Raw genomic sequence first — 108,660 nt, 5'->3', positions numbered from 1 at the left:
CGCAAAGTAAGCTTTCGCGTCGTCGTTCCCGTAGACGGCCCTATCAAGAAGATTCTTAACTTGGCTAGCCGTAACGGCAAGTGGCTCCCCTTGAGCAGTGGCTAGGCTAGAATGCATGGTCGGTTGATTCCAGTTGTGTTTCGTATGACTCAAATGCAGTACCGAGAAATAGCGGCGCTGGTATTGCACAAGCGGCAGCAATAGCCAGGACTATGCCCCCGCCTCCGGTGAGGCCTAGAAGCGATATGAGGGCGAGACCATAGGCGGCGGATACCAAGCGTACAATCGTGTCTCCAGCGAGAATAACTTCCGCTAGCCGATTCGGCGGCGTTACTGCAGGGCCCAAGACCATGCCGGTAAGCCGAGAGCCGTATTGGCTTACGCCAACCAGGAGGCAGCATGCGATAGCTGCGTATGCGTTGAAGAATGCCGCTAGCACTATAGTCGCGATCGAACCAACGACAGGGGACCAAACGCTTACTTTTGTTACCATAGATGGTCTTCCATTTAGCACCACCAATCCTAGTAGGCTTGCAGCCAGAGGCCCCACGCGAAGCGCGGCCAAACTTGTGGCCTGCAACCAGACATACTCGTCATGGTTTGGTGCGCTCTTAGACAAGAGGTACGGCAGCGCGACTGGTATGCCTGTGTAAATGAGGTTAACCAGCAGTCTGAACACTAACAGACCACGCAATCCCCGATCCATCGTAACCAGTCCATACGCTGACTGGTCTGAGGTGGTTGTCTTTGCATGTAGTTGCTGCGAGGGAAGCCATGTCCAGGGCGCCGCGCTGATTAGATAAACAGATGCAATAGCAAGCATCGCGTGGTGGCCGCCAAAGGCCCACAGCAGGAAGGCGCTTAGTACGGGAGCGGAGACCACGACTGTATAAGTGGCGGACTGAAGCGCCGAAAACGCAGCGGGTCGCTGCTTTACGTTAACAAGATTGGTCAGGGTGCTATTGATATTTGGGAAATCCAAAGCGGTCGCGACGGACACTAGGCCCGCAAGGAAGTAATCGAATGGTCCGGGAGATACGAGGTAGGCCCCGCTGACGCAGATGAAGCAGGTGAGAGGGGCGACCAAGCCTATTACCGAAGGCCTCACACGGCTGAGTATCTTTGAGCCTATCAGGCCCATGAGGGCCGTCCCGATTAGCGTAGCCACGTATACCAACGAAGCCGACAGCCCACTCTCATCGATCGACTGCTGTCGAGCGAGTAGTGCCATCGTGAACATTTCGGTGCCACCAGCAGTAAAGCTTGCCAGCATCAGTGACGCGATCGCTCTCCTTAGCTTCACTTAAGGACGTCCTTGTTAGCAGGCAGAGGATTCATTACGAGAGCGTTTTCGTATGCCCTCGGCCGCGCCGTGAGAGGCTTTCCGGAGCAGAGGATCGTCCGTAGTACGCGAAAGAAAATCAAGCATATCCGCTGTCTCCTCGGTTCCAAGCCATGCCGCCATATTAATTAGACCGAGGCGCCTGGCTCCTGGAGACTGCTTGGACTCACCTACTACGCGGCGCGAGTTGGGCTCAAAAAAGTGCTGGGGCCGAAACTTATCGCGTTCGGAATACAGCATTAAGTTAAGGGAGAGTGACAATGAGGATGGCGGGAACTGAACGTGGACATCCTTCTCGGCCTCATAGAGCATGATGCTTGAATGACTTAGTTGGAATTTTCCAGCGAAAGCCAACTTAATTTCTTGGCCAACTTGGATGCTCTTGGTGTCATCCGTTATTTCCCAAACTTCAGTTGTGTATCCCTCGCCGAGATAGTTGGTGGTCAAAAAGGAGAAGTTGTGGTTATGGGGGAGATAATACGAATATGCCTTGCATAGATCTCGCGCTTCAGCGGATGCCGGGTCGATTGGAGGCCACATATTTACCCTCAGGAACGGGCGCTGCCCTCGCACGCCCGCTAGCAACCAGCTCGACTGCGAATACTGCGCGAATCTTTGGACCACACTGCCATCGATCTCCGAGTGCAGCCTGGCTAAGAACGCCTTTTGGTTATTCGCGACTTTACGGAAATCCGCTACGAACGGCAGAACAGATTCTGGATCTACTCCGTCGTAAGCAGCTGATACTTGCTCGAGAAACTCTTCAGGATCCGAAGTACCAAGTTCGTTCGAGACAGGATAAATTTTCATGGGCCCAGGTCCTCACCCGCGTCCAACAGCCTTTCCAGAGTGATCGCCGCTGCGGCGCGTATATCTGGATGCTCGTCAGACTGAAGTGCCTCCAAAACTTCTATCGCCCGCATGGGGTCAATCTTCGTCATTCCGGTTACCGCTTCCCACCTCACGTGATGTGAGGAGTGGTGCGAGAGACTTTCCAAAGCGCTAAAGGACTGACTATCGCCAAACTCTCCTAAGATCCGCGCTGTGGAGCACAGAACCATGTCGCCATTTTGGAGATGAGCGGAAGGGCAGAGACGGCCCGTTTCGCAATCATATTTTTGAATGACATTGCTCGATGAGGGCAACGCAAAACTCATGATCGGTGTTGCAATCGTGGCAATCAGTCTATAAACCCGCCCCGCCTTCAATTTTCCAACCGCGCCCCGCCGCAGCACTGTCTGATCAGCTGACCTTGATAACTCTTCACCTGATCCCAGCATCGACGGCTCCGATATTTCATAGTGTTCGACGAGGAGCCCGTCGGCGGCTGCGGATAGGGGAACGGCGACCCATGTTTCGGCGTCAACGGTATACGCGTATTTAGCCGGCTTTGTTACGCTATTGATTGACAAGGTGCCAAACGGTGATTCGGCCATTATTAGTTGGTTGTACCGCCACCCCTGGCTGAAGTAGCGCCCGTCGACGGCGATCCTGCGGATTTCACCGTCGAGGAATTGCTCAGGAACGCGCTTTCTTACAAGCGCAGCAAAGGCTACTTCTATTTGCGCCTCTGTTGGCGAGGCGCAAATAGTTTCCATAAAGGAGGCGATGAGCACCTCACCCGCATCCATGGCGGATCTCCCTTACCTAAAGCTACTGTCCGAGGAAACTCTTCCAGCGCGCTCGCGCTTCCGGGCTAATGCTACGTAAGACAGTAAAGCCGAGCTCCGGATCAAAGTGCATTGATTCCCAGTTCCTTGCGATCTTTGCAAAGCCTTCTAGGAGATCGAATTCTATACCAGGGATAAGACCGTTCATTGACTGAGCGAGGTAATAGGCTAACGCACGACCACGAAGGCGACTTGGGAAGCGATCTTCGTAGTTCGCGAGGGAGTACTTGGGAAAGCAGCCGTCGATAATTTTCTTGGGACATTTGTAAAGCGGGTAAAAGATATCCACGTCGCCGACGCTTCTTATTGGAAACGGTAGCGGCGGCTGCCCCTCTAGAACGCACATGATAGCCTCCCCCAAGAGGTCCTCAAGGTTTAGGCCTGTCACGACCACCTTAGCGCCGACCTCTTTCGCCACGGCCGTGAGCGCAAGGCGAATCGCTAGCGTACCTAGCATTTCCAGATCGACGTCCGGGTATACCTCCTCAAACGCTTGTACCCAGTTCCTACCCGACACCACGCCTAGCAGTCGACCAACCTCGTCGCTTTCCAATACTCGCAGCGGCACACCATGGGAATCACAGATTTCTTGTGCCCTGCTTCGGCCTTTGTCCCAATCAGGTATGCCCATCATCATCACGGGATGGATATTGCTAAACCCGGCAGCCAGCAATGATCCTACAAGAACATTTGAATCGCCGCCGCCGCTCACGCCGACTACGAGGGGCGCGTTTTTCGCTGGACTAATGTGTTCCTGCGAAGCAGCATGGACTCTTTCGTAGACAAAAGCCTTGCACTCTTCCGAATCCAGCCCTTTGAGAATGTGCGAGCGGCTGTCATTCGGGAAAAAGTACTCGCTTACGTCGTCCGCGCCGACATCCGTCAGAAGTTCTTCCGGTATGACTTCGTGATAGTTGATGTTTCGGTCAGGACGGATAACCAGACTCGAACCAGGCGGTACCGCGTCCTTTATTTTTGCCAAAACGTTCGTTACTAAACTCAAACGACCAGCTTCTTGGATATAGAAGCTAACCGCGCTTGGCGGAATCCGGTTTAACTGGCAGACCTCGAAAATGGTGTTGTTCTCTTGCCAATTATTGATTTCGAAACGACCGTGTGGCGTTGTTACGAAGACCTGCGAAGAAGAATCCATCTCTAACGAGTCCTTAAAAGGTAGTCGTCCTCTTTTAAAGCGCGCACGACACAACCACTGAAGCTCTAGCCTCAGCCGCGTCGTGATGCTCTAAGCCCATTAACTGGGGCACGTGATACGTGCCCCAGCACTACCGGCTTTATTAGCCGCTGGCGTAGACGGAGGAAGCTCCGCAGATATCTTCCAGCTCATAACCGCAGACTCGAACAGAGGCGTTCGGGAAAGCGGAAGGCACGGCAGGAACACTCAGCTTTTCAACCACGGCCAAGTTTTCCCGCTTCCACTCGTTGCGGGTGGTTACCTCTTGGAGGACAGGACTAGACATACCGATCTCCTTAGTTGCTGGTAAACCCCCAGCCTCTGCTGGGGGACCTCCTTAGTACCGCACGTGCAACCGGTAGGTCAAGCTAAGCCACGAAAGAAATTCGCTCGCATCAAAGAAGTGCGACGGTGGCCGGCCGGGCGGAACTGCATATACTCGGCGCCAATTGGCCCTTTGTCCTGAACACTATTGACAGCCGCGACGCTGCGGCCATAATTTCGTCGGGGACGAGCAACCGGTATACAACTCCTTTCCAGGCGGAAGCCGCGGCGCCGCGCGGTTAAGCCGCATTGACGAGCATTGCGCCCACCAATCCACAAGCGCGGACGAGGTAGTTAGATGGAACGATCTATTGACAGGAAGGCGGATGATCGTGGGAATGAGACGCGAGACTATTGGAACCTCGTGGACCCATGCAGCCCGGCGAGGTTTGTAAGGAAGGAACCAGTTATCTCCGAAGATGCATCTAACGAAACGGTTCTGAAGAACGTGGTTCTTCTCGCTGATCACATCTTTGATCACTTATCTGTTTTTGAGCAGTTCTCGGAAGCTTCAAGTCGTGGCGCTCCCACGACATCCGGAAGGAAAGTGCAACTTCCAGAGGTACGTGCCCAGCTAGCTCAAGCCCGGGAACATCTTTGGCGCGCCTTTTCTTTATTGAGGACCAAGCAAGAACAATTTGTAAACCAACAGCTGGATGCTCTTGGTATTAACGCCGACACAAGAGGCATTAAGGTTCACATAGGCTCGTCGGGTAACCTTCTTGAGGAATGGTTAAATATCGATGCCGGAGGCGCGGATTTAGCACTTAACGTAAACTGGGGCTTACACCTGCCCGATGAGTCGGCCAAATTCGTTTATTGCGCCCATCTTTTGGAACATCTTCGATACGGTGATCAGGCTCCGCTGTTCCTGCGCGAGATACATCGGATCCTCGAGACAGGTGGGGTTGCAAGGCTGGTGGTTCCTGACGTTGGAAAGCTTCTTCGCGCCTACGCAAACCAGGATAGGGAATTCTTTTTGGATCGTCGTAAGTTCTATCCAATGTACAAGGGTTTTGTAAGTGACGGGCTTATCAATCTTGACTACATTCTGCTTTTCTGTGGTGCCAACAAACAAGTCCTCAGTTATAACCATAAATTTGGCTACGATTTTCCTACATTGAGCAAACTCCTCTACGATGCGGGTTTTAGCCGGGTGTCAGAATGCAGTTTTCAGGGCAGCACACATGAGGACCTTCGTGTCGATGGCCATAGCTATAATGCCATGGCGAAAACTGGCAGCGAGCAAAGCTTTTCGCTTTTCGTCGAGGCTACGAAGTAGATTCCATTGCTCTTTTGTAATTTAGAACCGCCTTTTGTGGCGATGAACGAGAGGCGGAGGTCGCGGTGATGCTGGAGATCCGAGCTGCAGATAATGAAGAAAAGCAGTTCTGCGAGCAGCTTCACCGCAGCAACATGGCCAGGTATTTGGAAGCTCGCAATGTCACATGGCAGCCTAAGCTATTTGAGGATAGCTGGCGGCAGTTCGAGAACTTGATTATTACGAATGATGGCGTTCGGATCGGTGCGCTCCGTGTGCTACAGGTGAAAGATTGTCTTGAGATAAGGGACCTTCAAATCTTGCCAAATGAGCAGGGTTGTGGCGTAGGCTCTTGGGCCGTAAGCAAGGTTGCGGCTTTGGCAAGCGAACGCCAGCTCTCGGCTGTGCATTTGCGGGTTTTCGAGGAGAACCCAGCCCTACATCTTTATACTCGCCTCGGATTCAAGGTTGAGCTGATCCACGAGGGCAAGGTGCATATGGCACTGGAGCTCTGAGAGAGAGAAAGAATGCCTGCGCTCGGTAAATCAGCAAAACATGGACAGCCTCCCCTCGCCTGAGGGCGGGCGCTCGCCATAGTAACGTTCCCTGTGAAGCGGCTACCGGCATTGCCTTACAGAACGGATAGCGGGTGCCTGATGGGCGGGTGCTTGAACACCCACCATGCTACGGCTGCCCCGCGAGTCAGGCCCAAGGCGACAGGAGGTCAGGCGCGAGCCGACGGAAAGTGTCCAGGCGCCGACCGATGACCAGGGCCCTCCGTTTTCGATTGAGCTCTTTATGGGATGTGCCTGGTTTCCGTTGAAGAAGGCGCGGTTGGTTGGCGTGTGTTCCAGGGAGCGACGGGCGTGGCGGAAGAGCTCACACTGGCCAAAGCCACGAAACACGCGCGACACGAAACACGCGCGAAAGATGGGCCTCGAGCAGCTACGAGCGCACTGGGCTCACAGTGACGCTAGAACCGCTCATCCCCGAGAAGTCGTTGCTGCTTGGGCAGCATCCGCGTCGAACGACGGAAACGACAGTAGCTGCCGAGCTCTAGGCTGCGGCTGTCGATGGGCCGCGCGCTCTCAGCGAGATTGCGCCCATCGTTAGTCAATAGGCCGCTAAGCGCGGCGGCCAACCGCAGGCCCGCCTGCTCCAGGCGCTGCTCGACCACAGGGCGCCATCTCCGTACGTAGTCCGCCCCTACCTTACGTGACGGGTAGAAGCCGGGCGAGGCGACCAGCGCGCCACTCTCGTGCACCCACTCCTCGACGTCGCCACCGGTCCCTGTCCCAGACGTGGTGCAACGACCAGAAACCGGTCTTCGCAACCCGGAATCGCATTTCCAGTGAGCCTGGCACAAAGCTCGCGTGTGGTCAGCGCCAGCCCTGCGGCCTAAGCCCTCACCCATAGCGCAACCGTCGATGGATATGACCTACTGCGCGGAGCCGGGAAGGACTTGGACTTTCTAATAACGAGAGGCAGCAAAGAGTTGGACGCTTTATTACCGCCTTGGACTTTCTATTAGGTCCCACCACCGATGTAGCCCGTGCCGCTGCGCTCATTCCACCGTGACCGACTTGGCCAGGTTGCGTGGCTGGTCGACGTCGGTGCCGCGCAGCACGGCGACGTGGTAGGCGAGCAGCTGCAGCGGCACGGTGAACACGGCCGGGGCGATGAAGTCGCCTCCGCCGTCGATCCGCAGGGTAGTGCCATTGGCGTTGCCCGCGTCCATCGGCGCGTCGCCGTCGGCGAACACGATCAGCCTGCCGCCGCGCGCACGCACTTCCTGCAGGTTGGACTTGAGCTTGTCCAGCAGCGGGCCATTGGGCGCCACCGCAACCACCGGCATGGCTTCGTCGACCAGCGCTAGCGGGCCATGCTTGAGCTCGCCTGCGGGATAGGCCTCGGCGTGGATATAGGAGATTTCCTTGAGCTTGAGCGAACCTTCCAGCGCGACCGGAAACTGCGCGCCGCGGCCGAGGAACAGCGCGTGTTCCAGTGGCACGAACAAGGCCGCCAGTTCCACGATCTGCGGCTCCAGCTGGAGCGCCTCCTCGATCGCGCGCGGCAGGTGCGCGAGCTGCGCGCACAGGTCGGCGTAGCGCGCCCTGTCCAGCCCGCGCTGCTCGGCCAGCTTAAGGCACAGCAGCGCGAGCGCGGCGAGCTGGGTGGTGAACGCCTTGGTCGAGGCCACGCCGATCTCGGGGCCGGCGCGGGTCATCAGCTTGAGGTCCGCCTCGCGCACCACCGAGGACTCCGGCACGTTGCAGATCGCCAGCGTGGCGAGGTAGCCGCGCCGGCGCGATTCGCGCATCGCGGCCAGCGTGTCGGCGGTTTCGCCGGACTGCGAGATCGCCACGAACAGGGTGTCGGCCGGCACCACCGTATCGCGGTAGCGGTATTCGCTGGCCACCTCGACGTTGACCGGCAGTCGCGCGTGTTCCTCGATCCAGTACTTGGCGACCAGGCCGGCGTGGTAGCTGGTGCCGCAGGCGACGATGTGGATGCCCTTCACCTTCGCCAGCAGCTCGTCGCCGCCGACGCCGAAGATGTTCGGCAGTACGCCATGCGGGCCGATGCGCGCCTCCAGCGTGTCGTTGACCGCGCGCGGCTGCTCGTGGATTTCCTTCTGCATGTAATGGCGGTAGTCGCCACGCTCGACGGCGTCGGTGGACAGCTCGCTCTGGTGCACCGCGCGTTCGACCGGCGTGCCGTCCAGGCCGTAGACCTGCACGCTGTCGCGGGTGATCTCCACCACGTCATCCTCGTCCAGGTAGACCATGCGATTGGTCACCTGGATCAGCGCCTGCGCGTCGGAGCCGAGGAAGTTCTCGCCAATGCCGATGCCGACCAGCAACGGCGCGCCGCGGCGGGCGCCAACCACGTGGCCGGGTTGGTCGCGGCTGATCACGGCGATCGCGTAGGCGCCCTCCAGCGAACGTACGGTGGCGAGCACCGCCTCGCGCAATGGCATGCCGCCAGCGATGCGCTCCTCGATCAGCGCGGCCATCACCTCGGTATCGGTCTCGGAGGTGAACACGTGGCCGCGCGCCTGCAGTTCGGCGCGCAGGTCGGCGTAGTTCTCGATGATGCCGTTGTGCACCAGCGCCACGCGGCCGACCATGTGCGGATGGGCATTGGCCTCGTTCGGCACGCCATGGGTGGCCCAGCGCGTGTGCGCGATGCCGGTGCCGCCACGCAGCGGATCGGCCAGGTACAGCGCCTCCATCTCGCGCACCTTGCCCTTGGCGCGCACGCGGCGGATGTCCCCGCCCTCGAGCACGGCCAGGCCGGCCGAGTCGTAGCCGCGGTACTCGAGCGCCTTCAGTCCGGCGATCAGCAGCGGGGCGACGTCGCGCTGGGCGGTGGCGGCAACGATTCCACACATGGGTCTGGCTTCCTTCGGGGCGAGGGCGGAGCGTAGTTACGGTTTCGCGAAGACAGCGTCGCGGCGGCGCTTAGTGCACCTTGCGCCGCAGGTAGTTCAACAGGTCGATGCGGGTGATCAGGCCCAGGAACTGGTCACCGTCGACCACGATCGCCACGTGCCCGCGCTCGAATACCGGCAGCAGCGCCTCGATCGGCGAGTGCACGTCGAGCTTGGTGAGCGAGGTGATCATTGCGGTGGAGACCGGGTCGCGGAAGCGGACCTCGTTGGCGTGCACGTGCATCAGCACGTCCGACTCGTCCAGGATGCCGACCAGCCTGGAGCCATCCATTACCGGCAGCTGCGAGACGTCATAGAGCTTCATGCGGGTGTAGGCAGTCATCAACAGCTCGTTCGGGCCGACCACCACGGTGTCGCGCTGCGCGAACGGGCGCAGCAGCAGGTCGCGCAGGTCGCCGTGCTGCTGCCGCTCGATGAAGCCGTTGTCCAGCATCCAGTAGTCGTTGTACATCTTCGACAGGTACTTGTTGCCGGTATCGCAGACCAGCGTCACCACACGCTTGGGCGTGCCCTGCTCGCGGCAGTACTTGAGCGTGGCGGCCAGCAGCGTGCCGGTGGAGGAGCCGCCGAGGATGCCCTCCTTCGCCAGCAGTTCGCGCGCGGTGAGGAAGCTTTCGCGGTCGGAAATGGCGTAGGCCTTCTTCACCCGCGAGAAATCGCTGATCGTCGGCAGGAAGTCCTCGCCGATACCTTCGACCATCCAGCTGGCGGACTTGTCCGAGAGCGTGCCCTCGTTGATGTATTGCGCCAGGATCGAGCCGACCGGGTCGGCCAGCACGATCTCGGTTTCGGGAGAATGCTCGGCGAAGAACTGCGAGAGGCCGGTCATGGTCCCGGACGAGCCGCAGCCAATCACCACCGCGTCCACGCGGCCGTCCATCTGCTCGAGGATTTCCGGGCCGGTGGTCTGGATGTGCGCGCGCGGGTTGTCCGGGTTGCCGAACTGGTTGATGAAATAGGCGCCGGGCGTTTCGCGGGCGATCCGCTCGGCCATGTCCTGGTAGTACTCGGGGTGGCCCTTGGCCACGTCCGAGCGCGTCAGCACCACTTCGGCACCCATCGCCTTGAGATTGAAGATCTTCTCGCGGCTCATCTTGTCCGGCACCACCAGGATCAACCGGTAGCCCTTGGCCTGGGCGACCAGCGCCAGCCCCAGGCCGGTATTGCCGGCGGTACCTTCGACCAGCGTGGCGCCCGGCTGGATCTTTCCGGCGCGCTCGGCGCCCTCGATCATCGACAAGCCGATGCGGTCCTTGATCGAACCGCCCGGATTGGCGCTTTCGAGCTTGAGGAACAGCTCGCACAACCCCGCATCGAGGCGCTGGGCCTTCACCATCGGGGTGTTCCCGATAAGTTCGAGCACGCTTTGGTGGACCGTCATGGCAACTCCGTCGAAAGGCGGCGCCCGCGGGCGCTGGACAAGCCCGGAATGATAACCGAGCCGCCCGGTACGGTTGCGTCCGGCAGCCTCTGCGCCACGCCCGGGCTTCAGAAACGACGCGGCCCCGGCGCTTCTCGATGAAGGGCCGGGGCCGTCAAGGAAAACGGTGGAATCAGTGGATTCGTGGGACTCGCGCATCCCACATGCGTTGCAGGCGTTCCTTGGCGTGGAGCTTTTCCTTCTTCATGCCGGCCAAGGTGACATCGTCGATGGGAAGCACGCCGATTTCGGCATCGTGTACTTTGCTTTTCAATTCGCGGTGATGCTGGAAGAGCCGGCGAAATTCGGCATCGGCCTTCATAAATGCTTCGACATCGTCACGCTGCTGGTTTTCGAACATGATCCGACCTCCTCGCGAGATGAGCGGGCGCGTGATCGGCACGCCCGCGGGCGGATGAAGCGCGCGCACCCACGCCCCGTACGCATGAACGCGAAACGGGAACAATCGTTCGGGGAAATTGGGCGCATGTTTCAGGTCAGTGAGCCATGGAACGGGTGCGCCATGGCAGCCCTGACCCTACTCCCGCGCCCGGGGGCGTGCAAGCCACCGCGGGAGGCCGCAAGGGCACGCGATTTCCACGGTTGAGCCCGCCTATGCGACGCATAGCCGCCTGTAGGAGCGCCGTCGCCCGACGGCGCTCCTACACAGAGCGTGATGGCCGCTCAGTGGCCCTTGGTGCCCTTGCTGGAACTCTTCTTGGGCGCGGGCTTTTCCGCAGGCGCGGAGGACTCATCTCCCTGCATCTGCGAGCGCATGGCGCGCGCGGCCTGGGCGGCAGCTTCGGCTTCACGGCGAGCGGCGCGGGCGACGCGGCTCTGCGCAGCGGCCAGCTTCTTGGCGCGCTCGGCCTCGGCGCGAGCCTGCTCGGCGGCCTGCGAGGCCTCCATGCCCTGCTGCTGCAGGCGGGCGGCTTCTTCCTGCGCCATCTGGTACTGCATGCGCTGGCGCTCCAGTTCCATGCGCGCGGCCTCCGCCTCGCGGCGGCTGGCGTCCAGCAGGATCTGCGCGTGTTCGCGGTCGAGCTGGTCGAGCTTTTCGCGGGCGTCCTGCAACTGCGCGGCGGCCTTGGCCAGATCGACGCGACGTTCGGCCAGGTACAGCGCGTGCGGGCGCTCGCTGCGGCTGGACTGTTCCAGCCGGTCGATCGCGGCGTGGGCGAGCGCCTGCTCGGCCTGGGCATAAGTGCCTAGGGTGGGGTCGCCGGCCAGCTGGTTGAGGCTGGAGTTGAGGCGGTTGACGTCCATGTCGTCCTGGCGCGCCAGGGCCGGGCCGGCCAGCGCCAGCAGGCCGATCAACGCGGTGGTGGCAAGGCGCTTCATCGCTGGCCTCCGTCATTCGTCTGGCTGCTCGACGCAGGCGCGGGCATCGGCTGGAAGCCGCCATCCTGTGGCAGCGGCGCGGACAGCACCGAGGCCGACGGGGCCGGCATGTCCTCGAGCGTCTCGGGGGCGCTGCTGCCGGAGGCCGGCGCGGCGGCCGGGGCCGGCTGCGCGCGCTGTTCGGTCTGCTGGCGCAGGCCGGCATTTTCCTCGACCTTTGCCTGGATCTGCGCACGGGCGCTGCCCAACTGCGCCCGGGTGCGGGCCAGTTCGGCGTCGGCGCGGGCCTCCTCGGCCAGGTTGGCGGCGTCGGCGTACTTGCGGGCCGCCATCGCGGACTGAGCCTGCTGGAACTTGGCCTGGGCGAACCCCAGGTCCACCGGATCGTAGTCGGCCGCGCCGGCGTCGCGGGCCGACTGCAGCAGCGCCTGGGCCTGGTTCATCGAAGCGTCAGGCGGAGGCACCGTGGCGCAGCCGGCCAACGCCAGCATCGCCAGTCCCAGGGTCAAGCCGCCGGCCGCCCTGCCGATACGCTTGATGCGCCCGGGCGGCCGGGAAAAGATGTGCACCATCACTCATTCCTCGCGCAGTGTCGCCGCGTATTGTGGGCAGGCATAATCCTGCTTTGCAACGCGCCACAAGAATGCGCGACCACCTCAGGGGTCCTTCGTGGATATCGGTTACTTCCTCAAGCTGATGGTAGACAAGGGCGCGTCGGACATGTTCCTCACCACCGGCGCCCCGGTGAACATCAAGGTCGAGGGCAAGCTCTACCCGCTCGGCAACACCGGCCTGCCCAGCGGCATGGTCAAGAAGATCGCCTACTCGCTGATGGACGAGGGCCAGGTGCCGCAGTTCGAGCGCGACCTGGAACTGAACATGGCGCTGGCGGTGAAGGAAGCCGGCCGCTTCCGCATCAACGTGTTCAAGCAGCGCGGCGAAGTGGGCATGGTGATCCGCGCGATCAAGAGCGAGATCCCCTCGATCGACCAGCTGCAGCTGCCGACCATCTTCCGCGACCTGATCATGGAGCAGCGCGGGCTGATCCTGGTGGTGGGCGCCACCGGCTCGGGCAAATCGACCACGCTGGCGGCGATGCTCGACCAGCGCAATTCCAACTCGCCCGGCCACATCCTCACCATCGAGGACCCGATCGAATACCTGCACCGGCACAAGAAGTCGATCATCAACCAGCGCGAGGTCGGGCTGGATACGCACAGCTATCACGAGGCGCTGAAGAACGCGATGCGCGAGGCGCCTGACGTGATCATGATCGGCGAGATCCGCGACACCGACACGATGGAGGCGGCGGTCGCGTTCTCCGAAACCGGCCACCTGTGCCTGGCCACGTTGCACTCGAACAACGCCGACCAGACGCTGGAGCGCATCCTCAACTTCTTCCCCGAATCGGCGCACAAGAACGTGCTGATGAACCTGGCGCTCAACCTGCGCGCGGTGATCAGCCAGCGCCTGGTGATCGGCAAGGACGGGCGCCGCGTGCCGGCGGTGGAAGTACTGCTCAACACGCCGCTGATCCGCGACATGATCCGCCGCGGCCAGATCCACGAGATCAAGGAAGCGATGGACCGCAGCCTGCAGGAAGGCATGCAGACCTTCGACCAGTCGCTGTACAAGCTCTACAAGAGCGGCCGCATCGAGCTGGAGGAAGCCCTGGCCAAGGCCGACTCGCGCGATGGCCTGGCGCTGAAGATCCGGCTGTCCGAGGGCGGCGGGGCCGAGGCCACCGAACTGGTCGGGAACGATCCGTACGGCCTGGGGTTCTGAGGCCACCGCCAAGCGAAAAAGGGCGCAGCAATGCGCCCTTTTTCTTTCCCCCTCGCCCGGCAGGCCGAGGGAGCGGGACTGGCTCGCCGGATGATTGCCTACGGCGCGTCAGGTTGCCGCTCCGGCATCGCCTGCTCGAACGCTTCCAGCTCGTTGCACGATGCGTGGATGCGCGCGAGGGTAGGCCAGCGATCCATCGGGAGCTGCCAGCGCAGCGCGTTGTACACCTGCGGCACCAGGCAGGCATCCGCCAGGCCGGGCGCATCGCCGTGGCAATAGCGGCCGGTGGCGCTGTTGCCGGCGAGCATCGCCTCCAGCGCGTCGAAGCCGGTCTCGATCCAGTGCCGCGACCAAGCCAGCTTCTGCGCCTCGTCGGCACCCAACTGGCCCTCCAGGTACTGCAACACGCGCAGGTTGCCCAGCGGGTGGATGTCGCAAGCCACGGCCATCGCCAGCGCACGCACGCGGGCGCGGCTGCGGGCGTCGGCCGGCAGCAGCGCCGGCTCCGGATGAGTTTCCTCCAGGTACTCCATGATCGCCATCGACTGGGTAATCACCCGCTCGCCGTCGCGCAGGCAGGGAATCAGCTGCTGCGGATTGAGTGCGCGGTAGGCCTCGCCGTGCTGTTCACCGCCGTCGCGCAGCAAATGCACCGGGCGCGTTTCGTAGCGCAGTCCCTTCAAATTGAGCGCGATGCGCACGCGGTAGACCGCGCTGGAGCGCCAGTAGCCGTACAACGCCAACAGTTCCGCTGCCATGGGATTCTCCGTGCCGGTAAGTGGTAGGCAGGATAAACCGGGCAGGCGCGACCACGCGCATCCGGTGGGCCGCAACCGCGGTCGCCGGTTGCGGCGTTGCATCATCGGTACCCGCGCCGGACAATAGGCGGTTCGCGCCGGTCGAGGCGCATCCTGCTCAATTGCAATCCCCTTTCCGAGGAGTGGCGCCGTGTCCATCACCCGCATGAGCGATCTGGAGCTGCGCGGCAAGCGCGTGCTGATCCGCGAAGACCTGAACGTGCCGATCGACGACGGCCGCATCACTTCGACCCAGCGCCTGGACGCGGCGCTGCCGACCATCAAGGCCGCGCGCGACGCCGGCGCGAAGGTGATGGTGCTCTCGCATCTGGGCCGCCCGAAGGAGGGCCAGTTCGACCCCGAATCCTCGCTCGAGCCGGTCGCGAAGTGGCTGGGTGACAAGCTCGGCACGCCGGTGCGCCTGGTCGCCGACTATCTCGATGGGGTCGACGTCGCCGAGGGCGAGGTGGTGGTGCTTGAGAACTGCCGCATGAACGTCGGCGAAGGCAAGGACGACGAGGCGCTGTCGAAGAAGTACGCGGCGCTGTGCGACGTGTTCGTCATGGACGCCTTCGGCACGGCGCATCGAGCACAGGCCTCCACCCACGGCGTGATCCGCTTCGCGCCGCAGGTCGCCGCCGGCCCGCTGCTGTCGGCCGAACTGGACGCACTGGGCAAGGCGTTGGAACAGCCGGCGCAACCGTTGCTGGCGATCGTGGCCGGTTCCAAGGTGTCGACCAAGCTGACCCTCCTCGACAACCTGATCGGCAAGGTCGACCAGCTGATCGTCGGGGGCGGCATCGCCAACACGTTCATCGCCGCGGCCGGCTACGGCGTCGGCAATTCGCTGTACGAGCCCGACCTGATCGATGCAGCGAAGAAGGTCATCGCCGAAGCCAAGCGTCGTGGCGCCGAGGTGCCGCTGCCGGTCGACGTGGTGGTGGCGCCCGAGTTCTCCGCCAACGCCCCCGCCACCGTAAAGCCTGTGGACTCGGTCAAGGAAGGCGAAATGATCCTGGACATTGGCCCGGAGACCGCGCGCCGGTACGCCGAGTTGATCGCCAACGCGGGCACGGTGGTCTGGAACGGGCCGGTCGGCGTGTTCGAGTTCGACGCCTTCGGCAAAGGCACCGAAACGCTGGCGCGCGCGATCGCGGACTCCAAAGCCTTTTCGATCGCGGGCGGCGGCGACACGCTGGCCGCGGTGGACAAGTACGGCATTGCCGACAAGGTCTCCTACATCTCCACCGGCGGCGGCGCGTTCCTGGAATTCCTGGAAGGCAAGGAGCTGCCGGCCGTGGCCGCGCTCAAGGCGCGTGCGAACCGCTGATGCTCTGTCTGTTCGACCTCGATGGCACGCTCATCGACTCCGAGCACGGCATCACCGCGTGTGTGAAACACGCGCTGGAGCGCCTGCGCGTGGCCATCCCGAGCACGGAGGAACTGCGTCGCTGGATCGGCCCTCCGCTGCGGCACAGCTTCGCGCCGCTGCTGGGCCATGATGCGGCACGGGTCGAGGCGGCGGTCGAGCATTACCACGAACGCTTCGACACCCACGGCTGGCGCGAGCACGCTGTCTACCCGGGGATCGAGCCGTTGATCGGCCGCCTGCTCGACGCCGGCCACCAGCTGGCCATCGTCACCGGCAAGCCGCACCGGCATGCCGAACCCATCCTGGCGCAGCTGCCATTCGGCCAAGCCTTCCTGCGGCTCTACGGACCCGATCCGTCGAGCGCCAACAGCGAAAAGGCGGACATGATCGCCGCCGCCATGGCGGACTTCGGCGTTCGCGCGGAAGAAACGGTGATGATCGGCGACCGTCACTTCGACATCGAAGGCGCGGTGGCCAACCGCGTGCGCGGCATCGGCGTGTTGTGGGGCTTCGGTAGCCGCGCGGAGCTGGAACAGGCGGGTGCCACGGCCATCGCCTCCACACCGGACGAGCTGGGTACGCTGCTCGAACTGAGCGCCTGACACCCGTCTCCTTTGGCAGGAGCGCACCTGTGCCCGCCTGCCCGGAGCCACCAGGCGCAGCCGCGCGCAGGAAGCGCTCTCCTACCGGTGCGCGCACACCTGCACGAACATCCTCTGGGCTGCGCGTTCGCGCCCTTGGGCGGCCCTGCAAAAGGCAGGCAACCAGCCGACCTGCGCTCGATCGCATCTATCACGTCGCGAGGGAACCGCAGTTCCCGGTCGCGCAAAGCGGCGCTCTGCAGATGCGCCCCCTCGCGGGAGCGCCCTTGGGCGCGACCGTCACGCCAGGTCGCGCCACAGGCATTCACATCAACCGATCGTGCGCTTGACCGCGTCCACCACGTGGGTGACGGTGAAGCCGAAGTGCTCGAACAGCTGGGGCGCCGGGGCCGAGGCGCCGAAGCCGGTCATGCCGATCACTTCGCCATCCAGGCCCACGTACTTGCGCCAGTAGTCGGCCGTCGCCGCTTCCACCGCCACGCGCGCGCGGCACCACGACGGCAGGATGCCCTCGCGGTACTCCAGCGGCTGATCGTCGAACACCTCGGTACAGGGCATCGACACTACGCGCACCGGCACGCCCTGTTGCCCCAGCGTCCGGGCCGCTTCCATCGCCAGTTCCACTTCCGAGCCGGTGGCGATGATGATCGCCTTGAACTTCGTGTCAGCCGGATCGGAGAGGACATACGCGCCGCGCGCGATGTCGGCCACCTGCTGCTCGCTGCGCTGCTGGTGCTTGAGGTTCTGCCGCGAGAACACCAGGCAGGCCGGGTTGCCCTTGCGCTCGATGGCGGCCTTCCACGACACGGCCGATTCGACCGCGTCACACGGGCGCCACACCTGGTTGTTCGGGATGTAGCGCAGGCTGGCCAGGTGTTCGACCGGCTGGTGCGTCGGGCCGTCCTCGCCCAGGCCGATCGAATCATGGGTGTAGACGTGGATGGCGTGCGCCGGGATCAGCGCGCTCATGCGCACGGCGTTGCGCGCGTAGTCGGAGAACACCAGGAAGGTGGCGTCGTAGGGAATGAAGCCGCCGTGCAGCGCCAGACCGTTGGCGATCGCGGTCATGCCGAACTCGCGCACGCCGTAGTAGACGTAGTTGCCCTGGCCTTCGCTGCTGTTGCCGTTGCCGGCGTCCTTGCTGCCCTTCCACTTGGTGAGGTTGGAACCGGCGAGATCCGCCGAGCCGCCGATCAGTTCCGGCAACAACGGGCCGAAGGCGTCCAGCGCCATCTGCGAAGCCTTGCGCGAGGCCACTTCCGGGCCTTCGGACTGCATCTTCGCGATGTAGGCCTGCGCCTTGCCGGCCCAGTCGGCCGGCAGCTCGCCAGCGAGGCGGCGCTTGAATTCGGCGGCCAGCTCCGGATGCGCCTTGGCGTAGGCGTCAAGCGTGGCGTTCCACGCCTGCTCGCGCTTGGCACCGGCGGCCTTGGCGTCCCAGCCGGCATAGATCTCGGTGGGGATCTCGAACGGCGGGTAGTTCCACCCCAGCTGCTCACGCGCCGCGGCTATCTCGTCCTTGCCCAGCGGAGCGCCGTGGCTCTCTTCCTTGCCCTGCTTGTGCGGCGCGCCGAAGCCGATAATGGTGCGGGCGCAGATCAGCGTGGGCTTGTCGACCTGCGAGGTCGCCTGCGTGATCGCGCCCTTGATCGCGTCGGCGTCATGGCCGTCGACGCCGCGGATCACGTTCCAGCCGTAGGCCTCGAAACGCTTGGCGGTGTCGTCGGTGAACCAGCCGTGCACCTCGCCATCGATGGAGATGCCGTTGTCATCGTAGATCGCCACCAGCTTGCCCAAACCCCAGGTACCGGCCAGCGAGCAGGCTTCGTGCGAGATACCTTCCATCAGGCAGCCGTCGCCCAGGAACACGTAGGTGTGGTGGTCCACGACCTCGTGACCGGGCCGGTTGAAGTGCGCCGCCAGCACCTTCTCGGCGAGCGCGAAACCCACCGCGTTGGCCAGGCCCTGGCCGAGCGGGCCGGTGGTGGTCTCCACGCCGGGCGTGTGGCCGTATTCGGGGTGGCCGGCGGTCTTCGAATGCAGCTGCCGGAAGCGCTTCAGCTCCGCCATGGGCAGGTCGTAGCCGGCCAGGTGCAGCAACGCGTACTGCAGCATCGAACCGTGGCCGTTGGAGAGCACGAAGCGGTCGCGGTTGGGCCACTTCGGGTCGGCCGGGTTGTGCTTCAGGAAATCGTTCCACAGCACTTCGGCGATGTCGGCCATGCCCATCGGCATGCCCGGATGGCCAGACTTGGCCGCCTCGACGGCGTCCATGGCGAGGGCGCGCACGGCGTTGGCGAGTTCGCGGCGGGTGGTCATCGGTCGAGTCTCCGGGCAAGCGGCAAAGCGCCAATTGTCGCCGATCGGGTGGGTTGCTGTCGCGTCGCCGCGCACGAGTACCTGCCGCGACGATTAATTCGGCCTTAACCGACGCCGGACCGATACCGCGCAACTTCAGGTGCCGCCCATTCCAATGTCCTTGCGCACAATTCCTGCGCGGTGCCCGGCGAGCCTTCCGAAAAATCCGGAAGGACGTCCAGGCGTCCAAACGACTTGGATGCGGAACTTAACCGCAAATTACCGGCATCGTCATGCGCATTGAATCTTTCGCGCACAGGCCGCATCCAAGAAGTCGCGTGGCGCCCCTCCCCTTTTCAGGGCGCGCGCAAGCGATCGACTCCCCGCGATCGCCACAACAACAGGAGAATCTCCCATGAAAAAGACGCTGATTGCCCTTGCCTTTGCTTCCGCCGGCCTGCTGGCCGTCCCCGCCGCGTTCGCGCAGAGCACGCCGACCCACACCGACGGCTGGTTCGTCAACGGCAACGTGGGCCGCACCTCGATCAACAAGGGCCCGTACGACAACCACGACACCGGTTACGCGATCGGTGGCGGTTATCGCTGGTCGGTCGATCCGTTCGTGGCGATCGGCGTGGAAGCGGGCTACAACGACCTGGGCAACATCCACGTCAAGAACATCTTCAACAGCAACGACGTGGTCGAGCAGGGCCGCTCGCAGCTGCATGGCTGGACCGCCGGCGTGAACGGCCACTTCAACGTTGGCCAGAACTGGTACGTCAGTGCGCGCACGGGCCTGTACAGCTGGAAGGGCCACGGCCTCTCCAACGACGTCAACCCGGTGCGCAAGAGCCTGGACGACACCAGCTGGTACGCCGGCGCGGGCGTGGGCTACGACTTCAGCAACAACGCCAGCATCGGCCTGAATTACGACCACTACGACGCATCGAAGAACAACGTCAATCTCGACACCAACATGGTGTCGGTCAGCGCCGAATACCGGTTCTGATGCACCCGGCGCAGGATGCGCCTCAAGGAGAAGAAGGGCGCCTCGGAGCGCCCTTCTTCTTTGGCTCCCTCTCTCCCCGGAAAACGGAGCAAGTACACCGCACGCACACGACCCGGGCATGCCTCTCCTGCCTCGGCTTCCGAGCGTCCGCGGTAAAGCGGCGGCAGCTCCTCTAAGAGCAGGCGCTTGCCAGCCAAGGCGAGGTGGCACCTAGCTCTTGTCCCTCACCGGGCTTGGCCAGGCCGATTCTTTTGGTTACTTTTCTTTGGGCCAGCAAAAAAAAAGTGACCCGAGCGCCGGCAGGCGATCGGAAGCCCGCGGCAGGCGAGCCCAGTCGCGGAAGGCTCCCCAAAGGCGACAGCGTTCTTGCCAGCATCCCGGCGAGCCCCGGCCCCTCACCCCCCATCTCCCCGGAGAATAGAGGAGCAAGAAAAAGGCGCCTTGCGGCGCCCTTTTCTACAACCTTGCCTTCGCGGCTCAGCCGTTCCACTGCCCCAGCGCGGCCAGGCCATTCTCCTTGGCACGCGCGGCGACGGTCTTCTGCGCCTCGGCGTAGTTGGCCTTCATGTCCTTGGCCCACAGCTTCAGCGCCGCCTGTTGCATGGCGCGACCGTAGGAGAACGACAGCGGCCACGGGTGCGGGCCGATGTGGTTCATGGCATTCAGGTGCGCGGTCGACTGCTCGTCGGTCTGGCCGCCGGAGAGGAACACAATGCCCGGCAGCGACGCCGGCACGGTGCTCTTGAGCACGCGCACGGTCGCCTCGGCCACTTCCTCGACCTCGGCCTGCACGTCGCAGTCCTTGCCGGCGATGACCATGCTGACCTTCAGGATGGTGCCTTCGAGCATCACGTTCTGCTCGTACAGCGCGTTGAACAGGCTGCGCAGCACGGCTTCGTGCACTTCGTAGCTGACCTCGATGCTGTGGTCGCCGTCCATGATCACTTCCGGCTCGACCATCGGCACCAGGCCGGCTTCCTGGCACAGCGCGGCGTAGCGGGCCAGCGCGTGGCAGTTGGCTTCGATCGCGGTGGAGCTGGGGTTGTCGTCGGAGATGTTGATCACCGCGCGCCACTTGCAGAACTGCGCGCCGAGCTTGACGTATTCGGCGAGGCGGTCGCGCAGGCCATCGAGGCCCTCGGTGACCACGTCGCCAGGGAAGCCGGCCAGCGGCACCGGACCCTTGTCGACCTTGATGCCCGGAATAATGCCGTTCTTCTTCATCACCTCGGTGAACGGCACGCCGTCCTTGGTCTTCTGGCGCAGCGTTTCGTCGTACAGGATCGCACCGGAGATGTGCTCGTTCAGGCCCGGCGTGGTCAGCAGCAGCTCGCGGTAGGCGCGGCGGTTTTCCTCGGTGTTCTCGATGCCGACCGCCTCGAAGCGCTTCTTGATCGTGTTGGTCGATTCGTCGATCGCGATGATGCCCTTGCCGGGCGCGACCATCGCCTGGGCGATGCTTTCAAGATCTTCGATGCTCATGAAACGACTCCGTGCTGACGGGGCGGGGTCACCGCAATGGATTTGCGCCGCCCCGGCGGGACGGCAGGTCAAAGAACCCGCGATTATAACGACATGGCGTCAACGCCGTCGTGACGACCGGGCAAGGGTCAGCTTTCGTAACCCGGCAGCCGGCACGGGGCCATCACCTGCTGCTGGCCGGCCGGGTCGGAGGGCGCGTTGAACGGCACCACGTAGTAGGTGTCCACCGGATCGTGGTTCTTGTTGGACAGCGAGGGGCCGTAGCGGAAGTTGGAAACGGCGCTCAGCGCGATCTGGCCGAAATCGCCCTTGGGCACCACCTTTTCCACCTTCAGGTCACGCGGCAGGCCGTCGGAACCGATCATGTAGCTCACTGCGGCGCAGCCGGGCTGGTTCACGTTGCGCGCGCTGTTGGGCACGTCGACGGCGACGTTCTGGTTCAGGAGGATCCAGTAGTCGTACAGGCGCTGCGGATCGACCCGGTGCTGCGACTGCGCTGCCACCGGCAGGCCGGCGGCCAGCAGCGTCGCGAAGGCGAGACGACGGACGGTCGGGTTCATGGCAACCTCCTGGTGTGGGGCTGGCCAGTGTAGCGCCGGAGGGTCATGGCCGCGGTGGTGGCTCGCGCTCCCGCCGGGAAGCCGGCTGACGAGCAGCCCTGCGGGGAACGGCTGACGCAGGCTCTTGAGAGGCGGCCGGTAACGGCGATGAAGTTTCCCGCGAGCCCCGGCCCCTCACCTCAATCCTCTCCCCGGAGGAGGGAGGAAGCGAACGCAAAGAGCCATGCTTATGGGGCCGTGCTTACAGGTCGCGCAGGCTCTCGACGATGCCCTCGGCCCCGACCAGCAGCAGCTTGAGCGTGTTGGTGCCGCCGCCGGCACCGACGCGGTCGCCCTGGGTGAGCACCACGCGATCGCCCTCGGCCAGCTTGCCCTGGGCAAACAACTGGCGCACCGCCTCGCGCGCGTTGGCCGCCGAGCTCTGGCTCACCTCCGTAAAAGCCACCGGTTGCACGTCGCGCAGCAGCAACATGCGGCGGCGGGCGTCGGCGCTGGGCGAGAGCGCGAAGATCGGCACTGCGCTGCGATAGCGCGAGAGCCACTGCGCGGTGGCGCCCGAATCGGTCAACGCGATCAGCGCGCGCACGCCGAGTTGCCCGGCCAGCACCATCGCGGCCAAGGCGATCGCCTGGTCGGCGCGGTCCAGCCGATGCGCGGCAGAGGTCAGGTCTTCCTTGGGCTCGAACTGGCGCTCGGCGCCCAGGCAGATGCGTCGCATGGCGGCCACCGCCACGTCCGGATGCGCGCCGGCGGCGGTTTCCTGCGAGAGCATCACCGCGTCGGTGCCGTCGATCACCGCGTTGGCGACGTCGAGCACTTCGGCGCGCGTGGGAATCGGCGCGGTCACCATCGACTGCAACATCTGCGTGGCGGTGATCACGGCGCGGTTGCGGGCGACCGCCTCGCGGATGATCTTCTTCTGAAGACCGGGCAGTTCGGCATCGCCGATCTCCACGCCCAGGTCGCCGCGCGCCACCATCACTGCATCGGAGGCGTCGATGATCTCGCCCAGCACGGGAATGGCGTCGGCACGCTCGATCTTCGCCACCAGCGCGCCCAGGCCGTCGGCCTCGCGCAGCAGGCGGCGCGCCTGCTCCATGTCCGCCGCCGAACGCACGAACGAGACGGCCAGGAAGTCGGCGCCGATTTCGGCCGCCAGCTGGATGTCCGCGCGGTCCTTGTCCGAAAGCGCGGACACCGATAATCCGCCACCCTGGCGGTTCAGGCCCTTGCGATCGGAAAGCTTGCCGCCGATCAGCACCTCGCAGCGCACCTGCGCGCCTTCGACGGCATCCACGCGCAACGCAACCAGCCCGTCGTCCAGCAGCAGCACGTCGCCGGCCGCCACGTCCTGCGGAAGCTCGTGGTAGCTGACGCCGACGCGGGTGCCGTCGCCGGGCGGCGCGTCGGGCGAGCAGTCGAGCACGAACGGATCGCCCGGATGCAGCTCGATCGGGCCGTTCGCGAATTTCTCGATACGAATCTTCGGGCCCTGCAGGTCGGCGAGGATGCCGACCTCGCGGCCGGCCGCCAGGGCCGCTTCGCGCACCGCCATGGCGCGGGCGCGATGGTCCTGCGGCTGGCCGTGCGAAAGGTTGAGGCGAACCACGTCCACACCCTCGGCGATCAGTCGGGCGAGCATGCCCGGCGCGTCGGTGGCGGGACCCAGGGTGGCGACGATCTTGGTGCGGCGCAGGTGATTTTCGGCATTCATGCCGTCGAGGCTAGCAGATGCCAGTCACGGGGCGGCCCGGATGCAATCGTATGCAATGTGACGGGAGGCCCACCCTCCATCCCGGGCTTCCCCTCGATAGGGAGGGGAGCAAGCGCGCGGCGCCTTGAGGTCCCCTTCCTTCACGGAAAAGCACCGGAATGAATGACGCCGGGACTCAGCCCAACGCGCGGTTGAGCAATGCTGCCAACCGCCGTCCTGCCTGGCGCAGTCGCCGTTCGGCCACCGGCAACTCCCTCTCGACGTAAGCGGCGCCAACCGTATGGCCGTCCGGATAGATGTCGCGGGTGAGCCGGCAGGATTCCTCCGCCCACGCCGCGAACGGCGCGCCCGTCGCTGGCGGCAATGCGACCATCCCAAGCGCATCCAGCCGCTGCGCGTACGCCTGCCAGTCCAGCCCGCGCGTGCGCAGCATCCCCGAGTCCCACACGCGGTGCAGGTTGCCGCCCTCACCACGGAACTGCACCTGGTAGGTGTTGCCGCCCTTGTCGGGGCGATAGCCGGCGTGCAGAGGCTGGTGCACGTCGCCGACGAGATGCACCACGAACTTCAGGGCCTCGCGGCGTGCATCCTCGCTCTGGCTGCGGTCGCCGAGCACGGCGACGTAATGCGCCAGGCCTTCGACCACGCAACGTTCCCCGCGGCAGTCGCGCGGCGGCTGGTAGTCGCAGTCGCGGTCGCCGAAGTTGATGTAGTGCAGGCTGCGCGTGGCCTTCCACAGCGCCTGTTGCGAAGGATCGTCCTGGATGTCGTCGGCCCAGGTGGCCACATCGGCCAGCCGGCGCGTGTGCTCGGGTGCGAGGAGCCGCTCGACCTGGGCCTCGGCCGCGGGACTCAGGTGGCGCTGGGCGAGCTCGGCGACGATGCGATGACCGTCCGGACCCCAGGCACGGGCGTCGGGAACCAGCAAAAAACAGGCGAGCAGGAAAACGGCGGAACGGCGCAGGACGATCATCGACGACAACGACAACGGAAGGCCCGCCAGTGTGCCACAGCGCCTCAATCGCGCAGTTGCAGGGGCAGTTTGAAGTAGTGCTGGCCGTTGGCTTCGGGCGGCGGCAGGCGGCCACCGCGGATGTTCACCTGCAGCGCCGGCCACAGCAGGCGCGGCGGCGGCAGCCCGGCATCGCGCTGCCGGCGCATCGCCACGAATGCCTCCTCCGTCACGCCCTCGCGGATGTGCTTGTTCCCGGCGCGTTGCTCGGCGATCGGCACCTCTGCCCGCGGTGCACTTCCGGCGGCGGGATAATCGTGCGCCAGGAACATGCGCGTCACCGGGAGCCCGTAGATGCGCCATACCGACTGGAACAGCGCATGCGCATCGCCGCCGGGAAAGTCGCAGCGTGCGGATCCCGCCTCCGGCGAGAACAGCGTATCGCCGACGAACACCGCATCGCCGATCAGGTAGCTGAGGCTGTCGGGCGTGTGTCCTGGCGTGGCGATCACGCGGATCGCGAGTTCGCCCAGCGGCAACTCGTCGCCGTCGTGCAGCAGGCGGTCGAACGCGCGGCCATCGAGCTCCGGCTCGTCTTCCAGGCCCAGCCGCTGACGGAAGGTTTCCTGCACCTGTTCGATGCCGGCGCCGATCGCGGTCTGTGCACCGGTGGACGCGCGCAACCAGGCCGCCGCGGACAGGTGGTCGGCGTGCGCATGGGTCTCCAGTATCCAGCGCACCAGGGCGCCGTCGCGCTCGGCCGCCTGGAGGATCGCCGCCGCGCTGGCGTGGCCGAGTTCGCCGCTGGCCGGGTCGAAATCCAGCGGCGCATCGATGATGGCCGCCTCGCCCGTGGCGGCGTCGCGCACCAGGTAGCTCCACGTCGAGGTGGGCGCGTGGAAGAAGGGGGTGATCTGTGCCTGCATGGCTACGCTCCTGGGGAACTCGGCGCCCTGGCAGGAGTATGACGCGACCGCCCCTGGGCAAGCAGCCGCGACGCCGCCGACACGGCCGATACCTGCCGAGGCAGGCACGCCGCCGGCGCAGCGGACCGGACGGTATACGGCCCCGTGACCCCGTTCGGCGCTAAAATGCGCGTTTCAGGCGATGCGAACGTCGCCGCTCCACCGCTTCATCGAACCCAAGAGGATGCTTGCCCATGGCCATCAAGGTCGCGATCAACGGCTTCGGCCGCATCGGCCGCAACGTGCTGCGCGCCGCCGTGCAGAATTTCGCGGACATCGAAATCGTCGCCATCAACGATCTGCTGGAGCCCGACTACCTGGCCTACATGCTGCGCTATGACTCCGTGCATGGCCGCTTCAAGGGCGAGGTGGCCGTCGATGGGGCCCACCTGCTCGTCAATGGCAAGCGCATCCGCCTGACCCAGGAGCGCGATCCGTCGAACCTGAAGTGGGACGAGGTCGGCGCCGACGTGGTGATCGAATCGACCGGGCTGTTCCTGACCAAGGAAACCTGCCAGAAGCATCTGGACGCGGGCGCGAAGAAGGTGATCCAGTCGGCGCCGTCCAAGGACGACACGCCGATGTTCGTCTACGGCGTGAACCACCAGAAGTATGCCGGCGAGACGATCATCTCCAACGCTTCGTGCACCACCAACTGCCTGGCGCCGCTGGCCAAGGTGCTCAATGACAAGTGGGGCATCAAGCGCGGCCTGATGACCACCGTGCACGCGGCAACCGCCACGCAGAAGACGGTCGATGGTCCGAGCAACAAGGACTGGCGCGGCGGCCGCGGCATCCTGGAGAACATCATCCCCTCCTCCACCGGCGCGGCGAAGGCCGTGGGCGTGGTGATCCCCGAACTCAACAAGAAGCTCACCGGCATGTCGTTCCGCGTGCCGACGTCCGACGTGTCGGTGGTCGACCTCACCGTCGAGCTGGAGAAGCCGGCGACCTACGCCGAGATCTGCGCCGAGATGAAGGCGCAGTCCGAGGGCGCGCTCAAGGGCATCCTGGGCTACACCGAGGAGAAGGTGGTCGCCACCGACTTCCGCGGCGACGCACGCACCTCGATCTTCGACGCCGACGCCGGCATCGCGCTCGACCCGACCTTCGTCAAGCTGGTCAGCTGGTACGACAACGAGTGGGGCTACTCGAACAAGTGCCTGGAGATGGTGCGGGTGGTGGCGAAGTAACCGCATCGGCCGGCTTTCCTCGAAGTCGGCACGCCACGAGAAGGCCGGGACCTGCGAAGGTCCCGGCTTTTTTTTGCCCGGATCCGGCGAGGCCGCCGCCGAAGAACCTCTGCGGCATCCGGACACGCCTGACGCCGCGCGCCCGGTTCCGGCCTATACTGAGGCAATGATAGGCATTCTCAACAAGACGGCCGCGTGGATCCTGGTCTTCGCGCTGCTGGCGAGCGGGAGTTCCGCCCTCGCCCGGGCCCAGTCGGCGCCCTCCGCCGCAGCCGGGACGACCAGCGTGCCGGCATCGCCCGCGGTCAGCCAGACCTGGCAAATGCTCGACTACCTGGCCACCGACTACGCCGGCGCGGTACGCGACGGCAAGGTGATCAGCGCCTCCGAATATGCCGAGATGCGCGAGTTCGCGGCCACGGTGCGCCAGCGCCTTGCGCAGCTGCCGGCGCGCCCGGGCTCGCCCGCGCTGCAGGCGCAGGCCGCGCAGCTGGTGCAGCTGATCGACGCCAAAGCCGCCACGGCCGACGTGGCGCGCCAGGCCCACGGGTTGGCGGACGCGTTGCTGGCCGCCTATCCGGTGCCCACGGCCCCCGCGCACCTGCCCGACCTCGCCCGCGGCGCGGCGTTGTACCAGCAGACCTGCGCCGCATGCCACGGCGCCATCGGCCAGGGCAACGGTCCCGCGGCCGCGGCGCTCGATCCGCCGCCGATCGACTTCACCGACCGCACGCGTGCCGATCAGCGCAGCGTGTTGTCGCTGTACGAGGCCATCAGCCAGGGCGTCAAGGGCACGGCGATGAACGCCTATGCCGAACAGTTGTCGGTCGACGATCGCTGGTCGCTTGCCTACTACGTCGGCTCGCTGGCCTACGCGCACCGTGCGGGCGAAGGTGTGCGCGCGTGGAAGGACAACGCCTTGGCGCACCAGCGACTGGGCAACCTGGAGGAGCTTTCCCGCGCTCGCGTGGCGGACCTGGCGCCGGCGCTGGGCGAGCGGCAGGCGCAGGCCATCCTCGGTTACCTGCGCGCCTATCCGCATGCATTGCCGAAGTCCCGTTCCGGCCTGGCGCTGGCCCGCGAGAAACTGGCCGCCAGCCTCGTCGCGTGGCGACAGGGCAATCGTGACGAAGCGGAGCGCCTGGCACTTTCGGCATATCTCGATGGCGTGGAACCGGTCGAGCCGCAACTGGATGCCCGCGACGGCGCACTGCGCTCGCAACTGGAAACGGCCATGGGCGCATACCGCACCGCGGTAGCCAGCGAAGGGCCCGGCGTGGCGGAGCGCCAGCAGGCCGCCGACGCGCTGCTGCAGCGGGCCCAGGCCGCCCTCGCCGGCGGTTCGGCCGACGCCGCCTCGGCGTTCCTCGGTGCCTGGACCATCCTGGTGCGCGAAGGGCTGGAGGCGCTGCTGGTCGTCGTCGCCCTGCTCGCCTTCCTGCGCAAGGCCGAGCGCCCGGCGATGCTGCGCTACGTGCATGCCGGCTGGAGCCTGGCGTTGCTCGCGGGCCTGGCCACCTGGGCGGTGGCGAGCTACGCGGTGGCGATCAGCGGCGCCGGACGCGAACTTACCGAGGGACTGTCCTCGCTGTTCGCCGCCGCCGTGCTGCTTTGCGTGGGGCTATGGATGCACCGCAAGAGCGTGGGCGGACGCTGGCAGGCGTACCTCAAGGCGAAAATGGCCGCGACGCTCGATCGCTCGGCCTGGTTCCTGTTCGGCCTGGCCTTCCTCTCGGTCTACCGCGAGGTGTTCGAGACGATCCTGTTCTACGTAGCGATGTGGAACGAAGGCCCGCGCGTTTGGCTGCTCGGCGGCATCGGTACCGGCGCGCTGACGCTTGTCGCGATCGCGTGGCTGCTGCTGCGCACCAGCCGACGGCTGCCGCTGGGCAAGTTCTTCTCGGCCAGCTCCGCGCTGATCGCGCTGCTGGCGGTGGTGCTCACCGGCAAGGGCATCGCGGCGCTGCAGGAAGCCGGCTGGATCGGCGTGCATGTGGCGCCGTTGCCGCGCATCGAACTGCTCGGCATTTACCCGACCTGGCAATCGATCAGCGCGCAGGCGGTGGTGGCGCTGGTGCTGGCCGCCGGGTATGCACTGAACCTGCGGCGCGTTCCAGGCTGACCCGGCCCTTTCCTGCAGGAGCGCGGCGAACTGCCCGGGCGCGTCCTGCGCGAGGTCCCTCGCGCAGGCGCACCCTGCAGCCCTCCCTAACCGATCCCCGGGCGGGTGCTACCGCTTTAGCAGCGGCAGCTTGTCCGGCACGCCGTCCCATCGTCCGGCCTCTTCCATCGCCGGGATCTTCGTGGTGATCACCGGCCACTCGCGCGCCAGTTCGGCGTTGAGCGCCAGGAAGCCTTCCTGGCCGAGCGGGATGTCCAGTTCGGGAAAAATCGCGCCCACCGGGCACTCCTCCACGCAAAGCGTGCAATCGATGCACTCGTCCGGGTTGATGACCAGGAAGTTCGGCCCTTCGTGGAAGGCATCGACCGGACACACCTCCACGCAGTCGGTGTGCTTGCAGTTGATGCAGTTCTCGGTCACGACGTGGGTCATCGCCGGAGAGTATGCAGACGCCCCCCGCGGTGCGCCCTGACCCAGGTCAGGCGCCGGAACGGGGCGGCACGGGGCCGGCGGGCTTGTACGCCACGGCTACGAACGCGCGCGCACGATCACGGCCGGCGGCGTGCGACAACCGGCCACAGCACCGAAGCGGTCTTTTGCCGCGGTGCTTTGACACAGGTCAGGCGAACCGGTCGGCCGCCCACGGAAAATACACGGACTTCTCCTGGAACCCCTCCATGCCCAACACCGAGTATTACAACGACAAGGTCGTGCGCCAGTTCCTGCTGGCGGCGGCCGTGTGGGGCATCGTCGGCATGTCGGTCGGCGTGCTCGCGGCCGCGCAGCTGGCGTGGCCCATGTTCAACTTCGATACCTCGTGGCTGACCTTCAGCCACATCCGCCCCGACCACACGTTCGGCGTGATCTTCGCCTTCGGCGGCTCGGCGCTGATCGGCACCTGCTACTACGTGGTCCAGCGCACCGGGCACACGCGGCTGGCCTATCCGAAGCTCGCCGCGTTCACCTTCTGGGGCTGGCAGGTCGCCTGCCTCGCGGCGATGGTGACCATGCCGCTGGGCCTGACCCAGAGCAAGGAGTACGCCGAGCCGGAATGGTGGATCGACATCATCATCGCGGTGGTGTGGGTGAGCCTGGGGGTGGTGTTCTTCGGCACGCTGGCGCGCCGGCGCATCCGCCACATCTACGTGGCGAACTGGTACTACGGCGCGTGGATCATCGCGGTGGGGCTGCTGCACATCGTCAACAACCTGGTGATCCCGGTGTCGCTGTCGAAGTCCTACCCGATCTACTCCGGCGTGGTCGATGCGATGGTGCAGTGGTGGTACGGCCACAACGCGGTGGCGTTCTTCCTGACCGCCGGCTTCCTCGGAATGATGTACTACTTCGTGCCGCGCCAGGCGCAGCAGCCGCTGTGGAGCTACCGCTTCTCGATCGTGAACTTCTGGGCGCTGATCTCGGTGTACATGTGGGCCGGCGCGCATCACCTGATGTACACCGCGCTGCCGGACTGGGTGCAATCGGTCGGCATGGCCTTCTCGCTGGTGCTGCTGATGCCCAGCTGGGGCTCGGCGGCGAACGGCCTGATGACCTTCAACGGCTCCTGGCCCAAACTCAAGACCGACCCGGCCGCGAAGTTCATGGTGCTGTCGCTCGTGTTCTACGCGGGCAGCACGTTCGAGGGCTCGATGATGGCGGTCAAGACCGTCAACCAGCTCTCCCACTACACCGACTGGACCGTGGCGCACGTGCACAACGGTGCGCTGGGCTGGGTCGCGATGATCACCATCGGTTCGCTCTACGCCATGGCGCCGCGCGCGCTCGGCCAGCCGGCGATGTACTCGCGCAAGGCGATGGAATGGCATTTCTGGCTGCACGTCTTCGGCGTGGTCCTGTACGTCGGCTCGATGTGGGTCGCCGGCGTCACCGAGGGCCTGATGTGGCGCGCCACGCTGCCCGACGGGTCGCTCACCTACCCGTTCATCGACAGCCTGCTGGCGATCCAGCCGGCCTACTGGACGCGCTGGTTCGCTGGCCTGGTGATCCTCACCGGCATGGTGCTGATGGCGTGGAACCTGTGGCACACCGCCGCCGACGCCCGTGCGCGGCTGATCAAGCCGATCCCGGTGCCGATTCCCGAGCCCGATCCGCACCAGGTCCCCGAACCGCTGCCGAGTGTGGGCTGAGGAACACGATCAGATGGCTTACAAGCATTTCGAAATCATCGAGAAGAATGCCGCGCTGCTTGGCATCCTCACGGCGATCATGGTGTCGATCGGCGGCCTCGCCGAGATCACTCCGCTGTTCATGGAAGCCCATGCGGTCAAGGCGCCGTTGGGGGTCAAGCCGTACGACCCGCTGCGCCTGGCCGGCAAGGACATCTATGTGCGCGAGGGCTGCTACCTGTGCCACTCGCAGATGATTCGCGCGCTGCGGGCCGAGACCCAGCGCTACGGCCACTTCTCCACCGCGCAGGAATCGGTCTACGACCGTCCGTTCCAGTGGGGCTCCAAGCGCACCGGGCCGGACCTGGCGCGCGTGGGCGGCAAGTACACCGACCAGTGGCAGCGCCTGCACCTGGAGAATCCTCGCCAGGTGGTCCCGCAGTCGAACATGCCGCAGTACGACTGGCTCGAGCACAACACGATCAGCGCCGAGGACATCCAGGCGCGCATGCGTGCGCTGCGCAAACTGGGCGATCCGTACACCGATGCGGACATCGCCAGCGCACCGAAGGCGCTGGCAGGCAAGACCGAGATGGATGCACTGATCGCCTACCTGCAGGGACTGGGCATCCAGAACGAGCCGGCGGCCACCGTGCCGGTGCCGACCGGCCACGGAGGCACGCCATGAACCATCCGATGATGAATCCGTTCTGGGGGCACCTGACCGGCGTGGTCACGGTGCTGCTGATGCTGGTGTTCATCGGCATCTGGATCTGGGCCTGGCGCAAGCGCCACCGCTCGACCTTCAAGCGGATGAGCGAGCTTCCGATGGAAGACAAGCCGCAAGGGCCGGCGCCGGGCACGCCGGATGAGAACAAGAACGACAAAGGTAGGCAGCCGTGAGCGCGGGTTGGTCGTTGTGGGTGATGTTCCTGGTGGTGCTGAACTTCGGCATCACGTTCCTGCTGTTCCTGTGGGCGCCGCGGGCGAAGATCCCGACACTGTCGGACGACACCAGCGGCCATGTCTGGGCGCACGGCACGATCCGCGAGGGCGTGCGCAACCTGCCGCTGTGGTGGCTGCTGCTGTCCGGCACGATGTTCGTGGCCGGCGCGCTCTATCTGGTGCTTTATCCCGGCTTCGGCAATCACAAGGGCACGCTCGGCTGGACCGCCCATGGCGAACTGGCCCGCGATGAAGCCGCCAACAACGCCAAGCTGGACGACCTGATCGAGCGCTTCCGCAAGTATCCGGTCGAGCAGCTGGCCGACGACCCGGCCGCGCAGCAGATGGGCGAGCGCCTGTTCGTGGACAACTGCGCCGCGTGCCACGGGCGCGGCGGCTACGGCAACGTCAAGCTGGGCGCGCCCAGCCTGATCGACGACGACTGGCTCTACGGCGGCAGCGGCAAGGACATCCTCACCTCGATCCGCGAGGGCCGCGCCGGCATGATGCCGCCGTGGTCCAGCCTGGGCGAGGACAACGTCAAGAACCTGGCCAACTACGTGCTGAGCCTTTCCGGCTCGTCGCACGACGAAGGACGCGCCGCCGCCGGCCAGCCGCTGTTCACCACCTGCGCCGCCTGCCACGGCCCGCAGGGCAAGGGCAACCCGGCGCTGGGCGCACCCAACCTCACCGACAGGATCTGGCTGCACGGCGGCAAGTTCGAGGACATCGTGCGCACCATCGGCGGCGGCCGCCAGGGGCAGATGCCCGCGTGGAGCAAGCGCCTGAACGACGACCAGACCCGCGTGCTCGCCGCCTACGTCTACCATCTCTCGCACCAGGGCGATGCAGCAGCACAAGCCTCCCGCTGAGACGTCGGCCGCGGCCGACGCCTGGTACCGGCAACCCGTGCTTTGGCTCGGGGCGGTGATCTTCGCCGCGTCGTTGGCCGGGTGCATCTGGACGATCGTGCTCGGTTCGCGCCACGCCGACCTGCCGCTGCAGATGACCGAGCATCCGCACACGTTGCTGGACATGCCGATGCACGGGGCCGCGAAGGCCGACGGGCAAAAAGCGGAGAGCGCGAAGGCCTCGTCATCCCGCGCGGCGGGAGCGCCTGGGCGCGGCCCATGAACGCCGCAGGCATGCACGCGGCGTGGCTGCACCCGCGCCTTGCGGCGCAGGTGATCCGTCCCCGGCGCGATGGTCGCGCCGAAATCGCGCTGCGTGTCGAGGGCCTCACCGACCCACGCCAGCAACTGCGCCTGGACGCGCGCCTGCACGCCTTGCCCGGCGTGACGCGCGTGGCGATCGACGCCCGCGCACAGCGCGCGCGTATCGTGTGGAACCCCGACCGGCTCGCCCTGCCGCAACTGCTCGACGCGTTCGCCGCCGAGCAGTGCGGCGCGCGGCCGCTGCGGCGCGAACACATCGACGACGCGCGCAGCGGCGAGGCCAACGACGCGCTCAAGCGCCTGCTGGTCGCCGGCATGTGCGCCATGCAGGTGATGACCTACGCCTTCGTCATGTACATCGGCGTGGTCGATTTCGTCGACTTCACCACCCGCGGGCTGTTCCGCTGGCTCAGCCTGCTCACCACCGCGCCGGTGGTCGCCTACTCGGCGCAGCCGTTCCTCGCTGGCGCCTGGCGCGAGGTGAGCACGCGCCGGCTCGGCGTCAACTTCACCGTGTCGCTGGCGGTGCTGCTGACCTTCGGCGCCAGTGTGTGGAGCACGCTACGCGGGCACGGCGAGATCTATTTCGATTCGGTGAGCATGTTCGTCTTCCTGTTGCTGGCCGCGCGCCACGTCGAGCTGCGCGCGCGCCATGCCAGCGGCGCGCTGGGCGAGGCCGCGCAGGATGCCACCCCGCTGGTGGCCGAGCGTCGCCGCGCCGACGGCAGCCTGGAAACCATCCCGGCGCTGGAACTGCTTCCCGGCGATCGCGTACGCATCGCCGAGGGCGGCACCGTGCCGGCCGACGGCGTGCTGGAGAGCGAGGCGATCGAGGTGGACGAGGCGCTGCTCTCGGGCGAGTCCCGCCCGCGCCGCCGCCAGCGCGGCGAGCGGCTGGTCGCCGGCGCCGTGGTCCTGGGCAGCCCGGCCGAACTGCGCGTGGAACACAGCGGCGACGACACCGCCGCCGCACGTCTCGGCCAACTGGCCGGCCGCGCGCGCCAGGCGCGCCCGGGCAACGGGGCCGCCGACCGCGAGGCCACCCGCTTCGTGCTGCGCGTGCTGGCGCTGACCACGCTCACCGCGCTCGCCTGGCTGTGGCTCGACCGCGCGCGCGCGTTCGACGCCGCGGTCGCCGTGCTGGTGGTCGCCTGTCCCTGCGCCTTCGCACTGACCCGCCCCGCCGCCGTCACCCGCGCGCTGGCCGTGCTCGCCGGACGCGGCGTGCTGGTGACCGAACCGGCCGCGCTCGATACGCTCGCACGCGTCGATTACGCGCTGTTCGACAAGACCGGCACGCTGACCACGCCTCGGCTCGACCCCGACGCGGTCGAGCCGCTGCGCGACGGCCTGGCGCCGCAGCAGGCGTTGCGCCTGGCCGCGGCGCTGGCGCGCGAAAGCACCCATCCGCTCGCCACAGCGCTGGCTGCCGCCTGGCCGGGCGACACGCCCGCGGTGCACGCGCTGAAAGTCTCCGCCACCGCCGGTATCGGCGCCGAGGTGGACGGCCGCGCGCTGCGCCTGGGTCGCCCCGATTTCGCGCTTGCCTTGAGCGGTTGCGCGGCGCCGGCCGGCGCCGCCGGCACCTTGCTGCTGGCCGATGCCGAAGGCCCGCTGGCCGCCTTCCACGTCAGCGAGGCGCCACGCAGCGATGCCGCCGCGACGCTGCAGGCGCTGCGCGGCGAGGGCATCGCCACCGTGCTGGCCAGCGGCGATACCCGCGCCCGCGTGGCGCCGATCGCAAACGCGCTGCACATCAAGCGCTGGGCCGGTCGCCAGTCGCCCATTGACAAGCTCGCGCTGCTCGAGGCGGCACGGGCGCAGGGCCACGTCACGCTGGCCGTCGGCGACGGCAGCAACGACGCCCCGGCACTGGCCGGCGCGGACGCCTCGGCCGTGCTCGCTTCGGGCACCGACCTGGCGCAGGCGCATGCCGACCTGCTGCTGGCGCGTGGCCGTCTGGATGGCCTTCTGCAGGCGCGCCACGTCGCCCGCCAGCTTGCCCAGGTGGTGGCGCAGGGCCGTCGCTGGTCGCTCGCGTACAACCTGTTGGCGGTGCCGTTCGCCGCCGCCGGCCTGGTTCCCCCATGGCTGGCCGCTATCGGTATGTCGGTCAGCTCGCTGGTGGTGGTGCTCAACGGCCTGCGCGTGGGCCGCGCGGGCACCGGCCCGGCACTGCGCGCATGAACATCCTGCTGGTGCTGATCCCGGTCACCGGCCTGATCGTGCTGGTCGCCGTGGCGCTGTTCTTCTGGGCCGCCAACCACCAGCAGTTCGATGACCTGGAAAGTCCTGCCGTACTGCCGCTGATGGAAGATGAGCCGGTCTCCGGTCAGGCCGGCGACGCGGCGCCCATCGACCCCGCTTCCCCCGATAGCAAAGGAGACACCCCGTGAAACGTCGTCTGTTCGCTTTCGCCCTGCTTGGCCTGGCCGCTGCCCCGACTTGGGCCGCCTCCAACTGCTCGACCACCATCCAGGGCAACGACGCCATGCAGTTCGACCAGAAGTCGATCGTCGTGCCCAACACCTGCAAGCAGTTCACCGTCACGCTCAAGCACGTGGGCAAGCTGCCGAAGGCCGCGATGGGCCACAACTTCGTGGTGTCCTCGACCGCCGACGAGCCGGGCATCGTCGCCGACGGCGCCAAGGCAGGCATCGACAACAACTACCTCAAGCCCGGCGACAACCGCATCATCGCGCACACCAAGATCATCGGCGGTGGCGAGAGCGATTCGACCAGCTTCAAGGTGGACGCGCTCAAGCCCGGTCAGGACTACGAGTTCTTCTGCTCGTTCCCCGGCCACGCCGCGCTGATGAAGGGCACGATCAGCCGCGCCAAGTAACCTCACCGCCGCGCCGCGGATCGCCCGCGGCGCGGCCACCCAAGCGAAAGACATGCGCGACACCACGCTTACCGAATCCACGATCGCCCGCCTGGTCGATCGCTTCTACGACAAGGTCACCGCCGACCCGTCGATCGGCCCGGTGTTCAACGCCGTCGTGCACGACTGGCCCGAACACAAGCGCCTGCTCACCCGTTTCTGGTGCTCGGTGGCGCTGGGCGCGGCCAGTTATCGCGGCAACCCGATGGCCATGCACCGCCCGCTACCGATCCGCGCCGAACACTTCGATCACTGGCTGGCACTGTGGCGCGCCACCTGCGCCGAGGAACTGGACGAGGCCGGTGCCGCGCAGATGGTCGAGTACGCCGAGCGCATCGGCCGCAGCCTGAAATACGGGTTGGGGCTCAATCCCGACGCGCGCGGGATCGGCGTCCCGCTGGTCTCGGTCCGCCGTTGATCCCATGCGCGCACCTGCCCACGCCAGCATCCGGACATCTGTCCCTCGGCGCGTAACGAGGCCACCCATTCCCGCCGATCGTTGAACCACTGCAGGAGCGCACCCTGTACCGCCGTGCTCACGGTCGCGCACTGGGTGCGCTCCTGCAGGTGACCGGCGCTCAGCCCAGCGCGGCCAGCGCGGCGTCGTAGTCGGGCTCGTTCGTCAGCTCATCGACCAGCTGCGCGTGCAGCACGCGGTTGTCCGCGTCCAGCACCACCACCGCGCGCGCGGCAACCCCGGCCAGCGGCCCGGTGGTGAGCGCCACGCCGTAGTCGGTGAGGAACTCGCGCCCACGCATGGTCGAGAGCGTCACCACCCGTTCCAGCCCCTCGGCGCCGCAGAAGCGCGCCTGCGCGAACGGCAGGTCGGCCGAGATGCACAGCACCACGGTGTCGCTGAGCTTCGCCGCCAGTTCGTTGAAGCGGCGCACCGAGGTGGCGCACACGCCGGTGTCGATGCTGGGGAAGATGTTGAGCACCTTGCGCTGGCCCGCATAGCTGGACAGCGCCACGTCGGCCAGGCTCTTGCCGACCAGCGTGAACGCCGGGGCCTGCGCGCCCTTGACCGGGAACGCGCCGCTGACTTCGACCGGTTCGCCCTTGAACTTCACTTGCGACATGACGCTTCCTCCTGGGGATGAGACCTACAAGTAGAACATGGTCTTGGCCAGGAACACGATGCCGACCATCAACGCCAGCACCACGCGATGGGTATGGCGGAAGCGGCATACGCTCATCCGCCCATGCGCGCCGGCCCAAACCGCGTTGACGAACACCGCGAGCACGCCGAACGCCAGCGCGACCTTGAGCAGAAGGAACCAGCCAAAGCGCGTGCCGACGCAGGTGACGCCGTCACAGCGGATATCGAAGAGCATGCCGCCGCTGAGGAAAAGCAGCAGCACCACGACCGGCATGAAGCGCCGTACGCGCGCCATCACCGCCTGTTCGATGTTGGCCATCGTCGTTGCATCGAAGCGCTTGTGCAGGCCTTCGAGCACCAGCACCTCGAACGCGGCCGCGCCGACGAACACGATGGCACAGGACAGGTGCAGCAGCAGGATCCAGGGGTACCAGGCGGCCATGCTCGGGCCTCGTTCGGGACTGCCCGCAGCGTGCGCCGCACCAGGCCCCGCGGCCATGACCTGCATCAACGCAGGATCGTCGTCCGGTGGTCTTCAACCCGCCGGCCAAACATCGCGCAATGGTGGGCTGAAGCTCGCCCTACTTCGCGACGGTGGCCTTGCGCACGGCGGCGACGAACTCCGGATCGGTGCGGCCGATGATGCTGGTGCGCGCCACGATGCGCCCCTCCCCATCCAGCAACAGCAGCGCACTGGAGTGGTTGAACTCGCCGTCGGGCAGCTTGCGGTATTGCACGCCCAGCAACGCAGCGAGCGAGCGGGTGTCCTGCGGCGCGGTACGCGCGAGCGTCCACCAGCGCAGGTCCAGCTTGTGCGCGGCGGCATAGCGGCGTAGCGCGTCCACGTCGTCGCGCTCGGGGTCGAAGCTCACCGCGAGCAGGTGCAGGTCGACCGGCTCGCCGGCGGCGCGCCGGGTGGCCTTCATGGTGTCGATGATCATCGGGCAGACCATCGTGCACGAGGTATAGAACATGCTTACGATCCGCGGCGTGCCGCGGCCCGCGGCGAGCGGCGCGACGTGGCCGTCCTGGTCGGTCAAGGGCACCGACAACTGGTAGATCGAATCGGATGGCAGCGGCGAGGCGGCCTGAATCGGGGCGGCGAGCAGCAGGGCAAGCAGCGTCAGAAGCAGTCGTTTCACGGGTTCACTCCGGCCGGGCGCAGCGGAAGCCCAGATTGGCGGTGGTATCGGTGGCCTTGAGCGAGGAGAGCATCGCAACGCGCATCAGCGTGGCGTAGTTCTCCTTCTGTTCCATGGTGATGGCGCCGGCGCCGCAGAACTTGAGCTTGTCGGCGCCGTCCTGCTCGCGGCTGTCGGCACTGGTCATCATCGCGTTGAAGTCCTCCACCCACTCCCACACCAGGCCGTTGAGGTCGCGCACGCCGTGGACGTCGGGCTTGCCGCCGACCGGCGGCAGCGCGTCGTTGGAGGGGCGCGCGTACCAGGACAGCACGCGCTCGCGCCACGCCGGGTCGCTGCGCGCGTCGGCGCGGGTGGCGTCCGCCGCCGCGGCGTATTCCCACTCGTACCAGGTCGGCAAGCGAGCGTGCTCGCTTTCACAGTACGCCTGCGCGGCAAACCAGCTCACCTGCGTCACCGGTTGGCGCGGCAGCGCGTCGGGGCCGAGCTGGTCGGGCGCCGCCCACTGCGACAGGTAGCGGCCGTCGGCGAACACACTCGGCACGCGATCGCGCCGCCATTCGGGGTGGCGTCTGACGAAGGCAAGGAACTCGGCATTGGTCACCGGCTCGGTGCGCAGGCGGAAGGGTTCGAGGACGGCCGGCGCCGTCTTGCCGTCAGCCGGGAGCACGCTGGCGAACTCACCGCCCGGCAGCGGCCGGTACTTCGCCGACGCGCCGTCCGCCGCCAGGATCGGCCCGGCCAGCAGCAGGCCCAGCAGCATCAGCCCGAGCCTGGCAACGGAAGGACGCCGGCGCATCGCTCAGTGCTCCGCGGCCGGCGCCGGGGCCGGCTGCGCGCGGACCTTGGCCACCTCTTCCTTGGTCACCTGCCCGCCCGGGTTGTCCCAGCTGTTGAGCACGTAGGTGAGCAGGTTGGCGACCTCGTCGTCGGTCAGTTGCGTCATCGGCGGCATCACCGAGTCGTATTCCTTGCCGTTCACCGTGACCTTGCCGGTCAGGCCGTGCAGCGGGATCGCGATCAGCTTGTCCTTGTCTTCCTTCACCAGCTTCGCAACCAGGTCGGACTTGGCCAGCGGCGGGAACACGCCCGGCAGGCCTTCGCCGTTGGCCTGGTGGCAGACCGAGCAGGTGCCGGTGAACAGCTGCTTGCCGGCGGCGACCTGGTCGGCCTTGCTCAGCGTGCCGGCGGCGTTGGCCTTGGCCGCGGTGCTCACCGCGTGCAGGTTCGGTTCGGCGCGATCGCCCAGGTACACCGAGTCCACTTCCTTGCCCGAGTAGATCGCCTTGTTCTCCGGGCCATCCACTTTCAGGATGCCCAGCGCGCCCTTGTTGAACGCGCGGAAGATCGAGTGATCGACCAGCACGTAGCTGCCCGGCACGTCGGTGTGGAACTCGACGATGGCCGCGCCGCCGGAGGGGATCAGCGTGGTCTGCACGTTCTCCTGCGGATGCAGGCCGCCCTCCTGCTGCACGCGGTCGAAGATCTCGCCGATCACGTGGAAGCTGGAGACCAGGTTGGGGCCGCCGTTGCCCACGAACAGGCGCACCGATTCGCCGACCTTCGCGGTCAGCGCCTTGTCGCCGGTGAGCGCGCCTTCGTGGCCGTTGAACAGCACGTAGGTCGGGCGCTCGTCGATGGCCTTGTCCATGTCGAAGGGCTGGTGGCCCTTCTCGCGGTACTTGCCGGTGGTGTAGAAGTCGCCCTGCATCACGTAGTACTCGTGGTCGACCTTGGGCAGGCCCTGCGGCGGCTCGACCAGGATCAGGCCGTACATGCCGTTGGCGATGTGCATGCCCACCGGCGCGGTGGCGCAGTGGTAGACGTAGATGCCGGCGTTGAGCGCCTTGAAGGTGAACTGCGACTCGTGCCCCGGCGCGGTGAAGCTCGATGCCGCGCCGCCGCCCGGACCGGTCACGCCGTGCAGGTCGATGTTGTGCGGCATCTTGCTGGTCGGCGAGTTCTTCAGGTGGAACTCCACCGTGTCGCCCTGGCGCACGCGGATGAAGCTGCCCGGCACGGTGCCGCCGAAGGTCCAGTAGGTGTAGGTGACGCCCTCGGAGATCGGCATCTCCTTCTCGATCACTTCCAGCTCGACGATCACCTTGGCCGGGTAGTTGCGGTGGATCGGCGGCGGCACGTGCGGCGGGCTGGTCAGCACCGCGTGGATCGGCTCGCCCTGCGGCGGGCCGAAGTCGGTCGGTGCCGACACCGGTGCGGAAGCCGCCTTGGCCGCAGTGGGTTCGCCGGCACTGGCGGAGGGTTTGTCCGAACAGGCGACCAAAGCCAGCATGCTGGCGGCCGCGAGTACGAGGGACAGCCTTCGTGACATGAGGAATCGCTCCTGTGGTTCCTGGGGATCAGCCTAGGTCCCGGGCCACTGACGCGCTTGACCTGCGTCACGCCCACTGCCGGAACCGGCCTGATGCGTCACCCTGCCACAGAACGATGTTGCCGAGATGTCTAACCTAGCCGGGCTTGCCGTCCACGCGCGGGGTCAGGTAGATCCAGGCCGAGCGGATCACCCAGGGCAGGAAGGCCACCAGCCAGCCGCAGGCGGTCACGATCAGCCACAGGTAGCTGTCGCGGACCAGCTCCGCCCACACGCGCAGCAGCACCACGCCCTGCAGCAGCACGAAGCAGGCCCACGGCACCGCGCCCATCTGCAGCGGTCGGCCGGAATGGCCCTGGGTAACGCGGGTGACCATCGCCACCAGCATCGAGCCGAAGTAGCCGATGGTCAGCACGTGCAGCGGGGCCAGGCCGAGCACCGGCCCGCGCCCGGCGAACAGGCACAGGCTCTGCACCGCGTACAGCGCGAACGCGATCGGCAGCCAGGCGAAGGCAAGATGCAGTACGGCGAGCAGACCCGGGCGCATCGCCTTCCACGGCTGCCAGGCGATGGCGTGCCAGCCGAACAGCAGCGCCAGCGGCACATCGACGACCCACAGCCAGGCCTGCGCGTGGCCCAGGTCCAGCGCCAGGTGCGCCAGCAGCAGCGGCCACATCAGCGGCAAACTCCAGGCCGGGCGGCGCGCCACGTAGCCCTTCACCACGTTGCCGCTGAAGAAGGCGAGCATGCGGTGCGCCACCGTGAAGTAGACCGGCACCAACAGGCCAAAGGTGCCCAGCTTGATCGCGAAGCGCGCGCAGTGCGCCGGCGCGCCGAGCAGGAAGCCCAGGAATGCCGCCAATCCCAGCGCGCCCAGGCACAGCGCCGCCAGGCACGACCAGGCGTGCTGGTTGCGCTGTTCGGAGGCGCGCAGCACGCCGGCGAGCGTGACCACGCCGACGAGATACCCGGCCAGCATCAGCGCGATGCCGGCGCGCAGTACCCACGGCATGTCCAGCAGCCCCACGTGCGAGAGCAGGTACCCGGCGAACACCGAGCCGGCCACCGCCACGTAGCGCCGCGGGCGGATGGACGGCCGGCTGAGCCATTTGGGGAACGTGGTCAGCAGGAAGCCGAACATGAACATCGGCAGCATGCCGTACTGGGTCAGCATCGCGTGCGCCCAGCCCGGCGGCACCGGCGGTTGCGGCCACCCGTGCCAGCCCAGGCGCATCGAGGCCAGTTCCAGCGCCCACCAGGCCATGCTGGTCAACACCGCCAGCGCACCGGCGAGGAACAGGGGGCGGTGCGGCGCAGCGGCAAGCAGCGTGGCGATGGGCGGGAACGTGCTGTTGGTGGTGGCGGATTCGCGCATGCGAGGCTCGCAAGGGTGGAAATGCGAGCGATTCTCCCGCGCACCCGTCGCGGCGGCCGTGACCTGAATCAGCCCTGCGTCAACCAGCTCTGCGTCAACCAGCCGTGCGTCAATCGGCCCCCGCGCCGGTTGACGCAGGTCAGCATCGCCCCGGATCGCCCGATCCATGCTCGCTTCATGTCGGAAGAGGAGGATTCGGTCATGGGCAGGCTCGATGGCAAGACCGCACTGGTCACCGGCGGCGCCGTAGGCATCGGCGCGGCCTGCGCCCGGCGCATGGTGGAAGCGGGGGCGCGTGTGGCGATCGTGGACGTGCACGACGATGCCGGGCAGCGGCTGGCCGTCGAACTCGGCGACAGCGCACGCTACCTGCATGCGGACGTGTCGGTCGAAGTGGAGGTGGCCGCCGCCGTCGCCGCGACCGTGGCCGCGTTCGGCCGGCTGGACGTGCTGGTGAACAATGCCGGCATCTCCGGCGCGAACAAGCCCACCCACGAGCTGACCGAGGCCGAGTGGGACCGCGTGCAGGCGGTCAACGTCAAGGGCGTGTTCTTCGGCACCAAGCACGCCATCGCGCCGATGCGCGCGGCCGGCGGCGGCAGCATCATCAACCTGTCCTCGATCTACGGCCTGGTCGGCGCGCCCGACGTTCCGCCCTACCATGCGTCCAAGGGCGCGGTGCGGCTGATGAGCAAGACCGACGCGCTGCTCTACGCGGCCGACCGCATCCGCGTGAACTCGATCCATCCCGGCTTCATCTGGACGCCGATGGTCGAGCAGCACATCGCCGCGATGGGCGGTGACGCGCAGCAGCACCGGCGCGATACCGCCGCGCTGCACCCGCTGGGCCACCTGGGCGAGCCGGACGACATCGCCTGGGGCGTGGTGTACCTGGCTTCGGACGAATCCCGCTTCGTCACCGGCAGCGAGCTGGTGATCGACGGCGGCTATACCTGTCGCTGACCCTGGAGAGACGCATGTACAAGCACATCCTGCTTCCCATCGACGGCTCGGACCTTTCGCTGCGCGCCGCTGACGCCGGCATCGCACTGGCCCGCCAGCTCGGCGCGCGCGTGCACGCACTGCACGTGGTGGTACCGCTGCCGGCGGTGCCGTTCCTCAACGAGATCATCGCCACCAGCGACGCGGAATACGCCGACAGCGCCGAGGAAGCGGGCGCCCGCTACCTGGCCGCCGTGCGCGAGCGCGCCGACGCCGCCGGCGTGCCTTGCCAGTGCAGCCTGGAAACCGACCCCAGGCCGCACCGCGTCATCGTCGCGGCCGCGCGGCGCGAAGGCTGCGACCTGATCGTGATGGGCAGCCACGGCTGGCGCGGGCTGGACCGGCTGTTGCTGGGCAGCGAGGCACAGCGCGTGATCCTGGAATCGGACGTCCCCGTGCTGGTCAACCGCTAGCGCCATGGTTACCGCCGAGCGCGCGCAGGCGGCCGCACGCGAGGGGCTGGACCCGGCCGAAGCCGCGCGCCGCCTGGCCGCGCACGGCCCCAACCTGCTGCCCGGCAGCACGCCCAAGAGCTTCGGCGCGATCGTGCTGGGCGTGTTGTCCGAGCCGATGTTCCTGATGCTGCTGTGCGCCGGCGGCCTGTACCTGGCGCTGGGCGACCGCGCCGAGGCGGCGTTCCTGCTCTCGGCCGTGTTCGTGGTGATCGGCATCACCCTGCTGCAGGAGCGCAAGACCCAGCGCGCACTCGAATCGCTGCGCGAGCTTTCCGCGCCGCGCGCGCTGGTGATCCGCGGCGGCGAGGAGGTGCGCGTGGCCGGCGCCGACGTGGTATCGGGCGACCTGCTGGTGCTGCGCGAGGGCGATCGCATCGCGGCCGACGCCACGCTGCTGGAGGGCCGGCTGGAGGTGGACGAGTCGCTGCTGACCGGCGAATCGGTGCCGGTGACGCGCCAGAGCGAAGGCGAAGCCGCGGTGCATGCCAGCACGGTGGTGACGCGCGGGCTGGGCGTCGCCCGCGTCAACGCCACCGGCAGTGCCACCGCGGTCGGTCGCATCGGCGAGGCGCTGGCGAACACGCGCGAGGCGCCGAGCGAGCTGCAGCGCGCCTCGCGCCGGCTGATCCGCTATCTCGCCATCGGCGGCCTGGCGCTGGCCGCGGCCTACGCATTGCTGTCCTGGTTGTGGGACGGCCACGGTCCACTGGAAAGCCTGCTCGGCGGCATCGCGCTGGCGATGGCGATCCTGCCGGAGGAAATCCCGGTGATCCTCACCGTGTTCCTGGCGCTGGGCGCCTGGCGCATCTCGCGACGCAAGGTGCTCACCCGGCACGTGCCGGCGGTGGAGGCGCTGGGCGCGATCTCGGTGCTGGCGGTGGACAAGACCGGCACGCTCACGCAGAACCGCATGCAGGTGGCCGAGCTGGCGGTCGGCGGCGAACGCTTCGTCGACGAGGGCGCCACGGAGCTGGCCGAGACGTTCCACCTGCTGGTCGAGTTCGCGATGCTGGCCACGCCCAGCGATCCGTTCGATCCGATGGAGAAGGCGATCCAGCACTTCGGCCTGCGCTGGCTGGTGCACACCGAGCACGTGCATGCCGACTGGTCGGCCGAAGCGGAGTACGCGCTCTCGCCACAGATCCTGGCGATGACGCGGGTGTTCCCCTGCGACACCTGCACGCGCCACCTGCTGGCGACCAAGGGCGCCCCCGAGGCGGTGATCGACCTGTGCCACCTTCCCGCCGGGCCGGCCGCGTCGATTCTCGCCGAGGTCGAGGCGATGGCCGCGCGCGGTTTGCGCGTGCTCGCCGTAGCCCGCGGGCAGTGGACCGGCGAAGCCTGGCCGGCCAACCAGCACGACTTTGATTTCGAGTTCCTCGGTCTGATCGGGCTGGCCGATCCACCGCGCCCGGAGGTGCCGGCCGCGATCGCCGAATGCCGCGCCGCCGGCGTGCGCATCCTGATGATGACCGGCGACCACCCTGCCACCGCGCGCGCGATCGCCCGCAAGGTCGGTTTCGGCGAACGCACCGAGGTGCTCACCGGCACGGACATGGCGGCGCTCGACGACGACGCACTGCGCGCGCGCCTGCGGCACGTCGACCTGTGTGCGCGGCTCAAGCCCGAGCAGAAGCTGCGCCTGGTGCAGTTGCTGCGCGCGGACGGCCGCGTGGTGGCGATGACCGGCGACGGCGTCAACGACGCGCCGGCGCTCAAGGCCGCCGACGTCGGCATCGCCATGGGCGAGCGCGGCACCGACGTGGCGCGAGAGGCGGCTGCGCTGGTGCTGCTGGACGACAGCTTCGCCAGCATCGTGGCGGCGATCCGCCAGGGCCGGCGCATCTACGACAACATCGCCAAGGCGACCGGTTTCGTGTTCGCCGTGCACATGCCGATCATCGCGCTGGCGCTGGTGCCGGCCCTGCTGCACTGGCCGGTGCTGCTGATGCCGGTGCACATCGTGTTGCTGGAGCTTTTGATCGATCCGGCCTGCTCGATCGTGTTCGAGGCCGAACCCGAAGCCGGCGACGTGATGACACGGCCACCGCGCGCGGAGGGGGAGTCTCCATTCGCCGCGCGCCGGCTGGGCCGGGCGGTTTTGCAGGGGCTGGGCGTGGCGACCGTGCTGCTGCTCGGCTTCGGCTGGCTGCTGCACGAGGGCGTGAACGCCGCGCAGGCGCGCGGCGCGGTGTTCGCGGCGCTGCTGGGGAGCCTGTTCCTGCTGATCCTGGCCAACCGCCACCCGGCCCGCGCGGTGTTGGCGCGGTCGGCAGCGCGCAATCGCTGGATCGGCCGCCTGGGCGGCGCCCTGTTGCTCATGCTGGTGGCCGCGTTCGGCGTGCCGTTTTTGCGCGCGGTGATGGACCTCGCCCTGCCGGGCGCCATGGCCGCCGGCGCCATGCTGGCCATGCTCGCTGGGGCCCTCGCCTGGCTCGAAGCCCAGCGCCGTGCTTTTTCGTAGGGCGGGTTTCCCGTCATCTCGTCTTGACGGCGGTCAAGCGTGCCCGCCAGCATCGTGCGAGAGTTTCCGCGCTACCACGGAGCGATGCGATGCTCGTCTACAGCTGCCACGGTGCCGCCAAGCAGGTCACCGGTTCGTGCCACCTGGTCGAATGCAACGGCCGCCGCGTGCTGGTCGATTGCGGCATGTTCCAGGGCGACCGCGCGACCGAACAGGCCAACGCCGAGCCGTTCGGCTTCGACCCGGCCACCATCGATGCGTTGCTGCTCACCCACGCGCACCTGGACCATTGCGGGCGCATCCCGCGGCTGGTGCGGCAGGGTTTCCGCGGGCGCATCCTGGCCACTTCGGCCACGCGCGAGCTGGCGCGACTGGTGCTGCTGGATGCGGCCGGGCTGCAGGAGGAGGACGCGCGCCGCGCGGCACGCAGCGACCGGCGCGGCGAGGAAGCGATCGAGCCGCTGTACACGCTGGACGATGCGCTGCATGCGATGGATTTCTTCGAACCGGGGCTGGGCTATGCGCACGACATCGACGTGGCGCCCGGCATCCGCGCGCGCTTCCTCGACGCCGGGCACATCCTCGGTTCGGCGCAGGTGCTGCTGACCCTGGGCGATGGCGCAAGGCAGCGCACGATGCTGTTCTCCGGCGACCTGGGCAATCCCGGCCGTCCCTTGCTGCGCGACCCCGTGCCTGCGCCAGCGGCCGACTACGTGGCGATGGAATGCACCTACGGCGACCGCCCGCACCGCTCGGTGCCCGACTCGGTGGCCGAGCTCTACCAGGCCATCCGCGAAACGGTGGGGCGTCGCGGCAACGTGGTGATTCCCACTTTCGCGCTGGAGCGCACGCAGGAGATCCTCTACTACCTGCACCAGGGCCTGCGCGAAGGCCAGGTGCCACCGCACGTGCGGGTGTTCCTGGATTCGCCGATGGCGATCTCGGCCACCGAGATCTTCCGCCGGCACCCGGAATGTTTCGACGCGCAGTTCCTGCAGGTGCTGCAGCACGGCGACCCGTTCGCCATGCCCGGCCTGCATTTCACCCGCAGCACGCAGGAGTCGATGGCGATCAACGCGATCGACGGCGGCGCCATCATCCTGGCCGGCTCGGGCATGTGCACCGGCGGGCGCGTGCGCCATCACCTGAAGCACAACCTCTGGCGCGAGCGCAGCAGCGTGGTGTTCGTCGGCTACGCCGCGCAGGGCACGCTGGCGCGGCGGATCATCGACGGCGCCGCCAGCGTGCGCGTGTTCAACGAGGAAATCCCGGTGCGCGCGCAGGTGTGGACGATCAACGGCTTCTCCGCCCACGCCGGCCGCGCCGACCTGCTGGACTGGCTGGGGCGCGCGCCACGGCGGCGGGTGTTCCTGGTGCACGGCGAGTACGACCGCGGCATGCGCGGCATGGGCGAAGCGCTGACGGGGCTGGGCGTGGACTGGCAGATGCCGGGGATGGGGGAGCTTATCCGGCTGGACTGAGGCCGGTTTCCCGCATCGCGCCCGCGAACGTGCGGGCAGGCGACCGGCTACAGGCCCGGTAGCACCGCCGGCGGCCGCCAAGCCAGGGTGGGGTCAGTCCGGCAGCAGGCTGCGGCCGATGTGGTGCAGGCCGGCCGGATCCAGGATCAGCAGCTGGCGTCCTTCCACCTGGATCAGGTTCTGTGCGCGGAAGCGGCTCAGTACGCGGCTGACCGTCTCGGCGGCCAGGCGCAGGTAGTTGGCGATGTCGCCGCGCGACATGCTGAGCTGGAACTGCGTACCGGAGAAGCCGCGCGCGGCGTAGCGCTGGCCCAGGTCGGTGAGGAACGCGGCCATACGCTCGTCGGCGCTGTGGTCGCCGGCCAGCAGGCTCGCCGAGCCCAGTTCCTTGCTGAGCAGCCGGAACAGGTGGCTCTGCACCGCCGGCATGCGTGCGGCCAGCGCGCTCATCGCCGGGAAGGAGAAGCGGCAGAAGTAGGAGGTTTCCAGCGCGATCGCATCGCACGGGAAGTGTTCCGGGTAGATCGCGTTCAGGCCGATCACTTCGCCGGGCAGGTAGAAGCCGAGCACCTGCTCGCGGCCTTCCTTGTCGACCATGCTGGTTTTTACCGTGCCCGAACGCACCGCGAAGATCGCGCGGAACGGGTTGCCGGTCCGGAACACGTACTCGCCCGCGCGGAACGGCCCGACGTGCTCGACCAGGCAATGCAGTTCGCGCAGCTCGAGCTTGCCGTAGCCCACCGCCTGGCAGGCGCCGGCGAACGCGCAGGTACGGCAGAAGTGGGCCTCGTCGCCGTCGTCGGCGATCGGGCTGGGTGGTTCAGGCAGGCGGCCCGCCTGGTTTTCCAAACGCATCAGCAACGCCTTGTGGCCGGTCAGATCGTGCGCGAGAAGCGGCGCGGCGCTTCCTCGGCATGCAGGTAGGCATCGAAACACATTGCGATGCTACGCAGCAACAGCCGCCCTCGTGCGGTCACCCGGATCATGCGCCCTTCCAGCGTCACCAGACCGTCGTCGGCCAGCACGCGCAGGCGCGCCAGCTCGGCGGCGAAGTATTCGTCGAACAGCAGTCGGTGGCGCGCGCCGAACAGTTGCATGTCGACCTCGCCGTGGCACATCAGCTCGCCGATCAGCGCGCGGCGGATGACGTCGTCCTCGTCCAGCTCCAGGCCGCGGGCGATCGGCAGGCGGCCGGCGTCCAGCGCGGCGTAATAGCCGGTGAGGTCGCGCGCGTTCTGGCTGTAGGTGTCGCCCACGCGACCGATGGCGCTCACGCCGAGGCCGACGATGTCGCAGTCGCCATGGGTGGAGTAGCCCTGAAAGTTGCGCTGCAGGCTGCCCTCGCGCTGGGCGCGCGCCAGTTCGTCGTCGTAGCGGGCGAAGTGGTCCATGCCGACGTAGACGTAGCCGGCGGCGGAGAGCCGCTCCAGCGCGCGGCCGAACAGCGCCAGGCGGGTGGCCGGGTCGGGCAGTTCGTCGGCGTGGATGTGCTTCTGCGCCTTGAACAGGTCCGGCAGGTGCGCGTAGCCGTAGACCGCGACGCGGTCGGGCTCCAGCGCGATCACTTCGGTCAGCGTGCGGTCGAAGCCCTCCAGATTCTGTTTGGGCAGCCCGTAGATCAGGTCGACGCTGGCCGAGACGAAGCCCGATGCGCGGGCGACCTCGATCACCTCGCGCGTCTGTTCCACGCTCTGGATGCGGTTGACCGCCTGCTGCACCGCCGGGTCGAAGTCCTGGATGCCGACCGAGAGACGGTTGAAGCCCATCTCGCCCAGGCCGCGCATGTAGCCGCCGTCGGCGAAGCGCGGGTCGATCTCGATGCCGAACTCGCGCGAGCGCTCGCTGCTGAAGCTGAAGTGGCGCGCCAGCGATTCCATCAGCTCGCGCATGCGCGGCAGGTCCAGGAAGTTGGGCGTGCCGCCGCCGAAGTGCAGCTGGCGCACCGGGCGGTCGCGGTCGAACAGCGGCGCGGTCAGCTCGATCTCGCGGTAGAGGCGTTCGAGGTAGCGGTCGGCCTTGGCGATCTCGCGCGTGATCACGCGGTTGCAGCCGCAGTAGAAGCACGGGCTCATGCAGAAGGGCACGTGCACGTACAGCGACAGCGGGCGCGGGATCGGTTCCTCGTTGGAGGTGCGGATCGCCTCGCGCAGCGCCGCCTCGCCGAAACGCGTGTGGAACTGCGGCGCGGTCGGGTAGCTGGTGTAGCGGGGGCCGGCGGTGTCGTAGCGGGCGATCAGCGCCGGATCGAAGGCGGGAGCGGCAATGGCGTGGTTCATGGGGCCAGTTTGCCGGTGCGGCGCGGGGGGCTCTTGATCCGGGTCAAGGCACCGGCGCGGCGCAGGTGGACAGAAGGTCGCGGGAGCAGGAGCGCCCCCATCCGCCTGTCGGCATCCTGGACCGGGGAAGGTGCCCGAAGGGCGGATGGGGAAGCCTTGCGGGGGACTAGCCCCGCGGCGCGCCCTCGAGATAGCTCCGTGCGGCCACAAGGTCACGTGCATCGAGCGCGTCGGCGGCCCGGCTCCACGCCACCCGCCCGCCGCCATGGCAGGAGGAGCACAGGTTCTTCGGCAAGCTCGCCGCGGCAGCGGCGGTGATCGTCGTGCCGGCGGCATGCGTCGAGGCGACATGCACGGCCAGGCCAAGCAGCGGCGCGGCGACGAAAGCGGCAAGGGCAGGCAGTGGATGCGGCATCGGCAGGCTCCTTCTGTGAACGATGGCCGGCGGGCCAGGACCGCCCAGGCGCCTGTGCGCCCGGGCGGCACCGATCATGCCTTCTGAGGCGTGATGGTTTGTTCGATCGCGCCGAAGATCGAGACGCCGGCGGCGTCGGTGATCTCGATGCGCAGGCTGTCACCGAATTTCAGGAACGGCGTGCTCGGCTTGCCGTCGCGCAGGGTTTCGACCGTGCGCTGCTCGGCCAGGCACGAGGCACCCTTGCTGGTGTCTTCGTTGGCGATGGTGCCCGAGCCGACGATGGTACCGGCGGTCAGCGGGCGGGTCCTGGCCACGTGCGCCACCAGCTGCGCGAAGCTGAACTGCATGTCCACGCCGCAATCGGCCTCGCCGAACCACTTGCCATTGAGCCAGGTGCGCATGGGCAGGTGCAGCTTGTCGTCCCGCCACGCCTGGCCCAGTTCGTCCGGCGTGACCAGCACCGGCGAGAGCGCGGAGCGCGGCTTGCTCTGGAGGAAGCCGAAGCCCTTGGCCAGTTCGCCCGGGATCAGGCCGCGCAACGAAACGTCGTTGACCAGGCCGATCAGCTGAATGTGCTCCGAGGCCTGGGCCGGCGTGGCACCCATCGGCACGTCGTCGGTGACCACGATCACCTCCGCTTCCAGGTCGATGCCGAAGTCCTCGCTCGGCACCACCACCGGATCGCGCGGCCCGAGGAAGCCGGCGCTGGTGGCCTGGTACATCAGCGGATCGCTGTAGAAGCTCGCCGGCACCTCGGCGCCGCGCGCGCGGCGCACGCGCTCGACGTGCGGCAGGTAGGCCGAGCCGTCGACGAACTCGTAGGCGCGCGGCAGCGGCGAGGCGAGGCTGGCCACGTCCAGCGCGAAGGCGCCGACGACTTCGCCGGCATTCAATGCTTCCGACAGCGTGTTCAGGCGCGGCGCCGCGTTCGACCAGTCATCCAGCGCGGCCTGCAGCGTCGGCGCAATGTGGATGGCGGTGACCGCCTGCGTGAGGTCGCGGCTGACCACGATCAGCGTGCCGTCGCGGCCGCCTTCCTTGAGACTTGCCAGTTTCATGAGAACTCCGGATTGAAATTAACCACAGCCTTCCACGTAATCGACCTGCGGCGGCACGCCGGCGCGCCAGCGCGTCACCCTGCCCTGCGCGTCGGTCTCGAACACCAGCACGCCCGTGCCCTGCGGCGCGGTCACGCGCAACACACTGGCACCGGGTACGTACTTGTGCGGTGACTCGCTCGCCCGCGCACCGTACAACGTGCGGACCTGTTCCGCGCGCATGCCGACCTTGCCGCCGCCCGGCGCGGTTTCCTTCACCGTACCCACGTCGTAGCGCACGAAGCGGCCACCTTCGAACATGAAGGCAAAGTCGGAGGGTGTCTTCACCCATTTGGGCGTCTGGTAGAAGCACGCCTGGCCCGGTGGGCCCAGGCGCGTGAGCTCGCCCTGCCAGGCCTCGGCGAATGCCGTTTCGTCCATGCCGAAGCGGAGATCACCGTAACCGTCATAGCGGGCCATGCCTGCGGGAGCCGTACCGGCCGGATCGCGGGTCGCGGCCGCGGCGGGTGCGCTGGCGACGGGTCCGGGCGCAGGTTCGCTGGCCTGCTCACCGCTGCCGCAGGCAGCGAGCAGCAGCGCGCAGACGGTGCCCGCGAGCCGGTGCATCAATCGCGTCCCGGCTCGAAGTGCCGTGCGATGCCCTGCCAGCACTCGTAGTAGTTCTTCTGCAGCTGCGGCGATTCCAGCGCCTGGCGCGTCGGGCGGATGACCTTGCGCGTCTCGAACATGAAAGCCATGGTGCCGCCGATCACGTCGGGTTTCGAAAGGTCGGCGCCGGACGCTTTCTCGAACGTCGCCGCATCGGGCCCGTGGCCGCTCATGCAGTTGTGCAGGCTGGCGCCGCCGGGCACGAAACCCTCGGCCTTGGCGTCGTACACGCCGTTGATCAGGCCCATGAACTCGCTGGCCACGTTGCGGTGGAACCACGGTGGGCGGAAGGTGTGCTGCGCGACCAGCCAGCGCGGCGGAAAGATCGCGAAATCCATGTTGGCCGTGCCGGGCGTGTCGCTGCCGGAGGTCAGCACGGTGAAGATCGACGGGTCCGGGTGGTCGTAGCTGATCGAGCCGATCGTGTTGAAGCGGCGCAGGTCGTATTTGTACGGCGCGTAGTTGCCGTGCCAGCCGACCACGTCCAGCGGCGAGTGGCCGATCTTCGCCTGCCACAGGCTGCCCTGGAACTTGGCGATGAGGCGGAAGTCGCCTTCGATGTCTTCGTAGGCCGCGCGGGGCGTGAGGAAGTCGCGTGCGTTGGCCAGGCAGTTGGAGCCGATGGGACCAAGCTCCGGCAGCCGCAGCAGGGCGCCGAAGTTCTCGCAGACGTAGCCGCGAGCTTCGCCGTCGGGAAGCTCCACGCGGAAGCGCACGCCGCGCGGGATCACCGCGATCTCCTGCGGTTCCAGTTCGATCACGCCCAGTTCGGTCGCGATGCGCAGGCGGCCCTGCTGCGGCACGATCAGCAGCTCGCCGTCCGCGTCGTAAAAGAAGCGGCCTTCCATCGAACGGTTGGCCGCGTACAGATGGATGCCGATGCCGGCCTGTTCGGCCGGACCGCCGTTGCCGGCGATGGTGACCAGGCCGTCGATGAAGTCGGTGGGCTGGGCGGGACTCGGCAGCGGGTCCCAGCGCAACTGGTTGGGCGTGGCCGGCGCCTCGTCGAAGCGGTTGTGGAAGCCCTCGTGCGCGAGCGGCTCGAACGGCGCGTGCACGGCCGCGGGGCGAATGCGGTATAGCCAGCTGCGGCGGTTGACGTGCCGCGGCGCGGTGAAGGCGGTGCCGGAGAGCTGCTCGGCGTAGAGGCCGTGGGCCACGCGCTGGGGCGAGTTCTGGCCTTCGGGGAGGGTGCCTTCGATTGCCTCGGTGGCGAACTCGTTGCCGAAGCCCGATTGATATGCCGATGCGTTGCCCGTCTTCATGACCTCAGCTCCGGTGGTGCGGGCCCTGTGCGGCCCCGCCGTTTGCCTCTACTCTTTGCCCGGCCAGGCGTCCAGGGGGACGCCCGGTCCACTCAAAACCAGGGGAACCACATGTCTTACGTACCTGCCGCACCCGGCGCGGGCATGCCTGCGCGCGCAACCCGGGAAATCGGCCTGCCGCTGGCATCGGCCGCGGGCTGGATGAAGTTCATCGGCATCATGTTCATCATCCAGGGTGCGATCACCGCCCTCACCATCGTCGGCATCATCATTGCGTGGTTGCCGATCTGGATCGGCGTGCTGCTGCTCCAGTCGGCCGGGGCGGCGCAGCGCTCACAGCTCCAGGACGACGCCAACGCACTGATCGAAGCCCTGTCGCGCCTGAAGACCTATTTCGTGATCCAGGGCGTGCTCTATCTGATCGGCCTCACCCTGTTGGTCATCTACCTCGTCTTCTTCGGTGCGGTGGTCGCCGCCATGTTGCACAACAACCTCGGTCACTGACCGGCTGTTCCCGCGGCGTGCCCTACAGCACGCCGCGCTTCATCTGGTCGCGCTCGATCGACTCGAAGAGCGCCTGGAAATTCCCCTCGCCGAAGCCCTCGTTGCCCTTGCGCTGGATGATCTCGAAGAAGATCGGGCCGATGTTGTTCTGCGTGAAGATCTGCAGCAGCTTGCGCTGCTTGGTCTCCGGGTCGGCGTCGATCAGGATCTTGTTCTTGCGCAACCGCGGCACGTCCTCGCCATGGTTGGGGATGCGCATGTCGATCACGTCGAAGTAGGTATCGGGCGTGTCGAGGAACTCCACGCCCTGCTCGCGCATCTTCTCGACCGTCGCGTAGATGTCGTCGGTGAAGCAGGCGATGTGCTGGATGCCTTCGCCGTGGTAGGCGTCCAGGTACTCGTTGATCTGGCTCTTCGGATCGCTCGACTCGTTGAGCGGGATGCGCACGATGCCGTCGGGCGCGGTCATCGCCTTGGACACCAGGCCGGTCTTGGCGCCCTTGATGTCGAAGTAGCGGATCTCGCGGAAGTTGAACAGCCGCTCGTAGTAGTCCGACCACTTCTGCATGTTGCCGAAGTAGAGGTTGTGAGTGAGGTGGTCGATGAAGGTAAGCCCGAAACCCTTCGGATTCGGCTCGGCGCCCGGCACGGCCTCGTAGTCGCCGTCGTAGACGTCGCCCTTGGCGCCGTAGCGGTCGACCAGGTAAAGCATGCAGTCGCCAATGCCCTTGACCACCGGCGCGTTGACCGCCTTGCTGGCCGCCTTGTGATCGACCGCCTCGCCACCGTTGCCGAGCACCTTCGTGCACACCTCGTCCGAGGGCGTCTTGAAGCGGATCGCGAACCCGCACGCGCAGGGACCGTGCTTGGCGGCGAAGTCGGCGGCGAAGGAATCCGGATCCTCGTTGACCAGGAAGTTCACGCCGTTCTGGCGGTACACGGTGATCGCGCGGCGCTTGTGCTTGAGCACGGCGGTGAAGCCCATCTTGCGAAAGAGCGCGTGCAGCTCGGCACCGCGGCCCGCCGGTGCGGCGAACTCCACGAACTCGAAGCCGTCGATGCCCATCGGGTTCTCGAAGGTGGTGACCTGCATGCCGAGGTTCGGTTGGGCGTTCATGGCGCTCTCCTGGAAGGCGGAAGACGTACAGTGGACGGTGCGGCCGCGCCCACGATGATGCGCGGGGGCCTCGAAGAATCCGGCTAGATCTCCGTTATAGTTACATGTGAAACCATTTGCAAGGAGCCGCGCCGCCGTGCCAGCCAAGCGCCCACCCGACGCGGCCACCGCCGAACACGCCCCGCTCGAACTGGAGCGATTCCTGCCCTATCGGTTGTCGATCCTGTCCAACACCATCAGCCAGGCGATCGCCGACGATTACCAGCGTCGCTTCGACCTGTCGGTAACCGAATGGCGGGTGATGGCCGTGCTGGGACGCTTCGAAGGTCTTTCCGCGCGCGAGGTCGCCGAGCGCACGGCGATGGACAAGGTCGCGGTCAGCCGCGCGCTGGCGCGGCTGGTCGAGGCCGGCCGTGTGGACCGCGCGACCCACGATGGCGACAAGCGCCGCTCGGTGCTCAACCTCACCGAAGCCGGCTGGGCAATCCATGACCAGGTGGCGCCGATGGCGCGGGCCCGCGAGCAGGAGGTTCTGGCCAGGCTCTCGGTCGAGGAGCGCGCCTGGCTGGAGCGCATCCTCGACCGCCTGCTCGGGTAGCCCGGCCGCGGGGATCAGTGCCTAGAACGAAACTGGCCCGGCGCTACGGCGAAACCGGCAGACCCGAGTTGAATACCGTCTGCCCGCTTGACACGCTCATCGACGGAACGCTCTGGCTGAAGGCGCAACCAGCTACGTCGAGGCATCCGCCCTGATTCCCCCACAGCGTCAGCGCGTGCCCGTCTGACCAGAGCACGTCGGCCAGGCCGTCGCCGTCATAGTCCGCCACCGCCGCTACGTGCGAGCCGCTCACGGCCGCGGGAACCGTGAAACTCCGGGTTGCGCGCACCGAGCCACCGTCCATCAGCCAGTATCCCCATTGCGTGAGGTCACCGGTCGACCACACCAGGTCGGCCTTGCCGTCGCCATCGAGATCGCCACGGCCGGCGATCTGCCACGCGGCCGGGAAATTGGCGACGAACTTCGAGACGAAGCCCTGCCCGCGCGACAACCACGCGTACAGGTCGTGCTTCGTACTGGACCACAGCACATCCGCCCGCCCGTCGCCGTCGTAATCGCCCACGGTGGCGGGAAAGTAGCCCGGGCTGTACCGCACGATCTTGTAGCCCTTGCGGACCGCACCGTTCATCAGCCAGTACGCAAACTGGCCGGCCGAGCGATCGATCCAGGCGAGATCGTCCATTCCATCCCCGTCGAAGTCGCCCGCGCCCACGACCGCCCATCCGGCCGGATACGTGCCGGCAAACTTGGAGGTGAATCCGCTCGTGCCGCCGTACCAGATGTACAGGTCATGCTTCGCGCTGGTCCAGAGGAGGTCGGCCACGCCATCGCCGTTGAAGTCCCCTGCGGCCACCGGGTAATAGCCCGTGGTGATGACGGTATGGGTGGCCGCGCCGGTGACCGAACCGGTCGAGAGCAGCCCCGGCCCCGTCAGTATCAGGTCGGATGCGCCGCTTCCGCTGACGTCGTCCTGGATGGGCACCACCAGCTTGAAGATGGCCCCGGTACCGTTGACTCCCCCGTCCGGCAGGACCCCGTAGATGGTCCTCGGGCCGACCTGGATAAGGCTCTTGGGGCTGGCGTCGTCCACGCCGGCCGTGCGGTTGGACAGGTAACGCACGACACTGTAATGGCCGTTCCGGGCGACCCGGAAGATGGCGCCATTGCCATCGCGCCCGCCGAAGTCGGTCACGCCGTAGACGTTTCCATCGGAAGCCGCCAGCAGGGCATCGGCCATGTACCCGTCGTCATGGCTTCCATCGCCGTTGCGCTTGTCGAACTGGCGGACGATGGAGAACCCGCCATCGGGCGTGATCCGGAAGACCACGCCGCCGCAGTAGTAGTTCTCGTCCACCTTGCAGTCGCTGCCGCCCAGTTTGGTATCGCCTACCAGGTTGCCGGAGGCGTCCATGACGAGCGCGCTTATCGTCTCGCCTTCGCTGCTGTCCGGCGCCAGCGCGTGCACGAGGGTGGAGGTCCCATCCTTGATCTTGAGGATGTACTCCTTGCGGTCGTTGACGGGGTCTTCGGTAGGCGCAACAAGCGTTGTGTAGAACTCGCCGGAGGGGCCGGCCAGAAGGTTCGTGACGGGATAGTACCCGCCCGTCGCGTTGCCGAACTCATACACCGTGCTGGTCTGTCCGTCCCGGGCGACGGCGACGATAGCGGGGCCTGAAGGCACGAAAGCCATCCCGTACATGTTGCCGTTGCGATCGGTTACCAGCGAGTACGGGCTTGTCGTGCCGTAGAAAGTGTTGCTCTGTTCGTAGGTATGGACCGTCCCGAAAGCACCCCCCGGCGACAGCGCAAAGGCCGTATTCGTTGTCACTCCGAACAGCGACCCGTCGTTCAGTTGCAGGAACTGGACGGGATAGTCGTTGGTCGAGCTTACGAACAGCGTTCCATCGTGGCTGTCGAAAGTGTGGATGCGGCTGACCTTGCCCTGCAACGACATCGAGAAAAGGCTGCCACCGTACTGGAAGGACCGGCCGACAGCCTCGCCATAAAAGATGCCGTTCCTGTAGACAATGAATTTCGGGTGGCCGAACCCGGCGTCCGCCGGAGGCATGCTCCCGACCAGGCCGTAATGCGGCGAAGCGGCCAAGGTCGCGCCGGAAAACGCCATCGCGCCGGCAGCCGCCAGCGCCCAGCCGCGCCGGCGGATTTTCTGGTTTCCGTACATGTTTTCCCCCTAGGCCATCGTGGCCTTGTTGCTCGCTTTACCTGACGCCGTGCATCAGCTTGTTGATCAACGGCGAGATCACCAACAGAAGTACGCCCGAGCCCACCAGCACCCAGAAACAGAAATTGAAGCCGGACAGCGCCGAGGCGACGGTCATGCCGGTCTCGCCGCTGATCGAGCGCGCCACCAGTCCCGAGAAATCGCCGCCGGCGGCCAGCGACAGGAACCAGCCGCCCATCGCCAGTCCGACCAGCCGCGGCGGGGCGAGCTTGGTCACCATCGACAGGCCGATCGGCGAGAGGCACAGCTCGCCCAGCGTCTGCATCACGTAGCACAGCACCAGCGGCCAGAACGGGATCAGACCGGTGGGCCCGAGCAGCTCCTTGAGCGCGTACACCAGCACCACGAAACCCAGGCCGTTGAAGATCAGGCCGAAGCTGAACTTGCGCGGGATCGACGGCTCGGCGTTGCGGCGCGAGAGCACGGCCCACACCAGCGTCAGCAGCGGCGCGAACACCAGGATCGAAAGCGGCGTCACCGACTGGAACCAGCCGACCGGGAAGATCCAGCCGCCGAACATTTCGCGATCGACCCAGTTCTCGGCCAGGAAGTTGAGCGAGGTGCCGAACTGGAAGTAGAACGTCCAGAACACCACGCTGAAGACGAACACGATCAGCATGGCGATCACTCGGTGCAGCTGCACCCGGTCATGGCGCAACGCCTCCACGATCAGCGCCGCCGCCACCCCGATGAACAGCACGCCCAGCAGCCATTGCAGGCCCTCGGCGCCGACGTAGGCCAGCAGCGCGTAGATCAGCGGCACGGCCACCGCCGCGCCGATCAGTACCCACAGCACGCGCAGGCGGTTTTCCATACCCGGCAGTGGACGGCCCACGCCCTTCAGGCCGCGGCGGCCGAACCAGAACCACAGGAAGCTCAGCAGCATGCCCACGCCGGCGGCGCCGAACACGATGCGGTAGTTCTGCTGCATCGGGGTGTCGGTGAAATGGGCGGCCATCCAGCCGGTCAGCAGCGGCGCCACGAAGGCGCCGGCGTTGATGCCCATGTAGAACAGGGTGAAGCCGCGGTCGCGTCGCGGATCGTCGCGGCCGTAGAGCTGGCCCACCATGGTGGAGATGTTGGGCTTGAACAGGCCGTCGCCAGCGATCACCAAAGCCAGGCCCAGCATCATCAGCGGCTTGCTCGGCACCAGCAGGGTGAACAGGCCGGCGGCCATCACCGCGGCGCCGAGCAGGATCGAACGCTGGTAGCCGATCACCCGGTCGGCCACGTAACCGCCGAAGATCGATGCGGCATAGATCAGCGCGGTATAGGCGCCGTAGATGCCCGCCGCCCAGCCCTGCCCCGCCGGATCGCCGTTGAAGAACTGCGCCACGATGTAGAGCACCAGCGCCCAGCTCACGCTGTAGTAGGCGAAGCGCTCCCAGAACTCGGTCATGAAGAGCATCCACAGCGGACGCGGATGGCCCAGCAACTGCGGATAGTCGGGCGCGGCGGCCGGCGCGGATTCGGCGGTCTGGCTCATGGATTCCCCTTGGCGTGGAGGGACGCGCTCGGCGCGCGCCAATCGGTGACGTGTAACCGGCGCAAGGGCGCCACGTCAATGGCGACCGCGTAGGAACGCACTGTGCGCGACTGCGGTGTCATGGTCGCGCACAGGTGCGCTCCTGCAAGGGATCGGTCAGGTGCCGAGCACCGTGCGCACGTCCAGCAGTTCCGGGAAGAACTCCAGCTCCAGCGCCTTCTTCAGGAACGACACGCCCGAGGACCCGCCGGTACCGCGTCGATGCCCGATGATCCGCTCGACCGTTTTCATATGCCGGAAACGCCACAGCTGGAAGCTTTCCTCCACGTCCACCAGTTGCTCGCACAGATGGTATTCCGGCCAGAAATCGCCGCGCTCCTCGTAGATGCGCTTGAGCACCGGCAGCAGGCCCGCGTTGCGGCGATAGGGCTGGGTCCAGTCGCGCTCGATGAGTTCCGCCGGAACGGCGTGCCCGCGGCGGGCGAGGTAGCGCAGGAATTCATCGTACAGGCTGGGCGCCTCCAGCACCTCGCGCAGCTGCGACTGCGCCGCCGGATCGTGGGCGAACACCGCCAGCATGTCGGCGTGCTTGTTGCCCAGCGCGAACTCGATCATGCGGTACTGCAGCGACTGGAAGCCCGAGGAGGGCCCAAGCATGTCGCGGAATTCCAGGTATTCGGCGGGGGTGAGCGTCTCCAGCACCGCCCACTGCTCGAACAGCTGGCGTTGCACCTGCTTGACGCGGGCCAGCACCTTCAGGCAACCGTCGACGTCGTCCTTGCGCAGGTCCTCGATCGCCGCCTTCAGCTCGTGGATGATCAGCTTCATCCACAGCTCCGAAACATGGTGCTGCACGATGAACAGCATCTCGTCGTGGTGGCTGCTGAGCGGGCGTTGCGCGGACAGCAGCGTGCCCAGCTGCAGGTAGCCGCCGTAGGTCATCTTGCCGTTGAGGTCCGTCTCGATGCCGGTTTCGAGGTCGCGCTGGTTGTCGCCCATGGAATGCTTTCCGTCCCTTTCGATCCAGGTCGCCATGGTAACGGGGGCGTTTCGCAGGCGCTCCTGATCCAGGACAAGAGGAGGCGCCAGACATTGCCGCCCTCGGCGATACGACCGTCGCTGCAGGAGCGCCTGGGGCGCGATCGTGAACCCGCGGTCGCGCCTTTGGAAACGCTGCGGCAGCAAGCGACCCAGGCGTTGCACAACGTCCCGCCGACGCCCTCCACACGCCCGCGCATGTTGCACCGTACCTTGCAGCGCAACACGCGCGCCTGCTATCAAAGGCGGTCTTTTCGGGCCGTTTGCGCGTGCCTGGCCCCACTGGATGGGCCGCCGCCTCCCCTAACGTATCCCCATCTCCACTCCACCTTCACGGGAGCGAGTCGTGTCCATCGCCGCCAAGTTTGAAATCGAGTACCTGCAATACCTCGACGCCGAGGGCAAGCAGGTGCGTGACGATCTGCCTGCCTTCGCGCAGGACCTGAACCAGATGGTCGAGCTGTACAAGCTGATGCTGTCCACCCGCGTGTTCGATGCCAAGTCGATCGCGCTGCAGCGCACCGGCAAGCTCGGCACCTATGCCTCGTGCCTGGGCCACGAAGCCGCGCACGTGGGCATCGGCAGCGCCATGAAGCCGGAAGACGTGCTGGCGCCGAGCTACCGCGAATACGGCGCGCAGCTCTACCGCGGCGTGCAGCCGCGCGAGGTCTACATGTACTGGGGCGGCGACGAGCGCGGCAACGACTACCAGAACGAGCCGGCCCGCCACGACTTTGCCTGGTCGGTGCCGATCGCCACGCAGTGCCTGCATGCGGCCGGCTCCGCGCTCGCGTTCAAGATCCGCGGCGAGAAGCGCGTGGCCGTGTGCACCATCGGCGACGGCGGTTCGTCCAAGGGCGACTTCTACGGCGCGATCAACATCGCCGGCGCGCAGAACTTGCCGATGGTCGCGGTGATCGTCAACAACCAGTGGGCCATCTCGGTGCCGCGCAAGATCCAGTCCGGCGCACCGACGCTCGCGCAGAAGGGCATCGCCGCGGGCCTGTACTGCATCCAGGTCGACGGCAACGACATCATCGCCGTGCGCAAGGCGATGGAGGACGCGCTCGAGCGCGCCCGCAACGGCGAGGGCGGCAGCGTGATCGAGGCGGTCACCTACCGCCTGGGCGACCACACCACCGCCGACGACGCGCGCCGCTACCGCGGCGAGCAGGAGGTCAAGGACGCCTGGGCGAAGGATCCGGTCAAGCGCCTGAAGAACTGGCTGGTGGCCAAGAAGGTGTGGGACGACAAGAAGGAAGAGGCCTGGAAGGCCGAGTGCGACGACTGGATGGACAACGAGGTGAACGCGTACCTCGAGACCAAGACCCAGCCGGTCACCGCGATGTTCGACTACACCTTCGCGGAAGTTCCCGCCGACCTGCAAAAGCAGCGCGACCTCGCGCTCTCGCTCGAGAACAAGGCTCACTAAGTCATGGCACAGATCACCCTTATCGAAGCAGTCACCCAGGCGCTCGCCTACGAGATGGCGCACGACGAATCGGTCGTGGTGCTGGGTGAGGATGTAGGCGTCAACGGCGGCGTGTTCCGCGCCACCCAGGGCCTGCAGGAGAAGTTCGGCGAGCTGCGCGTGCTCGACACGCCGCTTGATGAAACCACCATCGCCGGCGTTACCGTCGGCCTCGCCGTGCAGGGCATGAAGCCGGTCGCCGAGGCGCAGTTCGAAGGCTTCATCTACCCGATGATGGAGCAGATCGCCTGCCACGCCGCGCGCCTGCGCAACCGCACCCGCGGCCGCCTCACCGTGCCGGCCGTGTGGCGCGCCCCGTGGGGCGGCGGCATCCGCGCGCCGGAGCATCACTCCGAGGCGAACGAGCACCTGTTCACCAACATCCCCGGCCTGCGCGTGGTGATGCCCTCCTCGCCGGCGCGCGCCTACGGCTTGCTGCTGGCGGCGATCCGCGATCCGGATCCGGTGATGTTCTTCGAGCCCAAGCGCATCTATCGCCAGTACAAGGAAGAAGTGCCGGACGATGGCGAGGCGCTGCCGCTGGACGTGTGCTTCGTGCTGCGCGACGGCACCGACGTGACCCTGGTGACCTGGGGCGCGCAGGTGAAGGAGACCCTCGAAGCGGCCGACGCGCTGGCCGCCGAGGGCATCAGCGCCGAGGTGATCGACGTCGCCACGCTGACGCCGCTGGACTTCGACACGATCGCCGAGTCGGTGCAGAAGACCGGTCGCTGCGTGATCGTGCACGAGGCGCCGAAGACCGCTGGCTTCGGCGCCGAGATCGCCGCGCGCCTGGCCGAGGAATGCATGTACGACCTGCTCGCGCCGGTCGAACGCGTGACCGGCTTCGACACGCACATCCCGCTGTTCCGCCTGGAAATGAAGTACCTGCCCAGCACCGAGCGCGTGGTCGAGGCGGCCAAGCGCACGCTGGCGGCCAGCTGATCGAAGACCGGGGCGCGCCCAAGCGCGCCCCCGTTGCCGTCCCCTATTCCCTGTTCCGGATACAACGCCATGGCTGACATCAAGACGTTCTACCTGCCCGACCTCGGCGAAGGCCTGCCCGACGCGACCATCGTCGAGTGGCACGTGAAGGTCGGCGACACGATCAAGCTCGACGCCCCGCTGGCCTCGATGGAAACCGCCAAGGCGGTGGTCGAGGTGCCCTCGCCCTACACCGGCAAGGTGACCAAGCTGTACGGCGCCGCCGGCGACGTCATCGAGACCGGCGCCGCGCTGGCCGACTTCGAGCCGGACCCGAATGCGAAGCAGCGCGCCGAGGCCGAAGCTACCGGCCACCACCATGGTCCCAAGAAAAGCGTCGGCAGCCCGGCGCCGGACGACGGCGGCAAGGTCGTCGCCTCCGACGAGGGCGGCGAGGTCGAGACCGGCGGCAAGGACCGCGAGGACGAAGGCACCGTGGTCGGCGCCATGGTCAGCGGCAACACCGTGCACGTCGAACAGGCCGCCAGCATCGGCGGCGTCAAGGCGGTGCCGGCGGTGCGCGCGCTGGCCAAGAAGCTCAAGGTGGACCTGGCCAAGGTACGTCCGACCGGCGCCGACGGCGTGGTCACGATGAAGGACGTCAAGGACGCCGCCGCCAACGGATCGGCGCAACTCGGCGCGGCCTCCGCGCGCGCCGTGCCGGCCTCGGCCGGCCGCCACCTGGCGCCGGAACTGCCCGAGCCGGGCCCCGCCCCGCAGCGCGGCCCGGTCTCGCTCGCCGGCAAGCCCGTACGCACCGCGCCGCCGTCGCAGCCGGCCACCGGCCAGCCCGAGCAGCTCAAGGGTGTGCGTCGCAACATGGCCCGCGTGATGGCCGAAGCGCACGCCCAGGTGGTGCCAACCACGCTGGTCGACGACGCCGATCTGCACGCCTGGATCGGCAAGCAGGACATCACCGCTCGCCTGATCCGCGCCATTGTCGCGGCCTGCAAGGCAGTGCCGGCGCTCAACGCCTGGTTCGACGGCAAGAACCTCACCCGCACCATGCACCGACACGTCGACATCGGCATCGCGGTGGACACCGATGACGGGCTGTTCGTACCGGCCCTGCGCAACGCCGACGTGCTCGACGGCGCCGGCGTGCGCGCCGCCATCAAGCGTCTGCGCTCGCAGGTCGAGGATCGTACGATTCCCTCGTCCGAGCTCTCCGGCTACACCATCAGTCTGTCCAACTTCGGCATGTTCGCCGGCCGCTACGCCACCCCGGTCGTGGTGCCGCCGTGCGTGGCGATCATCGGCGCCGGCAAGCTCAGCCACGACGTGGTCGCGGTGATGGGCGGCATCGAAGTGCATCGCCGCATGCCGATCAGCCTGACCTTCGACCACCGTGCCGCCACCGGCGGCGAGGCGGCGCGCTTCCTCAAGGCGCTGCTGGACGATCTGGCGCTGCCACAGTAAGGAAACGGATGGCGCCAACGCCCATCCACCGAAAACGGAGCGCCCCGGCGCTCCGTTTTCTTTTCACGTCCTCGGGCGCACGCTTGGCGTTCGGTCAAACGGAGGCCTTCCATGCACCACAGCCGTCTAAGCACCATCGTGCTCGACTGCCAGCTCGACGACCTGGAACCGGCCATCCGCTTCTGGAGCGCCACGCTGGGCAAGCCCGTCGAGGATGCCGACCAGGATGGCGACGGGCGCTACGCGGCGCTCGCTACCGCCGATGACGAGCCGATCATCCTGCTGCAGAAGGTTTCACACGAAAGGCGCGTGCACCTGGACATCGAGACCGACGATCTCGACGCGGAAGTGGCGCGTCTGGAGGCGCTCGGCGCGCGCTCCGTCGCCTTCGTCCGTGAACGCTGGTGGGTGATGCAGGCGCCCACGGGGCACCGCTTCTGCGTGGTGCAAAAGCAGCGCGAAAGCTTCGGCCCGCACCTCAATCGCTGGGACTAACCGGCAGCGGCTGCGCTCTGGCCGGCGCGTGCGTTCCCTTGGCTTTGTAAGCTTCCAGGCCCTGGCCCGGGTCGGGCATGCGATCGAAGTGTTCCACCACGTACTGGTAGGTCAGCGGGTGCGTGGCCGGGTAGGCGAGCTCCGGGCGATGATCCACGCCCCCTTCGGCAACGAGCACGAGGGCCGTCGATTCGGCCGCGATGCGTGCCATCTCCTGCCGCTCGAAGTCCGGTTTGCGCGGGAATAGCGGGAAGATTTCCCAGGTCGGCGAGCGCATCCCCAACGCAGCATCCAGGCCCGGGAAAACCGGCACGGCCAGCACCGGACGGCCTTTCCCTTCGCGGTCAGCCAGCGCCAGCAACGATGCGGTGCGGCGCGACACCATGAGCTTGTCGCCAAGCACGTCCACCTGCTCCAGCGGCTGTCCGCGGAACGCGGCGTATCGCGGCTGCAATGCCGACGCCACCGGCAGCGAAACCAGCAGGAGCAGCACCGGCACGACCAGTCGCCGGGGGGGATTGCGGCCCGCTGGCGCGAGTGCCGCCAGGCAAAGCACCAGGAAAGGGAGCATGGCCTGGGCGAGATGCGAGATGTCGGCGCGCGAAAACGCAACGTTGAGATACGGCAACGCCACCACCCATGCCGCCGCGGCCAGAGGCGAAGGCGCATCGCTGCCGCGCCGCCCGCGCAGCCACAACCAGAAGCCCGCGACCGCCAGCGTCATGGGCAGGCAGGTGAACCACAGCGAGCCGAGCGCCTGGCTCCAACCGATCGCCGGCCAGCGCGGCCAGACCACCCACGGCCACGGCAGCGGAAGTGGCAGGTTGGTGCCCTTGTACTCGACCAGCAGGTAATGCAGCGCGCTCCACTCGGCCTGCGCGAAGCCCTGCGCGAATAGCGCAAACCCCAGCACCGGCAGGTAGCCGACCACCACGCCCGCGGCCCACGACACCAACGCCGCCAGCCGCAAAGCGGCGCGCTCCACGCGCCAGAGCCAGGCGAACGCCAGCACACTCGCCAACAGCCCGTAGAAGCCATGGTTCTGGCCGATCACCGCCGCGAAACCTACCGCCACGCCCCATTGGAAAAACCGTCCCGCGCCCGGCCGCAGAAACAGCCGGTAGGCGGCGAGCACCAACACGCCACTGATGGCGATGTCGAACACCTTGTGCCGCGGCACCAGCCACAGCGCGAACAGCGCCGCCGCCGGCGCCAGCCGCCACGCGCGCGATTCCTTCCAGTGGTAACCGGCCATGCCCGTGCACAGCGCCAGGCTCAGGCCGGCGAACACGGCCATGGCCGCGCGCAGGGCAAGCAATCCCTTCGCGCCGAACGGAGCCAGCAGCGCGGCGGCCAGGTAATAGCGCCCGATCTCGTAGGACATGAAATCGCGCAGCGGTACCTCGCCGGCCAGTACGCGCTGCACGCCATACCAGAGGTAACCCTCGTCGGCCAGGAAATCGCCGAAGGCGCGGTTGGCCCGGTAGAGCACGAACGCCAGGGCGCCGCCTAGCAATGCCGAGGCGAACACCAGCCGGCGCAGGCTGAAGCGGCTCCCGGCCATTTGCGCCGCCTCAGCCATGACTGATGACGATCAGTCCGGCCACCACCAGCCCCAGGCCTGTCAGCTTCGGGATGGACAGCGGCTCGCCGAAGAACGGCACGGCGAGCACTGCGACCAACACGAAATTCAACGCCATGAACGGGTAAGCCTTGCTCAACGGGAGCCGCGAGACGGCGGCGATCCAGCACGCCGAAGCAAGGAACGCCGCGGCCAGCCCGCTCAGCACCCAGGGCCGCAACAGCATGGCGACCACGTAAGCCACCAGATGCCCCTGCGTGGACGGCGGCGCCAGGCTGGTCTGCCACTTCAGCACGAGCTGGCCGTAGACGGTGAACGCGATCGTCAAGGCGACGAAGAGATAGCTCATCGGTTCGCTCCCTCGCGCCAGCCCCACAGGTAGTACGGGGCATCGGGGCCGACGTTGAACAGGACATCGAGCACCGACACCGCGTGCTCGAACGGCGGATACAGCTGCGGGTACTCCGGGTAACCCGAATAATCCATGTACTCGAGCGCGATCCCCTCCTCCTCGAACCGCGCGTCGTCTATGTAGTCGCGCGCGGAGGGACCCGAGAGGTAACCGGTGGCGCCGGCCTTGCGGATCAGGTCGATCAGCCGGTCCAGCTTGCGGCCCTGCGCTTCGAACTCGCGCGAGTCCCGGAACGTGGTGGTGATGCCGAGGCACTCGCGCGCGATGCGCTGCGTGAGGTGCTGGTTCATGGCCGACAGGCTGGTCCAGCGCTGCCCGAGGTAGAACTCCTCGAACAGCTCGCGGTAGAAACCGAAGAAAGGCGCCTTGCCGTAGTTCTGCCTGATGATTCCCCAGTGTTCCGCCTGCCAGTGGCCGTGGGGTATCGCCACCTCGTGGATGAGCCGCCGGGTGTCCGACCCGACCGGCACCGTCAGCCATTTCAGGCCGTCCTTGGTCTTGATCCGGTTGCGCGAGCGCCAGTCGCGCACGGTGAACTGCACATCGTCCAGGAAAACGAAGGTATCGACGGCGCGGATGATGTCGAAATAGCCCTTCCAGGGAATGTAATTGGATTGGATGGTGGCTACGCGCATGGAGGACTCAGCTCGCGGAAAGCCGCATGGCCAGGGGCAGCACCCGAAGATCGGGCGCGGTCCAGGTGCGGCACGCCACGTCGGGGGCACAGCAGGCGAGCAGCGTGCCGTGCACCTGGAAGCGGCTGCCTTCACGCTGCACCAGCAGGCACGAGGCGAACCCGGCGGCGATCGCGCCCATGGCATCGCGCGCCGGATTGTCACCCACCATGACCAGCTCCTCGGGCGCCAGGCCCAAGCCCGCCGCCGCTGCATCGAACGCACCCCGGGCGGGCTTTTCCGCGCCGTGCTCGCGGGTGAAGATCACCGCATCGAACGCCTCGGCCAGGCCGGGCGCGGCGGCGAGCTTGGCCCGCTGCGAGGCGGGTGGATTGTCGGTCAGCAGCGCCAGGCGCAGTCCCTGCAGACGCAGCGTGCGCAGCACGTCGAACACCTCCGGATACAGCACCGCTTGCGCCGGAGCCGCCGCGCGGTACGCGGCCAGCAGCCGGTCGCGCAGGTCCGGTCGGCCGACGCCGGCGGCAACCACGTCGATCAGGCGGGCGTGCTCGCCCTCCTCCAGCGCGCCGTAGGCCTGCGCCAGCAGGAGTCCCGGCGCGATCTCGTCGGCGAGCTGGCCGGCGGCCAGCGCCATCCGGTCGAACATCCAACGCTTGTGGTCCAGCAGCGTGTCGTCGAGGTCGAAGGCCAGGCCGCGGATGGTGCACGGCAGCAGCGGCACGGCCTGCTGGCGCAGCGGCCTGAGCGTGCGCACCACGCGGCGTTCCGGCGCGCCGGCCAGACCCAGCAGAAAGGCGACCAGGTTGTTGCCTTCGGCCAGCGCATGGCCGCCCGAGGTGCCATGGCGGGGATTGACGTCCGACAGCAGCACCTGCCCTTCCGGCGTGCGCAGCAGTTGGACATTGAAGAGGCCGCGCGCGTCCTGGCGACCCAGCCAATCGCTCAGGCGCTGCACCACGTCCATCGCTTCCGGATCGCGCGCGCTCTGGCTGATCACCGCGAACCCGCCCGAGGTGCGCACGCGTCGACGCAGGGTCACGGGCGATAGCCTGCCCTCGAAGTCGATCGCGAAGTCCGCCGACAGCTCGTAGAAGCCGTCGAGGAAGCGCACCCAGGCGTGCGATTGCGCCAGCGCGGCGCCGCCGGCCATCTGGAATTCGGCCACCGAATCGAGCCGCAGGTTGCCCTGCCCGCCCCAGCCGCAAAGCGGGCGACCAAACAGCGGGAAGGGCGCGGACGGCCCGGGCTCGACCAGCGCCTGCACGGGAAGTCCCGCCTGCGCCAGCGCGCGATACAGCGCGCGCTTGTCGAGCAGGATCTCCAGCAGCGGCGTCGGGCACGCCGCCACGCGCGCGCCGGCGTGTTGCAGGCGCGCGGCCTCGCGGGCCAGGGTCTTCAGTTCGCGCTGGGTCGCCGGCACCACCAGGTCGATACGCTCCGCACCGACCAGTTCGGTGAGGAAATCGGCGAAAGGGCCGGGCGGATCGAGCGGCGGCGCCTGGACATACCTGTCGGCCATCACTTCGCCGAGCGCATCGCCCGTGCTGTCGACGATCAGCGCGCGCGCCCCCGGGATCGCGTGGACAGCTTCCACGATGCCTTGCCCCTGGAAGCCGCCGCCGGCAATGACGGCGACGTTCAATCGCATGGCCTGGCTTCGACGAAGATCGCGTTGCAGATCTCCGGCAGGCTGAAGCCCACTTCGTCCATCGCGTCCACGACTTTCGCGTCGAGCCCCAGCGAGGCGAGCTGCGCGCTGGTCAGCGGCTTGAGCATCAACCCGGCGCGCCCCACCACTTCCAGGCCGCAGGCGGCGAGCAACGCGTCCAGCGACCGTGGATCGAAATAACGCCGATGGCCCAATGCGACATCCGCCGGGCTGAGGTCATGCACGTCGGGAAGCAGGCCGGCCGCATGCCCGATGAGGCGGTGCAGCGAATCGGCATTGGGCACGGACACCATCACGCGCCCGCCAGGGGCCAGGAATCGGCGGAAACGCCGCAGCACGAGCGCCGGGTCATTGACGTGTTCGAGCACGAAACCCATCTCGATGACATCGAAGCGCTCGTCGGTGTCGAACTCCTCGAAATAGGCCTGTTCCAGCTGCACCTGCGGCGGCAGCGCCACTTCCCGTCGCAGCAGCCCGATGATGTCGGCCGAGCCTTCGACGATGACGTAGCGCGCGAGGCGGTCGCCCAGGCCTTCGATCAGGCCCTTGACGGTGTAGCGGTGGCCCACGCCCAGACTGAGCAGTGAAAACCCGTCCAGCCGCGCGGTACGCCGCAGCATCTGCAGCAGGCCCGCGCGCAGCAGCCGGATGTTGTCCTCGTAGTACTGGAACCCCGGTACGTAGGCGGCGTTGTCCTGGTCAATCAGCATGGTCGTCCGGCTTGTACTGCTCGATGTTTTTCACGATGAAGAGCGGGCGCTGCTGGCCCTGCACGAAGATCTTTGCCACGTAGACCCCGATGATCCCCAGCCCCACCATCATGATGCCGAAGAACGCCGTGAGCAGCGCCACCATCGTGGGAAAGCCCAGCAGCGTCGAGGCCGGGTCCAGCAGCTTGCGCAGGACCACGTAGGCGGCGTTGGCCAGCGACACGAGCAAGGCGAATCCGCCCACCCACAGGCTTGCGTAGAGCGGCTTGGCCGAGAACGAGGTCACCGCGTGGGCCAGCAAGGCCACGCGCTTGCCCAAGGTATATGAGGAAGGCCCGTGGCGATGCTTCTTCTGGACCGGAACGCCCAGTTGCACGAACCCGGCCCAATACATCATGCCGGCGAGGAACACGTTGCGGTCGCCCAGGCTCAGCAACGCCTGCACGTAGCGCCTGGTCATCAGCCGCTCGGTAACCACGCTGGGCGGCACCGCCGTATCGCTGAGCCGGTTGAACGCGGCCCAGAACACCTGGCCGCCGCGGCGCTCGATCCAGCCGCCCTTGCGCGTTTCCTGGTAGCCATAGACCACGTCCGCGTCGCTCGAGGCCATCTTCGCCCACAGTTCCTGCAGGAAGGCGGGCGGGATCTCGAGGTCGCAATCGACAAGGAACACGCGCTCGCCGCGCGCGTGCGCCAGGCCCGCGAGCGCGGCCTGGTGGTGGCCGAAATTGCGCGACAGCTCGACCAGCCGGATGCCCGGCCGCTGCCGGCATTGCTCGCGCACCCACGCCGCCGAGTCGTCCGGCGAACCGTCGTCGACGAACACCAGCTCATGGTTCGCGATCCCCAGGGCCTCCAGCGCGTTCAGGCACTGCGCCAGGAAGTCCGGCAGGAAGGAGCGCGATCGGTACAGCGTGGTGACGATGCTCAGCGCGGGCGCCGCTGGATGCGGGGCGCAGGTGTCTGGCGCTGGCATGGGATGACTGATTGGCAACACGCGGCTTCCGGTCTGACGAAGGCCAGGCGATGGGCGAACCCATGCCTGCACCATCGATCTTAATCCAAGCCGGCGGCTCGGGCCCGCTACCGCCGTGCTGCCTGCGTCAGTAGTCGCGTACGTCCAGCCCGATCAGCGCGCGCACGTCATAGGCCTGCGTGCCCTCCGGCCAGGCCAGTGCCGCCAGGGCACGATCGCCGGCGGGCCACGGCGCGTTGTCGAGCAGCGCCTCGGTAGCCAGCGTGCCGTCGGCGGAGCGACGCAGGAACAGGCGGATCCAGTGCGGGTGGGGAGCGAGCGACTCGCCCTTCAGCGCGTCGGCCACGCTGGCCAGGACACCCGGCGGCACGGCGATGTCGGCACCCTCCGCCACCAGGCGGCCGGCGAAGACGTCCCACTGGCGCAGGCCCAGTTCCCATTGCGCCAGGTCGAGCTTGCGCTCGTCGGTGACGTACCAGCAGGCGGCCAGCAGCACCGGCAGGTCGCTGCGCGCGAAGCGATCCAGCGCATCGCGCCAGCCGGCTACGCCCTGCCCGTTGCCGGCGTAGCTGAGTTCGAGTTGGCGCTCCTCGTCCAGCACCAGGTCGATGTCCAGTCGGCCGGGCCCACCCGGTGCGGGGGCGTCCTGCCAATGCGCGCGCAGCGCGGGGTAGTCGCCATCGGTCAGCAGCCAGTCTTCGTCCGGTTCGAGTTCCACCTCGTGCCGTTCGAACAGGCGTACCAGTTGGGCCTGCAGCTTTTCGGAAGTCATCGCACGCTCACCGGCGCACCGGGCGCCACAGTAGATGACGGAGCGCCATCGCCAGCACCAGCACGCCCACGCAGGCGCCGTAACCGAGCAGGGCCGGCAGCACCTGCTGCCAGATCGCGCCACTGGCGCGGCCGAATGCGTCGATCTGCGGGGGCGGCGCGGCCTCGAAGCCCCAGCCGGCGCTCAATACTGCCGCAGCGGTCGCGAGCAGCAGCGCGAGCCAGTCGAACGCGCGACGCGCGGCGGTGCGCGGCAGGCTCCTGGGATAAGTGAAGTAGGCCCAACCCAGCACCAGCAGCCAGGGCGCGAGCAGCAGCAGAGCGAGGTAGCGAAGCATCGGTGGTCCTCAGGCCGCGCCGGCGAGCTGGCCGAGCGCCTCGCGCAGCCGGCCGAGCGCCTGATCGCGCGCGGCTTCGTCGGCGAACGCGGGCGTGTTGCCAATCTCGCTGCCATCGAGCTCGAGCACGCCACCCGCAGGCGTGGCACGCAGCGTGACCGTGCCGCGGGCCAGCTTGAGCTGCTTCTGCGCCACGCCGGCGGCCTTGGGATCGTCGAAGGCACGCGAGAGCAACAATTCCTCGCCATCGCCGGCGAACAGGCGGAAGCGGAACCGACCGTCCTCGTCGCGGAAGCTGGCCAGGCGCGGGGGCCTGTCGCCGCGCGGCTTGGCCGCTTCCGCGGCGCCGGACGCCACGACGTGGCTGCCCAGGCCGACCGCGTCGCGCAGCCGCGCCATCTTCGGCGTGGCGATGGCGCGCGCCTTGCGGGCGCCTTCCTGCAGGATCGCCTCGATGTGCGCGGGCTGGGCGATCAATGCGTCGTAGCGCTCGCGCATCGGCGCGATCTGGCCTTCCAGCAGGTCGAACAGCGCCTGCTTGGCCTCGCCCCAGGCCAGTCCCGATTCCAGCGCAGCGCGAAACGCGGCAGCGTCGGCATCGCTGGCAAAGGCGCGGTAGAGCGTGTACAGCGAGGAGCTTTCCGGATCCTTCGGCTCGCCCGGCAGGCGCGAGTCGGTGACGATGCGCATCACCGCCTCGCGCAGCGCCTTGGCGCCGCCGGCGAACAGCGGGATGGTGTTGTCGTAGCTCTTGGACATCTTGCGGCCGTCCAGGCCCGGCAGCGTTGCCACCTGCTCCTCGATCTGCACCTCCGGCAGCACGAAGAAGTCCTGACCGTAGATATGGTTGAAGCGCTGCGCTATGTCGCGCGCCATCTCCAGGTGCTGAATCTGGTCGCGGCCGACCGGCACCTTGTGCGCGTCGAAGGCGAGGATGTCAGCGGCCATCAGCACCGGGTACATGTACAGGCCCGCGTTGACGCCGGCATCCGGATCCTCGCCGGTCTCCACGTTGCGGTCGACCGCCGCCTTGTAGGCGTGTGCACGATTGAGCAGCCCCTTGGCCGTGACACAGGTCAGCAGCCAGGTGAGTTCCGGAATTTCCGGTATGTCGGACTGGCGGTAGAAAGTGACCCGCTCCGGATCGAGCCCGCAGGCCAGCCAGCTCGCCGCGATCTCCAGCCGCGAGCGCGCGATGCGAGCCGGGTCGTCGCTCTTGATCAGCGCGTGGTAATCGGCCATGAAGAAGAACGCGTCGACATCGTCACGCCGGCTGGCGGCGATCGCCGGCCGGATCGCGCCGGCGTAGTTGCCCAGATGCGGGGTGCCGGTGGTGGTGATGCCGGTGAGGACACGGGTTCGGTTCATGACTTCGGTTCTGGAGGTAAGGGCACGGGCGGCGGCACCGCACCGCCAGCCGTTCGATGATAGGCGTTCGGAACGCGTGCTGGCATGCGTGATGCTGTCGCAGCGCGGCGATGTCGCTCAGCGGATCAGCGTGGATTTGCCGAACAGCGACTCGACCAGGTCTACCGCCAGCTTGCCGGTCTGGTTGCGCTTGTCGTAGGCGGGGTTCAACTCGACGATGTCCAGCGAGCCCAGGCGACCGGTGTCGGCAATCATCTCCATGCACAGCTGCGCCTCGCGATAGGTCGGGCCGCCACGCACGGTCGTGCCCACGCCCGGCGCGATCGACGGATCGAGGAAGTCGACGTCGAAGCTGACGTGCAGGTGCGTGCCCTCGTCGATGTCGGCCAGCGCCTCTTCCATCGTGCGCTTCATGCCGACCTCGTCGATGTGGCGCATGTCGAAAATCTTCATGCCCGCCTCGAGGACCAGCTTCTTCTCGTCGTCGTCCACCGAGCGGATGCCGACCTGGCGGAACACATGCGGCGAGGTCGCGGGCCTGTGATTGCCGATGCTGGTGAGCACGTCCGGGCCATTGCCGCAGAGGCAGGCGACCGGCATGCCGTGGATATTGCCCGACGGCGTCGCGTCGGCGGTGTTGAAGTCGGCGTGCGCATCCAGCCAGAGCACGCGCAGCTTCCTGCCGGTGTCGCGGCAGTGGTCGGCCACCGCGGAGATCGAGCCGATCGCCAGGCAGTGGTCGCCGCCGAGCATCACCGGAACGCGGCCTGCCTGCAGCTCCTGGCGCACGGCCGTATGGACAGCCATGTTCCAGGTCGCCACCTCGTCCAGATGGCGGTAGCCGTTTTCCGGCGGCAGCCAGGGATTGAGCGGGCCCTGCAGGTTGCCGCGGTCGATAACCTTCAACCCGCGCGCTTCTAGCTTTTCGGCCAGCCGGGCCACGCGCAGCGCTTCCGGGCCCATCGAGGCGCCGCGATGGCCTGCGCCGATGTCGGTGGGTGCGCCGATCAAGCTGACTGTCTGCTGCGTCATAAGGGCCTTGTCCGTCCGGTGGGATGCCGCGCGCGCTGGCGCGCGGCTGGTGCCGGCAGCAGGAGTCGAACCCGCGACCTACTGATTACAAATCAGTTGCTCTACCAACTGAGCTATGCCGGCCCTGGAGAAGGCATGGAGTCTAGCAGGCGGGGCGTGGCGACGCTGGGGGATCGAATCCCTAGAAGCAGGTCGTGCTGTGCGACCCGATGCCCGCCATGCGCACCCGGCCGCGCCAGTCGAAGCGGGCCCCGTCAGCGACCACCAGGTCCAGCCAGTATTCGGGCACCTGCTCGCTACGTTCCTGGATCTGGGCGGAGAAGCCGGCGGCAGTGACCTCGTCGCGCCGCTTGCGCGCGTTGGCCGGGTCCTTGAACAGGCCCAGCGAGATGGCGTTGGACTGGTCGCCGGAGCTCATCACGAAGTAGTCGCCCACCTGCGCCGCCCCCAGCCGGCGGGCCAGCGCGAGCGCCTGGGCGCGCGTGCCGGGCGCGGGCAGGTAGACCCACCAGGCGCGCGTTTCGGTGGTCTGCTCCTGCCGCGAGCGCATCCGCACGCCCGGGCCGGCCAGCGCGGTGCGGGCGTTGCGCAGGTCCTGCGGAGTGTCGAACGGACCGACCGCCAGGCAACGGGTTTCCAGCGCGACGGCCGCGCTGGACGTCGGCGCCGGGATCGAGGCCGATGCAGGCGGGCGGCTGGCGAAGGGTGCTGTCGGGGCGGTCTGCTCGGAGAGCAGGTGCAGCATCGGTACGCCCGGGTCGGTGACGCTGCGCCCGTGCGAATCGTCCTGGCCCAGCAGCAGCCAGGCACCCACCGCGATGTTGAACGCGATCAGCAGGACGAACAGCAGGCGCAGGAACATCGGACTCCCCCCGGATGGACGCACATCTTAGGGCGTCGCAGAGCTGCCCGACTGTGCCTGCGCCCACACCGCCAGGCCGTGCAGCACGCCGTGCTCGACCACGGTCGCCGGCAGGCCCAGCAACGGCAGCAGGCCGGCAGCGTCGCCGCCATCCAGTCGCAGCGCGGGCGCGCCACCGAACCGTGGCGCCATGCGCGCCACGAAGCGTTCGACCAACGCGGCGGCCGCCTGCCAGCAACCGGAAACCACCGCATCGGAAGTATTGTCGGCGGCGTCCACCAGCACGCCATCGTTGCGCGGACGCACCTGCGCGGTAGCGCCGAGCAGGGCCTGCTGCATCAGCCGCGGACCCGGGGCGATCAGGCCGCCGAGGTGCCGACCGTCCGCCTCCAGCGCATCGAGGGTGAGCGCGGTACCGACACCGACCAGCACGCAGTCACCCACTCCGGCGGCGCGGGCCGCGACCATCGCCAGGAAGCGGTCCACGCCCAGGCGTCCGGGCTCCGGATAGGCATTGCGCACGCCACAGGCGCTGGCCGGCGTGCGCAGCCAGGCAACCTCGCGTCCGAACAGCGCGCGCACCTGCGCCGCCACTGCCTGTTCCCGTTCGGCATCGACCACCGATGCGCCGAAGGCCGCCGCCGGCGCCGGCAACGCCCGCCAGGTGGAGGCGAGCAACGCCATGTCCTCGTTCCAGGCTGCGGCGCCCTGCGCCTGCCAGCGGCCGTGGCCCTCTTCAAACGCCCATTTCAGGCGTGTGTTGCCGAGATCCAGCAACAGCCTCATGCGCGACGCACCGTGATGTCGGCGCTGTCGACCGAGCGCAACGCGCCGTCGGCCACGCGCACCTGCAGCGCGCCGCGCGCATCGACGCCGGCGCCAGTGCCTTCGAAATGACCTTGCGCGCCGCTGAGCTTGAGCTGCCGGCCGGCGAGCAGGTCGTGGCGGGCGTAGTCCTCCGCGAACGGCGCGAAGCCGTGTCGCTCGAATTCACGCAGCCCTTCGACCAGCGCGGCGATCAGCCGGGCCGCCACCAGGTTGCGGTCCGGCAGATCGTTCGCCAGCGTGGCCAGGTCGCACGCCGGCTGACCGGCCTGCTCGCGCAGCGCCTCGGTCAGGCGCAAGTTGAGGCCGACACCGATCACTGCCGCGCACGGCCCCTGGTATTCGCCGCTCAGTTCCACCAGCACGCCGGCAAGCTTGCCGCCGTCGGCCAGCACGTCATTGGGCCATTTCAGGCCCGCGCCCTCGATGCCAAGCGAATCGATCGCGCGCAGCACCATCGTGCCCACGGCCAGCGACAGGCCCGACAGCGCCGCGAACCCGCGATCGAAACGTTTCAGGCAGGACAGATACAGATTCAGGCCGGGCGGCGACAGCCAGCTGCGCCCGCGCCGGCCGCGCCCCGCAGTCTGCGTTTCGGCGAGCACCATGCTGAGATCGGCCGCCTCGCCTAGCCGGCGTTGCAACTCGCTGGAGGTGGAATCGAGCTCCCAGTGCACTTCCAGCGCGCCCAGGCGGGATGCGCAGGGGCGCGGCAAGGCCGCGCGGATGCGCGTGGCATCCAGCAACTGCACCGGCCACGGCAGCCGGTAGCCGGCGGCGCCCCGGGCCTCGACCGGCACACCGCGCGCGCGCAGCGTCTCGACCTGCTTCCAGATGGCCGCGCGGGTGACGCCGGAGCGATCGGCGAGCTGTGCGCCCGACACCGCCTCGCCGGAGGCGAGGGCGGCCAGCAGTTGTTGTGCCTGCATCAGCCGCACACTCCAGGGTCGTACCCGGCCACGCGGGCGGGAAGAAAGGTCTCGCGCATCGGGAGATTCTAGCGTTTCCGGTGCCCCGTCACGCCTTGCGCGACCGCCTTTGCCGGGCACTGGCAAGCCCCGCACGTTTCTGCGACGATCCGGAGCCTTGGCCGGTGGATCAAGGGGTTGGTCGCCATGGAACTGAAACGCTGCCTGTTCGGATGCCTGCTCGCGCTTGCCAGCGTGGGCACCGCGTCGGCCATGGGCGTATCCACCCAGGATCCCACCGCCCCGCACGCCACCATCGACAGCGGCAGCCATGACGGCGGCGGTTCGGGCAGCGATGCCTCCAGCGCTAACCACGATTGCATCCTGCCCGGCCCGGTCGGCGACAGTGCCGACGACAGTGACAGTGATGGCGGTGGCGGCGGCGGTTCCACGACGGCACACCCGCGCGCCAGCCATCACAGCAGCCTGGGTTGGCAGTCGCTGTTGCCCGGTTCGATCCAATAGCTGGATCGGCGCCCTTCTCCCGCGGGGAGAGGGGCCGAAGTGAAGGGGCGGCCCCGCCTTTCCCTCTCGTCCATGCAGCGATCTCGCGCGCCGTTGGCGCAGTGATTGCATTTTCGCGAGCCCCGCTCCCTCGCCAACCTCTCTGCCGAGGGGCACAGGGCTCCAGGCCGCGCTAGCTCGCCGGCAGGTTCACGCTGAAGCGCGCGCCGCCCAGCTCGGGCGAGCGGTCGACCACCAGCTCGCCGCGGTAGGCCTTGACGATGTCCTGCACGATGGAGAGGCCGATGCCGTGGCCCTGCACGCGCTCGTCGCCGCGCACGCCGCGCTGGAGCACCTTTTCGATCTGGTCCTCGGCGATGCCGGGGCCGTCGTCTTCCACGCTCAGCCACAGGCCGGGGCGCTGGCGGCCCGCCTGTGGCTGTGCCTTGACCACCAGCAGCACGCGGTGGCCCGCCCACTTGAAGCCGTTCTCCAGCAGGTTGCCCATCAGCTCCAGCAAGTCGCCCTGCTCGCCGTAGAACGCCGCGCCCTCGTCCATCTCGAACTCGCACAGCACGTTCTTGGCCGCGTAGACCTTTTCCAGGCTGCGCACCAGATCCTCGGCGTGGCCGGCGACCGGCACCGCACTGGCGAAGGTCTGCCGCCCCGAGGTGGCGGCGCGGGCGAGCTGGTAGGCGACCAGTTCGTCCATGCGTCGCACCTGGTCGAGCACGTCGCCGCGCAGGGTCGGCTGCTCGCCGACCGACTCCAGCCGCGAGCGGATCACCGCCAACGGGGTCTTCAGGCTGTGCGCGAGGTCGGCCAGGGTGTTGCGGGTGCGCGTGCGCTGCTCGCGTTCGGAGTCGATGAAGGCGTTGATGCGGTCGGTCAGCGGGATCAGCTCCAGCGGGTACTGGCTGTCCAGGTGGTCGCTCTTGCCCCGTTCTACGCGCGCCATGTCGGTGGCGACCTTGCGCAAGGGTGTCAGGCTCCAGCGCAGCAGCAGCAACTGCAGCACGATCAGCATCACGCCCAGGATCGACAGCATGCCGACCAGAGTGCGCCGGTACACCGCGTTCTCGCCTTCGAACTGGCTCTCGGTCTGCGCGACCATGAAGGTCAGCCTGAGCGGTTTCTTGTCGGGCACGTCCCAGGCCACGCCCAGCGCGTAGTAGTAGAGCCGGCCCATGCGCGTGTCGATCGGGCCGGCAAAGCGGTTCTCGCCCGGATCCAGCGTCTTCAGGAAGGCGAAGTCGCGGCCGATCGCGGAGGACGATTCCCAGCGAAAACCCTTGTCGCCCAACACGACGGCGTAGAGGCCGGAACCAGGCTGCGAGAAGCTCGGGTCCGGCGGTGCGTCAGGCAGCAGCACCTTGCCGTAGCGCGACACCTCACTGCCGGCCAGGTACGCGATCACGTAGTTCTGCAGCCTGTCGTGCAGGTTGTTGAGCGCGGTCTCGTGGTTGGCCCGCGAGAGCGTCAGGCCGACCAGCCCGAGGAAGCCGGCCAGCACCAGGCCGGTGGCAATGGCCGCGCGCGCCGCCAGCGAGAACGGACGGGGCGCGAACATCGATCAGCGACCGCCCGTGGGCTGCGGGCGGCGCGAGGCGTGCATGCTCAGGGGCCGCCGCAGGACCATGGATCCGGACTCAGTCGTCGTCGCCGTCGCTGCGGGGGATGGCGAAGCGGTAGCCGCGGCCGCGCACGGTCTCGATCGGCTTGAGCGCGCTTTCCGGATCGAGCTTGCGGCGCAGGCGCCCGATGAAGACTTCCAGCACGTTCGAGTCGCGGTCGAAATCCTGCTGGTAGATGTGCTCGGTGAGGTCGGCCTTGGAGACCAGCTCGCCGGCATGCAGCATCAGGTATTCGAGCACCTTGTACTCGTAGCTGGTGAGGTCGACCGGCTTGCCCTCGACCATCACCGTCTGCGCCGTCGTATCCAGCTTGATCGGCCCGCAGGCCAGCACTGGCTTGGACCAGCCGCTCGCGCGCCGGACCAGCGCGTTGATGCGCGCCAGCAATTCCTCGACGTGGAAGGGCTTGACCAGATAATCGTCGGCACCGTGCTTGAGGCCCTCGACCTTGTCCTGCCAGGAACCGCGCGCGGTGAGGATCAGGATCGGGTAGCGCTGGCCGGCCTCGCGCAGCGCCTTGACCAGCTCCATGCCCGACATCTTGGGCAGTCCCAGGTCGATGATCGCCAGGTCGAACGGCACCTCGCGCCCCAGGTAGATGCCTTCCTCGCCGTCCTGCGCGGCATCGACCGCGAAGCCGTCACGCTTCAGCCGCGCGGCGAGGGTCTCGCGCAAGGGCGCCTCGTCCTCGACCAAAAGGATGCGCATCAGTGTTTCTCCTTCTTGCCTGCGCCGTTGCCGGCCGGGTGTTTGTCCGTGCCCGCACGCGGGGCATCGGACGATATCGAGATGGTCCGCACGTGGCCTTCCGGGGTGAGCACCTTGATGCGGTACTCGGTCCGCCGGCCGAACTTGCGCGGATCAGCCGACAATATCTTACCGCCGGTGTCCTGTTGCACTTTCGCCACCGCTTCTTCGAGCGTCATCGGCGTCTTCTCCTGCGGCGGAGCGGCATGCGCAAGGACCGGCAGCAGCAAGGCCGGCAGGCAGGCAAGGAGGCGTCGGGAAAACATCGTAGGCAAGGCGGTGGCTCGAGTCCAAATGGTTACCAGCCTAGGCAAGCGGGGCTGAACAATGGCCGGCCGGTTCACGCCGCCTCCCGGCGACCGCTGAGCGCCTGTTCGAGCAGGCTCCAGCCCGCGCCGGGCAGGTGCGCACCCTCGCTCAGCACGCGCCGGAACGTGCGTGCGCCGGGCTCGCCCTGGTACAGCCCCAGCAGGTGCCGGCTGATGTGCTTGAGCGCGGTGCCGCGCTTGAGTTCCGCCTCCACGTAGGGACGCAGGTGCGCCAGGACATCCTCGCGCGCCGGAACGGGCCTGTCGTAAAGCGCCGCCTCCAGTTGCGCCAGCACGAAGGGATCGTGGTAGGCCGCGCGCCCCAGCATCACGCCATCGACCTGCCCCAGGTGCGCCTGCACCGCCTCCACCGTCGTGATGCCGCCGTTGATCACCACCACCAGTTGCGGGAACTCGCGCTTGAGGCGGTACACGCGCTCGTAGTCCAGCGGCGGGATTTCGCGGTTTTCCTTTGGGCTCAGGCCCTGCAGCCAGGCCTTGCGCGCGTGCACCACCAGTACCTGCACCCCCGCCTCGACCATCGTCCGGGTGAAATGCTGCAGGTCGGCGTAATCGTCCTGGTCATCCACCCCGATGCGGCACTTGACCGTCACCGGCACGTCCACCGCCTCGCGCATCGCCCGTACGCAGTCGCCGACCAGCGCCGGCTCACGCATCAGGCAGGCGCCGAAACGGCCCGATTGCACCCGGTCGGACGGGCAGCCCACGTTGAGGTTGATCTCGTCATAGCCGGCCTGCGCGCCCAGCCGCGCCGCCTGCGCCAGCTCCACCGGATCGCTGCCGCCCAGTTGCAGCGCGACCGGATGCTCCTGCTGGCTGTGTTCGAGCAGGCGCAGCTGGCCGCCGCGCACCAGCGCGGCGCTGGTCACCATCTCGGTGTACAGCCGCGCGTTCGGCGACAGTAGCCGGTGGAAATAGCGGCAGTGCCGGTCCGTCCAGTCCATCATCGGGGCGACGCACAGACGGAAATCGGCAGGATCGGGGGTCAGGCTCATGCGCACATTGTACGCAGCCACACCGCGGCGATTTCGCGGCGGTCAGCCCGCGACCCTTGCCGCCTTGGCCAGGCGCCGGTAGCGGCGCTTGGCGGCGAGCACCCCCAGGGCAAGCACGGTGAGCACGAGCGCCGGGACTTTCTGCTGGATGTCATAGAACACGGCCGCGGCCATCAACATCGGCGCGGAGACCAGTTCCAGCAACCAGACGCGCGCGAGATTCCGTTCCACATCGGGAGCCAGCCTGGCGATGAAGGCGAGGTAGCCCCACATCATCCCGGCACAGGCGTAGGTCAGGCCCACGCCGGAGGCGTAGACGATGAAGCCCTTGTGGAGATCCTCGCCGGTGGCACTTTGGGCGAGCGCGTAGCGCACCACCACCGGCACCAGGGCGACCAGGCTCAGGGTCAGCAGGTTGAGCGCGGTACCGACCGCGTCCACGTCACGCAGGTGGGCCACGATGCGACGGTGCAGGAACCACAGCGACCCGATCAGCAGGAAGCTCAGGAAATACAGCAGCAGCGGGCGCCCCCAGGCCTGCAGCACCGTGGCGGCAAGGTCTTCTTCGGGCTTGAGTTCGATCGCCGAAAGCGTGATCGCGATGGCGAAGACGCCATCGGACAACATCACCATCCTGTCGAGGTGGCGCTGGCCGACGTGATGGTCGGTCAGTGCTTCGCGTACACGGCTTTCCATCGCGTGGGTTTCCTGGCGGTTCGCTCGGCGCGCATCATGCCGCAGAACGCCGCGGCGCGGGCAAGCACGGGCCGGATCGCGTACCCTATGTACCTGCGCCCGCCTGGCGCCCGCCCTTGCGCGGGCCCGCTTCCGGCCCCATCCCACGGCGCACCTTCGACCGACCCGAGACGAAACACACCATGGTGGCACTGGCGACCGAGCACGTGATCGACGTGCGGCACTGGAACGACAGCCTCTTCAGCTTTCGCGCCACGCGCGACCCGGGCTTCCGCTTCGAAAGCGGGCAGTTCGTGATGATCGGCCTGGAAGTGGATGGCCGTCCGCTGATGCGCGCCTACTCCATCGCCAGCGCGAGCTGGGAGGAGCACCTGGAGTTCTTCTCGATCAAGGTGCCCAACGGACCGCTGACCTCGCGCCTGCAGCACTTGAAGCCCGGCGACCCGCTGGTGGTCAGCCGCAAGTCGACCGGCACGCTGGTGCTCGATGACCTCAAGCCCGGCAGGAACCTGTACCTGCTCGGCACCGGCACGGGGTTGGCGCCGTTCATGAGCATCATCCGCGATCCGGCCACCTACGAGCGCTACGAGAAGATCGTGCTGGCCCACGGCGTGCGCCACGTCAGCGACCTGGCCTATGCCGACTACCTGGAGCGCGAGCTGCCGCAGCACGAATACCTGGGCGAGCTGGCGCGCGAGAAGCTGATCTATTACCCCACCGTCACGCGCGAGCCGTTCCGCAACCGCGGGCGCATCACAGACGCCATCGTCGATGGCGTGATGAGCCAGGAGACCGGCCTGCCGCCGCTGAACCCCGAGACCGACCGCGTGATGCTGTGCGGCAGCCCGGCGATGCTCGACGACCTGTGCGCGCTGCTGGACGGGCGCGGCTTCCAGGCGTCGCCGCGCACGCGGGAGCCGGGCGACTACGTGATCGAGCGGGCGTTCGTCGAGAAATAGGATTTGCCGGGGCGCCCCTTCCCACCTCAGCCCTCCCCTGACGGCGACGTGCCGACGGGCGGACGGGCCAACTCGCCGGCAGCTTCAACAGCCTATCCACACCGGCACCACTAGCCTCCAGACGATTCGGCGCGATCCGCGCCTTCGTGCGGAGACTCCGGTGGCATCCATCACCCCGCGCACAGTGCAGGCAGGCCGGGCACGCGGCAGTGTCGTCCTGGGCGTCGGGCGCGATGCCGCGCATTCCAGCCACGAGGCCGCCGCGCACGCGGCCATCGCACAGCAGTTGGCCGATCTGCTGGGTTATGACTTCGCCGGCGCGTACGTCCCGGGCCAGCACTATCCCGGTCCACTCTATTTCGTGCCGGGCGATGTGCTGACCGCGCTGGACGCGGCCGAGGCCTGCGGCATCCGCAGCGCTGCCGACCTGTTCGGCGGCGTGGTGCCCGACCGGGTCGTCGCCTCCAAGGCCATCACCCATCCGCTCGTCGATGCGCCCACGCGCGTACCGGAAGGCTGGTCGAGCGCCTTTGCCGAGCGCGTGCGTTCAGTGGTGTTGCCCGGCTACAGCGCCTACACGCCTGCCGACGCGCGCCGCGCGGGACGCGCGCTGCTGCACCTGGGGCCCGTGCGCATCAAGCCGGCGCATGGCAACGCCGGTCGCGGACAGCGCGTGGTCAGCGACATCAGCGAACTGGATGCTGTCGTGGCCGACTTCGACGAGGAAGCGCTGGCCCTCGATGGCATGGTGCTGGAAGCCGATCTGGTCGACCTGACCACCTGGAGCGTGGGCCAGGTGCGCGTGGACCATCACACCATCGCCTACTACGGCACGCAGTGGCTGACCCACGACAACGCAGGCGAGGTGGCCTACGGCGGCTCCAGCCTGCGCGTGCACCGTGGCGGCTTCGACGCGCTGCTGCGCGAATCGCTGCCACCGCCCGTGCGCGCGGCGGCCGCCCAGGCGCAGCTTTACGACGAGGCCGCGCGGCAATGTTTTCCACGGATGTTCGCCTCGCGCCGCAACTACGACGTTGTGCAGGGCAAGGATCATCGCGGCCAGCCACATGCCGGCGTGCTCGAATCGTCCTGGCGCATCGGCGGCGCCAGTGGCGCCGAGGCCGCCGCGCTGCTGCGCTTCCACGACGAACCCGGCCGCCGCTGGCTCAGCGTGCGCTCGGAGGAACGCTACGGCAGCGGCGCCGCGCCGCCACCCGGCGCCAGCGTGCTGTTCCACGGCGCCGACCCGGTCGTCGGCCCACTGCTGAAGTTCACGCTGGTGGAGGACGATGACGACACGTAGCGAAAGCACCGACATCGCCGTCGATGGCGCGCACATCGCCGGCACCGTGCTCGCCCCCGGCTCGACCATCCCCGGCGTGCTGTTCGTGCATGGCTGGGGCGGCTGCCAGGAGCGCGATCTGGGCCGCGCCCAGCAGATCGCCGCACTTGGCTGCATCTGCCTGACCTTCGACATGCGAGGCCACGTACGCACCGAGGCGATGCGCCAGATCGTCACCCGCGAACAGAACCTCGCCGACGTGGTGGCAGCCTACGACCATCTGCGCCTGCAGCCGCACGTCGATCCGGATTCGATCCTGGTGGTGGGCGCCAGCTACGGCGGCTACCTCGCGTCGATCCTCACCTCGCTGCGCCCGGTGAAGTGGCTCGCGTTGCGCGTGCCGGCGCTCTACAAGGACCAGGACTGGGATGAACCGAAACGCTCGCTGCCGCGCAAGGAGCTGCACGCCTACCGCAGCCGCGTGCTGGAACCGGACGACAACCGCGCGCTGCGCGCCTGCAGCGATTTCCAGGGCGACGTGCTGATCGTCGAATCGGGCCACGACCACCTGGTGCCGCACCCGGCGATCGTGAGCTACCGCAACGCCTTCCGCCACACCCACTCGGTCACCTACCGGATCATCGACGGAGCCGATCACGCGCTTTCCAGCCCCGATTGCCAGCACGCCTACTCCTCGATGCTGCTCGGCTGGACCACCGAAATGGTCTTCGGCGCCCGCGCTGGCGGCGCCCCGGGCCTGGCCCCGCCGCGCCCTTCGTAGGGTGACCTGAGCACACCAGGCCGCATCGAACCCGGCGGACTGAAGCCCGCACCGCGGCCCGGCGCTTGTCCGCACGCACGAACGCCTGCACATTGGGCGCGATCACCCTGGAAACCCGCCGATGGAAATCGCGCTCTACCTTCTCGCCGCGCTGCTCATCCTCGGCGGCCTTGCCGGCACGGTGCTGCCGATCCTGCCAGGCATCCCGATGATCTTCGGCGGCATCTGGCTGGTCGCGGCGGTCGATGGCTACCGGCATCTGGGGCTGGCCTGGCTGCTGGTGATCGGCGCGCTGGGCGCGCTCGGCGTGCTGGTGGATTTCGTCGCCGGCGCGATGGGCGCCAAGCGTGTCGGCGCCAGCCCGCGCGCGCTGTGGGGCGCCACCATCGGCACCGTGGTGGGCATGTTCTTCAACATCCCCGGGCTGATCCTGGGCCCCTTCGTGGGCGCGTTGCTCGGCGAGCTCTCCGCCGGCACGAGCGTGCTGCGCTCGGCCCACGTCGGCGCCGGCACCTGGATCGGACTGCTCGCCGGCACGCTGGTCAAGCTTGTGATCTCGTTCCTGATGGTCGGCCTGTTCGGCCTGGCCATGCTGATCTAGACCTTAAGGCACAGGCATATTCCAGAGGCGCCCGCGTACGCTGCGCCAGCCATCCAAGGAGGAACACCCATGCGCAAGACCCTCGCCCTCGCCCTGGCCGCCACGCTGGCCACCGCCGGATCGCTGCACGCGCAGACCGCGCCCGCCTCGTGGGTGGAACGCAGCAACGCCGACGCCAAGGTGCTGCTGGACGCGATCGCCCGCTTCAGTCCCGAATTCGCCACCCAGGTGGGTGTGCCCGGCTATGACACCAAGGTTGCCGATCTGAAGCCCGGCATCGACGAGCGCTCGCGCGCCGCACTGGTCGAGGCCAAGGGCAAGCTGGAAAAGATGCTCGCCACGGAAAAGGACTCCAACGTGCGCGAGGACCTCAAGATCATGATCGAGGCGACCTCGCAGCAGATCGAAGGCATCGACCTCAACCGCAAATACCTGCTGCCCTATACCGACATCGGCTCGCTGATCTTCAGCGGCGAATTCGTGCTGCTGAAGGACGACGTCGACGCCAAGCGTCGCCCGTCCGCGCTCAAGCGGCTTCAGTGCTACGTCGGCAAGGCGCCCGGTTGCACGCCGGTCACCCAGGAAGCGAAGGCGCTGATGGCGGCACGCCTCGGCGACAAGGCGCTGCTGGGCCCGTACAAGGGCGAAGTCGAGCAGAAGCTCGCCAACACGCCGCGCTACGTCGAGGGCATCCGCAAGCTGTTCGCCAAGTACAAGCTCGACACGCCCGAAGGCAAGGCCGCACTGGACACGCTCGATGCGCAGTTGAAGGATTACGACGCCTGGGTACGCAGCACCGTGCTGCCGCGCGCGCGCACCGACTTCCGCCTGCCCGAGCCGCTCTACGCCTACAACCTCAAGCAGGTCGGCATCGACATCCCGCCCGAGCAGCTGATGAAGCAGGCCGAGCTCGAATTCATGGAACTGCGGGGCATGATGCAGGCGATGGCGCCGGTGGTGGCCAAGGCCGAGGGCATCGACGCGACCGACTACCGCAACGTGCTCAAGGCGCTGAAGAAGCAGCAGCTCACCCGCGACCAGGTCGAGCCCTGGTACCACCAGGTGCTCGGACACATCGAGGAAACCATCCGCGACAAGAACATCGTCACGCTGCCCAGGCGCGCGATGCAGATGCGCGTGGCTTCCGAGGCCGAGGCGGCGCAGACGCCCGCGCCGCACATGGACCCGCCGCCGTTCCTCAACAACCACGGCGAGCGCGGCACCTTCGTGCTGACCATGGGCAACCCCGGCAACGGCAAGGACAACAGCCAGGCCTACGACGACTTCACCTTCAAGGCCGCCGCCTGGACGCTGACCGCGCACGAAGGCCGTCCGGGCCACGAGTTGCAGTTCGCCGCGATGGTCGAGCGCGGCGTCTCGCTGGCGCGCAGCCTGTTCGCCTTCAACAGCGTCAACGTGGAAGGCTGGGCGCTCTATGCCGAGTCCGAGATGCTTCCCTATGAGCCGCCGGCCGGCCAGTTCGCCGCGCTGCAGGCCCGCCTGATGCGCGCTGCCCGTGCCTACCTCGATCCAATGCTCAACCTGGGCCTGATCACCCGCGAGCGCGCACACGACGTCCTGACCGACGACGTCGGCCTGTCCGAAGCGATGGCCCGCCAGGAACTGGACCGCTACACCTTCAACAGCCCCGGCCAGGCCACCGCCTACTTCTACGGCTACCTGCGACTGCAGCAGCTGCGACTGGAAACCGAGCTGGCGCTGGGCGACAAGTTCGACCGCAAGGCCTTCAACGACTTCGTGATCGGCCAGGGCCTGCTGCCGCCAGCGCAGCTGGCCGAAGCGGTGAAGACCCAGTTCGTTCCGCAGCAGAAGCAGAAGAAGTAACCACACGCCTGATCCCCTCCCCTGCCTGGCAGGGGAGGGTTGGGACGTTCAGCGGCGGCGCCACAGCGGAAGAAGGCGTCCGCAGCGGCCCAAGAGGCAACCTTACTTTCCCGTGCGCGCGCCCGCACAACAAACCCGTTGCTCCTCCTCAGCTCCCGAGCGCCCGCGGTAAAGCGGCGGCAGCTCCTCTAAGAGCAACAGACTGGCTCATCAAGGCGGGGTGGTGCCTAGCTCTTTAGCCACACCGGGCTTCGCAGGCCATTCTTTTGGTTACTTTTCTTTGGGCCAGCAAAGAAAAGTGACTCGAGCGCCGGCAGGCGATCGAAAGCCCGCCGCAGGCGAGCCAAGCCGCCGAACGACAAGCAAGCCTGTGCGCTTGCGAATGCGCCCGCGAGCCCCGGCCCTCGCCCCATCCCTCTCCCAAAGGGGAGAGGAAGCTGAAAGCAGACGCTCAGTCGGGGATGACGTAGAGCAGCACGGCCAGGTAATGCAGCACGCTGCCGGCGAGCACGAAGCCGTGCCACACCGCGTGATGGAACGGCACGCGCTTGCACAGATAGAACGGCACGCCCAGCGTGTAGGTCGCCCCACCGGCGATCAGCAGCACCAGGCCGCCGGGCGCCAGATGCGTGCGCAATGGCTCGAACGCCACCAGCGCCACCCAGCCCATCGCCACATAGATCGACACCGCCAGCCAGCGAGTCCGGATCCGCCGCAACAACCCCAGCTCCAGCGCACTGCCGGTCAACGCCAGGGCCCAGATCGTGCCGAACAATCCCCAGCCCCAGGCCCCCGGCAACACGATCAGGGTAAAGGGCGTGTAGGTGCCGGCGATCAGCAGAAAAATCGCGATGTGATCCAGCGTGCGCAGCACCCTCCGCGGCAATTCGCCGGGAATCGCGTGGTACAGGGTCGAGGCGGTGTACAGCAGGATCAGCGTGGTGCCGAACACGGCGCTGGCAACCACCGCCCGGGCGTCGCCACGCAGTGCGGCGAACGCCACCAGTGTCGCCAGTCCGCCGATGCTGAGCAGGATGCCGATGCCATGGATCAGCGTGCTGGCCAGTTCATCGCCGAAACGGTAGCGCGGCGGACTGGCGACGGAAGGCGCGGGCATGGCAGGGCTCCAGGATGGAAAGGCCGGGCGGCCACCCTACCATACCCACGCGTACTGTTTCTTGCGACGGACGTCTGGACGTCCCTTTCGTCGAGCCGGTTTACTGCTCGATGATGAACGCCCCGAACGCCACGCCCAGGTTCCAGCCCTCGCCCTTGCCGCTCAGCGCCAGGCCCACGTTGCCCTTGGTCAACGCCTGCGCGCCGGCCGACTTGACCGCGCCGGCGTGCGCCTCGGCGTTGGCGTAGTGGCCGAGCACTTCGTGGATGTCGTAGACGCCGGTGAACTTGCCGATGCCGTTGTCGATGTGGGTCTTGCCGAAGGTGAGCCCACCGCCCTTGGCGCTCAGCTTCACGTGCATGGTCTGGCCATTGCTGCAGCGGATCGTGCCACTGCCCTTGGCGGTCTTGTAGAAGACCGACCAGCCGGACAGCGAAAAAGTCATCTTGCAGGAGATTTCGCCCGCGTGCGCCGGGCCCGGCACCAGCGCCAGTCCGCCCACCAGCAGCGCCAGCGCGCCCAGTTGTTTCCACATGGTCATGATTGCCTCCCTTTCGGCCCCGCGGCCGCGCCGGCCGATTGTGCGGCAAGAGCGCGGCGGCGGGAATGCTTGCGCCCGGGCGATCGGCAGGCCTAGGCTGGACGCGCGCCGGCACGATTCCCTCTGCCCCGGTCCCTCTACGAGGCAGCGTGCCTGCGCCACAAGCACAGGAGGATCGCCCATGTCGTCCGCAGCCCTGGCTTCATCCCGAACGCACGCCCATCCCGACCTGGTCCGCATCACCGCGCTGAGCGCGGCGATGGCCATCAACCTCACCGTGTTCATCGCCGCCACCCGGCCGTTGCCGCCGCTGGCCCTGCCCCGCCTGGACGTGCCGGCGCTGAGCGCGCGTTTCATCCCGCCCAAGCCCAAGCCGGTCGAAACGCCACCGCTACCGGCCGTGACGCCGGTCACGCGGCACGCGCCGGTGCATATCACCGTGCCCGTCGCCACCACCCTGCACATCAGCGACGAAGGCACCGTGGCGGCGCCCCCGATCCACGTCCCCACGATCGCGCCACCGGCGATCAACGCAACGCCGGCCACCGCGCCGGGCGAGCCGGTCGAAGCCAGCCTGGCCTACCGCAGCGCGCCGCTGGTCTTCCCGCCGCAGGCGATCCACCAGCATATGCACGGCACAGTACTGCTGCGCGTACTGGTGGACGAAGAGGGCAAGCCGGTCGATGTGATCGTGGAACAGAGCAGCGGCTACAGGTTGCTCGATCGCAGTGCACGTGAGCAGGTGCTCGCGGGTTGGCGCTTCCAGCCAGCCAGCGTGGATGGGCATGCGGTACGCGCCTGGGCGCGGGTACCGGTGAGTTTCGAGCTGCGCAAGCTGTAAAAAGCCACCCAGCATCGCGCACTTAGGAGTTACGACTGCTTAACGGCGCCCATGATCCACTGGGCGCCGTTCTTCGTACGGTCCCACGCATGGCAAACCACAGGCAAAGCTTGGAGGCGCTGCGTCGCATCGCGCTGACGCACTGCCGAGGGGAGCACCCCGACCTGGCCGCCCTCGCCCGCGAACTGGGCAGCGCGGTCCGCGTCCACGCCGAGGGCCTGGCCAAGCTCGCCGCCCGCGCCCGCGTCGCCGGCGCACCACGCATCCGGCCGCTGCGCACCGGCACCCAGAACGTCCAGTTGCTGCTGATCGCATGGCCGGCGAACCACGTCTCCGCGTTGCACGATCATGGTGCGCGCTGGGGGCTGGAGATTCCTCTGCACGGCGCGCTGGAAATCGACGCCTGGCGTCGCCAGAGCGACGGCGGCGACCCGCTGGCACACGGGCGCCACTGGCTCGGCCCGGGCGACGCGTTGTGGTTCGACGCCGACCAGTCGCGCCTGCACCGCTGCCGCAACCTTTCCGGTCGCGAGGCAGCGCTGAGCCTGCACCTTTTCGGGGGCGCTCCCGGCACAGGCCTGGCCTATGCCCCGACTACCTCCACCTGGCAGCGGATGCCCCCCTCGCGGCCGGCCATCGCCGGCCCGCTGCCGGGCTGACCGCCGGCCACCGGAGAGCCGCCATGTTCCGACGGGTCGCCATCATCGGCGGCGGTGCTTCGGCCGTCGCGCTGCTCAGCGAGCTGGTCGACCGGGCCAGCGGGCCGCTGCACCTGGACTGGTACACCGGCGGCGCGACGCATCCCGGGCGCGGCATCGCCTACGGCACGACCTCGCCGCGCCACCTGCTCAACGTGCGTGCGGCCACCATGGGCATGTTCTCGCGCCGGCCGCGCGGCTTCCTGGATTTCGCCCAGCGCCTCGACCCGCAGGTGGCCGGCACCGATTTCCTGCCCCGGCGCCTGTACGGCGATTACCTGGAAGACGAGGTAGCGCACGTCCTGGCGCAGTCACGCAGCCGCGGCGTGGACGTGCGCGTGGTGCCGTTCGCGGCCGATGCGCTGGTGCCCGAGATCGACGGCGTCACGGTGATCCAGGGCGAACGCGCCAGTCGCGCGGATGCCGCGGTCCTCGCCATCGGCGCGTTGCCGGTGCGGCCGCTCGAGGGCGTCGACGCCGCGCTGCTGGCCCAGGGCCGCTACGTCATCGACCCGTGGGCGCTGCTGGCACAGGCTGGGCCGGATCCGGCGCCGCGCGAGGTTGCCTTGGTCGGCCTCGGGTTGACCGCCGTGGACGTATTGCTGGAACTGGCCGATCGCTGGCCGCATGCGCACTTCACCGCCATCTCCCGCCACGGACGGCTGCCCGCCGCGCACCTGCCTGTATCGACGGTGCCCGACGACGATGGCGGCGCGCTGCTCGATGCCATGCACGAGGTGCCCGAGGTCCGTCGCTGGCTTCGCCTGTTGCGCGAGGCGATCGCCGCCAGCGATGACTGGCGCGTGGTGATCGACGGCCTGCGTCCCTCCACGCCCGGATTGTGGGACGCGCTACCGCTGCCGGAACGCGCACGGTTCCTTCGACATGCCCGCTGGGCATGGGAACGCGCGCGCCACCGCATGCCGCCGCAGGTCGAGCGGCAGGTGCTGGCGCTCGAACGCGAAGGGCGGCTGCAACGGGTGAGCGGTCGCGTCACGGGCGCCAGGCCGTCCCAGGGATGCGTGGAACTGCAGGCATGGCACGCCGGCGCGCGCACGCCGGTACGCGCAGACATCGCGATCCAGACCGTGGGCCTGGACACCGACCTGCGCAACACGGTCCACCCGCTGATGCGCCAGTTGGTCACCAACGGCCACGTCACTCCCGACCCGCTGGGCCTCGGTTGCCAGGCAACGCCGGACGGCCGCCTGTGCCACGAAGGGACGCCGTGGCCACGCCTGTTCGGCATCGGCAGCCTGTTGCGCAGTGCGCGCTGGGAATCGATCGCGATGCCCGAAATCCGGCTGCAGGCGCGGATGCTCGCCTCGCAGATGCTGGAGCCGGACGCTGCGGCGGCACGGCGGCGACTCGCTTCACAGGCTGGCTGAAGGCGTTGGGCGGCTGCAGCCGCATGCATCCCGTGGCGAAAGGTAGTGGTCTGGAGCGCACCCTACGTCACCTGCGTCGCGTCGCCCATTCGCTGGCCATCCAGGCGAGCCCGATGCCGATCGCCACGCCCGCCAGCTCGCACAGCACGCGCGTGCCCAGCCCGTCCGGATCATGCACCTCGGCCAGCTTCACGCGCAGCAGTTGCACCGACTGCAGGCGCGCGTAGTTGAAGTAGAAGAGGTCGGCCAGGTCGCCGCTTGCGGCGAGCGCGACGCCGAGCACGAAGGCCCATCCCATCTGCGCGCCATGGCTCCAGGCCTGGCGCGTGCGCCAGCGGAACAGCAGCAAGAGCAGCGCGCCGACCACCGCCGCGATCAGGCCCGCCTGCAGGCCGCCGGTCCAGCCATAGCCCATCCAGGATTGGTCGTAGTGCATCGCCGTCCGCCGTTGGTGAAGCGGCATTATGCAGGGAGCTCCCGCGCCGCCGCATGGAGGGTGACCCACTACACTGCGCCGATGACGCAACCGCCTTGCCCGCATGACACCGCACTGATCCTGGTCGACGTCCAGCCCGACTTCATGCCCGGCGGTCCGCTGGCCTGCCACGAGGGCGACGCGATCGTGCCCGGCATCGATGCCCTGCTTCGCGCCCGCCGCTATCGCCACGTCGTCGCCACGCAGGACTGGCACCCGAGCGAGCATGTTTCCTTCGCCGCCAACCATCCGGGCCTGGCACCGTTCGCGCAGATCACGTTGCACGGCCAGCCTCAGACGCTGTGGCCGACGCACTGCGTGGCGGGCACGGCCGGCGCCGCGCTGCATCCGGCGATCGACTGGACGCCACTGGACCTCGTCGTGCGCAAGGGCACCGACGTCGCGGTCAACTCCTACAGCGCCTTTCGCGAAAACCATGGCCCCGGCGGCACGCGCCCGCCGACGGGACTCGCCGGCTGGCTGCGCGAGCGCGGCGTGACCGAGGTGCACGTGTGCGGACTGGCGCGCGACGTGTGCGTGCTGTGGACGGTGCAGGATGCACGGGCGCTGGGCTTGCGCGCACACATGCTCTGGGAGCTGACGCGGCCGGTAACTCCCGCCAGCGACGAGCACACCCGCGCCGCGCTGGCCGGCCCCTTTTCGCCAGAGAGTTGAAGGTTCTAGCGCGTCTTTCCGGTGACCGGATCAGGCCTCGTTCTCGCCCGATATCGTCGCGCGGGGCTCGCCGTCGTCGTCCACGCTGACGTGCACGCTGATCGGCCGGCAGCACACCTGGCAGTCCTCGATGTAGTGCTGGTCGCCGGCCGAGGCATCGAGCACGAGTTCGATCGGCTCGCCGCAGTACGGGCACTGGACGGTCTGGGATGTCAGCATGCTCCTCTCCTGGCTCGTTCCGGGCCGAAGGCTGGGCGGCCGCGGGATATACTGCCGCTCCGCTTCCAGTGACCGCCATGGCAGAACGCCACTTCGACCGCCATTTCGTCCGCTCCGGCGCCAGCGCCGAAGGCTCGCGCTATACCGCCTGGCTGGCCGTGTCGCCCACGGACAGGCACGGCTTTCCGGTGTACTACGCCATCTGCGAAAACCGCAGCTTCCGCGAACAGGCCAAGGCCGAGCAGGCGGCGGCCGAAGCGCTGGCCGCCCTGTTGGCACTGGAAGAGGATGGCACGCCGGTCTTCCCCGAAAACTACACCGGTTTCGCGGACAGTCCCTGAACAGGCGCATCCGCGCCTTTGCGGCGGATGCCTAGGCCTCCGGGCATGACGCCCGCCACGCTTGCGGCGTCACGATGGCAAAGCCGTGCTCGCGCAGGCAGCGGCGGTTCCAGGCAAGCAACGCACGATCGCGGCTGAACAGCCAGCGCGCGCCGGCGCACGCCGCCAGCTCGAGGAACTTCTGGTCGTCCGGATCGGCGCAGCGCGGCAAGCGCACCGCAGCCATCCGGGCTTCCGGTAGTCGCCGCACGAGCGCCTCGAAGGCGGCGATCGCACGAGCCCTTACGGCATCTTCCAATGCCAGTTGCGGATAGCCGAGCACCATCCGCCATTCGTCCTCGCAGGCCGCCACGGTCACCGCTTCGACGGCACCGTTCTGCAGCGCATCGGCCAGGCCCGCACAACGCGGATCGGCGAACACGAAAAGGTCCAGGCAGACGTTGGTGTCCAGCACCACGCGTGGCGGCGAGTCAGCCATCGCGGCCAACTCAGGAGGCGATCAACGAGGCGGCCGCGCGTTCGGCGAGCCGCGCCACCGCGGCGGGAATACCGGCCGTGTCCTCTACCGTGACGAAGCGCTCTTCCTCCCCGCTCAGTCCCGTCTCCAGCTCGTGCGCCCAGGTCACGTGGTAGGGCATGTGCACGCCCCAGCCGCCCAGCGCCAGCACCGGTTCGATGTCCGAGCGCAGCGAATTGCCGACCATCGCGAACTGCGCCGGCGCCAGGCCGAATTCGCCCAGCACGCGATGGTAGGTGCGCTCGTTCTTTTCCGAGACGATCTCGATGCGCCGGAAGAGATCCGACAAGCCGGATTCGGCGACCTTCTTTTCCTGGTGGAACAGGTCGCCCTTGGTGATCAGCACGATCGCGTGTTTCGCGGCCACGGCCTCGACCGCCTCGCGAATGCCGGGCAGCAGTTCCACCGGATGCCCGAGCACCGCCTTGCCCAGCTGCACGATGCGATGGATGTCGCGCGCTTCGATGCGCGCCCCGGTGAGGGCGATCGCGGTTTCCACCATCGAAAGCGTCATGCCCTTGGCACCGTAGCCGAACAGCTTGAGGTTGCACCGCTCGGTGGCCAGCATGCTCGCCTGCACCTGGCTGTCGGTCACATCGATGTAACGGGCGAGGATGGCCTGGAATTCGGCGCCGGCTGCCTGGTAGTAGCCCTCGCTGTGCCAGAGGGTGTCATCGCCGTCGAATCCGATCAGTTCCAGCATGGGTGTGCGCCGTGGTGGGAGCTGCCCATTCTCCCACGCACGGCACGCACGTGGCCGCCCCGGATGGCGGCCACCTCAGGGCGTCAGTGGAAGACGCCGAGCAGCCAAAGCACGATCACGATCACGATGATCAGGCCCAGGCCACCGCTGGGGCCGTAGCCCCAGGAGCGCGAGTAGCCCCAGGTCGGCAGGCCGATCAGCGCGAGGATCACCAGGATGACCAGGATGGTAACCAGCATTGAATTACTCCTTGCCGTTGAGGGTGCTTGCCATCGTGCTCGCCACACCCGTCTAGGGGGTGTGAGGCGGCCGAGCGGAAAACGTGCAGGCGCCCGCCTGGCACGCTGCCGCTCCGGCGAAGGTTCGGGAAGGGTGAAGCACGCGCCAACAACGGATGATTCGCGTCTGGCAAACGGCGTCCGAATTCCTGAGACAGCGGCCGCCTATCGTGCCCGGGCCGTCGCGGTCCCTCCGCCGCCGGTGTCCGATCTGCTTGGCAGTGGCTCGGTTCTTCTGGCCGCGCCCCGTGCAGGCGCGGCCTTTTTTTTCAGGCGGCCATTGAAGGCGATCGCTTCAGGCGCCCACGCGCTCGCGCACCGCGTCCATGTCACGCACCGGGCGTACCTCGATCGCACCGATGCGCGCCCACGGGAAGGCCTGCGCGATACGCATCGCGTGATCCAGATCGTCAGCCTCGATCAGGTTGAAGCCGGCCAGGTATTCCTTGGTTTCCGCAAACGGTCCGTCGAACACGGTGGTGCGTTGCTGGCGCACGCGAAACGAGCGGGCGCTCGAGGGCGGTTCCAGCTGCTGCGAATCGAGCACGCAGCCATCGGCGCGCAGCTCGTCGGCATGTGCGAGGCAGCCGCGCATGAGCGTGTCGAACTCGCCCTCGGGGAGGGCCTGCAACAGGGCGTCGTCGACGTACACCATCATCAGGAACTTCATGGGCGTTTTCCGGCGAGGTGGGGGCGGCCGATTATGGCCGGCCCCGGCACCCGATGCAGCCTCAGTGCAGTCGCGCCACTACCTGCTTGCCCAGCGCCAGCACCGCCGGGTGCAACGAGGCGGGGTCGCGCTCGTCCACGCGCAGATTGATCTGACCCTGGTAGGCGCCCACGCGCAGCTTGAGCCCGGCGGCGCCTTCGGCGTCGGAAAGGAACGCCTCGTCGCCAAGCCCGGGTACCGGCGTGACTTGGATGCCGCGATCAGTGAAGTCCTGGCGATGCGCAGCGAGCGCCTGCTTCGCCAGGTCGGGCGACGCCATGCGGGTGACGTCGATCAGCAGCTTGGTCCGGTAGTCGCCCGGCTTCGGCTGGTGCAGATACGAGCACATGCCGCCAGCGCCGGGTGTCTGTTCGGTGACGGTGTCGGCGCCATTGGCCTGCAGGATGCCCGCCACATCGGCCACCGGCATCAGACTGCACAGGTCCAGTGGCTGGTCGGCCACGGTGGGCGCGGCGGCGGTGGGCGCGCCTACTGATGTGTCGGCAGCCTGATCGTGCGACGAACAACCGGCCAGCAGCAAGCCGCCCAGCGCCAGCACCATGTGGAAACGCTTCATCGGATGTCCTCCCAAAGCCGCACATCGCGGTGGCAGGATCATAGACGGGCGAATGCCGGATAGGCGAAGGGCGGCCCATGGCCGCCCTTCGCCCTTGCATGGACCGATGGGGTCAATCGTTCTTGTGGCTCTGCTGGCCCGCCTTGACGTGCTGCTCGTGCGTACCGCCGCTGCTCTGCTGGCCTGCGCGCACATGCTCTTCGTGCGTGGCGTGATCACCGCCCCCGGCCTTGCCGCCCTTGCTGGCAATGGAACGCTGCTTTTCTTCGTCCATCGATGCGAAACCGCGCTTGTCGTCACTCATGCGTTTCTCCTGTCGTTTGGAAGGGAAAGTCCGCTCGGATGGCGGACCCTTTCCACCCTATCGGCAGGGCCATAAAGAAGCCCTTAGCCCAAGATCAACGGCCTCCTCTACAGGCGTGCGTTCACCTTGGTTTGCGCGGTGCCCGCACAGGGCCGGCCATCCTTTTGTCTCGCCGGTGGCCGCCCAAGCCAGCGCCCGCATGCAGGAGGCGGCCGCCGGATCCGGACCGCATCGCTTCCGCGCCCTGCCCTGGCACGCGTCGCATGCGCCATCATTTATGGACGTCTAGACGTCCATTACGTGAGCGCGCGATCCCATGGCATCTCCTCGGCGCACCCGACGTGCGCCGTGACTGTCGCCTGCGCGCGCATGCTGACCATGACTGGGCCCGCCAGACGCCGTAGCCCATGGAAAACGGGCGGCGACGATCTGCGAAAAGGCCTGTTGGCTCGACGCCATTGAGCGGATGGCCATAAGTATCAACCTGGCGAAGGCCAGGAATCTCATTGGCGTCGGTTCGCGGGGGCGGCAATAGCGCAAAATGCGCCACGCAACGGATGAATGGCGGGCTGACGCGCCCGCCATTCAAAGGGAACCATTCGCGTGACCCGACCTTCGGTCGAAGCGCCGGGTCTGGCCGGTCAACCGGTCGTGCCGGAGGACATCGACTGATCGCCGCTGGACTGCCCAGCAAAATCCACCACCAGCGTCACGCGCCGGTTGGAGGCGCCTTCCTCACGCGTCTTGCCGCGCTCGACCTGGCGATCGCTCGCCTCGCCGTAGCTGACCGCACGCAGGTGGTCGGCGGACAGCCCGTTCTGCGCAAGGTAGTCGCGCACCGCTTGGGCACGACGCTCGCCGAGGCGACGGTTGTAGCTGGCCGAACCGGCCGGATCGGCGAAGCCTTCCACGGTAATCACGGCATCGGGGTAATGCTGGCTGACGACCTTGGCGAAGTCGTCCAGCAACGGCTTGTCCTCGTCACGCAGGGTGGAGTCGTTGAAAGCAAAGTGCGCCGCGGTATCCAGCCGTACGCGACCGGCCATCTGCGAGATCTGGGCGTCGTACTTGGCGAAGCGCTGCTGCATTTCCTGGGTCAGCGAGTCGAGCTGCTGCTGCTGCTTCTGGTCGTTGGCGCGCAGTTCGGCGATTGCGGCATCGTAATCGGCCTTCTTCACGTAGTTCGTGCAACCGCCGAGCGCGATCGCGGTGACTACCAGCGATCCCGCGGCCCACCGGAATGTCGAATGTGCCATGTGCGCCTTCTCCTTCATGAGCGAGCCCTTGGCGGATGCCTGCCCTTCGGACAGCCACCACCGTGTCGGCCCAGAAGCTCGGACCGTAGCACTGCCGGTCGCGCGCTACCTTGACGTTGCCTGACTCGGACGGCCAGTCGTGCGCCACTGCATACAGGTGGATGTATTCCGTTCACGGTCGTGCAGGGCATGCATGCGCCTTTAAGGCTGCCAGGGTTGACCTCTCTGAGGTGAGCAGAAAAAGCGCTGGCCTCAGATCTGCGAATCGCGTTGCGCGTCATTGCCGCTCTGGCCACCCTGGATCACGCCTTCGTCGGCCTCCTCCCCCGGCATGCGGGACGGCGCCATGCGCGCCGGGCCACCCGGCGAGCCGTCAGTGCCGCCGCGGTTGGGCGAATCCGCACCGGTGGTCCGTTCGGCCGGATCACGCGGCGCGCCATGCACGCGGGTGTCCTGCTGCGCGCCCAGGTCGGCGGCCGCACCGGAATTGCGCGAAGCCGGCACGCCGGTGCTGTCACTGGAGACGTGCCCGCCGTCGTCGCCGCTGAGACCCTGCTCGGCGCTGCCCTTGCGCGCCGGACCGCCTTCGTCCATCGACAGGCCCGGCGGATCCACGCGCGGCAGGCCACCGGGCAGCCCCGCGGAGGCATCGAATTCCTCGCGCGCCGCCTGGGCGACCTTGTGGCTGATGCCCCCTTGGCTCTGCGTGTTCGAGCCGGCGGTCTTGCCCCCGGCCCCCGGATCCATCGGACCGCCGATCGGTTCGCGGCCGGGTTCGTTGCGTTGGTTGCCCATGGCTTTTTTCCCTTGGCTGTGCGTGCCGGAAAGTCTGGTCCGACGGCCGTAAGGGCGGCGTCGAAGCGCGCCAGCGGGCTCATCGCCACGGCCGTAGCCTGCGCATTACAGGTATCTAACAAGGTTCGGTGCACATTCAGCATTCCAGGCAGCGATCACATCGCCGCCAAGGCCCGGTTCGACGGTTCAGGATGCGCATATGAGCACGCATGCACAGCTTCCCCATCCATCCCTGTGGCCCACCACCCGGTGGCGCCAGCTGGCGCTGCGTATCGGCCGCCAGCTGGGCCTCATCGCCGATCAGGCGCCCGCGCTTCCGCCGACGCGGCGGCAACAGCTGCTCGCGGCGCAGGACCGTCGCCGCGCCGAGCAGCGTCGTGCGGCCGAACTGGCGCGCGGCCACCGCTGATCCTGGAGCGGAACCGCCGTCGCCCACCATCAGGGGCCGCAAACCCAGTAGTAGAAATCCTGCGCGATGATTTTCTCGCCGGCCTCCGGCGTGTACCCGTAACGCGCGTGTTCGCCGCGCGCCACGATCTGCCGGGCGAAGGCATCGGCGAGGCGCCGGGTCGGGTCGCGGCCGAGCAGGAACGCACGGAAACCGTCGTAACGGGCCCGCTCGGTTCGCGCGTCGGACTGGATGATGTGATCGGCATCCACCGGGGCTGACTCCTTGCCGGAAAAAGACATGCCGGCGCACGTTCCACCGCCCGCCTGGCTACGCCAGCGTACGTTCGTCCGGGTGAAGCTGCCGCGCGCGATCGGTCGTCGGGCCCTGCATCGAACTGACGCGCGCCGCCGTCGCCGACGGAATCTACACGTTCCTTTGCCTCGGCCCGTCAGACGCTGGGGCCGCTTGCGCATTCCCGTGTCAGCGCGAGCGACGCCCGACACGCCCCGGGACCGCCACCGAGCCATGTCCCCTCACCGCGATGCCGCCGACGAGCGCGACCGCCCTGGACGGGCGGCCCGCCTCGAACAGGAAAACGCGCGCTTGCGTGCGGCGCTCGAGCGTGCCGGCATGGATGTCGACGCGGCGCTGGGCGAGGCCGATGTCGCACGCCAGGCGACCCGGCAGGCGCATGACGACGCGGCCACGGCGGCGCAGGATCACGAACTAGCGATCAAACAAGGCCGGGCAGAGCTGGCCGACGCCGAAGCCCTCAACGCCGACCTGCGCCGGAGCAATGCCGCGCTGGCGGCCAGCCAGGCCGCCTTGAACCGCAGCCAGGAGCGGTTCCACGGTCTGTTCGCCATGAATACGCTCGGGGTGATGATCTGGGGAGCGGACCTGACCCTTGCCGAAGTGAACGACGGTTTCCTGGCGATGACCGGATTCAGCCGCGAGGAAGCGATCGGCCTGTCCTGGCAGGCGCTGACGCCGCCGGAGTTCCAGGCGGTCTCGCTCCGCGCCATCGAACAGCTGCAGGCGACCGGGGAAAGTACGCCCTACGAAAAGCAATACCTGCGCAAGGACGGTTCGAGATGGTGGGGCCGTTTCGCAGCGCGCAGGGTTGGTGAGGTAACGCTGGGCGTGGTGCTGGACGTCAGCGATCGGCGCGACGCACAAGAGGCCCTGCGCGAGAGCGAGGAGCAGTTGCGCCTGATCGTTGAAAGCGCCCGCGACTACGCCATCCTCGCCACGGATACGGAGGGCATCGTCACGCGCTGGCTGCCCGGCGCGACCGCCGTGTTCGGCTGGTCCGCCGAGGAAGCGATCGGACGGCCCGCATCCGTCATTTTCACCCCCGAGGACCGCGCCTCGGGCCGCCCCGCCAAGGAGATGGCGACCGCGCGTGAGCATGGCGTGGCGCCGGACGTGCGCTGGCATGTCCGTTGCGACGGCGCGCGGGTGTTCATCGAGGGCCACTTGATGGCGCTGCGTGGGCCGGACGGCGAGCTGCGCGGCTACCTGAAGATCGGCCAGGACATCACCGAACGCTGGACGGCCGAGGAACAGCTGCGCGAGAGCGAGATCGCGCTGCGCCACCTCAACGAAACCCTCGAGGCGCAGGTCGACGCGCGCACCGCCGAACTGCGCCGGGCCGTGGAAGCGCTGCATGCCGAGGCGGTCGATCGCATACAGATCGAAGAAGCGCTGCGCCAGGCGCAGAAGATGGAAGCGGTCGGCCAGCTCACCGGCGGCCTGGCACACGATTTCAACAACCTGCTGACCGGCATCGTCGGCAGTCTCGACCTGCTGCACAGGCGCACGGCGCAGGGACGCTACAACGACCTGGACCGCTACATCGCCGCCGCCCGCGGCGCCGCGGACCGCGCGGCAGCGCTGACCCACCGCCTGCTGGCGTTCTCCCGGCGCCAGACGCTCGATCCGCGTCCGACCGACCTCAACGCCCTCGTGCACGGCATGGTGGAGTTGCTCCGGCGCACCATCGGCCCGCACATCAGTTTGGAGGTCGAGCGCGCAAACGACCTGTGGACCACGCTGTGCGATCCCAACCAGCTGGAAAACGCGTTGCTCAACCTGTGCATCAATGCCCGCGATGCCATGCCCGACGGCGGGCGCCTGGTCATCGATACCGCCAACACCCGGCTCGATGCCACGGCCGCCAAAGGGCTGGACATGGTGCCGGGCGCCTACGTCGCGCTGCGCGTGACCGATAGCGGAACAGGCATGCCGCCGGAGGTGATCGCGCGCGCCTTCGACCCGTTCTACACCACCAAGCCGCAGGGCCAGGGCACCGGGTTGGGGCTGTCGATGGTGTACGGCTTCGCGCGCCAGAGCGGCGGCCAGGTGCGCATCGACTCCACGCCCGGGCGCGGCAGCGCGGTGACGATCTACCTGCCCCGCCACGAGGGCGAGCCCGCGACCGACGCCGGCATCACCGACATGGCGAGCGCGCCCCAGGCCAGCGCCAACGAGGCCGTACTGGTCGTGGACGACGAGCCGACGGTGCGCATGCTGGTGGGCGAGGTGCTGCGCGAATTCGGCTACACCGCGATCGAGGCGGCTGACGCGGCCTCGGCGTTGCGGGTGTTGCAGTCGCAGGTGCGCGTGGACCTATTGGTCACGGACATCGGTCTGCCGGGCGGCATCGGCGGCCGGCAGCTGGCCGACACGGCGAGGGCGTTCCGCCCCACGTTGCGCGTGCTGTTCATCACCGGCTATGCCGAACACACCGCGCTCGGTCCCCTGCAGCCCGGCATGCAGGTGATGGTCAAGCCGTTCGCCATGGACGCGCTGGCCTCGCGCATCCGCGACATGCTCGGTGGCGCGCCGCCCCAGGGCGATCCTTCCACGGCGCGCTGAATTTTCTCGCGACGATGGGCCCGGCCAGCGCCGGGCGTTTCTCCGCGCCTGCGGAAGACCCATTCCACTCACTCCCTTCAGGCGGACGGTTATGGGAACGGGTGACGCCGCAACACGAGGCTGAAGCCGAACACCGGCAACTCGCCCTGCATGAAATCCAGCTCCGGCGCACGCTCGAAGCCCAGTCGCTCGTACATGCCCCAGGCCACCTGCATAGCGCGGGTGGTGTGCAACACCACGCGTGCGTGGCCGCGCTCGCGTGCGCGCTGGATGCAGGCCTCGGTAAGCGCCCGCCCCACGCCCAGGCCGCGCGCTGCCGGCGCCACGCCGAGCAGACGGATGCCCGAGGCGTGGACGAGGGTGCCGGCGCTCCCGCCCGAGCCGTAGTGCGCCATGTCGCCGAAATAGACCACGCCGCCGAGCAGCCGGTCGTCTGCGTCCAGCGCCGCCAGCAACTGCGCCTCTGGCTTGCGGGTGAACTCGCCGATGTTCGCCAGCAGGGCGTAGTAGCGCGGCTGTTCGTCGGGACCGGGAAAACCCTCCAGCCGCGCGTACACGTCCACCAGCAGGCGCCCGAGCGCCTCGAATTCCTCGGGGCGCGCCTCGCGAATGCGCACGCCGGTCACTGGTCGCTCGAACGCACCAGCGCGAGCCCTGCCGGCGTCAGTTCCAGTCCCGGCGCGCCTTCGCAAACGTGCTGGGGCCGGCGCACCAGTCCGGCCAGCGTGAGCCGCGCCACCGCCGGTTCCGGCACGGTGGCTCCCTGCCCTTCGGCCACTCGGGCGAGGTGGGCCAGGTCCTCCAGGTCGAGCTTGTCGGTCATCGTCGGTGTCCTTCGATCGCGTCCCCGGGCCTGCGCGCAAACGGCCACCAGCCCGTGCCCCAAAGGGCATAGCGATCGGCCGCCCGCTCGAACCGATTGTGCACGCTGACGCCTCCGCACAGCAGGTACAGCGGCAGGAACAGCGGGCCCAGCATCATGTACTGGTACACGTGCGCGCGCTCGTGGTCGGCCAGCGACACGTGCGGTTCGACCGCGTGCCCGGCGCGATGCGCGTAGGTCGGACAGACTACGTCCAGGCTGTCGCCGGTGTGCAGGATGACGTTGCCCAGGGTGAGCGCGTCCGCGGACGCCCATGGCATCCGCGCGAACACCAGCGCGAGTTCGCGGGGACGCCATCGCACGCGCGCGCCCAAGGTCATGCCGATACCGCCGGCAAGCAGTCCGAGCAACGTGTTGGGCGAGGCCCACAGGCCGCCTAGCGCGAGGCCGAGGACGCCGGCCAGGCGCGGCTGGTGCGGTGCGTGTGCCCTCAGCAGGACCCCACCAGTTCGTGTGCGAACGAACTGGCCGCCGCCATCGCCTGGTCCTCGTCGCTGAAGTGTTCGCCGGGCACCACGCGCATGGTGCCGTCCGGAAGGCGCACGGTGACGCTCAGCAGGCCGTCGGCCTGTTCGTTGAGGATCGCCACGAAATGCTTGCCGCTGTCCTCGAAGGTGCGCTCATGATGGGTGTGCTGCATGAAAAACTCCTCGGGGTTGGGTACTTCCATCTTGCGGGCGGCTATCGCCAACGCAAGCAGGCACGGCCGCAGCCGCGACTAGACCGGCAACGGACCGGGCGGGAAAGGAAGCGGGATCAACGCGACATCGCCCTGCCTGCGCTTGGCCGCCGCGATGCCCGCCTGGCAACCGGCTTCGGCCGCTTCGAACAGGTCTGCATAAGGGGCGCCGTCCCGGACGGTGTCGGTTCGGATCAACGGCAGGCCCGGCTGGGCCCGCAACAGGGCGAACTGGCCGACGAAACCCGGCCCTTCGGCAGGCACGATCCACGAGCCCACCACCACGATGTCCCCGACGAGGTATGCCATGGACCTGCTCCTCCGCCTTGGGCCCATGGTGGGCTCGCGCCACATCACGCCAGCATGAAAATCATGCGGACAAGGCGGTGAAGTGTGACCTCCCGCTCATGGCAGACACCGATCGCGCAGGCGTTCAGGCAGGCGACGGCAAAAGGGAGGTGCGGAACTGGAAGCACTCGATGCCCAGCCCCTCGCGGAAGTAGAAACGGTGCGCCTGCTCGCGCACGACACGTGAGATCAGCTGCAACTCGCTGCAGCCTTGCGCGCGCCCGGTTTCCTTGAGCCAGTCCAGCAGCCGTGCGCCGTAGCCGCGCGAGCGCACGCGTGCGTCGGTGACGAAGTCGTCCACGTACAGCAGGCGACCGCAGTAGAGCATATCCATGATGCGGTATCCGGCGACGGCGCGGACCTCTCCTTCGTCCACCAGCCGGGCCAGGCAGAATCCGTCGGACTGCATCAGCTCGCGCACCCGCCAGACATACGCGGCGCGTTCGAGCGATGGCCTCAGCTGCACCATCACGTCGAAGGTGCTGGCGATCCCGGCATCGGTGTCGACCTGTTCGATGATCACGGACGGCTCCAGACAATGTGCCCGGCCAATGTAGCGTTTTCCATGGAAGCCGGCGGCACCCGGCCGACCCATCGAGCCGGCCGCGCATTCAGGCACGGTCGACGCGCGCCGCGTAGCAGCCCCGCGTGGCGTAGTGCGCATGCAGGTAGTCCACGCCCGACCGGGCGAACAGGCGCCCGATCGCCGCTTCCAAGTCGGTGCCATCGACCAGTTCGGCCTCGACCATCATGTGGCTGGCGTCGAACGCGCGCAGCGAGATCGGCCGGATGCGGATGACGTCCGGGATGTGGTCGACGGCGTCGTAAGCGGAGTCGGCACCCTCGCGCACGAAGATGGCATGGCTGGCGCGAAACGGCGTGTCGGCAGGCTGGTGGGTGTAGTTCAGCAGCAGCGCCGTCTCGCCCGGCTCGAGGTCGCGCAGCTCGATGCGGTCGGGGAAGCCGGGCGCGTGGTCGACCAGGTAGCGGCGTGCGCCGGCGGCAGCCAGCGCCGCATCGTCCAGGCCGAACAGGTGGCGGAAGGGTTCGGGCGAAAGCCCGCGGATACGGAAGGCCATGGCGAGCTCCAATGGGTGGGATCGCGCAAGGCTAGGTCGTGCACTGCCACCTGGCACTCCGGTTCTTGCGCAAGCCGCCCGCCACGATCGACGCCGCGCTCACGCGCACTTTCGCGCGTCTGTCGAGAATGGCTGCAACTCACCGATGGGAGCAGCGCATGAACACGTCCAATCCCGGCCAGGCCGACGAGGCGGACCGCAACCAGCGTACCGGGGGCGATCCCGGCAAGGCGATCCCGAAGCGCCCGGCGGACACGACCGCCAGCGGCGAAGCCACGAACGACACCGGCGAGGACAACCAACGCCAGAAGGGCGAGCGGCCCGCGGAGGATTACGTGCGTCGCTGAGCGGCCGGCGGGGGCGCGCTGGCGCGCCCCCGACACGGGCCGCCTTCAGCGCGAGGTGTCGCTGGCGGTGGTCTCGCTGAGCTTGAGCTTCTGCCGCTGGTAGTCGATCAGCAGCTGATTGGCATCCATGTAGCGCTTTTCCTTCAACGCGTCCTGCATCATCTGGGCGATCTCCTGATCGCTCTTGCCGCGGATCTGCGCATGATGAATGCGGGATGCCATGACGGGGTCGTAAGCGGCGGCCACGAACTTGGCGCCCTCGGGCGACATGCCCATGTTCTGCCACGCCTCGGCCAGCTTGGTGCGCAGCTTGACCAGGTTGGCCATGGAATCCAGCCAGGCCTGGCGGTCGCCGTACTCCGCCGCCTGGGCATTGTGGCCTGCGGCCCTGGCACGATTCCGCTCGAGGTCCTGCATGGAGTTCCTCGGCGTCGGATTGGAACGCTGTTGCGCCTGGATCGCTGGCGCAGCCAGCGCCAGCAGCACGATAAAGAGAAAACGACCGTTCATGGCACCCACCTCCCCGGTTTTCGGGCCGGCCCGGCAAAGACCGGCAACTGGAAGTCCATCCCCACCCTATCCGCGCATCCTATACCGGCGAACATCCGACGCAAGGTATCGAGGCCCGTGTCGCGCCATCCGTGCCCGCCAAATGCCTTCGTCCCGGCCGCAGCGGGGCAGAGGATTCCGTCAGGATCGCCGCTTCATTCCTGCCGGAGGCATCGCCATGAAACGCCGCGACTTCATCAAGGGCAGTCTGCTGGGCGCCCTGCTCCCGGCCGCACTGGCCCATGCGCGCCCGGACGCCAGCGCCGCGCCCGACGCGGCCGGCCGGCTCGCCGCGCTGCAACGGCGCCACGGCGGGCGCCTGGGTGTGGCCATCCTCGACACCGGCAGCGGCCGGCGCGCAGACTGCCGCGGCGACGAACGGTTCCTGATGTGCAGCACCTTCAAGGTGCTCGCCGTGGCCGCGGTGCTGGCGCGGGTCGACCGCGGCGATGAGCGGCTGGACCGGCGTATCGTGTTCGGCCCGAAGGTATTGCTCGACTATGCGCCGGTCGCCCGGTTGCATACCGGCGCTCCGGGCATGACGGTCGAGGCTCTGTGCGCGGCGACACTCACCGTCAGCGACAACACGGCCGCCAATCTCCTGCTCGACGCGCTCGGCGGGCCGCAGGCGGTCACCGCCTTCGTGCGCGGCCTGGGCGATACCGTGACCCGGCTGGACCGCACCGAACCGGAACTCAACGTCACCCGGCCCGGCGACCTGCGAGACACCACCACGCCGCGCGCCATGCTGGACACCCTGCGGCACCTGCTCTTGGGCGAGGCACTGGGCGCCGCGTCGCGGGCGCGGCTGCTCGGCTGGATGCGCGGCTGCCTGACCGGTACCGACAAGCTGCGTGCCGGCCTGCCCGCCGGCTGGAGCGCGGGCGACAAGACCGGCAGCGGCGCGCAGGGCGAAACCAACGACATCGCCATCCTGTTCCCGCCGGATCGCCCGCCGCTGCTGGTCACCGCCTACTACGCCGCACCCGCCATCGACGCGCGCCAGCGCAGCGCGGTGCTTGCCGAGGTGGGGCGGATCGCCGCCACGCTGTAGCGAACGACGCTCTCGCCGGCAGGCCGACGCTACGCTTCGACGTGCTTGCTTAGCGCCCGCGCCCGGCGCGACCGGATGCGAGCATGCGGTCCGTCGACCGCACGCATCGGCGCGTCAGCGCCCGATGTATCCGGCGCGGCGAAAGCGCAGCGCGGACCAGTCCTGGTCGATGGCAACCTGGCGCACGCTGTCGAAGCCCAGCGAGCGGATGACATCCCATCCGTTGTCGCGATTGAATTCGCAGTGGTAGCGCCGGGATGTCGCTTTCGGATAGGCGAACCACAGCACGGCATCGCCCTTGGCCTTGCCCGCCAGCACCCTTGAGATCGCATCCAGCTCGCGCTGCGTCGTCACGAAGGCCAACGCGAACGCCACGCTTGCCGTGCCGGCTGGATCGCGCAGCACCCTGACTTCTTCGAGCGCCTGCAGCTCCGGCTCGAAGCTGGCCGGCGCGTCGATGACCAGGATCGCAGCCTGGCCTTTCAGGTTGAGCTTGGTGAAGACGGGCGGCACGGCCGGATCTCTCTTTTCCCGCCAGCGCGGCGCCGTTATGCGTGCGCGAGCGCGAATTCGATCGCCGCGCGCACGGCGGCCACCTGCGCCTCGTTGCACTGTTCCGCGGTCGCCTTGGGGCTGTCCGGATAGACCTCGGTGGTGGTCTTGTACGGCGCGTCGGTGATGCCGGCGCACAGCCCCAGCTGCCTGAGCGGGTAGCGGATGACGCCCGGCGCCACCACGGGCGAACCGATGATCTCGCCGTTCGCGTCGGCCGGCGCGATGTGGGTGACCTCGGCCACGGCCGCGATCACCGCCTGCTGGAACGCCGGCTGCGGGTTCACGCTGTCGTCGACCAGGTAGAACCCATCGGGGATCTGGCCGGGTTCGAACGCCTCGCCGTCGCGCGCGGCGAGCGCGGGACGGAACTCCGACTCGTCCGTATCGGTGGTCTCGTGCAGGTCCACGTGTACCCGCACGCGATCGCGCAGCGGCGCCACCAGGCGCAGGAGCGCCGCCGATTCCTGCGCCGGGCTGTCCTCGCGGAAAGAACGGTTCGGGTCGATCGCATGCGCATTCCAGCGGTGGATCCGCTCGTACGCCCACGGGCTGACACACGGTGCGATGAGCAGGTTCGCCTTGCCCTCGTAACTGGCCGCGTGCTGCTCCGCGAAGCGCAATGCGCCGTGCACGCCGCTGGTTTCGTAGCCGTGCACGCCACCGGTCACCAGCACGCAGGGAAGATCGTCGCGCCAGTTGCGGTTGCGGATCGCGAACAACGGGTAGCTGTCCGGCGGGTAGTCCAGGCTGCCGTACTGTTCGACGTCCAGGTGCGAGCGAAGGCGATCGATCACGGCCAGCACGTCGGTCTCGTAGCTGCGCTGGCGGGTCTGGCGCGACAACCACGCGGCCACTTCGACCGGTCCCCAGGGAACACCGGGCGTGCCGATCGGATACGGGGCTTGGTTCGTCATCGCGTCGCTCTCAACCGTCGGAGGGGAAGCGAAACTTTATCACCGCGTGCGCACTCCACCGACCGCGCCTTGCGCCGGTGGCCACGTGGGTAGGCGTCCGCTACCGGGACGATGCCTGCATCGGGATCGGAGCAGCGCATCGACTGCAAAGGGACGCCTGCAGAGACATCGTGCCGGCGTGCGACGCGCTCCCGCCCGTTTACATGACCGTGGTCGACCGGCGACCTCCCGTTAACCGCGCAACCGCTAGCGTCGAAGTCCAGCCAGCCACGGGAGCCATGCCATGTCCAAGGGCGACAAGTCCTCCTACACCGACAAGCAGAAGCGCGAAGCGCACCACATCGAGCAGAGCGAAAAGAAGGAAGGCAAGTCCAAGGAGACTGCCGAGCGCATTGCCTGGGCGACGGTGAACAAGCAGGACGGCGGCGGCAAGAAGTCCTGACCGCCGCGTACTGAGAAAACCGGAAACTTTTGCCAAAGGGCCCGTCCGGACCGGACGAGCCCTCGGGTAGCACCTGGGCGCTTACTTGCCCGCGTTGGCGGGCAGCGGCTCCAGGTTGAAGCTGATCGTGGTGATCTTCCGATCCAGGCCCTGCACCACGCCCGGGGTCAGATCGTTGGTCATGTTGCCGCCCAGCACCGAGTCACGATCCAGCAGCAGCCCGCAGTTGTGGCTCTTGTAGACCTCGGCGACGATCGGCTCGGCATCCTGGCCGATGCGCTGCATGGCTTTGGAGCGGGTCAGCTGGATGCGCTGGTCGAGTTCGCCCGCCT

Annotated in this window: 118 protein-coding genes, 1 tRNA gene and 1 pseudogene (2 of these 120 running past the window's edge); 43 read left to right on the top strand and 77 right to left on the bottom strand. The window is 67.7% G+C overall.

The features are described from left to right. The 5 genes in view from ACFWZ4_RS12975 to ACFWZ4_RS12955 are tightly spaced (at most 45 nt apart) and all read right to left on the bottom strand, a layout consistent with a single transcriptional unit that may run on beyond the window. Window positions 1-117, bottom strand: partial view of an AAA family ATPase gene (locus ACFWZ4_RS12975; protein WP_439705100.1) — the 5' portion only. It extends 891 nt beyond the left edge of the window; the window shows 117 of its 1,008 coding nt (coding positions 1-117); its start codon is at window positions 115-117; its stop codon lies beyond the left edge, outside the window. Beyond that, complete coding sequence (locus ACFWZ4_RS12970) at window positions 107-1,273, bottom strand: MFS transporter (RefSeq protein ID WP_439705165.1); 1,167 nt, start codon at window positions 1,271-1,273, stop codon at window positions 107-109. The genes ACFWZ4_RS12975 and ACFWZ4_RS12970 overlap by 11 nt, the downstream gene beginning before the upstream one ends. Window positions 1,274-1,318: 45 nt before the next feature. Further along, entirely contained in the window at window positions 1,319-2,152 is an 834-nt protein-coding gene (locus ACFWZ4_RS12965) for a hypothetical protein (RefSeq protein WP_439705099.1), read from the bottom strand. Further along, window positions 2,149-2,973 (bottom strand): HEAT repeat domain-containing protein, encoded by an 825-nt coding sequence (locus ACFWZ4_RS12960; RefSeq protein ID WP_439705098.1) that lies wholly within the window; start codon window positions 2,971-2,973, stop codon window positions 2,149-2,151. Before ACFWZ4_RS12960 ends, ACFWZ4_RS12965 begins: the two co-directional genes overlap by 4 nt. Window positions 2,974-2,995: 22 nt before the next feature. Then, entirely contained in the window at window positions 2,996-4,165 is a 1,170-nt protein-coding gene (locus tag ACFWZ4_RS12955; RefSeq protein WP_439705097.1) for a hypothetical protein, read from the bottom strand. A gap of 661 nt (window positions 4,166-4,826) precedes the next feature. On the opposite strand from ACFWZ4_RS12955, the gene ACFWZ4_RS12950 reads away from it, so the two are divergent. Together ACFWZ4_RS12950 and ACFWZ4_RS12945 are read left to right on the top strand one after the other, a co-directional pair. Further along, complete coding sequence (locus ACFWZ4_RS12950) at window positions 4,827-5,810, top strand: class I SAM-dependent methyltransferase (protein ID WP_439705096.1); 984 nt, start codon at window positions 4,827-4,829, stop codon at window positions 5,808-5,810. Window positions 5,811-5,878: 68 nt separating this feature from the next. Beyond that, window positions 5,879-6,304: a GNAT family N-acetyltransferase gene (locus tag ACFWZ4_RS12945; protein ID WP_439705164.1), complete on the top strand. Its 426-nt coding sequence runs from the start codon at window positions 5,879-5,881 to the stop codon at window positions 6,302-6,304. A gap of 1,049 nt (window positions 6,305-7,353) precedes the next feature. On the opposite strand, the gene glmS is transcribed toward ACFWZ4_RS12945, so the two are convergent. The 5 genes from glmS to ACFWZ4_RS12920 all read right to left on the bottom strand — a co-directional run bounded on the left by glmS (window position 7,354) and on the right by ACFWZ4_RS12920 (window position 12,576). Further along, window positions 7,354-9,183 carry a glutamine--fructose-6-phosphate transaminase (isomerizing) gene (glmS, locus tag ACFWZ4_RS12940; RefSeq protein WP_439705095.1) on the bottom strand — a complete coding sequence of 610 codons (1,830 nt, stop codon included), beginning with the start codon at window positions 9,181-9,183 and terminating at the stop codon, window positions 7,354-7,356. Window positions 9,184-9,253: 70 nt separating this feature from the next. Next, window positions 9,254-10,624, bottom strand: a complete 1,371-nt coding sequence (locus ACFWZ4_RS12935; RefSeq protein ID WP_439705094.1) for a pyridoxal-phosphate dependent enzyme — start codon at window positions 10,622-10,624, stop codon at window positions 9,254-9,256. Between the two features lie 172 nt (window positions 10,625-10,796). Next, window positions 10,797-11,024 (bottom strand): YdcH family protein, encoded by a 228-nt coding sequence (locus ACFWZ4_RS12930; protein ID WP_231321497.1) that lies wholly within the window; start codon window positions 11,022-11,024, stop codon window positions 10,797-10,799. 323 nt (window positions 11,025-11,347) lie between these two features. Then, a complete protein-coding gene (locus ACFWZ4_RS12925) occupies window positions 11,348-12,004 on the bottom strand; it encodes a hypothetical protein (RefSeq protein WP_439705093.1) in 657 nt (218 codons plus the stop codon). Continuing rightward, window positions 12,001-12,576, bottom strand: coding sequence for a DUF4398 domain-containing protein (locus tag ACFWZ4_RS12920; protein ID WP_439705092.1), 576 nt, complete (start codon window positions 12,574-12,576; stop codon window positions 12,001-12,003). The genes ACFWZ4_RS12925 and ACFWZ4_RS12920 overlap by 4 nt, the downstream gene beginning before the upstream one ends. A gap of 97 nt (window positions 12,577-12,673) precedes the next feature. Between ACFWZ4_RS12920 and ACFWZ4_RS12915 the strand changes: the two genes are divergently transcribed. After that, the gene (locus tag ACFWZ4_RS12915) at window positions 12,674-13,789 is read left to right on the top strand and encodes a PilT/PilU family type 4a pilus ATPase (RefSeq protein ID WP_231321500.1); all 1,116 of its coding nucleotides are present in this window, start codon (window positions 12,674-12,676) and stop codon (window positions 13,787-13,789) included. Window positions 13,790-13,887: 98 nt separating this feature from the next. Here ACFWZ4_RS12915 and maiA read toward each other — a convergent pair whose 3' ends face one another. Beyond that, window positions 13,888-14,547, bottom strand: coding sequence for a maleylacetoacetate isomerase (maiA, locus tag ACFWZ4_RS12910; protein WP_439705091.1), 660 nt, complete (start codon window positions 14,545-14,547; stop codon window positions 13,888-13,890). Window positions 14,548-14,737: 190 nt separating this feature from the next. Here maiA and ACFWZ4_RS12905 point away from each other — a divergent pair, with 190 nt between their 5' ends. Beyond that, a complete protein-coding gene (locus ACFWZ4_RS12905; protein ID WP_439705090.1) occupies window positions 14,738-15,916 on the top strand; it encodes a phosphoglycerate kinase in 1,179 nt (392 codons plus the stop codon). After that, the gene (locus tag ACFWZ4_RS12900) at window positions 15,916-16,560 is read left to right on the top strand and encodes an HAD hydrolase-like protein (protein ID WP_439705089.1); all 645 of its coding nucleotides are present in this window, start codon (window positions 15,916-15,918) and stop codon (window positions 16,558-16,560) included. The genes ACFWZ4_RS12905 and ACFWZ4_RS12900 overlap by 1 nt, the downstream gene beginning before the upstream one ends. A 309-nt stretch (window positions 16,561-16,869) precedes the next feature. On the opposite strand, the gene tkt is transcribed toward ACFWZ4_RS12900, so the two are convergent. Continuing rightward, window positions 16,870-18,879, bottom strand: a complete 2,010-nt coding sequence (gene tkt, locus ACFWZ4_RS12895) for a transketolase (RefSeq protein ID WP_439705088.1) — start codon at window positions 18,877-18,879, stop codon at window positions 16,870-16,872. Between the two features lie 394 nt (window positions 18,880-19,273). On the opposite strand from tkt, the gene ACFWZ4_RS12890 reads away from it, so the two are divergent. Next, window positions 19,274-19,867 carry a porin family protein gene (locus ACFWZ4_RS12890; RefSeq protein WP_439705087.1) on the top strand — a complete coding sequence of 198 codons (594 nt, stop codon included), beginning with the start codon at window positions 19,274-19,276 and terminating at the stop codon, window positions 19,865-19,867. A gap of 477 nt (window positions 19,868-20,344) precedes the next feature. On the opposite strand, the gene ACFWZ4_RS12885 is transcribed toward ACFWZ4_RS12890, so the two are convergent. The 5 genes from ACFWZ4_RS12885 to ACFWZ4_RS12865 form a co-directional block, all read right to left on the bottom strand. After that, window positions 20,345-21,349 (bottom strand): class I fructose-bisphosphate aldolase, encoded by a 1,005-nt coding sequence (locus ACFWZ4_RS12885; protein WP_439705086.1) that lies wholly within the window; start codon window positions 21,347-21,349, stop codon window positions 20,345-20,347. A 128-nt stretch (window positions 21,350-21,477) separates the two neighbouring features. Further along, complete coding sequence (locus tag ACFWZ4_RS12880) at window positions 21,478-21,909, bottom strand: energy transducer TonB (protein ID WP_439705085.1); 432 nt, start codon at window positions 21,907-21,909, stop codon at window positions 21,478-21,480. 241 nt (window positions 21,910-22,150) lie between these two features. Continuing rightward, window positions 22,151-23,623: a pyruvate kinase gene (pyk, locus tag ACFWZ4_RS12875; protein ID WP_439705084.1), complete on the bottom strand. Its 1,473-nt coding sequence runs from the start codon at window positions 23,621-23,623 to the stop codon at window positions 22,151-22,153. A gap of 175 nt (window positions 23,624-23,798) precedes the next feature. Further along, window positions 23,799-24,596: a S1/P1 nuclease gene (locus ACFWZ4_RS12870; protein ID WP_439705083.1), complete on the bottom strand. Its 798-nt coding sequence runs from the start codon at window positions 24,594-24,596 to the stop codon at window positions 23,799-23,801. Window positions 24,597-24,640: 44 nt separating this feature from the next. Next, on the bottom strand, window positions 24,641-25,501 hold the full coding sequence (locus ACFWZ4_RS12865) for an MBL fold metallo-hydrolase (RefSeq protein WP_439705082.1): 861 nt from the start codon (window positions 25,499-25,501) through the stop codon (window positions 24,641-24,643). Between the two features lie 233 nt (window positions 25,502-25,734). Here ACFWZ4_RS12865 and gap point away from each other — a divergent pair, with 233 nt between their 5' ends. Together gap and ACFWZ4_RS12855 are read left to right on the top strand one after the other, a co-directional pair. Then, entirely contained in the window at window positions 25,735-26,733 is a 999-nt protein-coding gene (gene gap / locus ACFWZ4_RS12860; protein WP_439705081.1) for a type I glyceraldehyde-3-phosphate dehydrogenase, read from the top strand. Window positions 26,734-26,899: 166 nt separating this feature from the next. After that, entirely contained in the window at window positions 26,900-28,855 is a 1,956-nt protein-coding gene (locus ACFWZ4_RS12855; protein WP_439705080.1) for an FTR1 family protein, read from the top strand. A gap of 108 nt (window positions 28,856-28,963) precedes the next feature. Here the strand turns inward: ACFWZ4_RS12855 and fdxA are convergent, their stop codons facing one another. Beyond that, on the bottom strand, window positions 28,964-29,287 hold the full coding sequence (fdxA, locus tag ACFWZ4_RS12850) for a ferredoxin FdxA (protein ID WP_439705079.1): 324 nt from the start codon (window positions 29,285-29,287) through the stop codon (window positions 28,964-28,966). A 245-nt stretch (window positions 29,288-29,532) separates the two neighbouring features. On the opposite strand from fdxA, the gene ccoN reads away from it, so the two are divergent. From ccoN to ACFWZ4_RS12805, 9 genes are read left to right on the top strand one after another with little or no spacing between them, the layout of a single operon-like run. After that, window positions 29,533-30,999: a cytochrome-c oxidase, cbb3-type subunit I gene (gene ccoN / locus ACFWZ4_RS12845; protein ID WP_439705078.1), complete on the top strand. Its 1,467-nt coding sequence runs from the start codon at window positions 29,533-29,535 to the stop codon at window positions 30,997-30,999. Between the two features lie 13 nt (window positions 31,000-31,012). Next, the gene (gene ccoO / locus ACFWZ4_RS12840; protein ID WP_439705077.1) at window positions 31,013-31,666 is read left to right on the top strand and encodes a cytochrome-c oxidase, cbb3-type subunit II; all 654 of its coding nucleotides are present in this window, start codon (window positions 31,013-31,015) and stop codon (window positions 31,664-31,666) included. Next, on the top strand, window positions 31,663-31,881 hold the full coding sequence (locus tag ACFWZ4_RS12835; RefSeq protein ID WP_439705076.1) for a cbb3-type cytochrome oxidase subunit 3: 219 nt from the start codon (window positions 31,663-31,665) through the stop codon (window positions 31,879-31,881). The genes ccoO and ACFWZ4_RS12835 overlap by 4 nt, the downstream gene beginning before the upstream one ends. After that, window positions 31,878-32,795 (top strand): cytochrome-c oxidase, cbb3-type subunit III, encoded by a 918-nt coding sequence (gene ccoP, locus ACFWZ4_RS12830; protein ID WP_439705075.1) that lies wholly within the window; start codon window positions 31,878-31,880, stop codon window positions 32,793-32,795. Before ACFWZ4_RS12835 ends, ccoP begins: the two co-directional genes overlap by 4 nt. Continuing rightward, window positions 32,770-33,057 (top strand): hypothetical protein, encoded by a 288-nt coding sequence (locus tag ACFWZ4_RS12825; protein WP_439705074.1) that lies wholly within the window; start codon window positions 32,770-32,772, stop codon window positions 33,055-33,057. Before ccoP ends, ACFWZ4_RS12825 begins: the two co-directional genes overlap by 26 nt. Next, window positions 33,054-35,285 (top strand): heavy metal translocating P-type ATPase, encoded by a 2,232-nt coding sequence (locus ACFWZ4_RS12820; RefSeq protein ID WP_439705073.1) that lies wholly within the window; start codon window positions 33,054-33,056, stop codon window positions 35,283-35,285. Before ACFWZ4_RS12825 ends, ACFWZ4_RS12820 begins: the two co-directional genes overlap by 4 nt. Then, window positions 35,282-35,494 (top strand): cbb3-type cytochrome oxidase assembly protein CcoS, encoded by a 213-nt coding sequence (gene ccoS, locus ACFWZ4_RS12815; protein WP_439705072.1) that lies wholly within the window; start codon window positions 35,282-35,284, stop codon window positions 35,492-35,494. Before ACFWZ4_RS12820 ends, ccoS begins: the two co-directional genes overlap by 4 nt. Next, on the top strand, window positions 35,491-35,943 hold the full coding sequence (gene azu / locus ACFWZ4_RS12810) for an azurin (RefSeq protein WP_439705071.1): 453 nt from the start codon (window positions 35,491-35,493) through the stop codon (window positions 35,941-35,943). The genes ccoS and azu overlap by 4 nt, the downstream gene beginning before the upstream one ends. A 52-nt stretch (window positions 35,944-35,995) precedes the next feature. Further along, a complete protein-coding gene (locus ACFWZ4_RS12805; RefSeq protein ID WP_439705070.1) occupies window positions 35,996-36,400 on the top strand; it encodes a group III truncated hemoglobin in 405 nt (134 codons plus the stop codon). Between the two features lie 160 nt (window positions 36,401-36,560). Here ACFWZ4_RS12805 and tpx read toward each other — a convergent pair whose 3' ends face one another. From tpx to ACFWZ4_RS12775, 6 genes are all read right to left on the bottom strand, one after another. Next, a complete protein-coding gene (tpx, locus tag ACFWZ4_RS12800; RefSeq protein WP_439705069.1) occupies window positions 36,561-37,061 on the bottom strand; it encodes a thiol peroxidase in 501 nt (166 codons plus the stop codon). A 24-nt stretch (window positions 37,062-37,085) separates the two neighbouring features. After that, on the bottom strand, window positions 37,086-37,523 hold the full coding sequence (locus ACFWZ4_RS12795) for a CopD family copper resistance protein (RefSeq protein ID WP_439705068.1): 438 nt from the start codon (window positions 37,521-37,523) through the stop codon (window positions 37,086-37,088). Between the two features lie 139 nt (window positions 37,524-37,662). After that, window positions 37,663-38,223, bottom strand: a complete 561-nt coding sequence (locus tag ACFWZ4_RS12790) for an SCO family protein (RefSeq protein ID WP_439705067.1) — start codon at window positions 38,221-38,223, stop codon at window positions 37,663-37,665. A gap of 4 nt (window positions 38,224-38,227) precedes the next feature. After that, window positions 38,228-39,022 carry a formylglycine-generating enzyme family protein gene (locus ACFWZ4_RS12785; protein ID WP_439705066.1) on the bottom strand — a complete coding sequence of 265 codons (795 nt, stop codon included), beginning with the start codon at window positions 39,020-39,022 and terminating at the stop codon, window positions 38,228-38,230. Window positions 39,023-39,025: 3 nt separating this feature from the next. After that, window positions 39,026-40,555 carry a copper-containing nitrite reductase gene (gene nirK, locus ACFWZ4_RS12780; RefSeq protein ID WP_439705065.1) on the bottom strand — a complete coding sequence of 510 codons (1,530 nt, stop codon included), beginning with the start codon at window positions 40,553-40,555 and terminating at the stop codon, window positions 39,026-39,028. Window positions 40,556-40,691: 136 nt separating this feature from the next. Beyond that, window positions 40,692-41,930: an NnrS family protein gene (locus ACFWZ4_RS12775; RefSeq protein ID WP_439705064.1), complete on the bottom strand. Its 1,239-nt coding sequence runs from the start codon at window positions 41,928-41,930 to the stop codon at window positions 40,692-40,694. A gap of 21 nt (window positions 41,931-41,951) precedes the next feature. Here ACFWZ4_RS12775 and ACFWZ4_RS12770 point away from each other — a divergent pair, with 21 nt between their 5' ends. From ACFWZ4_RS12770 to ACFWZ4_RS12755, 4 genes are all read left to right on the top strand, one after another. Then, window positions 41,952-42,893 (top strand): glucose 1-dehydrogenase, encoded by a 942-nt coding sequence (locus ACFWZ4_RS12770; protein ID WP_439705063.1) that lies wholly within the window; start codon window positions 41,952-41,954, stop codon window positions 42,891-42,893. Between the two features lie 14 nt (window positions 42,894-42,907). Further along, window positions 42,908-43,345 carry a universal stress protein gene (locus ACFWZ4_RS12765; protein WP_439705062.1) on the top strand — a complete coding sequence of 146 codons (438 nt, stop codon included), beginning with the start codon at window positions 42,908-42,910 and terminating at the stop codon, window positions 43,343-43,345. Window positions 43,346-43,349: 4 nt separating this feature from the next. Next, complete coding sequence (locus ACFWZ4_RS12760) at window positions 43,350-45,851, top strand: cation-translocating P-type ATPase (protein WP_439705061.1); 2,502 nt, start codon at window positions 43,350-43,352, stop codon at window positions 45,849-45,851. Window positions 45,852-45,940: 89 nt separating this feature from the next. Beyond that, the gene (locus ACFWZ4_RS12755) at window positions 45,941-47,332 is read left to right on the top strand and encodes an MBL fold metallo-hydrolase (protein ID WP_439705060.1); all 1,392 of its coding nucleotides are present in this window, start codon (window positions 45,941-45,943) and stop codon (window positions 47,330-47,332) included. A 93-nt stretch (window positions 47,333-47,425) separates the two neighbouring features. Here the strand turns inward: ACFWZ4_RS12755 and ACFWZ4_RS12750 are convergent, their stop codons facing one another. The 6 genes from ACFWZ4_RS12750 to hmgA form a co-directional block, all read right to left on the bottom strand. After that, window positions 47,426-48,187, bottom strand: a complete 762-nt coding sequence (locus ACFWZ4_RS12750) for a helix-turn-helix domain-containing protein (RefSeq protein ID WP_209615402.1) — start codon at window positions 48,185-48,187, stop codon at window positions 47,426-47,428. Between the two features lie 20 nt (window positions 48,188-48,207). Next, a complete protein-coding gene (hemN, locus tag ACFWZ4_RS12745) occupies window positions 48,208-49,608 on the bottom strand; it encodes an oxygen-independent coproporphyrinogen III oxidase (RefSeq protein WP_439705059.1) in 1,401 nt (466 codons plus the stop codon). Window positions 49,609-49,774: 166 nt separating this feature from the next. After that, window positions 49,775-50,023, bottom strand: a complete 249-nt coding sequence (locus ACFWZ4_RS12740) for a hypothetical protein (RefSeq protein WP_439705058.1) — start codon at window positions 50,021-50,023, stop codon at window positions 49,775-49,777. A gap of 74 nt (window positions 50,024-50,097) precedes the next feature. After that, complete coding sequence (locus ACFWZ4_RS12735) at window positions 50,098-51,084, bottom strand: fumarylacetoacetate hydrolase family protein (protein ID WP_439705057.1); 987 nt, start codon at window positions 51,082-51,084, stop codon at window positions 50,098-50,100. Window positions 51,085-51,102: 18 nt separating this feature from the next. Then, the gene (locus ACFWZ4_RS12730; protein WP_439705056.1) at window positions 51,103-51,690 is read right to left on the bottom strand and encodes a lectin; all 588 of its coding nucleotides are present in this window, start codon (window positions 51,688-51,690) and stop codon (window positions 51,103-51,105) included. Then, on the bottom strand, window positions 51,690-52,997 hold the full coding sequence (hmgA, locus tag ACFWZ4_RS12725) for a homogentisate 1,2-dioxygenase (RefSeq protein ID WP_439705055.1): 1,308 nt from the start codon (window positions 52,995-52,997) through the stop codon (window positions 51,690-51,692). Before hmgA ends, ACFWZ4_RS12730 begins: the two co-directional genes overlap by 1 nt. 111 nt (window positions 52,998-53,108) lie before the next feature. On the opposite strand from hmgA, the gene ACFWZ4_RS12720 reads away from it, so the two are divergent. After that, on the top strand, window positions 53,109-53,501 hold the full coding sequence (locus ACFWZ4_RS12720; RefSeq protein ID WP_439705054.1) for a DUF5362 domain-containing protein: 393 nt from the start codon (window positions 53,109-53,111) through the stop codon (window positions 53,499-53,501). Between the two features lie 22 nt (window positions 53,502-53,523). Here the strand turns inward: ACFWZ4_RS12720 and hppD are convergent, their stop codons facing one another. Further along, the gene (gene hppD / locus ACFWZ4_RS12715; RefSeq protein WP_439705053.1) at window positions 53,524-54,618 is read right to left on the bottom strand and encodes a 4-hydroxyphenylpyruvate dioxygenase; all 1,095 of its coding nucleotides are present in this window, start codon (window positions 54,616-54,618) and stop codon (window positions 53,524-53,526) included. Between the two features lie 136 nt (window positions 54,619-54,754). On the opposite strand from hppD, the gene ACFWZ4_RS12710 reads away from it, so the two are divergent. After that, complete coding sequence (locus ACFWZ4_RS12710) at window positions 54,755-55,216, top strand: MarR family winged helix-turn-helix transcriptional regulator (protein ID WP_439705052.1); 462 nt, start codon at window positions 54,755-54,757, stop codon at window positions 55,214-55,216. A 43-nt stretch (window positions 55,217-55,259) separates the two neighbouring features. On the opposite strand, the gene ACFWZ4_RS12705 is transcribed toward ACFWZ4_RS12710, so the two are convergent. The 3 genes from ACFWZ4_RS12705 to ACFWZ4_RS12695 all read right to left on the bottom strand — a co-directional run bounded on the left by ACFWZ4_RS12705 (window position 55,260) and on the right by ACFWZ4_RS12695 (window position 59,904). Next, the gene (locus tag ACFWZ4_RS12705) at window positions 55,260-57,359 is read right to left on the bottom strand and encodes an FG-GAP repeat domain-containing protein (protein WP_439705051.1); all 2,100 of its coding nucleotides are present in this window, start codon (window positions 57,357-57,359) and stop codon (window positions 55,260-55,262) included. 37 nt (window positions 57,360-57,396) lie between these two features. Continuing rightward, window positions 57,397-58,905 carry a peptide MFS transporter gene (locus ACFWZ4_RS12700; protein ID WP_439705050.1) on the bottom strand — a complete coding sequence of 503 codons (1,509 nt, stop codon included), beginning with the start codon at window positions 58,903-58,905 and terminating at the stop codon, window positions 57,397-57,399. Between the two features lie 156 nt (window positions 58,906-59,061). Next, window positions 59,062-59,904 (bottom strand): tryptophan 2,3-dioxygenase, encoded by an 843-nt coding sequence (locus ACFWZ4_RS12695; protein WP_439705049.1) that lies wholly within the window; start codon window positions 59,902-59,904, stop codon window positions 59,062-59,064. A gap of 385 nt (window positions 59,905-60,289) precedes the next feature. Between ACFWZ4_RS12695 and pdhA the strand changes: the two genes are divergently transcribed. The 4 genes from pdhA to ACFWZ4_RS12675 all read left to right on the top strand — a co-directional run bounded on the left by pdhA (window position 60,290) and on the right by ACFWZ4_RS12675 (window position 64,312). Further along, on the top strand, window positions 60,290-61,375 hold the full coding sequence (gene pdhA / locus ACFWZ4_RS12690; protein WP_439705048.1) for a pyruvate dehydrogenase (acetyl-transferring) E1 component subunit alpha: 1,086 nt from the start codon (window positions 60,290-60,292) through the stop codon (window positions 61,373-61,375). Between the two features lie 3 nt (window positions 61,376-61,378). Beyond that, the gene (locus ACFWZ4_RS12685) at window positions 61,379-62,359 is read left to right on the top strand and encodes an alpha-ketoacid dehydrogenase subunit beta (protein WP_439666979.1); all 981 of its coding nucleotides are present in this window, start codon (window positions 61,379-61,381) and stop codon (window positions 62,357-62,359) included. 69 nt (window positions 62,360-62,428) lie between these two features. Further along, on the top strand, window positions 62,429-63,817 hold the full coding sequence (locus ACFWZ4_RS12680) for a dihydrolipoamide acetyltransferase family protein (protein WP_439705047.1): 1,389 nt from the start codon (window positions 62,429-62,431) through the stop codon (window positions 63,815-63,817). A 111-nt stretch (window positions 63,818-63,928) separates the two neighbouring features. Then, window positions 63,929-64,312, top strand: a complete 384-nt coding sequence (locus ACFWZ4_RS12675; RefSeq protein ID WP_439705046.1) for a VOC family protein — start codon at window positions 63,929-63,931, stop codon at window positions 64,310-64,312. Here ACFWZ4_RS12675 and ACFWZ4_RS12670 read toward each other — a convergent pair. From ACFWZ4_RS12670 to ACFWZ4_RS12605, 14 genes are all read right to left on the bottom strand, one after another. Further along, window positions 64,296-65,876 carry a hypothetical protein gene (locus ACFWZ4_RS12670; protein ID WP_439705045.1) on the bottom strand — a complete coding sequence of 527 codons (1,581 nt, stop codon included), beginning with the start codon at window positions 65,874-65,876 and terminating at the stop codon, window positions 64,296-64,298. The two genes, ACFWZ4_RS12675 and ACFWZ4_RS12670, sit on opposite strands and share 17 nt — an antisense overlap. A gap of 10 nt (window positions 65,877-65,886) precedes the next feature. Beyond that, window positions 65,887-66,243, bottom strand: coding sequence for an EamA family transporter (locus ACFWZ4_RS12665; RefSeq protein ID WP_439705044.1), 357 nt, complete (start codon window positions 66,241-66,243; stop codon window positions 65,887-65,889). Further along, entirely contained in the window at window positions 66,240-66,941 is a 702-nt protein-coding gene (locus tag ACFWZ4_RS12660; protein WP_439705043.1) for a WbqC family protein, read from the bottom strand. Before ACFWZ4_RS12660 ends, ACFWZ4_RS12665 begins: the two co-directional genes overlap by 4 nt. Before the next feature lie 7 nt (window positions 66,942-66,948). Then, window positions 66,949-68,589, bottom strand: a complete 1,641-nt coding sequence (locus ACFWZ4_RS12655) for an HAD-IA family hydrolase (protein WP_439705042.1) — start codon at window positions 68,587-68,589, stop codon at window positions 66,949-66,951. Next, window positions 68,580-69,320, bottom strand: coding sequence for a class I SAM-dependent methyltransferase (locus tag ACFWZ4_RS12650; RefSeq protein ID WP_439705041.1), 741 nt, complete (start codon window positions 69,318-69,320; stop codon window positions 68,580-68,582). The genes ACFWZ4_RS12655 and ACFWZ4_RS12650 overlap by 10 nt, the downstream gene beginning before the upstream one ends. Beyond that, entirely contained in the window at window positions 69,310-70,296 is a 987-nt protein-coding gene (locus ACFWZ4_RS12645; RefSeq protein ID WP_439705040.1) for a glycosyltransferase family 2 protein, read from the bottom strand. Before ACFWZ4_RS12645 ends, ACFWZ4_RS12650 begins: the two co-directional genes overlap by 11 nt. A 127-nt stretch (window positions 70,297-70,423) precedes the next feature. Next, window positions 70,424-71,068, bottom strand: coding sequence for a DUF6348 family protein (locus ACFWZ4_RS12640; protein ID WP_439705039.1), 645 nt, complete (start codon window positions 71,066-71,068; stop codon window positions 70,424-70,426). A gap of 7 nt (window positions 71,069-71,075) precedes the next feature. Continuing rightward, window positions 71,076-71,405 (bottom strand): hypothetical protein, encoded by a 330-nt coding sequence (locus ACFWZ4_RS12635; RefSeq protein WP_439705038.1) that lies wholly within the window; start codon window positions 71,403-71,405, stop codon window positions 71,076-71,078. A 9-nt stretch (window positions 71,406-71,414) separates the two neighbouring features. Next, window positions 71,415-72,773, bottom strand: a complete 1,359-nt coding sequence (locus ACFWZ4_RS12630; RefSeq protein ID WP_439705037.1) for a tryptophan--tRNA ligase — start codon at window positions 72,771-72,773, stop codon at window positions 71,415-71,417. Window positions 72,774-72,890: 117 nt separating this feature from the next. After that, window positions 72,891-73,805 (bottom strand): arginase, encoded by a 915-nt coding sequence (gene rocF, locus ACFWZ4_RS12625; protein ID WP_439705036.1) that lies wholly within the window; start codon window positions 73,803-73,805, stop codon window positions 72,891-72,893. Window positions 73,806-73,852: 47 nt separating this feature from the next. Then, window positions 73,853-73,928 (bottom strand) — tRNA-Thr (locus ACFWZ4_RS12620). A 58-nt stretch (window positions 73,929-73,986) separates the two neighbouring features. Beyond that, window positions 73,987-74,667 (bottom strand): SPOR domain-containing protein, encoded by a 681-nt coding sequence (locus tag ACFWZ4_RS12615; RefSeq protein WP_439705035.1) that lies wholly within the window; start codon window positions 74,665-74,667, stop codon window positions 73,987-73,989. 27 nt (window positions 74,668-74,694) lie between these two features. Beyond that, complete coding sequence (locus ACFWZ4_RS12610) at window positions 74,695-75,453, bottom strand: type III pantothenate kinase (RefSeq protein ID WP_439705034.1); 759 nt, start codon at window positions 75,451-75,453, stop codon at window positions 74,695-74,697. Beyond that, window positions 75,450-76,421 carry a biotin--[acetyl-CoA-carboxylase] ligase gene (locus tag ACFWZ4_RS12605; RefSeq protein WP_439705033.1) on the bottom strand — a complete coding sequence of 324 codons (972 nt, stop codon included), beginning with the start codon at window positions 76,419-76,421 and terminating at the stop codon, window positions 75,450-75,452. Before ACFWZ4_RS12605 ends, ACFWZ4_RS12610 begins: the two co-directional genes overlap by 4 nt. Before the next feature lie 186 nt (window positions 76,422-76,607). Here ACFWZ4_RS12605 and ACFWZ4_RS12600 point away from each other — a divergent pair, with 186 nt between their 5' ends. Further along, window positions 76,608-76,925, top strand: a complete 318-nt coding sequence (locus ACFWZ4_RS12600; RefSeq protein ID WP_439705032.1) for a hypothetical protein — start codon at window positions 76,608-76,610, stop codon at window positions 76,923-76,925. A 172-nt stretch (window positions 76,926-77,097) separates the two neighbouring features. Here ACFWZ4_RS12600 and ACFWZ4_RS12595 read toward each other — a convergent pair whose 3' ends face one another. The 5 genes from ACFWZ4_RS12595 to ACFWZ4_RS12575 all read right to left on the bottom strand — a co-directional run bounded on the left by ACFWZ4_RS12595 (window position 77,098) and on the right by ACFWZ4_RS12575 (window position 81,305). Continuing rightward, window positions 77,098-78,474, bottom strand: a complete 1,377-nt coding sequence (locus ACFWZ4_RS12595) for an ATP-binding protein (RefSeq protein ID WP_231321591.1) — start codon at window positions 78,472-78,474, stop codon at window positions 77,098-77,100. A 79-nt stretch (window positions 78,475-78,553) separates the two neighbouring features. Continuing rightward, window positions 78,554-79,246: a response regulator transcription factor gene (locus tag ACFWZ4_RS12590; RefSeq protein ID WP_231321592.1), complete on the bottom strand. Its 693-nt coding sequence runs from the start codon at window positions 79,244-79,246 to the stop codon at window positions 78,554-78,556. After that, window positions 79,246-79,464: a PepSY domain-containing protein gene (locus ACFWZ4_RS12585; protein ID WP_439705031.1), complete on the bottom strand. Its 219-nt coding sequence runs from the start codon at window positions 79,462-79,464 to the stop codon at window positions 79,246-79,248. Before ACFWZ4_RS12585 ends, ACFWZ4_RS12590 begins: the two co-directional genes overlap by 1 nt. A gap of 161 nt (window positions 79,465-79,625) precedes the next feature. Next, on the bottom strand, window positions 79,626-80,609 hold the full coding sequence (dusA, locus tag ACFWZ4_RS12580; RefSeq protein WP_439705030.1) for a tRNA dihydrouridine(20/20a) synthase DusA: 984 nt from the start codon (window positions 80,607-80,609) through the stop codon (window positions 79,626-79,628). Between the two features lie 42 nt (window positions 80,610-80,651). Then, window positions 80,652-81,305 (bottom strand): TMEM175 family protein, encoded by a 654-nt coding sequence (locus tag ACFWZ4_RS12575; RefSeq protein WP_439705029.1) that lies wholly within the window; start codon window positions 81,303-81,305, stop codon window positions 80,652-80,654. 182 nt (window positions 81,306-81,487) lie between these two features. Here ACFWZ4_RS12575 and ACFWZ4_RS12570 point away from each other — a divergent pair, with 182 nt between their 5' ends. From ACFWZ4_RS12570 to ACFWZ4_RS12550, 5 genes are all read left to right on the top strand, one after another. Next, the gene (locus tag ACFWZ4_RS12570) at window positions 81,488-82,264 is read left to right on the top strand and encodes a ferredoxin--NADP reductase (protein WP_439705028.1); all 777 of its coding nucleotides are present in this window, start codon (window positions 81,488-81,490) and stop codon (window positions 82,262-82,264) included. A gap of 160 nt (window positions 82,265-82,424) precedes the next feature. Then, window positions 82,425-83,567 (top strand): DUF3182 family protein, encoded by a 1,143-nt coding sequence (locus ACFWZ4_RS12565; RefSeq protein ID WP_439705027.1) that lies wholly within the window; start codon window positions 82,425-82,427, stop codon window positions 83,565-83,567. Next, window positions 83,554-84,327, top strand: coding sequence for an alpha/beta hydrolase family protein (locus tag ACFWZ4_RS12560; protein WP_439705026.1), 774 nt, complete (start codon window positions 83,554-83,556; stop codon window positions 84,325-84,327). The genes ACFWZ4_RS12565 and ACFWZ4_RS12560 overlap by 14 nt, the downstream gene beginning before the upstream one ends. Window positions 84,328-84,448: 121 nt before the next feature. After that, on the top strand, window positions 84,449-84,928 hold the full coding sequence (locus ACFWZ4_RS12555; RefSeq protein ID WP_439705025.1) for a DUF456 domain-containing protein: 480 nt from the start codon (window positions 84,449-84,451) through the stop codon (window positions 84,926-84,928). 69 nt (window positions 84,929-84,997) lie between these two features. After that, window positions 84,998-86,773, top strand: a complete 1,776-nt coding sequence (locus tag ACFWZ4_RS12550) for a DUF885 domain-containing protein (protein ID WP_439705024.1) — start codon at window positions 84,998-85,000, stop codon at window positions 86,771-86,773. 451 nt (window positions 86,774-87,224) lie between these two features. Here ACFWZ4_RS12550 and trhA read toward each other — a convergent pair whose 3' ends face one another. Both trhA and ACFWZ4_RS12540 read right to left on the bottom strand, forming a co-directional pair. Next, window positions 87,225-87,890 (bottom strand): PAQR family membrane homeostasis protein TrhA, encoded by a 666-nt coding sequence (trhA, locus tag ACFWZ4_RS12545; RefSeq protein ID WP_439705023.1) that lies wholly within the window; start codon window positions 87,888-87,890, stop codon window positions 87,225-87,227. A 100-nt stretch (window positions 87,891-87,990) separates the two neighbouring features. Beyond that, on the bottom strand, window positions 87,991-88,425 hold the full coding sequence (locus tag ACFWZ4_RS12540; RefSeq protein ID WP_439705163.1) for a hypothetical protein: 435 nt from the start codon (window positions 88,423-88,425) through the stop codon (window positions 87,991-87,993). 187 nt (window positions 88,426-88,612) lie between these two features. Between ACFWZ4_RS12540 and ACFWZ4_RS12535 the strand changes: the two genes are divergently transcribed. The 3 genes from ACFWZ4_RS12535 (at window position 88,613) to ACFWZ4_RS12525 (ending at window position 91,358) form a co-directional block, all read left to right on the top strand. Then, on the top strand, window positions 88,613-89,272 hold the full coding sequence (locus ACFWZ4_RS12535) for an energy transducer TonB (RefSeq protein ID WP_439705022.1): 660 nt from the start codon (window positions 88,613-88,615) through the stop codon (window positions 89,270-89,272). 89 nt (window positions 89,273-89,361) lie between these two features. After that, window positions 89,362-89,931, top strand: a complete 570-nt coding sequence (locus ACFWZ4_RS12530; protein WP_439705021.1) for a cysteine dioxygenase — start codon at window positions 89,362-89,364, stop codon at window positions 89,929-89,931. 23 nt (window positions 89,932-89,954) lie between these two features. Next, window positions 89,955-91,358, top strand: coding sequence for an FAD/NAD(P)-binding protein (locus tag ACFWZ4_RS12525; protein WP_439705020.1), 1,404 nt, complete (start codon window positions 89,955-89,957; stop codon window positions 91,356-91,358). A 67-nt stretch (window positions 91,359-91,425) separates the two neighbouring features. Here ACFWZ4_RS12525 and ACFWZ4_RS12520 read toward each other — a convergent pair whose 3' ends face one another. Then, window positions 91,426-91,794, bottom strand: a complete 369-nt coding sequence (locus tag ACFWZ4_RS12520) for a hypothetical protein (protein WP_439705019.1) — start codon at window positions 91,792-91,794, stop codon at window positions 91,426-91,428. Between the two features lie 81 nt (window positions 91,795-91,875). On the opposite strand from ACFWZ4_RS12520, the gene ACFWZ4_RS12515 reads away from it, so the two are divergent. Then, window positions 91,876-92,508, top strand: a complete 633-nt coding sequence (locus ACFWZ4_RS12515) for a nicotinamidase (protein ID WP_439705162.1) — start codon at window positions 91,876-91,878, stop codon at window positions 92,506-92,508. Between the two features lie 30 nt (window positions 92,509-92,538). Here ACFWZ4_RS12515 and ACFWZ4_RS12510 read toward each other — a convergent pair whose 3' ends face one another. Next, entirely contained in the window at window positions 92,539-92,727 is a 189-nt protein-coding gene (locus ACFWZ4_RS12510; protein ID WP_439705018.1) for a CPXCG motif-containing cysteine-rich protein, read from the bottom strand. Window positions 92,728-92,804: 77 nt separating this feature from the next. On the opposite strand from ACFWZ4_RS12510, the gene ACFWZ4_RS12505 reads away from it, so the two are divergent. Continuing rightward, window positions 92,805-93,068, top strand: a complete 264-nt coding sequence (locus tag ACFWZ4_RS12505; protein ID WP_439705017.1) for a hypothetical protein — start codon at window positions 92,805-92,807, stop codon at window positions 93,066-93,068. A 31-nt stretch (window positions 93,069-93,099) separates the two neighbouring features. On the opposite strand, the gene ACFWZ4_RS12500 is transcribed toward ACFWZ4_RS12505, so the two are convergent. From ACFWZ4_RS12500 to ACFWZ4_RS12465, 8 genes are all read right to left on the bottom strand, one after another. After that, window positions 93,100-93,546, bottom strand: coding sequence for a PIN domain-containing protein (locus ACFWZ4_RS12500; RefSeq protein ID WP_439705016.1), 447 nt, complete (start codon window positions 93,544-93,546; stop codon window positions 93,100-93,102). Window positions 93,547-93,556: 10 nt separating this feature from the next. Next, a complete protein-coding gene (locus ACFWZ4_RS12495; RefSeq protein WP_439705015.1) occupies window positions 93,557-94,288 on the bottom strand; it encodes an HAD family hydrolase in 732 nt (243 codons plus the stop codon). Between the two features lie 83 nt (window positions 94,289-94,371). Then, window positions 94,372-94,527: a DUF3309 domain-containing protein gene (locus tag ACFWZ4_RS12490; RefSeq protein WP_439705014.1), complete on the bottom strand. Its 156-nt coding sequence runs from the start codon at window positions 94,525-94,527 to the stop codon at window positions 94,372-94,374. A 334-nt stretch (window positions 94,528-94,861) separates the two neighbouring features. Beyond that, the gene (locus tag ACFWZ4_RS12485; RefSeq protein ID WP_439705013.1) at window positions 94,862-95,236 is read right to left on the bottom strand and encodes a YciI family protein; all 375 of its coding nucleotides are present in this window, start codon (window positions 95,234-95,236) and stop codon (window positions 94,862-94,864) included. A gap of 61 nt (window positions 95,237-95,297) precedes the next feature. Further along, window positions 95,298-95,852 carry a hypothetical protein gene (locus tag ACFWZ4_RS12480; protein WP_439705012.1) on the bottom strand — a complete coding sequence of 185 codons (555 nt, stop codon included), beginning with the start codon at window positions 95,850-95,852 and terminating at the stop codon, window positions 95,298-95,300. 112 nt (window positions 95,853-95,964) lie between these two features. Next, window positions 95,965-96,156, bottom strand: coding sequence for a KGG domain-containing protein (locus tag ACFWZ4_RS12475; RefSeq protein ID WP_439705011.1), 192 nt, complete (start codon window positions 96,154-96,156; stop codon window positions 95,965-95,967). Between the two features lie 641 nt (window positions 96,157-96,797). Continuing rightward, window positions 96,798-97,412 carry an OmpA family protein gene (locus ACFWZ4_RS12470; protein WP_439705010.1) on the bottom strand — a complete coding sequence of 205 codons (615 nt, stop codon included), beginning with the start codon at window positions 97,410-97,412 and terminating at the stop codon, window positions 96,798-96,800. A 252-nt stretch (window positions 97,413-97,664) separates the two neighbouring features. After that, entirely contained in the window at window positions 97,665-98,207 is a 543-nt protein-coding gene (locus ACFWZ4_RS12465; protein ID WP_439705009.1) for a hypothetical protein, read from the bottom strand. A gap of 199 nt (window positions 98,208-98,406) precedes the next feature. On the opposite strand from ACFWZ4_RS12465, the gene ACFWZ4_RS12460 reads away from it, so the two are divergent. Beyond that, window positions 98,407-98,616 carry a hypothetical protein gene (locus tag ACFWZ4_RS12460; protein ID WP_439705008.1) on the top strand — a complete coding sequence of 70 codons (210 nt, stop codon included), beginning with the start codon at window positions 98,407-98,409 and terminating at the stop codon, window positions 98,614-98,616. Between the two features lie 29 nt (window positions 98,617-98,645). Here the strand turns inward: ACFWZ4_RS12460 and ACFWZ4_RS12455 are convergent, their stop codons facing one another. Next, entirely contained in the window at window positions 98,646-98,867 is a 222-nt protein-coding gene (locus ACFWZ4_RS12455) for a hypothetical protein (protein ID WP_439705007.1), read from the bottom strand. A gap of 256 nt (window positions 98,868-99,123) precedes the next feature. On the opposite strand from ACFWZ4_RS12455, the gene ACFWZ4_RS12450 reads away from it, so the two are divergent. After that, window positions 99,124-101,478 (top strand): PAS domain S-box protein, encoded by a 2,355-nt coding sequence (locus ACFWZ4_RS12450; RefSeq protein WP_439705006.1) that lies wholly within the window; start codon window positions 99,124-99,126, stop codon window positions 101,476-101,478. Between the two features lie 89 nt (window positions 101,479-101,567). Here the strand turns inward: ACFWZ4_RS12450 and ACFWZ4_RS12445 are convergent, their stop codons facing one another. The 7 genes from ACFWZ4_RS12445 to ACFWZ4_RS12415 form a co-directional block, all read right to left on the bottom strand. After that, window positions 101,568-102,104 (bottom strand): GNAT family N-acetyltransferase, encoded by a 537-nt coding sequence (locus ACFWZ4_RS12445; RefSeq protein WP_439705005.1) that lies wholly within the window; start codon window positions 102,102-102,104, stop codon window positions 101,568-101,570. Then, a complete protein-coding gene (locus ACFWZ4_RS12440; RefSeq protein WP_439705004.1) occupies window positions 102,101-102,301 on the bottom strand; it encodes a hypothetical protein in 201 nt (66 codons plus the stop codon). Before ACFWZ4_RS12440 ends, ACFWZ4_RS12445 begins: the two co-directional genes overlap by 4 nt. Beyond that, window positions 102,298-102,681 carry a hypothetical protein gene (locus tag ACFWZ4_RS12435; protein ID WP_439705003.1) on the bottom strand — a complete coding sequence of 128 codons (384 nt, stop codon included), beginning with the start codon at window positions 102,679-102,681 and terminating at the stop codon, window positions 102,298-102,300. Before ACFWZ4_RS12435 ends, ACFWZ4_RS12440 begins: the two co-directional genes overlap by 4 nt. Window positions 102,682-102,791: 110 nt before the next feature. Beyond that, entirely contained in the window at window positions 102,792-103,001 is a 210-nt protein-coding gene (locus ACFWZ4_RS12430; protein WP_439705002.1) for a hypothetical protein, read from the bottom strand. A gap of 78 nt (window positions 103,002-103,079) precedes the next feature. Continuing rightward, window positions 103,080-103,349, bottom strand: a complete 270-nt coding sequence (locus ACFWZ4_RS12425) for a hypothetical protein (protein ID WP_439705001.1) — start codon at window positions 103,347-103,349, stop codon at window positions 103,080-103,082. A gap of 124 nt (window positions 103,350-103,473) precedes the next feature. Continuing rightward, window positions 103,474-103,911, bottom strand: coding sequence for a GNAT family N-acetyltransferase (locus ACFWZ4_RS12420; RefSeq protein ID WP_439705000.1), 438 nt, complete (start codon window positions 103,909-103,911; stop codon window positions 103,474-103,476). A gap of 88 nt (window positions 103,912-103,999) precedes the next feature. Further along, the gene (locus tag ACFWZ4_RS12415) at window positions 104,000-104,467 is read right to left on the bottom strand and encodes a DUF1203 domain-containing protein (protein ID WP_439704999.1); all 468 of its coding nucleotides are present in this window, start codon (window positions 104,465-104,467) and stop codon (window positions 104,000-104,002) included. Window positions 104,468-104,625: 158 nt separating this feature from the next. On the opposite strand from ACFWZ4_RS12415, the gene ACFWZ4_RS12410 reads away from it, so the two are divergent. Beyond that, window positions 104,626-104,814, top strand: coding sequence for a hypothetical protein (locus ACFWZ4_RS12410; RefSeq protein ID WP_439704998.1), 189 nt, complete (start codon window positions 104,626-104,628; stop codon window positions 104,812-104,814). Between the two features lie 45 nt (window positions 104,815-104,859). Here the strand turns inward: ACFWZ4_RS12410 and ACFWZ4_RS12405 are convergent, their stop codons facing one another. Further along, window positions 104,860-105,324, bottom strand: coding sequence for a hypothetical protein (locus ACFWZ4_RS12405; RefSeq protein WP_439704997.1), 465 nt, complete (start codon window positions 105,322-105,324; stop codon window positions 104,860-104,862). Window positions 105,325-105,541: 217 nt separating this feature from the next. Between ACFWZ4_RS12405 and bla the strand changes: the two genes are divergently transcribed. Next, window positions 105,542-106,417, top strand: coding sequence for a class A beta-lactamase (gene bla, locus ACFWZ4_RS12400; RefSeq protein WP_439704996.1), 876 nt, complete (start codon window positions 105,542-105,544; stop codon window positions 106,415-106,417). A gap of 114 nt (window positions 106,418-106,531) precedes the next feature. Here the strand turns inward: bla and ACFWZ4_RS12395 are convergent, their stop codons facing one another. Further along, complete coding sequence (locus ACFWZ4_RS12395) at window positions 106,532-106,930, bottom strand: hypothetical protein (protein ID WP_439704995.1); 399 nt, start codon at window positions 106,928-106,930, stop codon at window positions 106,532-106,534. A gap of 35 nt (window positions 106,931-106,965) precedes the next feature. Next, on the bottom strand, window positions 106,966-107,886 hold the full coding sequence (locus ACFWZ4_RS12390) for a M14 family metallopeptidase (RefSeq protein ID WP_439704994.1): 921 nt from the start codon (window positions 107,884-107,886) through the stop codon (window positions 106,966-106,968). A 283-nt stretch (window positions 107,887-108,169) separates the two neighbouring features. On the opposite strand from ACFWZ4_RS12390, the pseudogene ACFWZ4_RS12385 reads away from it, so the two are divergent. Next, window positions 108,170-108,325 (top strand): annotated as a pseudogene (locus tag ACFWZ4_RS12385) (HupB); the annotation flags it as partial. Between the two features lie 84 nt (window positions 108,326-108,409). Here ACFWZ4_RS12385 and ACFWZ4_RS12380 read toward each other — a convergent pair. Continuing rightward, a protein-coding gene (locus ACFWZ4_RS12380) for an OmpH family outer membrane protein (protein ID WP_439704993.1) crosses the window boundary here: on the bottom strand, window positions 108,410-108,660 show its 3' portion. The gene runs 343 nt beyond the window's last position; 251 of the gene's 594 nt are visible here — the last part of the coding sequence; the start codon falls outside the window, past its right edge; it ends in the stop codon at window positions 108,410-108,412.

The organism is Frateuria sp. GZRe12 (assembly GCF_051900535.1).
GTDB lineage: Bacteria > Pseudomonadota > Gammaproteobacteria > Xanthomonadales > Rhodanobacteraceae > Frateuria_A.
The sequence above is the reverse complement of the archived record's forward strand: the minus strand, read 5'-3'. Positions and strand labels throughout refer to the sequence as shown.

Coding starts and splice junctions, on each gene's coding strand:
- ACFWZ4_RS12495 (WP_439705015.1), bottom strand. CDS start 94,288: ATGCTGGAACTGATCGGATTCGACGGCGATGACACCCTCTGGCACAGC.
- ACFWZ4_RS12615 (WP_439705035.1), bottom strand. CDS start 74,667: ATGTTCCTGCGCCTGCTGTTCGTCCTGCTGATCGCGTTCAACATCGCG.
- fdxA (WP_439705079.1), bottom strand. CDS start 29,287: ATGACCCACGTCGTGACCGAGAACTGCATCAACTGCAAGCACACCGAC.
- ACFWZ4_RS12460 (WP_439705008.1), top strand. CDS start 98,407: ATGAGCACGCATGCACAGCTTCCCCATCCATCCCTGTGGCCCACCACC.
- ccoN (WP_439705078.1), top strand. CDS start 29,533: ATGCCCAACACCGAGTATTACAACGACAAGGTCGTGCGCCAGTTCCTG.
- ACFWZ4_RS12605 (WP_439705033.1), bottom strand. CDS start 76,421: ATGCAGGCACAACAACTGCTGGCCGCCCTCGCCTCCGGCGAGGCGGTG.
- ACFWZ4_RS12750 (WP_209615402.1), bottom strand. CDS start 48,187: ATGCGTTTGGAAAACCAGGCGGGCCGCCTGCCTGAACCACCCAGCCCG.
- ACFWZ4_RS12600 (WP_439705032.1), top strand. CDS start 76,608: ATGGAACTGAAACGCTGCCTGTTCGGATGCCTGCTCGCGCTTGCCAGC.
- ACFWZ4_RS12785 (WP_439705066.1), bottom strand. CDS start 39,022: ATGCGCCGGCGTCCTTCCGTTGCCAGGCTCGGGCTGATGCTGCTGGGC.
- ACFWZ4_RS12405 (WP_439704997.1), bottom strand. CDS start 105,324: ATGAACGGTCGTTTTCTCTTTATCGTGCTGCTGGCGCTGGCTGCGCCA.
- ACFWZ4_RS12960 (WP_439705098.1), bottom strand. CDS start 2,973: ATGGATGCGGGTGAGGTGCTCATCGCCTCCTTTATGGAAACTATTTGC.
- ACFWZ4_RS12665 (WP_439705044.1), bottom strand. CDS start 66,243: ATGAGCTATCTCTTCGTCGCCTTGACGATCGCGTTCACCGTCTACGGC.
- ACFWZ4_RS12465 (WP_439705009.1), bottom strand. CDS start 98,207: ATGGGCAACCAACGCAACGAACCCGGCCGCGAACCGATCGGCGGTCCG.
- ACFWZ4_RS12480 (WP_439705012.1), bottom strand. CDS start 95,852: ATGAAGCGTTTCCACATGGTGCTGGCGCTGGGCGGCTTGCTGCTGGCC.
- ACFWZ4_RS12935 (WP_439705094.1), bottom strand. CDS start 10,624: ATGACGGTCCACCAAAGCGTGCTCGAACTTATCGGGAACACCCCGATG.
- ACFWZ4_RS12760 (WP_439705061.1), top strand. CDS start 43,350: ATGGTTACCGCCGAGCGCGCGCAGGCGGCCGCACGCGAGGGGCTGGAC.
- tpx (WP_439705069.1), bottom strand. CDS start 37,061: ATGTCGCAAGTGAAGTTCAAGGGCGAACCGGTCGAAGTCAGCGGCGCG.
- ACFWZ4_RS12735 (WP_439705057.1), bottom strand. CDS start 51,084: ATGAAACTGGCAAGTCTCAAGGAAGGCGGCCGCGACGGCACGCTGATC.
- ACFWZ4_RS12490 (WP_439705014.1), bottom strand. CDS start 94,527: ATGCTGGTTACCATCCTGGTCATCCTGGTGATCCTCGCGCTGATCGGC.
- ACFWZ4_RS12520 (WP_439705019.1), bottom strand. CDS start 91,794: ATGCACTACGACCAATCCTGGATGGGCTATGGCTGGACCGGCGGCCTG.
- ACFWZ4_RS12530 (WP_439705021.1), top strand. CDS start 89,362: ATGGCAAACCACAGGCAAAGCTTGGAGGCGCTGCGTCGCATCGCGCTG.
- ACFWZ4_RS12515 (WP_439705162.1), top strand. CDS start 91,876: ATGACGCAACCGCCTTGCCCGCATGACACCGCACTGATCCTGGTCGAC.
- ACFWZ4_RS12695 (WP_439705049.1), bottom strand. CDS start 59,904: ATGGGCGACAACCAGCGCGACCTCGAAACCGGCATCGAGACGGACCTC.
- ACFWZ4_RS12585 (WP_439705031.1), bottom strand. CDS start 79,464: ATGACGCTCGAAGAAGCGGTGGCGAAAGTGCAACAGGACACCGGCGGT.
- nirK (WP_439705065.1), bottom strand. CDS start 40,555: ATGTCACGAAGGCTGTCCCTCGTACTCGCGGCCGCCAGCATGCTGGCT.
- ACFWZ4_RS12865 (WP_439705082.1), bottom strand. CDS start 25,501: ATGCAGGCACAGATCACCCCCTTCTTCCACGCGCCCACCTCGACGTGG.
- ACFWZ4_RS12855 (WP_439705080.1), top strand. CDS start 26,900: ATGATAGGCATTCTCAACAAGACGGCCGCGTGGATCCTGGTCTTCGCG.
- ACFWZ4_RS12435 (WP_439705003.1), bottom strand. CDS start 102,681: ATGACCTTGGGCGCGCGCGTGCGATGGCGTCCCCGCGAACTCGCGCTG.
- ACFWZ4_RS12920 (WP_439705092.1), bottom strand. CDS start 12,576: ATGGTGCACATCTTTTCCCGGCCGCCCGGGCGCATCAAGCGTATCGGC.
- ACFWZ4_RS12540 (WP_439705163.1), bottom strand. CDS start 88,425: ATGTGGAAACAACTGGGCGCGCTGGCGCTGCTGGTGGGCGGACTGGCG.
- ACFWZ4_RS12635 (WP_439705038.1), bottom strand. CDS start 71,405: ATGCTTCGCTACCTCGCTCTGCTGCTGCTCGCGCCCTGGCTGCTGGTG.
- ACFWZ4_RS12720 (WP_439705054.1), top strand. CDS start 53,109: ATGTCTTACGTACCTGCCGCACCCGGCGCGGGCATGCCTGCGCGCGCA.
- ACFWZ4_RS12795 (WP_439705068.1), bottom strand. CDS start 37,523: ATGGCCGCCTGGTACCCCTGGATCCTGCTGCTGCACCTGTCCTGTGCC.
- ACFWZ4_RS12575 (WP_439705029.1), bottom strand. CDS start 81,305: ATGGAAAGCCGTGTACGCGAAGCACTGACCGACCATCACGTCGGCCAG.
- ACFWZ4_RS12560 (WP_439705026.1), top strand. CDS start 83,554: ATGACGACACGTAGCGAAAGCACCGACATCGCCGTCGATGGCGCGCAC.
- ACFWZ4_RS12805 (WP_439705070.1), top strand. CDS start 35,996: ATGCGCGACACCACGCTTACCGAATCCACGATCGCCCGCCTGGTCGAT.
- ACFWZ4_RS12890 (WP_439705087.1), top strand. CDS start 19,274: ATGAAAAAGACGCTGATTGCCCTTGCCTTTGCTTCCGCCGGCCTGCTG.
- ACFWZ4_RS12775 (WP_439705064.1), bottom strand. CDS start 41,930: ATGCGCGAATCCGCCACCACCAACAGCACGTTCCCGCCCATCGCCACG.
- ccoS (WP_439705072.1), top strand. CDS start 35,282: ATGAACATCCTGCTGGTGCTGATCCCGGTCACCGGCCTGATCGTGCTG.
- ACFWZ4_RS12570 (WP_439705028.1), top strand. CDS start 81,488: ATGGTGGCACTGGCGACCGAGCACGTGATCGACGTGCGGCACTGGAAC.
- gap (WP_439705081.1), top strand. CDS start 25,735: ATGGCCATCAAGGTCGCGATCAACGGCTTCGGCCGCATCGGCCGCAAC.
- ACFWZ4_RS12450 (WP_439705006.1), top strand. CDS start 99,124: ATGTCCCCTCACCGCGATGCCGCCGACGAGCGCGACCGCCCTGGACGG.
- ACFWZ4_RS12900 (WP_439705089.1), top strand. CDS start 15,916: ATGCTCTGTCTGTTCGACCTCGATGGCACGCTCATCGACTCCGAGCAC.
- ACFWZ4_RS12485 (WP_439705013.1), bottom strand. CDS start 95,236: ATGAAGTTCCTGATGATGGTGTACGTCGACGACGCCCTGTTGCAGGCC.
- ACFWZ4_RS12590 (WP_231321592.1), bottom strand. CDS start 79,246: ATGCGCATCCTTTTGGTCGAGGACGAGGCGCCCTTGCGCGAGACCCTC.
- ACFWZ4_RS12955 (WP_439705097.1), bottom strand. CDS start 4,165: ATGGATTCTTCTTCGCAGGTCTTCGTAACAACGCCACACGGTCGTTTC.
- ACFWZ4_RS12765 (WP_439705062.1), top strand. CDS start 42,908: ATGTACAAGCACATCCTGCTTCCCATCGACGGCTCGGACCTTTCGCTG.
- ACFWZ4_RS12610 (WP_439705034.1), bottom strand. CDS start 75,453: ATGAGGCTGTTGCTGGATCTCGGCAACACACGCCTGAAATGGGCGTTT.
- tkt (WP_439705088.1), bottom strand. CDS start 18,879: ATGACCACCCGCCGCGAACTCGCCAACGCCGTGCGCGCCCTCGCCATG.
- ACFWZ4_RS12640 (WP_439705039.1), bottom strand. CDS start 71,068: ATGACTTCCGAAAAGCTGCAGGCCCAACTGGTACGCCTGTTCGAACGG.
- ACFWZ4_RS12880 (WP_439705085.1), bottom strand. CDS start 21,909: ATGAACCCGACCGTCCGTCGTCTCGCCTTCGCGACGCTGCTGGCCGCC.
- ACFWZ4_RS12675 (WP_439705046.1), top strand. CDS start 63,929: ATGCACCACAGCCGTCTAAGCACCATCGTGCTCGACTGCCAGCTCGAC.
- ACFWZ4_RS12535 (WP_439705022.1), top strand. CDS start 88,613: ATGTCGTCCGCAGCCCTGGCTTCATCCCGAACGCACGCCCATCCCGAC.
- ACFWZ4_RS12970 (WP_439705165.1), bottom strand. CDS start 1,273: ATGCTGGCAAGCTTTACTGCTGGTGGCACCGAAATGTTCACGATGGCA.
- ACFWZ4_RS12415 (WP_439704999.1), bottom strand. CDS start 104,467: ATGGCCTTCCGTATCCGCGGGCTTTCGCCCGAACCCTTCCGCCACCTG.
- trhA (WP_439705023.1), bottom strand. CDS start 87,890: ATGCCCGCGCCTTCCGTCGCCAGTCCGCCGCGCTACCGTTTCGGCGAT.
- ACFWZ4_RS12700 (WP_439705050.1), bottom strand. CDS start 58,905: ATGAGCCAGACCGCCGAATCCGCGCCGGCCGCCGCGCCCGACTATCCG.
- dusA (WP_439705030.1), bottom strand. CDS start 80,609: ATGAGCCTGACCCCCGATCCTGCCGATTTCCGTCTGTGCGTCGCCCCG.
- ACFWZ4_RS12950 (WP_439705096.1), top strand. CDS start 4,827: ATGGAACGATCTATTGACAGGAAGGCGGATGATCGTGGGAATGAGACG.
- bla (WP_439704996.1), top strand. CDS start 105,542: ATGAAACGCCGCGACTTCATCAAGGGCAGTCTGCTGGGCGCCCTGCTC.
- ACFWZ4_RS12595 (WP_231321591.1), bottom strand. CDS start 78,474: ATGTTCGCGCCCCGTCCGTTCTCGCTGGCGGCGCGCGCGGCCATTGCC.
- ACFWZ4_RS12475 (WP_439705011.1), bottom strand. CDS start 96,156: ATGAGTGACGACAAGCGCGGTTTCGCATCGATGGACGAAGAAAAGCAG.
- glmS (WP_439705095.1), bottom strand. CDS start 9,183: ATGTGTGGAATCGTTGCCGCCACCGCCCAGCGCGACGTCGCCCCGCTG.
- ACFWZ4_RS12650 (WP_439705041.1), bottom strand. CDS start 69,320: ATGCTGATTGACCAGGACAACGCCGCCTACGTACCGGGGTTCCAGTAC.
- ACFWZ4_RS12925 (WP_439705093.1), bottom strand. CDS start 12,004: ATGAAGCGCCTTGCCACCACCGCGTTGATCGGCCTGCTGGCGCTGGCC.
- ccoO (WP_439705077.1), top strand. CDS start 31,013: ATGGCTTACAAGCATTTCGAAATCATCGAGAAGAATGCCGCGCTGCTT.
- hppD (WP_439705053.1), bottom strand. CDS start 54,618: ATGAACGCCCAACCGAACCTCGGCATGCAGGTCACCACCTTCGAGAAC.
- ACFWZ4_RS12885 (WP_439705086.1), bottom strand. CDS start 21,349: ATGAGCATCGAAGATCTTGAAAGCATCGCCCAGGCGATGGTCGCGCCC.
- hmgA (WP_439705055.1), bottom strand. CDS start 52,997: ATGAAGACGGGCAACGCATCGGCATATCAATCGGGCTTCGGCAACGAG.
- ACFWZ4_RS12755 (WP_439705060.1), top strand. CDS start 45,941: ATGCTCGTCTACAGCTGCCACGGTGCCGCCAAGCAGGTCACCGGTTCG.
- hemN (WP_439705059.1), bottom strand. CDS start 49,608: ATGAACCACGCCATTGCCGCTCCCGCCTTCGATCCGGCGCTGATCGCC.
- ACFWZ4_RS12425 (WP_439705001.1), bottom strand. CDS start 103,349: ATGGCATACCTCGTCGGGGACATCGTGGTGGTGGGCTCGTGGATCGTG.
- ACFWZ4_RS12525 (WP_439705020.1), top strand. CDS start 89,955: ATGTTCCGACGGGTCGCCATCATCGGCGGCGGTGCTTCGGCCGTCGCG.
- ACFWZ4_RS12685 (WP_439666979.1), top strand. CDS start 61,379: ATGGCACAGATCACCCTTATCGAAGCAGTCACCCAGGCGCTCGCCTAC.
- ACFWZ4_RS12930 (WP_231321497.1), bottom strand. CDS start 11,024: ATGTTCGAAAACCAGCAGCGTGACGATGTCGAAGCATTTATGAAGGCC.
- maiA (WP_439705091.1), bottom strand. CDS start 14,547: ATGGCAGCGGAACTGTTGGCGTTGTACGGCTACTGGCGCTCCAGCGCG.
- ACFWZ4_RS12500 (WP_439705016.1), bottom strand. CDS start 93,546: ATGGCTGACTCGCCGCCACGCGTGGTGCTGGACACCAACGTCTGCCTG.
- ACFWZ4_RS12440 (WP_439705004.1), bottom strand. CDS start 102,301: ATGACCGACAAGCTCGACCTGGAGGACCTGGCCCACCTCGCCCGAGTG.
- ACFWZ4_RS12550 (WP_439705024.1), top strand. CDS start 84,998: ATGCGCAAGACCCTCGCCCTCGCCCTGGCCGCCACGCTGGCCACCGCC.
- ACFWZ4_RS12945 (WP_439705164.1), top strand. CDS start 5,879: ATGCTGGAGATCCGAGCTGCAGATAATGAAGAAAAGCAGTTCTGCGAG.
- ACFWZ4_RS12630 (WP_439705037.1), bottom strand. CDS start 72,773: ATGAACCGAACCCGTGTCCTCACCGGCATCACCACCACCGGCACCCCG.
- ACFWZ4_RS12670 (WP_439705045.1), bottom strand. CDS start 65,876: ATGGCCGGGAGCCGCTTCAGCCTGCGCCGGCTGGTGTTCGCCTCGGCA.
- ACFWZ4_RS12655 (WP_439705042.1), bottom strand. CDS start 68,589: ATGCGATTGAACGTCGCCGTCATTGCCGGCGGCGGCTTCCAGGGGCAA.
- ACFWZ4_RS12835 (WP_439705076.1), top strand. CDS start 31,663: ATGAACCATCCGATGATGAATCCGTTCTGGGGGCACCTGACCGGCGTG.
- ACFWZ4_RS12430 (WP_439705002.1), bottom strand. CDS start 103,001: ATGCAGCACACCCATCATGAGCGCACCTTCGAGGACAGCGGCAAGCAT.
- ACFWZ4_RS12965 (WP_439705099.1), bottom strand. CDS start 2,152: ATGAAAATTTATCCTGTCTCGAACGAACTTGGTACTTCGGATCCTGAA.
- ACFWZ4_RS12555 (WP_439705025.1), top strand. CDS start 84,449: ATGGAAATCGCGCTCTACCTTCTCGCCGCGCTGCTCATCCTCGGCGGC.
- ACFWZ4_RS12870 (WP_439705083.1), bottom strand. CDS start 24,596: ATGATCGTCCTGCGCCGTTCCGCCGTTTTCCTGCTCGCCTGTTTTTTG.
- ACFWZ4_RS12730 (WP_439705056.1), bottom strand. CDS start 51,690: ATGCACCGGCTCGCGGGCACCGTCTGCGCGCTGCTGCTCGCTGCCTGC.
- ACFWZ4_RS12505 (WP_439705017.1), top strand. CDS start 92,805: ATGGCAGAACGCCACTTCGACCGCCATTTCGTCCGCTCCGGCGCCAGC.
- ACFWZ4_RS12390 (WP_439704994.1), bottom strand. CDS start 107,886: ATGACGAACCAAGCCCCGTATCCGATCGGCACGCCCGGTGTTCCCTGG.
- ACFWZ4_RS12680 (WP_439705047.1), top strand. CDS start 62,429: ATGGCTGACATCAAGACGTTCTACCTGCCCGACCTCGGCGAAGGCCTG.
- ACFWZ4_RS12770 (WP_439705063.1), top strand. CDS start 41,952: ATGCGAGCGATTCTCCCGCGCACCCGTCGCGGCGGCCGTGACCTGAAT.
- ACFWZ4_RS12740 (WP_439705058.1), bottom strand. CDS start 50,023: ATGCCGCATCCACTGCCTGCCCTTGCCGCTTTCGTCGCCGCGCCGCTG.
- ACFWZ4_RS12820 (WP_439705073.1), top strand. CDS start 33,054: ATGAACGCCGCAGGCATGCACGCGGCGTGGCTGCACCCGCGCCTTGCG.
- ACFWZ4_RS12410 (WP_439704998.1), top strand. CDS start 104,626: ATGAACACGTCCAATCCCGGCCAGGCCGACGAGGCGGACCGCAACCAG.
- rocF (WP_439705036.1), bottom strand. CDS start 73,805: ATGACGCAGCAGACAGTCAGCTTGATCGGCGCACCCACCGACATCGGC.
- pyk (WP_439705084.1), bottom strand. CDS start 23,623: ATGAATGCCGAAAATCACCTGCGCCGCACCAAGATCGTCGCCACCCTG.
- ACFWZ4_RS12705 (WP_439705051.1), bottom strand. CDS start 57,359: ATGTACGGAAACCAGAAAATCCGCCGGCGCGGCTGGGCGCTGGCGGCT.
- ACFWZ4_RS12470 (WP_439705010.1), bottom strand. CDS start 97,412: ATGGCACATTCGACATTCCGGTGGGCCGCGGGATCGCTGGTAGTCACC.
- ACFWZ4_RS12510 (WP_439705018.1), bottom strand. CDS start 92,727: ATGCTGACATCCCAGACCGTCCAGTGCCCGTACTGCGGCGAGCCGATC.
- ACFWZ4_RS12825 (WP_439705074.1), top strand. CDS start 32,770: ATGCAGCAGCACAAGCCTCCCGCTGAGACGTCGGCCGCGGCCGACGCC.
- ACFWZ4_RS12645 (WP_439705040.1), bottom strand. CDS start 70,296: ATGCCAGCGCCAGACACCTGCGCCCCGCATCCAGCGGCGCCCGCGCTG.
- ACFWZ4_RS12660 (WP_439705043.1), bottom strand. CDS start 66,941: ATGCGCGTAGCCACCATCCAATCCAATTACATTCCCTGGAAGGGCTAT.